Origin of the sequence: Pontibacter chitinilyticus (assembly GCF_039748935.1) — a bacterium.
GTDB classification, from domain to species: Bacteria; Bacteroidota; Bacteroidia; order Cytophagales; family Hymenobacteraceae; genus Pontibacter; species Pontibacter chitinilyticus.
In genome coordinates this window covers 57,214-172,556 of record NZ_JBDIZJ010000009.1, presented here as the reverse complement: position 1 = coordinate 172,556, position 115,343 = coordinate 57,214, and the positions used below count along the sequence as shown (strand labels likewise).

The 115,343-nt window shown below is 50.0% G+C and carries 88 protein-coding genes and 2 tRNA genes (2 of these 90 only partly in view); 39 read left to right on the top strand and 51 right to left on the bottom strand.

Annotated elements, in window-relative coordinates; genetic code table 11:
* Together ABDW72_RS14450 and ABDW72_RS14445 are read left to right on the top strand one after the other, a co-directional pair.
* Window positions 1-600 carry the 3' portion of a glycosyltransferase family 2 protein gene (locus ABDW72_RS14450; protein WP_347159291.1) on the top strand. Its footprint begins 144 nt before the window's first position, so the window shows 600 of its 744 coding nt (coding positions 145-744); its start codon lies beyond the left edge, outside the window; the stop codon is at window positions 598-600.
* Between the two features lie 518 nt (window positions 601-1,118).
* On the top strand, window positions 1,119-2,438 hold the full coding sequence (locus tag ABDW72_RS14445; RefSeq protein ID WP_347159289.1) for a nucleotide sugar dehydrogenase: 1,320 nt from the start codon (window positions 1,119-1,121) through the stop codon (window positions 2,436-2,438).
* A 559-nt stretch (window positions 2,439-2,997) separates the two neighbouring features.
* Here ABDW72_RS14445 and ABDW72_RS14440 read toward each other — a convergent pair.
* Window positions 2,998-3,071 (bottom strand) — tRNA-Asp (locus ABDW72_RS14440).
* 56 nt (window positions 3,072-3,127) lie between these two features.
* Window positions 3,128-3,201, bottom strand: a tRNA-Asp gene (locus ABDW72_RS14435).
* 215 nt (window positions 3,202-3,416) lie between these two features.
* Between ABDW72_RS14435 and ABDW72_RS14430 the strand changes: the two genes are divergently transcribed.
* From ABDW72_RS14430 to ABDW72_RS14405, 6 genes are all read left to right on the top strand, one after another.
* On the top strand, window positions 3,417-4,367 hold the full coding sequence (locus ABDW72_RS14430) for an acetyl-CoA carboxylase carboxyltransferase subunit alpha (protein WP_347159288.1): 951 nt from the start codon (window positions 3,417-3,419) through the stop codon (window positions 4,365-4,367).
* 205 nt (window positions 4,368-4,572) lie between these two features.
* Window positions 4,573-5,415, top strand: a complete 843-nt coding sequence (locus tag ABDW72_RS14425) for an MBL fold metallo-hydrolase (RefSeq protein WP_347159287.1) — start codon at window positions 4,573-4,575, stop codon at window positions 5,413-5,415.
* A gap of 1 nt (window position 5,416) precedes the next feature.
* On the top strand, window positions 5,417-6,181 hold the full coding sequence (locus tag ABDW72_RS14420) for a patatin-like phospholipase family protein (protein ID WP_347159286.1): 765 nt from the start codon (window positions 5,417-5,419) through the stop codon (window positions 6,179-6,181).
* Window positions 6,182-6,272: 91 nt separating this feature from the next.
* Window positions 6,273-6,905 (top strand): autotransporter outer membrane beta-barrel domain-containing protein, encoded by a 633-nt coding sequence (locus ABDW72_RS14415; RefSeq protein ID WP_347159285.1) that lies wholly within the window; start codon window positions 6,273-6,275, stop codon window positions 6,903-6,905.
* A gap of 95 nt (window positions 6,906-7,000) precedes the next feature.
* Window positions 7,001-7,555 carry a 1-acyl-sn-glycerol-3-phosphate acyltransferase gene (locus tag ABDW72_RS14410; protein ID WP_347159284.1) on the top strand — a complete coding sequence of 185 codons (555 nt, stop codon included), beginning with the start codon at window positions 7,001-7,003 and terminating at the stop codon, window positions 7,553-7,555.
* A 31-nt stretch (window positions 7,556-7,586) separates the two neighbouring features.
* The gene (locus tag ABDW72_RS14405; protein WP_347159283.1) at window positions 7,587-7,946 is read left to right on the top strand and encodes an MmcQ/YjbR family DNA-binding protein; all 360 of its coding nucleotides are present in this window, start codon (window positions 7,587-7,589) and stop codon (window positions 7,944-7,946) included.
* 99 nt (window positions 7,947-8,045) lie between these two features.
* On the opposite strand, the gene smc is transcribed toward ABDW72_RS14405, so the two are convergent.
* Window positions 8,046-11,582 (bottom strand): chromosome segregation protein SMC, encoded by a 3,537-nt coding sequence (smc, locus tag ABDW72_RS14400; RefSeq protein WP_347159281.1) that lies wholly within the window; start codon window positions 11,580-11,582, stop codon window positions 8,046-8,048.
* Between the two features lie 291 nt (window positions 11,583-11,873).
* Here smc and ABDW72_RS14395 point away from each other — a divergent pair, with 291 nt between their 5' ends.
* Window positions 11,874-12,392 carry a hypothetical protein gene (locus tag ABDW72_RS14395; RefSeq protein ID WP_347159280.1) on the top strand — a complete coding sequence of 173 codons (519 nt, stop codon included), beginning with the start codon at window positions 11,874-11,876 and terminating at the stop codon, window positions 12,390-12,392.
* 110 nt (window positions 12,393-12,502) lie between these two features.
* On the opposite strand, the gene ABDW72_RS14390 is transcribed toward ABDW72_RS14395, so the two are convergent.
* The 3 genes from ABDW72_RS14390 to pckA all read right to left on the bottom strand — a co-directional run bounded on the left by ABDW72_RS14390 (window position 12,503) and on the right by pckA (window position 15,721).
* A complete protein-coding gene (locus ABDW72_RS14390) occupies window positions 12,503-13,171 on the bottom strand; it encodes a DUF4159 domain-containing protein (protein ID WP_347159279.1) in 669 nt (222 codons plus the stop codon).
* Between the two features lie 24 nt (window positions 13,172-13,195).
* Complete coding sequence (locus tag ABDW72_RS14385) at window positions 13,196-13,912, bottom strand: 16S rRNA (uracil(1498)-N(3))-methyltransferase (protein ID WP_347159278.1); 717 nt, start codon at window positions 13,910-13,912, stop codon at window positions 13,196-13,198.
* 195 nt (window positions 13,913-14,107) lie between these two features.
* A complete protein-coding gene (pckA, locus tag ABDW72_RS14380) occupies window positions 14,108-15,721 on the bottom strand; it encodes a phosphoenolpyruvate carboxykinase (ATP) (protein ID WP_347159277.1) in 1,614 nt (537 codons plus the stop codon).
* A gap of 230 nt (window positions 15,722-15,951) precedes the next feature.
* Between pckA and ABDW72_RS14375 the strand changes: the two genes are divergently transcribed.
* The 3 genes from ABDW72_RS14375 (at window position 15,952) to ABDW72_RS14365 (ending at window position 20,457) form a co-directional block, all read left to right on the top strand.
* The gene (locus tag ABDW72_RS14375; protein WP_347159276.1) at window positions 15,952-17,559 is read left to right on the top strand and encodes a peptide MFS transporter; all 1,608 of its coding nucleotides are present in this window, start codon (window positions 15,952-15,954) and stop codon (window positions 17,557-17,559) included.
* A 225-nt stretch (window positions 17,560-17,784) separates the two neighbouring features.
* Window positions 17,785-19,581, top strand: a complete 1,797-nt coding sequence (locus tag ABDW72_RS14370; protein WP_347159275.1) for a peptide MFS transporter — start codon at window positions 17,785-17,787, stop codon at window positions 19,579-19,581.
* 279 nt (window positions 19,582-19,860) lie between these two features.
* Window positions 19,861-20,457: a hypothetical protein gene (locus ABDW72_RS14365; RefSeq protein ID WP_347159274.1), complete on the top strand. Its 597-nt coding sequence runs from the start codon at window positions 19,861-19,863 to the stop codon at window positions 20,455-20,457.
* Between the two features lie 74 nt (window positions 20,458-20,531).
* Here ABDW72_RS14365 and groL read toward each other — a convergent pair whose 3' ends face one another.
* The 11 genes from groL to ABDW72_RS14310 form a co-directional block, all read right to left on the bottom strand.
* Window positions 20,532-22,166: a chaperonin GroEL gene (groL, locus tag ABDW72_RS14360; protein WP_347159273.1), complete on the bottom strand. Its 1,635-nt coding sequence runs from the start codon at window positions 22,164-22,166 to the stop codon at window positions 20,532-20,534.
* A gap of 37 nt (window positions 22,167-22,203) precedes the next feature.
* Window positions 22,204-22,494, bottom strand: coding sequence for a co-chaperone GroES (gene groES / locus ABDW72_RS14355; RefSeq protein WP_347159272.1), 291 nt, complete (start codon window positions 22,492-22,494; stop codon window positions 22,204-22,206).
* Between the two features lie 247 nt (window positions 22,495-22,741).
* Window positions 22,742-23,119, bottom strand: coding sequence for a preprotein translocase subunit SecG (gene secG, locus ABDW72_RS14350; RefSeq protein WP_347159271.1), 378 nt, complete (start codon window positions 23,117-23,119; stop codon window positions 22,742-22,744).
* A gap of 1 nt (window position 23,120) precedes the next feature.
* Window positions 23,121-24,404: a hypothetical protein gene (locus ABDW72_RS14345; protein WP_347159270.1), complete on the bottom strand. Its 1,284-nt coding sequence runs from the start codon at window positions 24,402-24,404 to the stop codon at window positions 23,121-23,123.
* Window positions 24,405-24,442: 38 nt separating this feature from the next.
* Window positions 24,443-24,973 carry an LptE family protein gene (locus ABDW72_RS14340; RefSeq protein ID WP_347159269.1) on the bottom strand — a complete coding sequence of 177 codons (531 nt, stop codon included), beginning with the start codon at window positions 24,971-24,973 and terminating at the stop codon, window positions 24,443-24,445.
* Complete coding sequence (locus tag ABDW72_RS14335) at window positions 24,957-26,237, bottom strand: sigma-54 interaction domain-containing protein (protein ID WP_347159268.1); 1,281 nt, start codon at window positions 26,235-26,237, stop codon at window positions 24,957-24,959. The genes ABDW72_RS14340 and ABDW72_RS14335 overlap by 17 nt, the downstream gene beginning before the upstream one ends.
* 94 nt (window positions 26,238-26,331) lie before the next feature.
* Window positions 26,332-27,762: a tRNA (N6-isopentenyl adenosine(37)-C2)-methylthiotransferase MiaB gene (gene miaB, locus ABDW72_RS14330; RefSeq protein ID WP_347159267.1), complete on the bottom strand. Its 1,431-nt coding sequence runs from the start codon at window positions 27,760-27,762 to the stop codon at window positions 26,332-26,334.
* Window positions 27,763-28,063: 301 nt separating this feature from the next.
* Entirely contained in the window at window positions 28,064-29,356 is a 1,293-nt protein-coding gene (locus tag ABDW72_RS14325; protein WP_347159266.1) for an anthranilate synthase component I family protein, read from the bottom strand.
* 14 nt (window positions 29,357-29,370) lie between these two features.
* Window positions 29,371-30,861 carry a tetratricopeptide repeat protein gene (locus ABDW72_RS14320; protein ID WP_347159265.1) on the bottom strand — a complete coding sequence of 497 codons (1,491 nt, stop codon included), beginning with the start codon at window positions 30,859-30,861 and terminating at the stop codon, window positions 29,371-29,373.
* A 41-nt stretch (window positions 30,862-30,902) separates the two neighbouring features.
* Window positions 30,903-31,634 carry a zinc ribbon domain-containing protein gene (locus ABDW72_RS14315; protein ID WP_347159264.1) on the bottom strand — a complete coding sequence of 244 codons (732 nt, stop codon included), beginning with the start codon at window positions 31,632-31,634 and terminating at the stop codon, window positions 30,903-30,905.
* A 3-nt stretch (window positions 31,635-31,637) separates the two neighbouring features.
* Entirely contained in the window at window positions 31,638-32,741 is a 1,104-nt protein-coding gene (locus ABDW72_RS14310) for a Nif3-like dinuclear metal center hexameric protein (RefSeq protein WP_347159263.1), read from the bottom strand.
* Between the two features lie 70 nt (window positions 32,742-32,811).
* Between ABDW72_RS14310 and lpxK the strand changes: the two genes are divergently transcribed.
* The 3 genes from lpxK (at window position 32,812) to ABDW72_RS14295 (ending at window position 36,667) form a co-directional block, all read left to right on the top strand.
* Window positions 32,812-33,861, top strand: a complete 1,050-nt coding sequence (gene lpxK / locus ABDW72_RS14305; RefSeq protein ID WP_347159262.1) for a tetraacyldisaccharide 4'-kinase — start codon at window positions 32,812-32,814, stop codon at window positions 33,859-33,861.
* Between the two features lie 94 nt (window positions 33,862-33,955).
* Complete coding sequence (locus ABDW72_RS14300) at window positions 33,956-35,872, top strand: putative porin (protein ID WP_347159261.1); 1,917 nt, start codon at window positions 33,956-33,958, stop codon at window positions 35,870-35,872.
* A gap of 189 nt (window positions 35,873-36,061) precedes the next feature.
* Window positions 36,062-36,667 carry a MiaE family protein gene (locus ABDW72_RS14295; RefSeq protein ID WP_347159260.1) on the top strand — a complete coding sequence of 202 codons (606 nt, stop codon included), beginning with the start codon at window positions 36,062-36,064 and terminating at the stop codon, window positions 36,665-36,667.
* Between the two features lie 53 nt (window positions 36,668-36,720).
* On the opposite strand, the gene ABDW72_RS14290 is transcribed toward ABDW72_RS14295, so the two are convergent.
* Window positions 36,721-37,986, bottom strand: coding sequence for an asparagine synthetase B (locus ABDW72_RS14290; protein ID WP_347159259.1), 1,266 nt, complete (start codon window positions 37,984-37,986; stop codon window positions 36,721-36,723).
* Window positions 37,987-38,122: 136 nt separating this feature from the next.
* Here ABDW72_RS14290 and ABDW72_RS14285 point away from each other — a divergent pair, with 136 nt between their 5' ends.
* Entirely contained in the window at window positions 38,123-39,367 is a 1,245-nt protein-coding gene (locus ABDW72_RS14285) for an ABC transporter permease (protein WP_347159258.1), read from the top strand.
* Between the two features lie 172 nt (window positions 39,368-39,539).
* On the opposite strand, the gene ABDW72_RS14280 is transcribed toward ABDW72_RS14285, so the two are convergent.
* The 3 genes from ABDW72_RS14280 to ABDW72_RS14270 all read right to left on the bottom strand — a co-directional run bounded on the left by ABDW72_RS14280 (window position 39,540) and on the right by ABDW72_RS14270 (window position 43,573).
* Window positions 39,540-40,166 carry an OmpH/Skp family outer membrane protein gene (locus ABDW72_RS14280; protein ID WP_347159257.1) on the bottom strand — a complete coding sequence of 209 codons (627 nt, stop codon included), beginning with the start codon at window positions 40,164-40,166 and terminating at the stop codon, window positions 39,540-39,542.
* Window positions 40,167-40,251: 85 nt separating this feature from the next.
* The gene (mtaB, locus tag ABDW72_RS14275) at window positions 40,252-41,571 is read right to left on the bottom strand and encodes a tRNA (N(6)-L-threonylcarbamoyladenosine(37)-C(2))-methylthiotransferase MtaB (protein WP_347159256.1); all 1,320 of its coding nucleotides are present in this window, start codon (window positions 41,569-41,571) and stop codon (window positions 40,252-40,254) included.
* A gap of 163 nt (window positions 41,572-41,734) precedes the next feature.
* Window positions 41,735-43,573, bottom strand: coding sequence for an LTA synthase family protein (locus ABDW72_RS14270; RefSeq protein ID WP_347159255.1), 1,839 nt, complete (start codon window positions 43,571-43,573; stop codon window positions 41,735-41,737).
* 264 nt (window positions 43,574-43,837) lie between these two features.
* Between ABDW72_RS14270 and ABDW72_RS14265 the strand changes: the two genes are divergently transcribed.
* Window positions 43,838-46,030, top strand: a complete 2,193-nt coding sequence (locus ABDW72_RS14265) for a glutamine synthetase III family protein (RefSeq protein WP_347159254.1) — start codon at window positions 43,838-43,840, stop codon at window positions 46,028-46,030.
* Window positions 46,031-46,180: 150 nt separating this feature from the next.
* Here the strand turns inward: ABDW72_RS14265 and ABDW72_RS14260 are convergent, their stop codons facing one another.
* The 4 genes from ABDW72_RS14260 to ABDW72_RS14245 form a co-directional block, all read right to left on the bottom strand.
* Window positions 46,181-46,693, bottom strand: coding sequence for an FKBP-type peptidyl-prolyl cis-trans isomerase (locus ABDW72_RS14260; protein ID WP_347159253.1), 513 nt, complete (start codon window positions 46,691-46,693; stop codon window positions 46,181-46,183).
* Window positions 46,694-46,809: 116 nt separating this feature from the next.
* Entirely contained in the window at window positions 46,810-48,753 is a 1,944-nt protein-coding gene (locus ABDW72_RS14255; RefSeq protein ID WP_347159252.1) for an AAA domain-containing protein, read from the bottom strand.
* Between the two features lie 153 nt (window positions 48,754-48,906).
* Window positions 48,907-49,476 (bottom strand): hypothetical protein, encoded by a 570-nt coding sequence (locus tag ABDW72_RS14250; protein WP_347159251.1) that lies wholly within the window; start codon window positions 49,474-49,476, stop codon window positions 48,907-48,909.
* Between the two features lie 44 nt (window positions 49,477-49,520).
* On the bottom strand, window positions 49,521-51,794 hold the full coding sequence (locus ABDW72_RS14245) for an efflux RND transporter permease subunit (RefSeq protein WP_347159250.1): 2,274 nt from the start codon (window positions 51,792-51,794) through the stop codon (window positions 49,521-49,523).
* A 246-nt stretch (window positions 51,795-52,040) separates the two neighbouring features.
* On the opposite strand from ABDW72_RS14245, the gene ABDW72_RS14240 reads away from it, so the two are divergent.
* The 4 genes from ABDW72_RS14240 (at window position 52,041) to ABDW72_RS14225 (ending at window position 57,893) form a co-directional block, all read left to right on the top strand.
* Window positions 52,041-52,835 (top strand): thymidylate synthase, encoded by a 795-nt coding sequence (locus tag ABDW72_RS14240; RefSeq protein WP_347159249.1) that lies wholly within the window; start codon window positions 52,041-52,043, stop codon window positions 52,833-52,835.
* Between the two features lie 36 nt (window positions 52,836-52,871).
* Window positions 52,872-54,299 (top strand): amidohydrolase family protein, encoded by a 1,428-nt coding sequence (locus ABDW72_RS14235; RefSeq protein ID WP_347159248.1) that lies wholly within the window; start codon window positions 52,872-52,874, stop codon window positions 54,297-54,299.
* A 69-nt stretch (window positions 54,300-54,368) separates the two neighbouring features.
* Window positions 54,369-55,124 (top strand): MBL fold metallo-hydrolase, encoded by a 756-nt coding sequence (locus ABDW72_RS14230; protein ID WP_347159327.1) that lies wholly within the window; start codon window positions 54,369-54,371, stop codon window positions 55,122-55,124.
* Window positions 55,125-55,232: 108 nt separating this feature from the next.
* On the top strand, window positions 55,233-57,893 hold the full coding sequence (locus ABDW72_RS14225) for a SusC/RagA family TonB-linked outer membrane protein (protein ID WP_347159247.1): 2,661 nt from the start codon (window positions 55,233-55,235) through the stop codon (window positions 57,891-57,893).
* 144 nt (window positions 57,894-58,037) lie between these two features.
* Here ABDW72_RS14225 and ABDW72_RS14220 read toward each other — a convergent pair whose 3' ends face one another.
* Window positions 58,038-59,189, bottom strand: a complete 1,152-nt coding sequence (locus ABDW72_RS14220) for a Gfo/Idh/MocA family protein (RefSeq protein ID WP_347159246.1) — start codon at window positions 59,187-59,189, stop codon at window positions 58,038-58,040.
* 218 nt (window positions 59,190-59,407) lie between these two features.
* Between ABDW72_RS14220 and ABDW72_RS14215 the strand changes: the two genes are divergently transcribed.
* Complete coding sequence (locus ABDW72_RS14215; RefSeq protein WP_347159245.1) at window positions 59,408-59,695, top strand: Rdx family protein; 288 nt, start codon at window positions 59,408-59,410, stop codon at window positions 59,693-59,695.
* Between the two features lie 73 nt (window positions 59,696-59,768).
* On the opposite strand, the gene ABDW72_RS14210 is transcribed toward ABDW72_RS14215, so the two are convergent.
* The 3 genes from ABDW72_RS14210 to ABDW72_RS14200 form a co-directional block, all read right to left on the bottom strand.
* Entirely contained in the window at window positions 59,769-60,485 is a 717-nt protein-coding gene (locus ABDW72_RS14210; protein WP_347159244.1) for a 3-ketoacyl-ACP reductase, read from the bottom strand.
* A 218-nt stretch (window positions 60,486-60,703) separates the two neighbouring features.
* Window positions 60,704-61,564 carry a prephenate dehydrogenase gene (locus ABDW72_RS14205; protein ID WP_347159242.1) on the bottom strand — a complete coding sequence of 287 codons (861 nt, stop codon included), beginning with the start codon at window positions 61,562-61,564 and terminating at the stop codon, window positions 60,704-60,706.
* Window positions 61,565-61,629: 65 nt separating this feature from the next.
* Window positions 61,630-62,691, bottom strand: a complete 1,062-nt coding sequence (locus ABDW72_RS14200; protein ID WP_347159241.1) for an oxidoreductase — start codon at window positions 62,689-62,691, stop codon at window positions 61,630-61,632.
* Between the two features lie 171 nt (window positions 62,692-62,862).
* On the opposite strand from ABDW72_RS14200, the gene ABDW72_RS14195 reads away from it, so the two are divergent.
* Both ABDW72_RS14195 and ABDW72_RS14190 read left to right on the top strand, forming a co-directional pair.
* Window positions 62,863-64,053 (top strand): MFS transporter, encoded by a 1,191-nt coding sequence (locus tag ABDW72_RS14195; protein ID WP_347159240.1) that lies wholly within the window; start codon window positions 62,863-62,865, stop codon window positions 64,051-64,053.
* Between the two features lie 107 nt (window positions 64,054-64,160).
* On the top strand, window positions 64,161-66,722 hold the full coding sequence (locus ABDW72_RS14190; RefSeq protein WP_347159239.1) for a family 20 glycosylhydrolase: 2,562 nt from the start codon (window positions 64,161-64,163) through the stop codon (window positions 66,720-66,722).
* A 24-nt stretch (window positions 66,723-66,746) separates the two neighbouring features.
* Here the strand turns inward: ABDW72_RS14190 and ABDW72_RS14185 are convergent, their stop codons facing one another.
* From ABDW72_RS14185 to ABDW72_RS14175, 3 genes are all read right to left on the bottom strand, one after another.
* Window positions 66,747-67,571: an aminotransferase class IV gene (locus tag ABDW72_RS14185; RefSeq protein WP_347159238.1), complete on the bottom strand. Its 825-nt coding sequence runs from the start codon at window positions 67,569-67,571 to the stop codon at window positions 66,747-66,749.
* Between the two features lie 123 nt (window positions 67,572-67,694).
* On the bottom strand, window positions 67,695-68,816 hold the full coding sequence (gene dprA, locus ABDW72_RS14180; protein WP_347159237.1) for a DNA-processing protein DprA: 1,122 nt from the start codon (window positions 68,814-68,816) through the stop codon (window positions 67,695-67,697).
* Window positions 68,817-68,839: 23 nt separating this feature from the next.
* The gene (locus tag ABDW72_RS14175) at window positions 68,840-69,187 is read right to left on the bottom strand and encodes a MerR family transcriptional regulator (RefSeq protein WP_347159236.1); all 348 of its coding nucleotides are present in this window, start codon (window positions 69,185-69,187) and stop codon (window positions 68,840-68,842) included.
* 202 nt (window positions 69,188-69,389) lie between these two features.
* Here ABDW72_RS14175 and alaS point away from each other — a divergent pair, with 202 nt between their 5' ends.
* The 3 genes from alaS to ABDW72_RS14160 all read left to right on the top strand — a co-directional run bounded on the left by alaS (window position 69,390) and on the right by ABDW72_RS14160 (window position 74,731).
* On the top strand, window positions 69,390-72,026 hold the full coding sequence (gene alaS, locus ABDW72_RS14170; protein WP_347159235.1) for an alanine--tRNA ligase: 2,637 nt from the start codon (window positions 69,390-69,392) through the stop codon (window positions 72,024-72,026).
* A gap of 126 nt (window positions 72,027-72,152) precedes the next feature.
* Window positions 72,153-73,610, top strand: coding sequence for an Asp-tRNA(Asn)/Glu-tRNA(Gln) amidotransferase subunit GatB (gatB, locus tag ABDW72_RS14165; protein WP_347159234.1), 1,458 nt, complete (start codon window positions 72,153-72,155; stop codon window positions 73,608-73,610).
* 8 nt (window positions 73,611-73,618) lie between these two features.
* Entirely contained in the window at window positions 73,619-74,731 is a 1,113-nt protein-coding gene (locus tag ABDW72_RS14160) for a redoxin domain-containing protein (protein WP_347159233.1), read from the top strand.
* A 122-nt stretch (window positions 74,732-74,853) separates the two neighbouring features.
* Here the strand turns inward: ABDW72_RS14160 and ABDW72_RS14155 are convergent, their stop codons facing one another.
* From ABDW72_RS14155 to ABDW72_RS14145, 3 genes are all read right to left on the bottom strand, one after another.
* Window positions 74,854-75,498 carry a hypothetical protein gene (locus ABDW72_RS14155; protein WP_347159232.1) on the bottom strand — a complete coding sequence of 215 codons (645 nt, stop codon included), beginning with the start codon at window positions 75,496-75,498 and terminating at the stop codon, window positions 74,854-74,856.
* A 10-nt stretch (window positions 75,499-75,508) separates the two neighbouring features.
* Window positions 75,509-76,039 (bottom strand): acyl-CoA thioesterase, encoded by a 531-nt coding sequence (locus tag ABDW72_RS14150; protein ID WP_347159231.1) that lies wholly within the window; start codon window positions 76,037-76,039, stop codon window positions 75,509-75,511.
* A 90-nt stretch (window positions 76,040-76,129) separates the two neighbouring features.
* Window positions 76,130-76,792, bottom strand: coding sequence for a protein-L-isoaspartate(D-aspartate) O-methyltransferase (locus ABDW72_RS14145; RefSeq protein ID WP_347159230.1), 663 nt, complete (start codon window positions 76,790-76,792; stop codon window positions 76,130-76,132).
* A 194-nt stretch (window positions 76,793-76,986) separates the two neighbouring features.
* Between ABDW72_RS14145 and ABDW72_RS14140 the strand changes: the two genes are divergently transcribed.
* Window positions 76,987-77,571, top strand: a complete 585-nt coding sequence (locus ABDW72_RS14140) for a riboflavin synthase (RefSeq protein ID WP_347159229.1) — start codon at window positions 76,987-76,989, stop codon at window positions 77,569-77,571.
* Between the two features lie 57 nt (window positions 77,572-77,628).
* On the opposite strand, the gene ABDW72_RS14135 is transcribed toward ABDW72_RS14140, so the two are convergent.
* The 4 genes from ABDW72_RS14135 to hemF all read right to left on the bottom strand — a co-directional run bounded on the left by ABDW72_RS14135 (window position 77,629) and on the right by hemF (window position 82,472).
* Window positions 77,629-78,561: a DUF4249 domain-containing protein gene (locus ABDW72_RS14135; RefSeq protein WP_347159228.1), complete on the bottom strand. Its 933-nt coding sequence runs from the start codon at window positions 78,559-78,561 to the stop codon at window positions 77,629-77,631.
* A gap of 2 nt (window positions 78,562-78,563) precedes the next feature.
* Window positions 78,564-80,909, bottom strand: a complete 2,346-nt coding sequence (locus tag ABDW72_RS14130) for a TonB-dependent receptor (RefSeq protein WP_347159227.1) — start codon at window positions 80,907-80,909, stop codon at window positions 78,564-78,566.
* An 85-nt stretch (window positions 80,910-80,994) separates the two neighbouring features.
* Window positions 80,995-81,570, bottom strand: coding sequence for a phosphatase PAP2 family protein (locus tag ABDW72_RS14125; RefSeq protein WP_347159226.1), 576 nt, complete (start codon window positions 81,568-81,570; stop codon window positions 80,995-80,997).
* Window positions 81,571-81,572: 2 nt separating this feature from the next.
* Window positions 81,573-82,472, bottom strand: coding sequence for an oxygen-dependent coproporphyrinogen oxidase (hemF, locus tag ABDW72_RS14120; RefSeq protein WP_347159225.1), 900 nt, complete (start codon window positions 82,470-82,472; stop codon window positions 81,573-81,575).
* Between the two features lie 208 nt (window positions 82,473-82,680).
* Here hemF and ABDW72_RS14115 point away from each other — a divergent pair, with 208 nt between their 5' ends.
* Window positions 82,681-84,759, top strand: coding sequence for an alpha-ketoacid dehydrogenase subunit alpha/beta (locus tag ABDW72_RS14115; protein WP_347159224.1), 2,079 nt, complete (start codon window positions 82,681-82,683; stop codon window positions 84,757-84,759).
* 146 nt (window positions 84,760-84,905) lie between these two features.
* On the opposite strand, the gene tamL is transcribed toward ABDW72_RS14115, so the two are convergent.
* Entirely contained in the window at window positions 84,906-87,347 is a 2,442-nt protein-coding gene (gene tamL, locus ABDW72_RS14110; protein ID WP_488168639.1) for a translocation and assembly module lipoprotein TamL, read from the bottom strand.
* A gap of 14 nt (window positions 87,348-87,361) precedes the next feature.
* Here tamL and ABDW72_RS14105 point away from each other — a divergent pair, with 14 nt between their 5' ends.
* Window positions 87,362-88,117, top strand: a complete 756-nt coding sequence (locus ABDW72_RS14105; RefSeq protein ID WP_347159222.1) for a TrmH family RNA methyltransferase — start codon at window positions 87,362-87,364, stop codon at window positions 88,115-88,117.
* 57 nt (window positions 88,118-88,174) lie between these two features.
* Here the strand turns inward: ABDW72_RS14105 and ABDW72_RS14100 are convergent, their stop codons facing one another.
* From ABDW72_RS14100 to ABDW72_RS14085, 4 genes are all read right to left on the bottom strand, one after another.
* Window positions 88,175-89,308 (bottom strand): outer membrane beta-barrel protein, encoded by a 1,134-nt coding sequence (locus ABDW72_RS14100; RefSeq protein WP_347159221.1) that lies wholly within the window; start codon window positions 89,306-89,308, stop codon window positions 88,175-88,177.
* An 11-nt stretch (window positions 89,309-89,319) separates the two neighbouring features.
* Complete coding sequence (locus tag ABDW72_RS14095) at window positions 89,320-90,204, bottom strand: hypothetical protein (RefSeq protein ID WP_347159220.1); 885 nt, start codon at window positions 90,202-90,204, stop codon at window positions 89,320-89,322.
* Window positions 90,205-90,216: 12 nt separating this feature from the next.
* The gene (locus tag ABDW72_RS14090; RefSeq protein ID WP_347159219.1) at window positions 90,217-90,750 is read right to left on the bottom strand and encodes an RNA polymerase sigma factor; all 534 of its coding nucleotides are present in this window, start codon (window positions 90,748-90,750) and stop codon (window positions 90,217-90,219) included.
* A gap of 644 nt (window positions 90,751-91,394) precedes the next feature.
* Window positions 91,395-92,111, bottom strand: a complete 717-nt coding sequence (locus ABDW72_RS14085) for an arylesterase (RefSeq protein ID WP_347159218.1) — start codon at window positions 92,109-92,111, stop codon at window positions 91,395-91,397.
* A 139-nt stretch (window positions 92,112-92,250) separates the two neighbouring features.
* On the opposite strand from ABDW72_RS14085, the gene ABDW72_RS14080 reads away from it, so the two are divergent.
* From ABDW72_RS14080 to ABDW72_RS14070, 3 genes are all read left to right on the top strand, one after another.
* Window positions 92,251-92,967 carry an ABC transporter ATP-binding protein gene (locus tag ABDW72_RS14080; RefSeq protein WP_347159217.1) on the top strand — a complete coding sequence of 239 codons (717 nt, stop codon included), beginning with the start codon at window positions 92,251-92,253 and terminating at the stop codon, window positions 92,965-92,967.
* Between the two features lie 86 nt (window positions 92,968-93,053).
* Window positions 93,054-95,639: an ABC transporter permease gene (locus tag ABDW72_RS14075; protein ID WP_347159216.1), complete on the top strand. Its 2,586-nt coding sequence runs from the start codon at window positions 93,054-93,056 to the stop codon at window positions 95,637-95,639.
* Window positions 95,640-95,825: 186 nt separating this feature from the next.
* Complete coding sequence (locus ABDW72_RS14070; protein ID WP_347159215.1) at window positions 95,826-96,638, top strand: SDR family NAD(P)-dependent oxidoreductase; 813 nt, start codon at window positions 95,826-95,828, stop codon at window positions 96,636-96,638.
* Between the two features lie 248 nt (window positions 96,639-96,886).
* Here the strand turns inward: ABDW72_RS14070 and ABDW72_RS14065 are convergent, their stop codons facing one another.
* The 3 genes from ABDW72_RS14065 to ABDW72_RS14055 all read right to left on the bottom strand — a co-directional run bounded on the left by ABDW72_RS14065 (window position 96,887) and on the right by ABDW72_RS14055 (window position 100,197).
* A complete protein-coding gene (locus ABDW72_RS14065; RefSeq protein WP_347159214.1) occupies window positions 96,887-97,249 on the bottom strand; it encodes a CoA-binding protein in 363 nt (120 codons plus the stop codon).
* Window positions 97,250-97,443: 194 nt separating this feature from the next.
* A complete protein-coding gene (locus ABDW72_RS14060) occupies window positions 97,444-99,021 on the bottom strand; it encodes an NAD(P)/FAD-dependent oxidoreductase (RefSeq protein WP_347159213.1) in 1,578 nt (525 codons plus the stop codon).
* Window positions 99,022-99,231: 210 nt separating this feature from the next.
* Window positions 99,232-100,197 carry a tryptophan 2,3-dioxygenase family protein gene (locus ABDW72_RS14055; protein WP_347159212.1) on the bottom strand — a complete coding sequence of 322 codons (966 nt, stop codon included), beginning with the start codon at window positions 100,195-100,197 and terminating at the stop codon, window positions 99,232-99,234.
* Between the two features lie 327 nt (window positions 100,198-100,524).
* On the opposite strand from ABDW72_RS14055, the gene sdaAB reads away from it, so the two are divergent.
* From sdaAB to ABDW72_RS14035, 4 genes are read left to right on the top strand one after another with little or no spacing between them, the layout of a single operon-like run.
* The gene (sdaAB, locus tag ABDW72_RS14050) at window positions 100,525-101,202 is read left to right on the top strand and encodes an L-serine ammonia-lyase, iron-sulfur-dependent subunit beta (protein WP_347159211.1); all 678 of its coding nucleotides are present in this window, start codon (window positions 100,525-100,527) and stop codon (window positions 101,200-101,202) included.
* Between the two features lie 9 nt (window positions 101,203-101,211).
* Window positions 101,212-102,687 (top strand): TolC family protein, encoded by a 1,476-nt coding sequence (locus ABDW72_RS14045; RefSeq protein WP_347159210.1) that lies wholly within the window; start codon window positions 101,212-101,214, stop codon window positions 102,685-102,687.
* Window positions 102,688-102,693: 6 nt separating this feature from the next.
* Window positions 102,694-104,097, top strand: coding sequence for an efflux RND transporter periplasmic adaptor subunit (locus tag ABDW72_RS14040; protein WP_347159208.1), 1,404 nt, complete (start codon window positions 102,694-102,696; stop codon window positions 104,095-104,097).
* A 16-nt stretch (window positions 104,098-104,113) separates the two neighbouring features.
* Window positions 104,114-105,103: an NAD(P)H-dependent glycerol-3-phosphate dehydrogenase gene (locus ABDW72_RS14035; protein WP_347159207.1), complete on the top strand. Its 990-nt coding sequence runs from the start codon at window positions 104,114-104,116 to the stop codon at window positions 105,101-105,103.
* Window positions 105,104-105,159: 56 nt separating this feature from the next.
* Here the strand turns inward: ABDW72_RS14035 and ABDW72_RS14030 are convergent, their stop codons facing one another.
* Window positions 105,160-105,669 carry a hypothetical protein gene (locus ABDW72_RS14030; protein WP_347159206.1) on the bottom strand — a complete coding sequence of 170 codons (510 nt, stop codon included), beginning with the start codon at window positions 105,667-105,669 and terminating at the stop codon, window positions 105,160-105,162.
* A gap of 141 nt (window positions 105,670-105,810) precedes the next feature.
* Here ABDW72_RS14030 and ABDW72_RS14025 point away from each other — a divergent pair, with 141 nt between their 5' ends.
* Entirely contained in the window at window positions 105,811-106,203 is a 393-nt protein-coding gene (locus ABDW72_RS14025; RefSeq protein WP_347159205.1) for a (deoxy)nucleoside triphosphate pyrophosphohydrolase, read from the top strand.
* Between the two features lie 48 nt (window positions 106,204-106,251).
* Complete coding sequence (locus ABDW72_RS14020) at window positions 106,252-107,652, top strand: methyltransferase RsmF C-terminal domain-like protein (RefSeq protein WP_347159204.1); 1,401 nt, start codon at window positions 106,252-106,254, stop codon at window positions 107,650-107,652.
* A gap of 42 nt (window positions 107,653-107,694) precedes the next feature.
* Here the strand turns inward: ABDW72_RS14020 and ABDW72_RS14015 are convergent, their stop codons facing one another.
* From ABDW72_RS14015 to ABDW72_RS14005, 3 genes are all read right to left on the bottom strand, one after another.
* Window positions 107,695-113,301, bottom strand: a complete 5,607-nt coding sequence (locus tag ABDW72_RS14015) for a DUF6531 domain-containing protein (protein WP_347159203.1) — start codon at window positions 113,299-113,301, stop codon at window positions 107,695-107,697.
* A 16-nt stretch (window positions 113,302-113,317) separates the two neighbouring features.
* The gene (locus ABDW72_RS14010) at window positions 113,318-114,196 is read right to left on the bottom strand and encodes a hypothetical protein (RefSeq protein ID WP_347159202.1); all 879 of its coding nucleotides are present in this window, start codon (window positions 114,194-114,196) and stop codon (window positions 113,318-113,320) included.
* A gap of 146 nt (window positions 114,197-114,342) precedes the next feature.
* Window positions 114,343-115,343 carry the 3' portion of a hypothetical protein gene (locus tag ABDW72_RS14005; protein ID WP_347159201.1) on the bottom strand. Its footprint extends 874 nt past the window's final position, so 1,001 of the gene's 1,875 nt are visible here — the last part of the coding sequence; the start codon falls outside the window, past its right edge — the gene reads right to left on this strand; it ends in the stop codon at window positions 114,343-114,345.

The window sequence follows — 115,343 nt, the reverse complement described above, 5'->3', positions numbered from 1 at the left end:
GAGCGTTACCGGGACCGGATCACCACGTTTGTCTCCGGGAAAGACAAAGGTTTGTATGATGCCATCAACAAAGGCATCTCCCTGGCCACTGGCGAGGTGGTAGGATTGCTGCATTCCGACGACCTGTTCTACAGTCCGGAGGCCGTGGCGGCGGTTGCAGCGGCTTTCCTGGCAAGTGAGACGGACAGTGTTTATGGCGACCTGCTGTATGTGCAGAAGGAAGACACAAACAAAGTGGTGCGCAACTGGGTTTCGGGCGCGTACAGCCGCGAAAATTTTATTTACGGTTGGATGCCCCCGCACCCGACTTTTTACGTAAAGAGAGCTTGTTTTGAAAAATACGGCCTCTACAACACACAACTGAAAAGCGCCGCCGATTATGAACTGATGCTGCGCTTCTTATACAAACACCACCTAACCACCAGTTATATTCCGGAGAAGCTGGTGAAGATGCGCGTAGGCGGGAAAAGCAATGTGACACTGAAAAATAGGATCAGGGCGAACCGCGAGGATTATGCGGCCTGGCACCTGAACGGTCTGAGACCACGTTTTTATACCCGCTACCTGAAGCCACTGCGTAAACTGGTGCAGTTCCTGTAAGGGACCGGATGTATATAGAAGGTCAGGCAGACGGGGCGCTTTAGGCTTTTTCAGGGGCGAATCTCCGGATTAGTGACTTGAAGAGCAGAGGCGTCTCAGTCTACATAGATTCTCAAAGAGTTAAGGAGGCTTTTCAACAGGCATTGACCTGAAATGTATCCTAATGCACGACTGCTTTTATTAGTTCTGTGGCCAAGTTGGGGTGCAGACCTAGCTTCGTCAAGAAGCACGAGTTACAAACTCGCGCTAGCAAAGAGTCAGCAGAGAGCAAGAGGTTGCTGCTGGTACAATGTAATGCTCGTGGTGCTTGTAGCTTGTACCTTTGATTTCCATTATACCAGAAGAGGTGAACCATACCATGCGCTGACATCAGTGCACCCATAAAGAAGAAGCAGAAGACAGGAGTTGCAGGGGCAGAAGAAATATCATATTAGGAAAACAAATAACAGGTAACAGGAGTATATTCGGCTGAATTAATATTTGCTATAACGGTAACGGAATCATCTGTCAACATTAAAATGAGCAACAACGGAAATAAGGGCATTGTAGACAATGCAAAAATTGCCATCATCGGATTGGGCTATGTGGGCTTGCCACTTGCCATTGAGTTTGGTAAAAAGTATGATGTACTGGGCTTCGACATCAACGAAGAGCGGGTGCAGGAACTAAGCGAGGGAAAAGACAGAACGCAGGAAGCCAACATTGCTGATTTAGAGAAAGTGATTGGCCAAAAGAAGGAGCAAAAGCAGAAAATTGGACTTTCCTTTTCGTCAAATAAGGAGGATCTACGAAGCTACAACACCTTTATTGTGACGGTGCCTACGCCAATCGACCAGTTTAAGGCGCCTGACCTGACACCTTTGATTAAAGCTTCTGACATGCTGGGTGGCGTACTGAAATCAGGGGATGTGGTGATCTATGAATCGACCGTATACCCGGGTTGTACCGAAGAGGATTGCGTGCCGGTTTTAGAGAAGGTATCAGGCCTAAAGTTCAACAAGGACTTTTTTGCGGGCTACTCCCCGGAGCGCATCAACCCCGGCGATAAGATCAACACCCTCACTAAGATAAAAAAAGTGACCAGCGGCTCTACGCCCGAGATCGCCTCACGTGTGGATGACTTGTACCGCTCGATCATCGATGCCGGCACACATAAAGCCCCAAGTATAAAGGTGGCCGAAGCCTCTAAAGCTATCGAGAATGCCCAGCGTGACGTGAACATTTCCTTTGTGAACGAACTGGCCCTGATTTTTGACCGCATCGGTATCGACACCAACGATGTGATAGAGGCCGCCGGCACGAAGTGGAACTTCCTGAAGTATAAACCAGGCCTTGTTGGCGGGCACTGCATTGGTGTGGACCCTTATTACCTGGCGCACAAAGCGGAGGCCCTCGGCTACCACCCGGAGGTAATCTTAAGCGGCCGCCGTGTAAACGACAACATGGGCCAGTTTGTCGCTGACAAGGTGGTAAAGCTGATGATCAACAAAGACCACAAGATCAAAGGCTCCCGCGCTCTGATCATGGGCTTTACGTTTAAGGAAAACTGCCCTGACGTGCGCAACACCCGGGTGGTGGACATCTACCACGAGATGAAGCAGTTTGGCCTGGAGGTAGATATATACGATCCTTGGGCGGATGCGGCAGAGGTAGCACATGAGTACAACATGCATATTCTGAACAAGCTGGATGAGCACGTAGTATACGATGCCATTGTAGTAGCCGTAGCGCATAATGAGTTCCTGAGCTTCGATTACCAGAAGTATAAGCGCAACAATGCGGTGATCTTCGACACCAAGGCTTGTTTAGACAGGAGCCTGGTGGATGCGCGGTTGTAGCGGTTGTGATTTAAAATAGCTTAAGTATAAAAAGGCCTGCTGATAAATTGTCGGCGGGCCTTTTGATAGTACCGGGTCCAATCACTCCTGCCCCTCAGAGCTGCGCCCGCAAGTTTCGAACTAGCGTTCTAGCTTGTCTAAGGCGGGGAGTTTTTCTTACTTACTTAAGCAGGCGATTATCTCTTATAGTATGGCTTGGTGATTCTAGAACACATGTTTATTTTGGGAAGCGCCGAATCTTGATACCAGGTTTTTGCAGCTTTAAATTCCGCTCCATATCGCCTGGTTAGCAGAAGTATGGTTATATATCTAGTCTCATAGCTGCACGCCAAAGTATAGTAAACGAGAGAAAGCGACATAAGTAGAAGCAGAGTCCCCGCCTTAGACAAGGAGGGGCAGGGGTGGTTGGATCCGGGACTATCAAAAGAAGCGGAACAGTTGAGCTAGGGCAGGCAAGTCACACATACTTTAATCCTGTTCATCTGTTCATACCGAAAATTCTGATTCAGTATAACCTCTTAAAACCAAAAAAGCCTGAAGATTTCTCTTCAGGCTTTCGCGGTCTGGACGGGACTCGAACCCGCGACCTCCGCCGTGACAGGGCGGCATTCTAACCAACTGAACTACCAGACCAATACTTTTGATGAAAGAGCCGTTTGCTCTATGTTGCGTTACCGCAGGATTACCTGCGGTCTGGACGGGACTCGAACCCGCGACCTCCGCCGTGACAGGGCGGCATTCTAACCAACTGAACTACCAGACCGTTTTCTCTAACGCTGTTCGTTAAAGTGATGCAAAGGTATACCCTTGATTTTAATTCTGCAAGAGGGACGTATGTTTTTCAGGCTATATTTTAACGCTTGCAGCGTAATTGCTTCATTCACACGGAATTTATTTTTTATCTGCGGATAAATATCAATCTTCTTTAACAGCATGAACGGAAACTCTTAAATTTGTACCTGAACTAGCGAGAGAACTATGCTTTTAGATTTCGAACAGCCGATTGCCGCCCTTGAGGGCAAACTACAGGACATGAAAACGCTGGCAACAGAAAGCCAGGTGGACGTATCGGAGGCAGTAAAGGCCCTGGAAGACAAGATCAAGACCCTGAAGAAGGAAACGTATGCCAACCTCACCCGTTGGCAGCGCGTGCAGCTGTCGCGCCACCCTGACAGGCCTTATACGTTAGACTACATACATGGCATCACCGACAAATTTATTGAGCTACATGGTGATCGTACCGTAAGCGACGATAAAGCCATGATAGGTGGTTTTGGGGATGTGAATGGCCGCAGCATTATGTTTATCGGGCAGCAGAAGGGGCGTAACACCAAGCAGCGCCAGATGCGCAACTTTGGGATGGCGAATCCGGAAGGCTACCGCAAAGCACTACGCCTGATGAAGATGGCCGAGAAGTTTAACCGGCCGATCGTGACGTTCATTGACACGCCCGGTGCTTTTCCGGGACTGGAAGCAGAAGAACGGGGGCAGGGCGAAGCTATAGCCCGCAACCTGAAGGAGATGTTTATGCTGAAGGTTCCTGTGATCTGCATCATCATCGGGGAAGGCGCTTCGGGCGGTGCCTTGGGTATTGCGATTGGGGATAGGGTGATGATGCTGGAGAATACCTGGTATTCGGTAATCTCGCCAGAATCATGCTCCTCTATTCTGTGGCGCAGCTGGAACTACAAAGAGCAGGCTGCGGAGGCACTAAAGCTCACGGCCACGGACATGCTGCAGCACAAACTGATCGATGGCATTATCAAAGAGCCCTTGGGCGGTGCTCATACGGAGCCTGAGAAAATGATGCGCCTGCTGAAGAAAGAACTGCTCAAGATGCTGGACGAACTGGAGACGCTGGATTCAGAAGAGCGTATCATGCAGCGCATTGACAAGTTCTCCAGTATGGGAGTTGTTTTAGAAAGCTAGAAAGATATAAAGTTAAAGCGTTTGAAAGTGGGGAGGCAGTAGGGTACGACTTTGCTGCCTCCTTTATGTTTTCTGAATCGCAAAGCTTTGGAAAAACTTAAACAAAGAGCCTGAATTAAAGTATAAACTCAAATATTTAGTTCTTCAGCCCATAATACTAAAGTCACTTTCAAACTTTCTACTATACAAACTTCAAACTTAACCCATGCAGCTACATGTAATTGACACCGGTTTTTTTAAGCTGGACGGCGGCGCCATGTTTGGTGTAGTGCCAAAAACGCTCTGGCAGCGCACGAACCCTGCCGATGAAAATAACCTGTGTACCTGGGCGATGCGTTGTTTGCTGATAGAAGATGGCGATAGGCTGATCCTGATCGACAATGGAATTGGTGATAAGCAGGACGCAAAGTTCTTTAGCCACTATTACCTGCATGGGGATGCCAATTTGCAGACATCGCTTCAGCAAGCGGGCTTTACGGCGGCCGATGTGACGGATGTTTTCCTGACGCACCTGCACTTTGACCATTGCGGAGGTGGGGTGAAGTATAATGATAGTACCGGCGCCCTGGAGCTGACTTTTCCTAATGCTACTTACTGGTCGAATGCCGACCATTGGGCATGGGCTACCCAGCCGAATGCCCGCGAAGCAGCTTCCTTTCTAAAAGAAAATCTCCTGCCGATGCAGGAAAGCGGCCATCTGCAATTTGTTGATCCTATGGCACCATCTCCTTTTCCGCAATTCGATATCTTTTATGCTAATGGGCATACTGATAAAATGATGGTGCCGATCATCCCTTATAAGGGTAAAAAGCTGGCCTATATGGCCGATCTGCTGCCTTCTACCGGCCATATACCGCTGCCCTATGTGATGGGCTATGATACGCGCCCACTGCTGACGCTGGAAGAAAAAGCTGCTTTTCTGGCCAAAGCGGCCGAGGAAGATTATGTGCTTTTTCTGGAGCATGACCCGGTACATGCCTGCTGTACAGTGCAGCAGACTCCGAAAGGTGTTCGTTTGGATCGCACCCTTACACTTAATGAGTTGTAGTATGCGCGTAGGAGTAGCCTTATCCGGTGGGGGAGCCCGGGGCATTGCGCACCTGGGGGTGCTCAAAGCATTTGATGAGCTCGGCATTCCGATCAGCATCATCTCCGGGGTTAGTTCGGGCGCTATAGCCGGGGTCTTTTATGCAGCAGGGTATTCGCCTGAGGAAATTCTGAAGCTGATCAAAGAACTCAGCATCTTTAAAATCGTACGGCCTGTGTTCGGTAAAATTGGGCTGATGCACTTGGAGGAAATTGAAAAGCTTTACAAAAAGTACCTGGGGGAGTTTGCCACCTTTGAGGACCTGAAACTGCCGGTGATCGTGAGTGCCACGGAGATGAACGAAGGGGTAACGGCTTATTTCTCATCCGGCAATCTGATAAAGCCCCTGATGGCTTCCGCTGCTGTTCCAATCCTGTACCAGCCTGTTTCTTTTGAGGGCAAGCTTCTTAATGATGGTGGCCTGTTGAATAACCTGCCGGTTGACCCGCTGCAGTTTAATTGCGACGTAAAGATTGGTGTACACGTTAACCCTATCAATCACCAGGCGCAGGTGTCTAATTTCAGGAGCATGGTTGAACGGTCGGTGCTGCTGGCCATTAACAACAACGTTAAAATGCGGGTGCACCTGTGCGATCTGCTGCTGGAACCACAGGAACTAAAACATTACCGTTTGGTCAACTTCAGAAAGGCCGATGAGATCTTTGAAATCGGCTACCGCTATACCCTACAGATGCAAAAGCACATCTTCGCCTTGTTAGCAGCATAAGGCGTGATACTAAAATCTAAATAAAAAATATAAATTTAACAACTATATAGTAGTTTTCATACGTATAAGCACACGAACCTATTTTGTTGTTATGCGTGCTATGTTACTCCTGTTCTTTCTGCTGCCATTTACCCTGTTGGCGCAGGAAAATGAAAGTTCCCTTATTCGGGCCAAGGTCAAGAAAGGGTCGTTGCTTTTAGGCGGAACCATCAACGGCTCTTTCGCTAAAGTAACAGACGAGATCAGCTCACCGGTGCATACCCTGGAAGGTACTAAAATTCAGGCGCAGCTCCGGTTAAAGGATGGCTATTTCGTGCAGAACGACTTTGCTGTCGGGCTGGATATTACCCTCAACCATCAGAGCGAAAAGATGAAAGCGGCAGACGATGCATCGGAGCGCCTGCCGTTCCGGCAAACCCTTCTGCTGGCCGGTCCCTTTGCCCGTTATTACCTCGATAACGGCGTATTCTTTGAAGCAACTGTGGGCGTAGGCCTTCTTAACTTCTCATCGGGCGAAAAGAATGACCTGATGCAGGGAGATCTGGGTATTGGATATGCCTTTTTTGTAAATGAGCGATACGCCATTGAGCCGCAGCTGTCGTTTAGGTATTTCCGTCAGGTGCAGAATGATAAAGCCTATACTTCTCTGGGACCATTCCTGGGGGTAGGCTTTCAGGCATACTTATACCGCAAAAGAGCAAATGTTATCAAGCGGGCCTTGTAAATATGAACGAATGTATGTATTTATACATTTCATTTAAGCTGCTTTATGCCGGACAAGATTCTGAATGGTACTTAAGGCGCTTTGCCTGATTTTACATGCTCGGAAAAATATTAGCTAAGCTCATCTTTAAAGCCCGCGGCTGGACGTTGCAGGGCACCCTGACACCTGATAACAGGCGCTGCGTGATGGTAGCGGCACCGCATACCAGCAACTGGGACTTCATCTATGCCCGGGCTGCTTTCTACCTCATGGATGCGCCCATCCGATTCACCATCAAAAAGGAATTCATGGGTTTTCCTTTTGGCGGCCTGCTCAAACGCATGGGCGCCTTGCCGATCGATCGCTCCAAAAATACCCGGATGGTAGATGCTATGATCAGGATCTTTAAGGAAAGGCCGGGAGAAGACATGTGTGTGATGGTGACGCCGGAAGGAACGCGTAAATACCAACCCCGCTGGCGGAAAGGCTTTTACTATGTGGCACAAGGTGCGGGCGTGCCCATTGTGCTAGGCTACCTGGATTATGCCAAAAAAGAGGCGGGAATCGGCCCCACCATCTACCCAACCGGAGATGTGGAGGCTGATATCGAAGAAATTAAAAGCTTTTACCGCACTAAGACTGGGAAAGTTCCTGAAAATGGTGTTAGGTAAGTAATAGCAGCCAGCGAATAGCCTTACTTTTATGAATATAGAAACTTTACGGGAGTTGTGCTTGTGCTTTCCCGGCGTAACAGAAGCTATAAAGTGGGATGCGGACCTGTGCTTTTCCGTTGGTGGTAAGCTATTTTGTATTACCAGCATGGAAGCGCCACATACGATCTCCTTTAAAGTTTCGGAGGAAGAGTTCGGAGAACTTTCCAACTCACTGCATGTGATTCCGGCCCCATACCTGGCACGGAACAAATGGGTACAGGTGCAGGAGTGGAGCCGCTTTTCCGGTGAAGAGTGGAAGTATTATGTAAAGCAGTCGTATGATTTGGTACGATTAAAACTTCCGAAAAAGCTACAGCACCAGCTGCTGTTTGAAGAGCAAGACCTTTAATGCCCTCAAATAATTCTTTGGCGAAAGTATAAAGGAAGCGTATAAAAAAGCGTCGCAGCTAAAACTTTAGCTGCGACGCTTTTTTATACTTGAGATGAATTAAGCGATCTGGCGCAAGTCTACCGGTATAACGCGCGAGATACCTGCTTCGATCATCGTGATGCCATACATCACGTCGGTAGAGGCCATTGTGCGCTTGTTATGCGTAACTACGATGAACTGCGAATCCTGAGAAAACTTGCGAATGATGTTGTTGAACTTGTCAATATTGGCATCGTCCAGCGGCGCATCCACCTCATCGAAAATACAGAACGGCGCCGGCTTGAGCAGGTAAATGGAGAACAATAGCGAAATAGCTGTCAGCGTTTTCTCACCACCGGACAGCTGGTTGATGGTTAGCGGCCGCTTGCCCTTGGGTTGTGCCATGATCTCAATCTTAGACTCCAATGGGTTGCTCGGATCAGAGATCACCAGGTCGCAATTATCTTCTTCTGTGAACAGGCTGCGGAATACCAGTATAAAGTTTTGCTTGATCTGCTGGAAAGCATCCATGAACTTCGTTTTCGCCACCGTATCAATCTCATTGATGGTATCGATGAGGATGTTCTTGGCATTCACCAGGTCGTTGCGCTGCTCGGTGATAAATTTATTACGCTCTTCGATCTCGGCATAGGCTTCGGCTGCCATCGCGTTTACAGGGCCCATTCTATCGAGTGCACCCTTTACCTCGGCAATATGCTTGCTGAGTTCTTCGCCAGATAGCGGGATCAGCAACTCTTCTTCCGGTACCGGGCTGGCGAAATCTTCGTCTGAAATATTGAACTCAGCAGCGAGGCGCTCTTTGATAGCCACCAGCTTCAATTGCGTATCGTTCCGGGCCTGCTGCATGCGCAGGAGCAGTTCATCGGCATTCTGGCGCTTGCGCTGCAGTTCACGGATGGTCTTTTCTTTTTCATCCAGCTCTCCGCGCAAGCTGTAATACTGCTTTTCTATTTCTTCCAATTCCAGGCCAAAGGTATGGCGGGCCTCCACCATGGTTTCCACCACGGCTTCGTTTTCTTCTATAAACGCATCGGCCAGCCGGGTCTCTTCCTCTGACTTGATAAGTTCCTGCTTTAGCCCTTCGATGCGCTCCTGGTTGGTCTCTACTGCTTTCTGCTTGTAGCTGATTTCCTGCTGCAAGCTAGCAAAACGGTTCTTGAGCTGGTGGAACTGGATGTTCTCCTGGTTATACCTGCCCGAAACAACCGCAATTTGTTCCTGCTGCCGCTCCAGGTTTGTGGTCTGAGCTGCCAATTCCTGCTCCAGGCGCTGTAGTTCCTGCTGGTCGGCTACCGCTTGCGGCGAAACTTCCTCACTTTGCTCCCGCAGCACATATAGGCGCTCATGCAGCTCTTCCTGCTTTTGGTCGAAGTTGCGCTGGTTCTGCTGGTGCTGCTCATGCCGGATGCGGACGGATAGCAGGTCCTGCTGCAGCTTTGCTACTTCTTTTTCAAGCCCCTTAATCGTGTCCTTCTGCGACTCGCTTTTATAGTTAAGCAGGATCTGGTGCTGTGTGTTGATACGCCCTTGCAGGAGGTCGGCCTGCCTGGTGAGCTCATTTACTTCCGTTTCCAACTGCTCCAGGTTCTGCTTGCGGCCTAGTCTGTTGCCATCGAACAGCCCCACCGAACCACCCGACAAGCTCAAAGGCTTTTTGATAGCCGAGCCATCTTTTAGAATGATGGTGCGGTAATCTTCAGACGAAAAGTCTTCATCAGACTCATCGCTGATATACACGTTGTTGAGCATGTACTTGAGCAGGCTGCCATACTTCTTATCAGCCGAAACCACCTCATAAGCCGCTACTAGTTTGCCCTCGTTAAAGGTGGCAGTAGGCTCCAGCTCTTCCACCTCTGAGAGGATAATGAAGTTTGCCCGGCCTTTGTTTTCCTGCTTCAGCAAGTTAGTAGCCTCTACAGCATCCTGCAGCGTATCCACTACAAAGAAGTTCATGTAAGGCTCCAGGTAGCTTTCAATAAGGGGCTTATATTCAGGCTGTGACAGGATAATGTCGGAAAGGAGGGGAGCAGGCTTAGACCAGCTATCCGACTGGCAAAGGAACTTAATTGCCTCCGGAAAGCCTTCCATGTTTTCTACCAGCGACCTGGTGAGGGTATACTGGTTCTGGCGGGCATCCAGCGTCCGGTTCAACTCCACCAGCTGCGTCTTAAGCGCTTCGATGCCGTTTTCCGTCTTCTCTATACTTTCCAGCAGCGACTCCTCTTTGGCCTGCAGGCGCACCAGTTCGGCTGTCTTTTCTTCCAATACCTGTTGTGCCTCCTGCAATTGCTCCTGCAGCAAAAACGCATCTTCATCAGCGGTGCGCTTTTGCTGCTGCATCCGCTCCAGTTCCTGGTTTATACTTTGTATCTGTACCTGGCTGATCTCTAAAGATTTGTTCAGTTGGTATACTTCGTTTTGCTTTTGCTTTTGCTGCAGCGTAAGCTCCTGAAATGTTTCCTGCAACTCCATCTTCTGCTCATTGGCATCCTGCAGTTGCTCCTTAAGTATACTAACCTGCTCTTCGGCATCCGCAAACTGCTCCTGCACAGCCTCCAGATCCCCGTGCAACTCGCCAATGCTTTGCTGGGTATGCTCCACGCTGGCAGTATCCTGGCTGATCTGCTGGCGCAACTGTAACATACGCTCTTTCAGGTAAAGGCTCCGCTCCGAACGGAGTTTAATGTCATTTTCCAGCTGGCGCAACTTCGCCGTTTGCACCTGCATGGTCTTTTGCATTTCAGCGAGTTGTTCCTGCGTCAGGTTTAACTCCTGCTTCTGATCTGCCATGGCATCTTCGGCTTCCGTTACAGCAGCTACATATCCTTCTTTCAACGTGTTTTCCTGCTGTACATCCTGCTCCAGGCGCTCCAGGGTTTGCTGGTATTGCCCTACGTTACGGCGGGCAAATTCGAGGCTATGCTTCTTATAGTCTTCTTTTAACTGGAAATATTTAATGGCCTGTTTCGCTTGCCTTTCCAGCGTTTTCATGTTCTTGCCGATCTCAAAGAGCACGTCTTCCACGCGCTCCAGGTCGGCATCTGTTTCCTCCAGCTTTTTCAGCGTCTGCTTTTTCCGAACTTTAAATTTAGAAATGCCAGCTGCTTCTTCAAACAAAAGGCGGCGCGAGTTCTCCTTGTCATTCAAAATTTCGTCTACCATCTTCAGCTCGATAATGGCATAGCTGTCAGATCCGATTCCCGTATCCAGGAAAAGCTCATTGATATCCTTCAGTCGGCAGGGAACCCCGTTCAGCATGTACTCGCTGTCGCCATTGCGGTAGTACTTGCGGGTGACCGTTACCTGCGAGTATTCTGTAGGCAGCACGCCCCGGTTATTATCGAAGGTGATAGAGACCTCCGCCAACTGCACCGGCTTACGGGTTTTGGAGCCGTTAAAAATAACATTCTCCATTTTGTCGGAGCGCAGGTTGCGGGTTTTCTGCTCGCCCAACACCCACCGTATAGCATCCACAATGTTGGACTTGCCACAGCCGTTTGGTCCTACAATTCCGGTAATACCATTGTCAAAGTTAATGACAACCCGGTCGCCGAAACTTTTAAATCCTTTGATCTCTAGTTTTGATACTTGCATTCGCGTTAGCGGAAATTCTATAATCCAAACTCAAAAATAAGAGGATTTTTAATTATCTGCCTTATTGATTCTCCTTTCAGACATTTCTTTGTTGCAGCTTCTCTCAAAGCAGCTAAAATATCTCTTATCGTAAATTTGCTTGAGATAAATAGATCTGTTCTTGTTATTCGATTTCCTATGACGAGCTACTTCTTTATTCTTATATAGTAGCTTTATACATTATCGTAAGTATAAAAGAAGCGATATGATATTACATGTAATAAATACTTATCTTTGATTAAGAACAGCTCTATGGAAGACTATAAAATTCTGATCTATATTTTGCTTGGTGTAGCGTATCTGATCTTTATGAACTGGCGGAAAGCCTTTAAAGATCCGAATGAAGCTAATCTGCCGGAAGAGGACGCGCCTTCCCCGGCGAAGAGAATTCGCCCGCAGCGGCCACCTGCACCGGCTACATCATTTGAAGAGATGCTGCGGCAGTTGCAACCTAAAGCAGAGCAGGCGCAGGCAAAAGGAGAGGAACTGGTGATAATCGCTAAAGAGAAGGCACAACAGGTATTCACGCCCGAACCAAAGGTAACCGTAATAGACTACGAAACGGCACCGGCGCAACGTGCTTTATCATGGGAGAAACGTGCCGAAGCCTTGGAAGCTGCCAGGCATTCGCAGCAACGCCGGCAAAGCGGGTTCAGCGCTTATGATAAACCTCAGCCTCCCAAGCAGCGATACCAGGAATTACTTCAGGATCCTGCCTCCGCCCGCGATGCATTTATACTTTCAGAAATATTCCAGCGCAAGTATAAGTGAATACCTATAAGTGTTTTAATATCAATATAATAAGTAATTATATTGCATCTAATTAGCATACTTAGCAAAACCTGCAAACCTTTCGGCCAAATTTATACTTGCCAGGCTGATTACTGATAGCGAGTCAGGACATAGGCCAGCAGGTTGGCACCCATTTTTAGCGCCTGCTCATGTTTTTCGATCGGGTCGTTGTATACTTCATGATCCTCCCAGCCATTTCCCAGATCCGTTTCATAGGTATAAAAGCAGACCAGCCTTCCTTCATGTATGATGCCGAAGCCCTGCGGCGGCTTGCCATCATGCTCATGGATTTTAGGTAGCCCGTGATTGAACACATACTTTTCTTTGTAAATAGGATGATCAAAGGGAAGCTCCACAAATTCGTGCTCTGGAAATACCTTTTTCATCTCGCGGCGAATGAATTTATCAAGGCCATAGTTGTCGTCGATGTGCAGGAAACCGCCGCTAAGCAGGTAGTTGCGCAGGTTCTGCGCCTCGTCATCTGTAAAAACCACATTGCCGTGGCCTGTCATATGCACAAAGGGATAGCTGAACAATTCAGGGCTGCCGACCTCCACCACATCTTCTTCGGGCGCAATGTTCATGTTCAGGTTTTTATTGCAGAACTGAATCAGATTAGGTAAAGATGTTTTATTGGCATACCAGTCGCCGCCGCCGTTATACTTTAGCTTGGCAATTCTAAAACTAGCCTGCTGTGCCTGTAACAAGGGCGCTAGTGCCAAAAGAAGTATGACAAGTAGGGGAAAGCTCTTTTTCATGATGCTGTTTTTATCAGGCTCCTTTTATAACGGCGCAAATACGTCGTGCAGTACATGCAGCGTGTGGCAGGCGACCAGTGCTGCCGTCTCTGTTCGCAGTCTGCTTCGGCCCAGTGTCACCGGGCGAATGCCGGCTGCGTAAGCTGCTTCAATTTCCTGGTGTGAGAAATCACCTTCCGGTCCGATCATGATACAATGCGGTTGCCCCGGCTTATACAGATCCTTTATACTTTGTGTGGCATCATCTTCTAAATGAGCAATAAATGTTTGGGCAGGCAGGCACTTCTGAACAAACTTTTGAAAGGGAACCAGGTCGTGGAGCAGCGGAAGGTAACCTTTCTGTGACTGCTTCATGGCACTAACGGCTATTTTCTCGAGTCTGTCCAGGCGCATCTGCTTCCGCTCAGAATGATCGCACAGCAGGAATGTGATCTCGTTTATACCTATCTCCACAGCCTTCTCTACAAACCACTCGATGCGGTCCAGGTTTTTAGTTGGCGCTACAGCAATATGCGACACATAGGGTAACTGGTTGTAATTTACCTGCTTGTCGATGACCTGCAACACACATTTCTTCTGATGAGCATCCTGGATGATGGCTGTATACAGCCCGCCAACCCCGTCGATCAGGTAAATGGTATCGCCTTGCTGCAGCCGCAGCACCCGGGTACAGTGTTTAGATTCCTCCTCTGGTAAAGTATATGTGTCGGAGGTGATGTCCGGAGTATAGAATAGATGCACCTTGTAAGAATTACGAATGATGAAAGATAAAGTGCTTTATAAACCTGCTAGACCAGTTTCCTGACGCCCTTTGTCACGCACTACCTTTACTTATACGAAGCTATGAAGTTTATACTACCTACAAAAGAAAAGGGCAACAAAAGGCTTCTCTGGTTTATTCAGAGAAGCCTTTTTAGATAATCTAAGTATAAAATATTAAGCAGTTACTTCCACATGTGGCGCACCTGTCAGGATCTCTTCGCTTGAATCTTCGGCGTACTTCGCGAAGTTCTTTACAAAAGCGGCAGCAAGCACATTCGCTTTGGTATCATAGGCTTCTTTATCTGCCCAAGTGTTACGCGGGTCCAGTAGTTGGGACGGCACGCCGGGGCAAGATTCCGGAATTGAAACGCCGAAAACCGGATGCTGTGCATACGCTACTTTTTCCAGGGCGCCGCTTAGGGCTGCCGTAATGGTGGCACGGGTATACGCAAGCTTCATGCGGGAGCCCACACCGTAAGGACCGCCCGTCCAACCGGTATTCACAAGCCATACGTTCACATCGTTTTCTTTCATCTTGGCTCCCAGCAGTTCTGCATAACGCGTAGGGTGCAACGGCAGAAAGGCTGCGCCAAAGCAAGCTGAGAACGTTACCTGCGGCTCCGTAATGCCTACCTCGGTACCAGCTACTTTAGCAGTATACCCGGAGATAAAGTGGTACATGGCCTGGCTGGCATTCAGCTTAGAAATAGGAGGGAGCACGCCAAAAGCATCAGCCGTCAGGAAGAAGATGTTCTTTGGAATACCTCCCCTGGAAGGAACCAACGCGTTGCTGATGTGGTAAATAGGGTAGGCGACACGCGTATTCTCGGTAACCGACTTGTTTGTATAATCTACCATGCGGGTACCCGGGTAAAAGCGGGTGTTCTCGACAATGGCTCCGAATGAGATCGCCTCCCAGATCTGCGGCTCCTTTTCATGGGTCAGGTCTATAACTTTAGCATAACAGCCGCCTTCAAAGTTAAAGACGCTGTCAGATGCCCAGCCATGTTCATCGTCACCGATCAGGTGGCGTTCCGGGTCAGCTGACAAAGTTGTTTTGCCTGTGCCGGAAAGGCCAAAGAAAACAGCTGTATCACCCTCTTTGCCAACATTGGCGGAGCAGTGCATGGATAAAATATTATGCTCGTGCGGCAGAAGGTAGTTCAGCACCGAGAAAATACCTTTCTTGATCTCTCCCGCATATCCTGTTCCACCAATAAGAATCATCTTACGGGTAAAGCTGATAACGGAAAAGTTTGCCTGGCGTGTTCCGTCGGTTGTAGGGTCTGCCAGAAACTCCGGTGCGCAGATAATGGTAAAATCAGCCGAAAAGTCTTCCGTTTCTGCCGGGGCGGGGCGCAGGAACATGTTATTGCAGAAGAGGTTCTGCCATGCCTGGGTGTTCACAACGCGCAGGTTCAGGCGGTAATCCGGGTGGGCGCCGGCGTATGCATCCCGCACGTATAATTTGCGGCCTTCCAGAAATGTCAGCATTTTGCTGTGCAGGGCGTCAAATTTCTCCTCCTCAAAAGGAATATTGATGTCTCCCCACCAAACCGTACCGGCTGTTTTTGCATCCTTAACAATGAAGCGATCTTTTGGGGAGCGGCCGGTAAAGGTACCAGTATCGCATGCCAGCGCGCCGGTGTCAGCCAGCAAGCCTTCGCCATTTTTGATAGCCTCTTCGACCAGGGCAGCCGGAGGCAGGTTCCAGAGGATTTCTTCAGCTCCTCCTATGCCTAAACTTTCCAACATGTTTGTCCATAGTTTGTCTCCCGTTTTTTTCATTTAGATTTAATTAAGGTTAATTTTAGTGAGTAATTACTTTCCAAGGCGCAAAAGTATGCATATTAAGATTGCTTCACCATAGTAGCTTGAAATATTTGCTTAATTCGGCCCGTTTTCTGTATACGGAGCTACAAAGCTTTCGCTTACAAAGTCATTATCCTTATTTCCCACAATCTATTTAATATATAGTTATACGTATAGTTACTTAAAACAACGAACCCAGTCTACACATGTCCACAAAAGATCCCCTTTCCTCAAAAGATTTTTCCGTTCAACATAAAGCTGACAACGATGATCTGCCTTACCTGGGAGCGCCTGTTCCAGATAAATTTAAACACCCCAGTGCTTTATACTTGCTGTTCTTTACTGAAATGTGGGAACGTTTCAGCTACTACGGCATGCGCGCCCTGCTGGTGCTTTTCCTCACATCTTCGCTGGTGGAAGGCGGCTGGGCCTGGAACCGGGAAGATGCGCTGCAGCTTTATGGCCTTTACACGGGTTTGGTCTATCTTACCCCGATCATTGGCGGGTATATTGCCGATAAACTGCTTGGGTATAGAAAAGCTGTGATCCTGGGCGCGCTGCTCATGACCTTGGGCCATGGCAGTATGGCGCTGGACACACAGGTATTCTTTTACCTGGGTCTGGGCTTGCTGATCATCGGTAATGGCTTGTTTAAGCCGAATATTTCTTCCATGGTAGGCCAGTTATATAAAAACAACGAAGACAAGAAGGATGCTGCCTATACTATCTTTTATATGGGCATTAACTCCGGCGCCTTCCTGGGCATTCTGCTTTGCGGCTATATAGGCGAGAAAGTGGGTTGGAGCTATGGTTTTGGCTTAGCAGGAGTATTCATGTTGTTCGGTATGCTGCAGTTCTCCTTCGCCAAGAAGATGTTCCATGGTATAGGGCTCTCGCCTGAAGAAAAGAAAGAGGAAGACCTGCTACCAAATAGCGAAGCAGAACAGGATAATGTGCCGGCACCGATCAAGCGGGACCGCATTATTGTTATTTCGGTGTTAGCTTTCTTCACGATATTCTTCTGGATGGCTTTTGAGCAGGCAGGTGGCTCCATGACTATTTTTGCCAACGATTACACCAACCGGATATTAGCCGGTGACAGCGCTACCTTCTTTAAATGGGCCAATGCTACGCTCGTAGTTATACCAATGCTGATCTTGACGGTCGTGCTGTTTAACCTGTTTAAAGATACTTTCAGCAAGATTCCGCTTTCTAACCTTTTTCTGGGCACCAGTTTCGTGGTGATTTGGGGAATTGTGATCTGGATGCTGAACAGGGAGTTTACAGCAGATGTGGCAGAGGTGCCAGCCTCCTGGTTTGGTATTCTTAACTCTTTCTTCATCATTTCCTTAGCACCTGTTTTTTCAAGGATCTGGCAAAGTAAACTTAATCCTTCCGGACCAATTAAATTTGGCATTGGCCTTATACTATTAGGCGGTGGTTTTGCCATACTGGCTTATGGCGGCCATACTATTCCGCAAGGGGCACAAACAGCATCAGTTAGTATGCTATGGCTCATTCTGGCTTACCTGTTTCATACTATGGGAGAGCTTTGCGTTTCACCGGTAGGCTTGTCGTATGTAAGCAAATTGTCGCCACCTAAGTTGCTTGGGCTGATGTTCGGTATCTGGTTTGTCGCCAACTTCATTGCTAACTTGCTGGCGGGCGTGTCCGGCAGCTTCATCGACAGCATTACTGCCCGGTATTCCATCACTGTTTTTTTCCTGTTGTTTACGGCGCTGCCAATACTTGCCGGCCTTGTTATGTTCGCGCTAAATGGCTTTTTAAAGAAAAAGATGCACGGCATCCATTAGCGATTGTACCTGAAGCTTTTAAGCCCCTGCCTTTCCAAGGCAGGGGCTTTTTGTTACTGCTTCATCCACCAACCCCTTGTTAAAATTTCGCGTTGGGCAGCGCAGGTTACACTGCTAAAAGCTGCCTATCTGCCTCCAGTCAACCTTTTACATTTGGATTAGCCGATATAGCTTCGTATTTTTAGTTTTGACATGCACTAACCTTTTATACTTACTACATTATTTATGTCGACACCTCAGAACATATCCGGCGGGAGAGCGCCTAGTTTCGTTGAAACGCAAGGCACTTTATTTGGTCACCCGATTGGATTAATGATCTTGTTTTTCACCGAAATGTGGGAGCGCTTCAGCTATTATGGCATGCGCGGCATCTTGGTGTTGTTCTTAGTTTCAAATGTGAATGGCGGCTTTGGCTGGACAGAGACAGAAGCGATCAGTTTGTATGGCACCTATACGATGTTGGTCTATTTAGTGGCCATTCCCGGGGGCTTTTTGGCTGATAAGGTATTTGGCCAGAAAAAGGCTGTTATGCTGGGCGGCTTTACCTTAGTGGCCGGTCACTTCCTCATGGCCTGGCCATCAGTATGGGCTTTCTACACAGCCATGGCGCTGATTGTGGCTGGCACAGGCCTTTTAAAGCCTAACATTTCTACCATGGTAGGCGGCCTTTATAAAGAAGGAGACAGCCGCCGCGATTCGGGCTTCACCATTTTTTACATGGGCATCAACCTTGGCGCGTTCCTGGCTGCTTTGATTGTTGGTTACGTTGGCGAAACCATTGGCTGGCACTACGGCTTTTCTTTAGCAGGTATCGGCATGCTGCTGGGGCAGGTGGTGTTTATTGGCGGCCAGAAATACCTGCGCCATGTAGGTAATATTGTTAAGAGCGAAGATAAGATTTTCTCTAAAGCTACTCCGAAAGCGAAAGCAGCTGCTAGTTTCACCAAAGTGGAGAAAGATCGCTTGGTTCTCTTAGGGATTTCATTTGTGATCGTGTTAGTGTTCTGGGCTGCTTTTGAGCAGGCGGGTGGTTTGATGAACCTCTACACGAAGAACTACACCGACCGGTACATTGGCAATGAGTTTGCTGTAAATGAATATACTACACAAGCCAAAGAACCTCAGGATTTGTTGGCCATCCAGGCAACCCAAAAGGTGGTAGAGAACAAGCAGATTACTGAGTTTAATACGGTTGGTGAATTCTTCGGCAACCTTGTCTCTCCGCGTTCGCTTAGCTTTAGCGAGATCAACAACAAACTGGACAGCCCTGTGGAAGTAGATGGCAATCAGGTCATTCCTGCACCACGTATTCGCAGCAGGCAGTATGATCTGGCAGTAGAAAAAGCAGATAGCGCGACCTACAATGCCTTGCTTTCTGATGCTGCTCCCGTGGTTGAAACTCCCTCAGCTTATACCATTTTTGATCGCCAGAATGAGCAGCGCGGCTTTATCGTTCCGGCAAGCTGGTTCCAGAGTTTGAATGCCTTGTTTATACTTATCTTCGGAGGTATAGTAGCTGCTGTTTGGCTTTACCTGGCTAAAGTGGGCAAAAACCCACCTTCTATTTCTAAAATGGGTATTGGCACGGCCATCATGGGCTGTGGGTTCATTTTTATGGTGTTCGCGTCTATGCAGCGCGAGTCCAGCATGCTAGGCCTTTCGTCGATGTGGTGGCTGGTACTGGCCTACCTATTCCATACTTTAGGTGAGTTAGCCTTGTCGCCGGTGGCCCTCTCGTACATCACAAAGCTGGCTCCCCGAAGCCTGGTAGCCTCCATCATGGGTATTTACTTTGCAGTAACCGGCTTGGGCAACAAAGTAGCAGGTTGGTTAGGAGAAGCTGCTCAAAACCTTGGTGAACTGGAGATATTTGGCGGCATCGCACTGGTATCTATTTCCCTTGGTTTACTCTTGTGGGTGTTCAGTGGCAGGCTGAACCGCTTGTCTCATGGTGCGGAAGAGCAGCACAACGAGGAAGAGGAAGCGCAAACCGGCCAGTTGCTGGAAGCGGAACTAAGCTAAAAGCAAATAGCTGTTAATATTGAAAAAGAAAGGCTTCTCATAACTGGGAGGCCTTTCTTTTTTACAGTTGTCAGAGTTCATTTCAGGTATAAACTTGAGCCGACCACTTGTATAAACTCTTCCTAAGCATTTTGTTTCTGCCCAGGACAAAAATTCATGGTACTTTTAGAAGGAGTTGATAGGAGTATAAAGTTTATTGTTGCACTAAAAGAAGCAGGAGCTTAATTTGTGCCACTTAACGAATAGACTGAATAGTACATTTCAACTTTTACCACCCACATGTTTTTAACTTACCACACGTGTAAACGAAATGTTTACCTGCTACTGCTGAGCCTCTGCGCCTGCCAGATACCTGCTGAAGAAGCAGTGATGCCTCAGCCGGCGAAAAATACCATTATGTACCTCATCCCGAAAGGGGAGCATTATGCTACATCTCATCCTTTCAAAGCAACTACTACTACCAAGCTTTCCTTTGAAGTGACATTTGATAGCACGGCAATTTATACTTCCGTTGCTCCCGAAAACCAGGGAGATATTAACAAACTGTATGGCGTTTCTGACTGTGGCGTCAGCCATCAAACTAACAGTGCACGCTTTGGCTGGCGCTGGTATAACAATCAACTGGAAATTCATGCTTATACTTACCTCAACCAGGTGCGGCAATCCAAGTATATCGGTACGGTGGAGTTAGGGCAGAAAAATACCTGTACATTGGAGCTATGCGACGGAACCTATACTTTCCGGCTGAACGGACAGCAAGTGGAACTGCCGCGTGCCTGTACAGGAGCGGGGGCAGGGTACCAGCTATATCCATACTTTGGAGGCGATGAAGTAGCCCCGCATGCTATTACTATCCAATTAAAAGAACTACACTAGGCGTCCGGATAGCCCTAAAAAGAAAAAAGCCCCCGAGCTACAACTCGGAGGCTTTTTAAAGTAATGGGAAATGATTACATCATGCCGCCCATGCCGCCCATGCCACCTGGCATAGCCGGAGCACCTTTATCTTCTTCAGGCTCTTCTGAAACTACACACTCGGTGGTAAGCAGCAGGCCAGCAATAGAAGCTGCGTTCTCCAGCGCAAGACGTGTTACTTTCGTTGGGTCGATGATACCGGCTGCAAACAGGTTCTCATACTTGTCTTCGCGGGCATTGTAACCGTAATCAGCTTTGCCTTCGCGAACGGCCTGTACTACCACAGAACCTTCGCCACCAGCATTGGCTACAATGGTTCTTAGTGGAGACTCCAGGGCAGTGCGAATGATCTGAACACCAGTCTGCTGGTCAGCATTTGTTACTTCCAGGTTTGAAAGGGCATCCAGCGCACGGATCAGGGCAACGCCACCACCCGCTACAATACCTTCTTCCACCGCAGCACGTGTTGCGTGCAAGGCATCATCCACACGGTCTTTTTTCTCTTTCATCTCAACTTCCGTTGAAGCACCGATGTACAGAATAGCTACCCCGCCAGATAATTTTGCAAGACGCTCCTGCAATTTCTCTTTGTCATAGTCAGAGGTTGTGGTTTCCATCTGCGCTTTGATCTGGTTTACGCGGGCCACAATGTCATCTTTCTGGCCAGCACCGTTCACAAGGGTAGTGTTGTCTTTGTCGATGATCACTTTTTCAGCCTGACCTAAGTATTCCAGCGTCGCATTCTCCAGTTTGTAACCGCGCTCTTCCGAGATCACAGTACCACCGGTCAGAATCGCGATGTCTTCCAACATAGCTTTTCTTCTGTCGCCAAAGCCAGGAGCTTTTACCGCAGCAATTTTCAGGGAGCCACGCAGTTTGTTTACTACCAGGGTAGCAAGCGCTTCACCGTCTACATCTTCTGATACAATCACTAAGCCTTTACCTGTCTGAACCACCTGCTCCAATACCGGCAGCAGTTCTTTCATAGTAGACACTTTCTTGTCGTAGATCAGGATGTAAGGGTTGTCGAACTCCGCTTCCATCTTCTCTGCGTTGGTTACAAAGTATGGCGACAGGTAACCGCGGTCGAACTGCATACCTTCCACTGTTTTTACTTCAGTTTCGGTTCCTTTTGCCTCCTCTACTGTAATCACGCCGTCTTTGCCAACTTTATCCATCGCATCGGCAATCATTTGGCCGATCTCAGCGTCGTTGTTGGCAGAAATAGTACCTACCTGCGAGATCTCAGAAGAGTTCTCGATTTTCTTAGACTGGGAGCGGAGGTTCTCAACAACGGCCTGCACAGCTTTGTCAATACCACGCTTCAGGTCCATCGGGTTAGCACCAGCTGCTACGTTCTTGATACCGGCAGTATAGATAGCTTGAGCCAGCACGGTAGCTGTCGTAGTACCGTCACCAGCCTGGTCGGCTGTTTTAGAAGCTACTTCTTTTACCAGTTGTGCGCCCATGTTCTCGATCGGGTCGTTCAGGTCGATTTCTTTCGCTACTGAAACGCCGTCTTTTGTAATCATCGGGGCGCCAAATTTCTTATCAATGATAACGTTGCGTCCTTTTGGTCCGAGCGTTACTTTAACGGCATTCGCCAATTTATCGACACCAGCTTTAATTTTGGTGCGCGCATCTGTATCGAATGTGATGTTTTTAGCCATAATGGTTTAATTTGATTGGGATTTACTGATCGTTAAGTTAAAGAATTGCCAGGATGTCAGACTCACGCATGATGAGGTAGTCACCGCCATCTACGGAGATCTCAGTACCGGCATATTTGCCGTACAATACCTGATCGCCTACTTTTACTTGTGGTTTCATCAAAGCGCCCTGCTCTGACACTTTGCCTTCGCCAATGGCTACTACTTCGCCACGCTGTGGTTTCTCTTTAGCAGTATCAGGGATAATGATACCAGACTTGGTTTTTTCTTCTGCTGCAGCAGGAGCTACAATTACTCTGTCTGCTAATGGTTTAATGCTGATTGACATAGTTTGTTATTAGAATTTATGGTTGATATTAAACGTTGAAACCATAGGGATACTATCACTTCCTGTGCCAAGCCCGAAGAACTGACACATTAAGCCAATATTTCAGTTTTTAACGCGGACACACCTGACAGGTTTGACATATTTGGCAGCCCCAGGGAACTTTTTCGGGAAGAGCTGCCAACATTGGCAGCAGTGAACAAAAAAAGCCGGCACAGCGGCCGGCTTTAAGTATTTGCTATAGCAGTTCTTATTTTGCAGAATCAGTAGCGGCTGGTAAAGCGGCACCAGGCAAAGTTGCAGCTTTTTCGCTACCGGGCAGGGCAGTGGCCGGAGCTGCTGGTAATTGCTGCTGTTGCGCCCGCTCTTCGTTCACGCTGCGGCTCATTTCAGCAGCACCCTGAGAAGAACGTAGCATGTGCGTGCCCAGTGACAAAACAACCAGTGCGATCGCAAAGCCCCATGTTAGTTTCTCAAGTAGATCGCCGGTGCGCTTAACACCCACTAACTGGCTGGTGCTGCCACCAAATTGGCTGCCAAGGCCGCCGCCCTTAGGGTTTTGGGCAAGTACCACGAGTATAAGCAGTACACAAACAAAGACAATCAGGCTGATAAGGGCGATATACATATTATGTTACGTTTTGTAATTTTTCTATCTGTTCGGCAAAGTAACTCTTTTTTTCCGGATTTTTCAAAATGAGCTGCTCATAAATTTTGATGGCTTTCTTCACTTTTCCCTGCTGCAGAAAAATGTTAGCCAGGCTCTCGGAGGCAATTCCTTTTTTTATCTTGCTGTTCCGCAACGATAAATCTTCTTGTGGCTCTGAGCGCATCCGGAGATTGTTCATCGCTTTCAGACGCGGGTTAAGCTTTAAGAACTGATCAATGATATTCAACTGGTGATGCAGCGCTTCAGGGCCTGTATATACTGCCTTCTGCAGTTCATGTGTTTTGCAGTAGTCCAGGATCAGCTCCGGGTGGAAGCCCTGCGGCCTGGGGCGCGTATCTTCATCCTTAAGCTGTAGTACCTCACCCAGACGGCTGGATGCCATCCAGTAGCCAAGGCTGTCTTCGCTGTAGAGCTGGCCAATTTCATCAAACTGATACGTTATGCTGGCTTCTGCAGGAGCAGCAGGAAGCGCCAGAGAAGCAACAAGCTCTTCTTCCGGCAGAGGCATAGGCTTCTGGTATACAAACAGGTGCTCCTCGTCTGCTGAAGAGGCGGTTAAAGCGTCAGACTCCTCCTGCTCCGGTAAGTCATCCGGGTATTCAGCAAACGTGTCTTTAGGCAGTGATTCTGCCGGATCAGGCTTTTGCGCCAGCAGATCAGTAAAAGAAGAACTCAGGCTGTTGATGGTCAGCAGCATGGCCAATTCAGAGTCCATACTTTCTTCCGTATCTTCTGTCTCAACTACAGCCGCTACAGGCAAAAGGGAGGATGTGTTCTGGTCTTGCGAATTGCTCTTGTCGTCTGACTCAGGAAGCAATTTTGTTTCTGCTTCCGGGATACCTTCTGCTTCGGCGGAAGTTTCTATTACCTCAGCTATTATACTTTCCTCATCGGCAGGTATCTCTACAACCTGCTCCGGTAGTGCTTCTTCCTGTACTTCTAAAGTATAACTCTCGTGTGAGATAGGTTCCTCCTGTAATACAGGCTCTTCAAAAGCAGGCACAGGCACTGGCGATGTATAAATAATGCGCTTCAGCAACTGCCGGTCGGTGGCATAGGCAGATGCCCGACGCAGGCGCTGGGTAGAAAGCATGCTGCCCTTGTCGTAAGCAGACTTGGCAAGGAGCAGATGTGCCGTCTGGCAATAGGGGAAGGTAGCGGCCACCTTCTCCAGCTCTTCTGTCTGCTGGTCCGAGATGTTCGATACCTGTTGTATCAGTTGAAGAAAAGCTGATTTATTCATGCACTCATACTTGTAAAGTAGTTATCCCGAAGCACTTTCTACCAGTTAGCAACTGTTTTATTAAATACATCTGTCACCAGACGCTCAGTTAATTCATTTATATCGTTCGTAGGTATCTGGGTGATATCCACGTTCTGCTTAAAGTCCTGCGTCATGGTAAAAAGCCGGTCAAAATTCTCTTCCGGATTCTTGGTGTTGGTATAATGTATCTGTACACCAAGTGTTAAGCGGTTCAGGCCGGCTTTATCTTCCAGACCTTCCCGCTGGATGGCGGCCGGTGTAAGGGTAAAGCTAACAATCTGTCCCTCCAATTGCAAGTCGCCGTTGCTCTGTAGCACCGTCAGATTGGAGTTTCGCCGGAAATAATTTTTAAAATTATCTGTAACTACCTGCGTCAGGTTGGCAGGACCTTCACCACTGCTGTTCTCTATCGTCTGGATAGAAATTGTTTTAATATCAGGGCTGATACTGGTACCTGAAAAGGAGTATACACCGCACCCGCCGCAAACGAGCAGCAGCAGGAGCGACAAAGTATAAAGTATGGAGCGGCCGTTAATCTTCGATGTCATACTGCTTTAATTTACGATAAAGGGTTCGTTCGGAAATGCCCAGGTCCTGTGCGGCATACTTCCGTTTGTTGTTGTGTTTCTTAAGCGCTTTCAGAATGAGCTCTTTCTCTTTATTTTCCAGCGAAAGGCTTTCTTCTTCTGTTTCGTGCGGAATATCTTCTACTTTCTGATCTTCGTAATCGTCGTGGTGCGATGGTGCATGCTTTACCTGCAGGTAAAAGGGTTCGCTGTGCTTGGGCTCCTGGTGCTGGTACGACCTGCCATTTGCCTGTTGTTCAATATTTTCGAAGAGGTGGCCGTGTTCTTTCAGTAAGTTCTCTTCATCCGGCTGGTGCGTGAGCATGTCAAAAACCAGCTTCTTGAGCTCAGACATATCCCGGCGCATGTCAAACAACACCTTATACAGCAGATCACGCTCTGAAATATGCTGTTCAGAGTTTTCTTCTTTCTTTAAAAGTGCAGGCAGGTTGCTCTGCTCACGGGGTAGGTAGTGGCGTAGCTTTTCCGCATCTACTTCGCGGTCATACTCCAGCACAGAGATCTGCTCCACAATATTCTTCAGCTGCCGGATGTTGCCCGGAAACCGGAAGTTAAGCAGCTCCTGTACTGCATCAGCTGTCAGCGTGATCGGCTTTACTTTATACTTTTCCGAAAAGTCGCTGGCAAACTTGCGGAACAGGAGGTACACATCTTCGCCGCGCTCCCGGAGTGCCGGCACCGTAATTGGCACCGTGTTTAAGCGGTAGTATAGGTCTTCGCGAAACCGGCCCTTTTCCACGGCGTTCATCAGGTTCACGTTGGTAGCTGCCACTACGCGCACATCCGTCTTCTGAACTTTGGAGGAGCCTACCTTGATGAACTCGCCATTCTCCAGCACGCGTAGTAACCGGGCCTGCGTACCCAAGGGCATTTCGCCTATCTCATCAAGGAAAATAGTGCCGCCATCCGTCACTTCGAAGTAGCCTTTGCGGGCTTCCTGGGCGCCGGTAAATGACCCTTTTTCATGGCCGAATAATTCAGAGTCAATAGTGCCTTCGGGTATAGCGCCGCAGTTGATGGCAATAAACTGGCCGTGTTTACGCGGGCTCAGCTGGTGAATGATCTTGGAGAAAGACTCTTTCCCACTGCCACTCTCGCCCGTGATTAGCACAGTCATATCGGTTGGCGCTACCTGCACGGCCACTTGAATGGCATAGTTGAGCAGGGGAGAATTACCGATAATGCCGAAGCGTTGTTTTATGGTCTGTAAATCGAAATTGCGCATGTATATAAATTAAGGTAAGCAGATTTGGAGGCCTTAAGAAGAAGCAAAATAAACAGGCTTTTGCCCGGCCGCTCCTTTACAGGTGTATCCACACCTAATCTACCGCTTCGCCAAAGAGAGTGCCTACACTGCAGTCGTGTACAAAAACGTTCACGTAATCGCCTTTCTTGTAGTGCTTTTTGTCGAAGATCACAACTTTGTTCTGGTCGTTGCGGCCACTGAGCTGCGCTGTAGATTTCTTAGAGAAATTTTCGACCAGCACCCGGTGCACTTTGCCAATATCACGTTTATTGCGGGCCAGGGATGTTTCGCGTTGCTTGGTAATGATCTCGTCCAGGCGGCGCTTTTTTACTTCGAGCGGCACATCGTCTTCCAATTTGCGGGCTGCCAGCGTACCGGGGCGCTCGGAGTAAAAGAACATATAAGAGTAGTCATATTGCACGTAGTCCATCAGCGAAAGCGTGTCCTGGTGCTCCTCTTCCGTTTCAGAGCAGAAGCCGGCGATCATGTCCGATGAAATACCACAATCTTCCCCAAGTATACTTCGGATAGCATCCACCCGGTTCAGGTACCATTCGCGGTCATAGGTCCGGTTCATCAGCTCCAGCACCCGCGAATTGCCACTCTGGGCTGGGAGGTGTATGTACTTGCAGATGTTGTCATACTTCTTTATCGTATAGAGCACCTCGTCCGTAATGTCTTTGGGGTGCGAGGTAGAGAAGCGCACACGCAGTTCCGGTGAGAGCAGGGCCACCATCTCGAGCAAATTGGCGAAGTTCACCTGCTCAATACCATCTTCGGAAGCCCACTTGTAGGAGTCCACATTCTGGCCCAGCAAAGTTACTTCTTTATAACCCTGGGCCACTAGAGCCTGTGCCTCCCGCACGATGGAGTGTGGATCGCGGCTGCGCTCGCGGCCGCGGGTAAAAGGCACCACGCAGAAAGAGCACATGTTATCACAGCCCCGCATAATTGAGATGAAAGCGCTTACGCCATTGCTGTTCAGGCGAATAGGGTTGATATCGGCATAGGTTTCCTCGCGCGACAGCAATACGTTTACTGCCTTCTGGCCACCATCCACTTCATTGATCAGGTTTGGCAAGTCGCGGTAAGCATCGGGCCCCACAACCATGTCTACGATCTTTTCTTCCTCCAGCAACGACTTCTTCAGGCGCTCCGCCATGCAACCCAGCACGCCAATCAGCATGTCCGGTTTCTTCTTTTTGTAGTAGTTAATCTGGCCGAGGCGATTGCGCACCGTCTGCTCGGCTTTCTCCCGGATAGAGCAGGTATTCAGGAACACGACATCGGCCTGGGCAATGTCAGCTGTGGTATCAAAACCCTGCTCAAACATGATGGACGAGACGATCTCACTATCCGAAAAATTCATGGCGCAGCCGTAGCTTTCAATGTAGAGCTTGCGTGTTTTTCCGGTATCTGTTTCCTTTGTGATGTGCGTATCGCACGCAGCTGCCTGGTCAGGTGTTCGGTTGTCTATAAAATCTAAATCTACTATTGGCTCCATAGGTATGCTATTACAGGTGCAAATATACTATAAACTCTGCAAAGCTGTGACAGAATGACAGGCTTCGACATGAATTATGCATTAAAATTTATACAGCAAGGATAGTATAAACTTGCAGGGCGTGCCATAAACAAGGTATGACATAGGGAGTTTCGCATTTATTAATGCCGCATTTGATGTTCAAAGGGCTGCTGCAAGTATGTATGATAGCGCTAAGCGCCACATCCGGTTAGCTTGAGAATCAATAATTAGCCTTTGTTTATACTTGTTACTGCCATTCATCCAAAGCGAAAAGCTGCTGTTATTTTTGCCCTAGCACCTGCAGGATTGCCTTCGCTTTTAGCAGACACTCATGATACTCCTGCTCCGGGTCTGAGTCGTACGTAATGGCGCTGCCTACCATAAAATTGAGGTAACCGGTGCCGGCGTTATACTGTATGCTGCGGATCACCACGTTGAAATCAGCATCTTGGTTCGGCATAATATAACCGAATGCGCCAGAGTAGAGGCCGCGCCGGGTGTCTTCCAACTCCTCGATTAATCGCATGGCGCTGATCTTGGGGGCACCTGTCATGCTGCCCATTGGAAAAGCATTTATCAGGGCATCTACCAGTTCCATGCCTTGCCGCAACTGCCCCGTAATGGTGGAGATCATCTGCGATACTTGCCGGAACGGGTAAATGCCGAACATCTCTTCCACTTTTACAGTTCCGGTGGCGCAGGAGCGGCTCAGATCGTTGCGTACTAGGTCCACAATCATCATGTTTTCAGCTAGCTCCTTTTCATCGTGCCGCAACTGGTGCTGCAAGGCGGCATCTTCCTGAGGGGTAGCTCCCCGGCGGATGGTGCCTTTGATCGGCTGCGAGATTAACGTAGCACCTTCTTTTTTCAGAAAGCGTTCCGGCGAGGCGCATAAAAGATACTTTTTATTATACTTCAAAAAACCTGAAAAAGGCGTCGGTGAGGCTGCATTCAAGGCTAGGTAAAGCGGCAGTGGTTCTACCTGCACCTGCTCGGCATAAAACTCCATGCAATAGTTTAGTTCATACACATTGCCTTCTATTATATGCTGCTTGATGCGCGCTACCTGCGCTTTATACATCTCCGCCGCTACGCGCGGCTGGGCCTGAATTTTCGTTGGAACTACCGCATTAGGAACAGGTAGTTCAAGTATAGAAGCAATCACTTCTTGTATATTATCTACTGAAGAATAGATGCTTATACTTGATTGATTCAAGTATATGTATACTTCCGGTTCAAAGAAGAGCACATCCGGAAAGCCTATCTGATTTGGGTTATGGCTGTGCAAATTTTCGGTCTGGTTCTTCAGGTCGTAGCCTAAATAGCCGCAAAGCAGGCGCGGGTACTGCTGCAGCTGGTAACGAATACTAGTATAAGTATCCGTTTCGTTAAGCGGCAGTGGCTCCTGGTTAGATACTGCCAGCAGGTGGCTGAAGCCATTGTGCGGGTAGGGAATCTGGTTGGGATTATAGTAAGCAGCCAGCGCGTGGCGGGCCGCCCAGGCAAGTGCCTTTAACCGGAACTCATCCAGCGAAACAGGTAAATCGGTGTCTTTTAGTTCAGCAGCGTACATGAGCAAGTATAACGCTATAGGTTAGAAAGGGCCAGCTTAGCTTTCGCATCGATGCTGGTTTTATATTCATGTCCTTTGTAGTGCATTGCCTGTTGAAAATAAACCTTAGCTTTCTCAGGCGCACCCGCCTCGCGGTACAAGTAGCCTAGCTGCAGGTTGGCATGAGGCACAACGTATAAACCGGAGTTGCTATAGGAACTGATGGTACGTTGGTACCAGGTGATCGCTTGTGGCAGCTGCCGCAGGCCGTGGTAAATGCGGGCTTTCCGGTACACGTACTCGGCTTGCAGCGGCACTGGCAGCTTTGTAGTGTCTAAACTGTTCAGTGCTGCCATGGCTTCCAGGTAATAGCCGCCGTCAGAGCGAAGGCGGGCGAGCAGCAGGAGCCGATTAAGTTGCTCATGGCGCTCAACAAACCTTTGAGCGTATGTGTCCTCCTCCGTTTCAGCTTTGCCCTCTTTGCTGATCTTATCAAAGTATACGTGCGCCTGAGCTTCCTGCTTGTGGAGCAGGCAGGCGAGGTATAGCTTAAAATAGGCAGCCTTCAGGTAATGCTGGCCCTTGGTCTGCGCCAGGAAAAGCCTGTTCTCCTGCACCGATTGATTATAGGCACCGCGCGCGAGATACAGGTCAGCAGCCAGATGGTGCAGGTAGGGCAAGGAAAGGTACTGCGTTGAATTAGGTCGCTGCTGGTAGAGAGCAAGAGCGGCATCGCCCTGCCTAGCTTTTTTGAGCAGGTAAGTAGCAACAAACGTGTACAGCAGGTTCTCCGGGTATTTTCGGGCGAGCTGCGCCGCCTGGCGGGCGGAGGTGGTGGTGTACTGCTCTTCATCGAGCAAAGGCAGCACCAGTGCTAAATAAAGCTGCGTCTCCTCCTGAAATACATTTCCCGTGGTGGTGGCGGCTTTCAAATTTACCAAGCCTTCGGTGCTGTTGCCGCTCATCCCAATAATAGAAAGAAACCATTTGTAGTTATCTGGCACAGAGCCAATGAGCACCTGCAGGAGCCCTAATGTCTTTTTATTCGGGAAGAAATGAGGATAGCGCCGGGCATTTTCGGAGAAGGAGAGATAGGCTTGCCGGATGTCCCAGGCTGCAGCTAAACGGTTGCCAAACAAGAGCTTACTTAAGCCTGTTTGCAGCCTTACTTCGGCTGTTGCATATGTCACCCAGTCAGATGTTTGGGGCAAATGCTCTAATTGCCGCAGCCGCTCCTCCTGTGCTGCCAGCAGGGAAGGGAATGCCTGCTCGTCCTGTTGCAGGCATAGCGTTAGGAAATCAGCATAGTTAGCAACTAGCAGGCCCGCTGCATTGGTAGGAGCAATTTTCAAGGCATGTGCTGCCAGCGCCCGGCCGTGCGTGATTTTAAGCGCCAGCAACTCCTGGTAAGCTCGTTGAAGATCGGGCGTAAACGGGGAAGCAGCAAAGCTAGGTTGCGTAGAATGTAGGAGAAGCCAGCCTACCAGCAACAAAAAAAAGGATGGCAAACCACCATCCTTTTCCATTTCTTATACAGGTACCCTGCGCTCAAGCTCAAGGCTGTTTATTAGAATACGCGCTGCTCCACACCTGCCAGAATACGGCCACAGTGTTCGCAAACAATGACTTTTTTCTGTGCGGCAATATCTGCCTGGCGTTGTGGGGGCACGGTGTTGAAGCAACCTCCACAGGCATCGCGCTTCACGCTTACAACAGCCAGGCCGTTACGTACGTTCTTGCGGATACGGGAGTAAGCGCTCAGCAGTCGATCCTCAATATTAGCTGCAGCTGCTGTCCGTTCCTTTTCCAGGGTGTTTTCTTCATCTTCACTCTCTGAAACGATCTGGTCCAGTTCGTGCTTTTTATTCTCAAGGTCTTTGCGGCGCTCTTCCAGGCGGTTCTTAGTGCCTTCGATCTCGTTGATCTTCTGTTCTATCTGGTAGTGCGCTTCTTTGATCTTTTTCTCTGCTATCTGGATCTCCAGTTTCTGAAGTTCGATCTCTTTAGTGATAGCGTCGTACTCGCGGTTGTTGCGTACGTTCTGCTGCTGGTCTTCGTATTTCTGAATCAGCGACTCCGCATCTTTGATAGCTTGCTTGCGCTGTGCGATAGACTCGTTCAGGCCGGCCACTTCATCATCAAACTTACGAACCCTTACCTCGTACCCCTCTATCTCATCTTCCAGGTCCTGAACCTCTTCGGGTAAATCTCCCCGCACGCGTCTAATTTCATCAAGCTGCGAATCGATGTTCTGAAGCGTCATTAACGCTTCCAATTTGCTGGCTACAGTACTTTCCATGTATTAATAGGTGTATCTGATGGGGTTTGTATTCACTTCCGATAAATAGACTGCAAAATTAGGAAAGTTTTTTGAAATAACGTCATAAAAAATCTCCTTTGTAAACACCTCGCTTTCATAATGCCCGATATCAGCGATCATAAGTTTGTTCTCCGCGTCAAAGAACTCGTGGTATTTCACGTCACCCGTAACCAGCACATCAGCTCCCTGGCGGAGCGCATCTTTGATCAGGAAACTGCCGGCACCACCACATACGGCTACTTTTTTTACCTGCCGGTTGCCAGAAAGTGGAGTATACCGCAGCCCCTGCAGTTGCATTTTCTCAGTCAGATAAGCCAGGAAAGCGTCTTCAGATAAAGCTTTTGGCAGTTCGCCCACTATCCCGATACCCACTTCCTGGTTCTGATTTTCTAATGTATACACATAATGTGCTACTTCCTCGTAGGGGTGCGCTTTTTTGAGGGCTACCAGCACCGCTTGCTGCCTGTGCGCTGGGAAAATCACTTCCAGCCTATCTTCTGTCACCTGCTCTGGTACGCCAGGTTTCCCTATAGTTGGATTAGCCTGCTCTGAGGGTAAGAAGCGGCCGGTACCCTGCACCTGAAAGCTGCAGTTGCTGTATTCGCCAATGTTGCCTGCGCCTGCCTGGTGCAGGGCCGCCAGTACCTGCGCTGTAGATGCAGTGGGCGTAAACGTTACCAGTTGCATAAGCGTGTGCACCTTTCCAGAAAGAATGCGCTGCTGCTGCAAACCCAGTTTGTCTGCTATTTTGGTGTTCACGCCCTGCAGCACGCTATCGAGGTTGGTGTGCGCTGCATAGATGGCGATATTGTTTTGGATAGCTTTTATGATGGTACGCTCCACATAGTTACGGCCGGTGAGCTGCTTTATTCCTTTAAAGATAACCGGGTGATGGGCCACCACCAGGTTGCAGCCTTTCCTGATGGCTTCATCCAGCACCGCTTCGGTGCAGTCCAGCGTTGCCAGCACGCCGGTAACGATAGTAGAAGGGTCGCCGGTTTGCAGGCCGGCATTATCGTAGCTTTCCTGGTAGCTGAGCGGAGCCAGCTGCTCCAGCACGGCAGTTATTTCTTTTATAGTCGTCATTAAGTTGCTCTTTAAGGATATACTAGGTGGGGCATGAAAATAGTTTTATTTTTGCTCCCGCTACAAAACTATGGTTAAATATTTAAAAATGCTGCTCTGGCCTTTCTCGTTGCTTTACGGCGGCGTGCTGCAGGGCCGTAATTTTTTGTACGACAAAGAGCTGCTTGCCTCACAGCGTTTTGACCTTCCTGTGATTGCGGTCGGCAACCTAACGGTGGGCGGTACGGGCAAAACGCCGCACGTGGAGTACCTGCTGCGCCTTCTCCATAAGTATAAAGTGGCTACGCTCAGCCGGGGATACAAACGCCAGACGAAAGGTTTTATACTTGCCGATACAAAGGCAACGGCCGCCTCACTGGGGGATGAGCCTTTTCAGTTTCACCAGGATTTTCCGGAAGTTACTGTGGCTGTGGCAGAAGACAGGGTGCTTGGGGTGCAGCAGTTGCAGGCCAGGGTACCAGACGTAGCGGTGGTGGTGTTAGACGATGCCCTGCAGCACCGCGCGTTGCAGCCATCGCTCCGGTTGTTGCTAACAGATTACAAGCGGCCATTTTACAGCGACTTTGTGCTGCCGGCCGGATGGCTCCGCGAGGCCAGGAGCGGGGCTGCACGGGCGGATGCCATCATTGTCAGTAAGTGCCCTGAGCAACTCGCTTTGCCGCAGCAGCAAGCCATCGAAAGCCAGATCCGCAAGTATAGCCGGGCGCAAGTTCCGGTGTTTTTCTCTACCTTCCGTTATGGCCAACCTGTTTCCATCGGATCGCAAACGACGCTATCAAACCAGCTTATTTTAGTTACGGGCATTGCGAATGCGGCTCCTTTAAAAGAGTACCTGCTTGCCCAAGGCTTTGAGGTGCTGCACCACCTGGCTTTTCCGGATCATTATACTTATACTACCAAAGACCTGCATGATTTGCATAGCCGACTGAAGGTAGCAGCCCATCGGCAGGCATCGGTGCTCACTACCCGTAAAGATGCCGTTAAGCTGACGGGTCCCGGCCTGGTGGAACTGACCAGCAGCCTGCCTGTTTTTTACCTGCCCATCGAGGTAACTTTTCTAAAAGAAAAGGAGATGTTTGATGCGTTGATACTGAACCATGTGCAGCAATTCGTTACCTGAAGTATAGATTAAATAAATTGCAGCCACACGTAGCTTGCCAGCCCCGAATGTTCGGCGACATCGTACTTATGCTAAATTCTGCTAATTTTGAATTGTGAAAAGAAAGCTATTCGCCATCCTGCTGTTTTTGTTTGGCCTGATCTCCCTCCGGAATGCGCATGCGCAGATTATTGACGACTCCACTAAAGTAATCTATAGCCCTAAAACCACGTTGCATCTCTATGAGAACGATGTGCTGGAAGGCCGCTACGTGGAAGAACGCATTGACACCACCATTCAGAACTTTCAGAACGAACGCTACTGGTATCACGATACAGCGTATTACCAGCAGCTGGGTAATGTGGGTACGGCTGCCCAGCCGCTACTGTACAGGTTGCCTGGCACCATTGGCATACGCTTTGGTCGTAACGCCTTCGACCGCTATGCCTACGATCCACAAAACATCAATTATTACAATACCCGTTCGCCTTATTCTCACTTGTTTTATGTACAAGGCGGGCAGGGAGAGCAGTTATTTGAGGCAATTCACGCCCGAAACATCACTCCCCGCTGGAACATAGGGGCAGCTTACCAACTGCTGGCTGCGCAGAAGCAACTCAATACCGTTGCCTCTACGGGCACTGATCGCCTTATTGACCATTCGGGGGCCAAGCTTTTCACGCATTACCGATCGAAGAATGATAACTATGATCTCTTCCTGAATTTTACGTTGCTACATGTGGCACAAATAGAGCAGGGAGGGGTGCTGGTGCCGTCTGCCACAACGCCACGTGACAGTCTTTTCAACTACCAAACGCAATCAGTAAACCTGCAGCAGGCGGAGACGCAGGAAAAACGCAACCACTTGCACGTATTGCAGGTGTATAAAATAGCGGCAGAGAATCTGAAGGCATACCATATGCTCGACATCCATACGCAAAAAGATGAGTTTATGGACGATGAGCTACCTCGCATTATCTCCACCAATAAGGATACTACCGTCCTTTTTTACCCGACTACTTATTACAGTAAAGCCAAGACGGATGATGAAGCCAATTACCGGGAGATGCAAAATGTGTTCGGATTAACCGGGAATAACAAGCTTTCTTCTTACAAGGCTTACGCCAAGTTCCGTAATGCTAAAATCGATTACAGCGCTGTAGAGAAGTTTGCCAGCGGCGACAGCATACCTCGGCGAACTATTACAGCCGATCAGGCCTACAATCAGTTATTTGTGGGTGGACAGCTGCGCCTTTTTTATGAGAATAAAGCAGAACTGGCTGTAGACGGGGAGTTTCAGCTGTCCAGAGATTACCGGTTACGTGGTATTGCCCGTTTAGGAGGCCTGCAAGCCTCCCTGGAGCGCATCCTGTATTCACCCTCTGCGACACAGCAGTTCATGCTCAGCAATCATTTCTTCTGGAACCCTGATGACTTCAAAAGCAGTGTGGCAGATCATGGCGAAGTTGCTTATAATGGCAAGCTGGGGGAGCGGCAGTATGTGAAATTAAAGGCCCACTACACTAACATTAAGCGGTACATCTTTTACAATACCCTGGCAAAGCCTGAGCAGCTGAGTGGTAACCAACGGCTTTGGGGAGCAGAAATATCGCACCAGATCCACTTTGGCGGCTTCCACTTCGATAACTTTGTGGCCTACACGAACACCGATGAAGCAGACCGCATTCGGGTACCGGAGTGGCTGCTGGATTCCAAGTTATACTTCCAGGGGTTTCTGTTCAAGCAAGCCCTTTACGGGCAGTTTGGAGTGGAGGCTTACCTGCCAACCGGCTATTATGCCGATGCTTACATGCCGGTTACCCAGCAATTCTATCAGCAAAACACCTTTAAACTCGACACATACCCGGTTATAGATGTGTTTATCACGGCAGATATCAAAACGCTTAACGTATTCCTGAAGATGAGCCATGTGAACGACACTCTCTGGAAACCGGGCTACTTTGCGACGCCCTACTATCCGGGGATGCGCCGCAGCTTTATGTTTGGGGTTAAATGGATGTTCTTCGATTAATGGATTACGGATTATTTTATACTTGTACTGTTGGCTGTTACATGGATGCCGCTGCAATATAAGAAGCATAAATTACCTGACGCCGCCATACTTATCCACGTATGATTCTGAAGTATAAATAAATGTTCTTGTCAGGGATGCAGGTATAGAACATACTTCTTAATAGTCAACGAACAACGCATAACGCTCATGTCGACACAAACTACCAAAACCATACTTCGGCTGCAACTGCCAACAGATCCGCGCTGGGCCAATATTGCAGAGAAGAACATCGAAGATATTCTGATAGACCACGCTTACTGTGAGCAGAAAGCAGCTACTTCGGCTATTTCGCTTATTGTAAAGTACCCGGATAAAACGCGCTTAGTTGAGGAGATGACAGACCTCGTAGCCGAGGAGTGGAGCCATTTTGAGCGCGTTTTGGCAGAGCTGAAAAAGCGCGGTTTCGGGCTAGGCCGCAACCGCCCTGATGAGTACGTGGTGGCGCTATCTAAACACATCCGCAAGGGCGACAAGCGTGAGCGCCAGCTCATGGACCACCTGCTGGTGAATGCTTTGATCGAGGCCCGCAGCTGCGAACGTTTTAAGCTGCTCTGGAAAAATATACAGGACGAAGCGCTACAAACGTTTTATTATGAGCTCATGGTTTCGGAGGCAGGCCATTATGTAAGCTTCGTGAAACTAGCCAAGGAGTATATGCCTGCCGAAGTGGTAGACGCCCGCCTGAAAGAGCTGCTCGAAATCGAAGCTCACATCATCAAGAGCCTGGAGCCGAGGGCTGACAGGATGCATTAAAAGGAGTATAGAGTTGTAAGTTATAGTACTTACAACTCTATACTCTTAATTTATCACGTCTTCTGCTTTTTCTTTTTAGCAGCCGGAAAGAGGATGTTGTTAAGTATAAGCCGGTAGCCGGGGGAGTTGGGGTGTAGCGCCAGGTCCGTTGGTTCTTCGCCTACCAGGTGCTGGTAATCTTCCGGATCGTGGCCCCCATAAAAGGTCCAGGTGCCGCGGGCGTAGGTACCATGCATGTAACGAATTTCGCCTAGCTCTTTGTTTTCGCCCATCACAATCACCTCCGGCTTCACCAGACCTTTGCGGAAAGCTGTGGTTTGCCCCATAAAGCCTTTAATGGTTTTTTCATGATTCTGGGTGAGCATCGTAGGAATAGGATCATACTTGGCAGAAAACGTGAACAGCTGAAAGTAGTCGTTTTCCTCGGTAACGGGGCGCTCCTGCGGCTGCATGTCGATGTTGGAGTATTCATATTCCAACGGGTTCTGGGAGATCCTGAAATCTTTAAAAGCAAACGTTTTACTGTAATCCAGCTTTTGCTGTGCCTGCGGATCGGCCGGATCACCGTCGAACATAGATTCCACGATATCAACGCCATCTGCTGCCAGTGCTATATCATAGGTATCGGTAGCGGAGCACATGGCAAACAAAAAGCCACCACCGGCACAAAAGTCTTTGATCTTGTTTACCACCGCCAATTTAAGCTGCGATACTTTCTGAAAACCCAGCTTACTTGCTAAGGCCTCGGCTTCAGCCTGCTGCTCCTGGTACCACGGGTAATTGCGGTAGCTGGCGTAGAACTTTCCATACTGGCCCGTAAAATCTTCGTGGTGCAGGTGCAGCCAGTCATACTTGGGCAGGTCGCCTTTCACAATCTCCTCATCATAAAGTACGTCGTACGGGATCTCCGCATAAGTGAGCACCAGCGTAACAGCATCATCCCAAGGCATTTTAGTTTTAGGAGAGTATACGGCTATTTTAGGTGCTTTTTCCAGCTTCACCACGTCCATGTTGGCGTCGGGTGCCGCTACTTGCTGCAAAATGCTGTTATATTGCGCATCTGAGATAACGCTGTACGTAATTCCCCGCACGATCAATTCGTTCTCCAGCTGCGGGGCATGCTGAAAAGCAAAACTGCCCCCGCGGTAGTTCAGCAGCCAGTCCACCGGCACGTTCCGGGTAAGCGCCCAGTAGGCAATCCCATATGATTTGAGATGATCCTTCTGCGTTTCGTCCATCGGGATGAACAGCGTACTAGCTATACTTTTAAAAGTAAGCAGCAGCAGGCAAAGGAGTAGCGTGGTGGTCCGGAAAAACATGGGGTTCGTCTTGATAATTCTGACAAATGTATAAAATCGCACTATATTTAAGAAAATGCAGCTAACTTAGAAGCGTTGCTGCCATATTTTATACCTAACGTAAAAAAGTGGTCAGCGCATACATAATTTCTGAAGGATGAACCTGATCGAAAATATACGGGAAGGGCTGCGCGCCATTCAAGGGAACCTGTTGCGCACCATACTCACCGGCCTCATCATTTCTATTGGTATCATGTCGCTGGTAGGTATATTAACAGCAGTTGACGGCGTCAAGCACTCGCTGGATGAGACATTCTCCAGCCTCGGGGCCAATGCGTTCGATATCCAGCGCAAAGGAGCTCAGAACCGTGGCAGCCGCCAGGGGCGTACCGAGAAACTGTACCCGGAAATCTCGTATGAAGAAGCTACCAAGTATAAAGAGCTGATGTCGGACAATGCGAAGGTTAGCTTGTCGGCTTTTATTTCCGGCGCTACCGTTGTAAAATCAGCCACAGACAAAACCAACCCGAACATTAACATTCAGGCAGGAGACGAAAACTACCTGCAAACCCAGAACCTGAACCTGGCGAAGGGCCGGGGCTTCTCTACTTACGAGCAGGAACTGGGCACCAATGTAGCCGTTGTTGGCAGCGAGATCGTGGACAACCTCTTTCCTAAAGTAGATCCGATCGGACAATACATCACCTTTTTAGGCCGCCGGTTTAAGATCATCGGACAGCTGGAAAAACAGGGGAGCGGGATGGGCGGCAATGGCGGCGATAGGCGCATCATCATTCCGCTGGAGACCGGCCGCCAGATTCCGCGCCAAGGCGACTCCGAACTGACGTATGACATCAAAACGGCTATTCCGAACCCCGATGAATTAAACTATGTGATGGGTGAGGCGACTGGTATCATGCGCAATGTGCGCCACGATCCACTTGGGCAGGAAGAGTCTTTTGAAATCAGACGCAGTGACTCCCTGCTGCAAAGTATGGGCGAAATAACCGGCTACCTGAAAGTTGGCGGTTTCGTGATCGGCTTTATTACGCTGCTGGGTGCCTCCGTGGGCCTGATGAATATTATGATGGTATCAGTGAACGAGCGCACCCGCGAAATAGGTGTGCGAAAAGCCTTGGGGGCTACAGCCTTGCAGATACGGCAGCAGTTCCTGATTGAGGCGATCGTGATTTGCCTGCTTGGTGGTCTGCTAGGCATTATCCTGGGTGTGTTGTTAGGCAACGGCATCGCTTCGTTTATCGGCAACGGCGGGTTTATTGTGCCGTGGCTATGGGTGATCGTCGGTCTGACGATCTGCGTAATTGTAGGGGTTATCTCGGGTTATTATCCGGCTTTCCGCGCCTCCAAGCTAGACCCAATCGAATCGCTCCGCTATGAGTAAGGGTATACTTCTTTATACATTATAAAAGAAACATCAGTAAGGCTTTATCCTAAGCATAGCAGGTTACACCTAAACTTGCCACTCGCTAAAGATCAGGGTTGGTGTTCAGGTTAGCAAAACAAAAAAGGCGGGAAACTCCCGCCTTTATACTTGTAGTAGCTGCTTCTAAAGCTTACTTCTTACTTTTTGGCTTGCTTGATTCAGCTTTTTCTGAATAATATTTTTCATTCAGCGCAGCCAGTACTTCCTGCGTGATATCGAGGGAGCTGTCGCCGTAAAGGATAGCGCTGTTACCACGGGAATACGTCAGCACCATTTTATAACCTTTGTCCTGGCTCAGTTGCTTCAGGTAAGCCTCTACGTTGTCGTAGATCTTCTTCATCTCTTCAGATTCTTCGCTAGCCAGCTGTGTACTGGTGGTCTGGTTCAGCGTTTGGAGTTGCTGCTGGGTCTGCTGCAGGCGCTGCTCCGTGCTGGCACGCTGCTCATTTGTCATACCTTGTGCCGACTGCTGGTAACGGCCCACTTCCTTCTGAAAGGCATCGGCTTTGGAGCGCAGGTTGGCTTCTGCTTTCTTGCTTTTATCCTCCAGGCGGGTGCGTACATCCTTGAAGTATCCATAGTTGGCCAGCAGTGAATCGGAGTTAACGTAAACGATCTTCTCGCCTGGCGCTACCGTCGATTCGGTGTTAGCAGTAGTGGCAGGAGTTGTTGCGTCAGCGTTAGGTTTTTGCTCCTTGTTACAGGCAGTCATCAGGGCAGCAGCGGCTACACCCAGGGCAATGTTAGATACTTTCACTTTCTGAGATCCTTTATGGTGGTTAAAATCATTTTTGAACGGAAATATAGGCTTTTTTTGCTTCCAACTTTAGAATAAGCTGCTTTTAATGCTTCAGCACTTCCGAAAACGTTTCTTCGGCTTCCATTAAGCCGCTAGCATTCAGGCCGGTGAGGCGCACGTGCCTGGTTTCGTTGATCAGCACCGGATCATACTTGGCAGCTACGCGCACATAGTTCTCTGTCCAGCCTTCCATCACGCCGTCTTTTACATCATCTTCGAACAGCACCGTAAACTCACGCCCGATGTTCTGCTCGTAGAAATGGTGCTTCTTTTTCTCCGAAAGAATGCGCAGCATATCGGCGCGGCGGTTGCGCTCTTTTATACTTACCTTACCAGGCATATTGGGAGCTAATGTGTTTTCACGCTCTGAATAAGGGAACACGTGCAAGTAACTCACATCCAGGCCATTGATAAAGTTGTAGGTCTCCAGGAAATCTTCATCTGTTTCGCCCGGGAAACCTACGATCACATCCACACCGATGCAGCAGTGTGGCATTAGCGCCTTGATGGTAGCCACCCGGTCAGCATAAAGCTCGCGCTGGTAGCGGCGGCGCATTAGCTTGAGAATCTTGTTGGAGCCCGACTGCAAGGGCACATGAAAGTGCGGCATAAAACGCTGGCTCTGGCTCACAAAGGCAATGATCTCGTTGTTCAGCAGGTTTGGCTCGATGGAGGAAATGCGGAAGCGCTCAATGTCACTTACCTTATCCAGCTCTTGCACTAACTCAAAGAAAGACGTCACACGCTTGCCGTCCTGCAGACCAAAGTCGCCGGTGTTCACACCCGTCAGCACAATTTCTTTCACGCCTGAAGCGGCAATTTCCTGTGCCGATTTCACCACGTTCGCTATACTATCCGAACGGCTGTTGCCCCGCGCCAGGGGAATGGTGCAGAAGCTGCAGGAGTAATCACAGCCGTCCTGCACTTTGAGGAAGGTGCGGGTGCGGTCGCCAAATGAGTAGGAGTTGTGGAAGGTGTTGGCTTCTGAGATCGGGCTGGCAAAGATTTCGGCTTTGTCTTTCTTCTCAAATCCAGCCAGTATGTCTACTAACTGGAACTTCTCAGCAGCACCCAACACGGCATCTACCCCAGGAATTTCAGAAATTTCCTGCGGCTTTAGCTGCGCATAGCAGCCCACAATGGTTATAAATGCATTAGGAGAGTGCTTGAGCGCCTCCTTCACAATCTTGCGGCACTTTTTATCGGCATTATCCGTGACAGAGCAGGTATTGATCACGTAAATGTCCGGCGTGTCCGTAAACTCCACTTTCTCAAAGCCCCGCTCCTGAAACAGGCGACCGATGGTGCTTGTCTCCGAATAATTGAGCTTACAGCCTAATGTATAAAACGCTACTTTTTTCATAATCAGGGGGCAAAGGTATAAAATTTCCGGCGTAGCTGCCAGTAATTCTGTATCCGGTAAGTGGCTTTTTAGTAAGATGTTGAAGGCTGAATGCTTCCGATTCTCTCTAAATCAACCTCACATATACTTCTTCTGCCTGTAAGTATAAACAAAGTACCGAGCATCATTCCTGCACAAAGTCTTCATAAGAGTACTGCATGTAAGCTTTGCCATTCTCCACCTGCTCTGCTGTTACACCCGGATCTTTGGTGATGAAGTTCTTCGCCACATTATCAAAAGTAAAAATCCCTTGTGGTGTCACAAATCCGAAGCCATCATTAAACACATAAAAAGCAAAAGGATAAGTACTTGGCGCCAGCAAGTTGCGGCCCCACTTGAACTGCTTGTGCGCTAAACCCAACTGCGCCAGCAGAGTAGTAGCAATATCTGTCTGGTCGCCGATGGTGGCCACCTGCAGTCCGTGGGTTTGCAGGGCACCACCCGTAAGTATAAAAGGGATGCGAAACTTACGGGGTGCATGGTTGGGGTCATCGCCTGGCATGGGGTGGCCGTGGTCTGCAACCAACACAACCAGTGTATGTGCCCACCAAGGCTGCTTTTTAGCCTGCTCCATAAAGCGGCCAAGTGCCCAGTCAGTATAGTAAACGCTGTTGCGGAACTTGGCCTCGTTTGAAGTACCCGGGAATTTGGCCGGAATAGGAATCTCATATGGTTCATGGCTGCTGAGCGTATACACAGTAGTGAAAAAGGGCTGTTGCTGCTGGTTCAGGTCGTGCAGCACGCGGTCGAATAACACATGATCGTGGGCGCCCCATTTGGAGTTGTAACTGGAACTAGGGAAATCATACTTGTCGATGAGCTTGTCGTAGCCGCCGTTTAGCAGAAACGATTTGATGTTGGCAAACTCCAGCTCTCCGCCATAGTAATAACTGGTGCGGTACCCCTGTTTGGCAAATACTTTACTAAGCTGCGGCAGCTTCTCGGTTTTTTGCGGGTATTTGATGATGGAAGTGATCGTTTGCACCGGGTAACCACCCAGCAGGGCCACCATACCTTTTTCGCTGCGGTCGCCGCTGGCATACATATTGGTAAAGCTTATGCCTTCCGATGCGAGTTTATCCAGGTTTGGTGTCACGCCCTTTTCGCCGCCCAGGCTTTCTACAAACTTGGCCGTGTAACTCTCCAGAATAATAAACAGCACGTTCGGTTTCTTTTCGGTTAGATAGCTGACAGCAGAGTCGGAAGTAGCGGCGTAAAGTGCCTGCACCCGTTGTTGCGCCTCCTGCACCGGCATATAATGGTAGGGGTTCTTGGTTGATTTTTTATAGCGGAGCAGCGCCTGCATCAGGTTCCAGGGCATATTTACACCGGCATGGTTGGCAAAAGGCACATCCGAGAAGTAGGCAGAACTCTGGTTAATGGGAATCTGCTGCCAGCCGCCCCGCATGGGTAGCACCAGCAGGATGAGCAAACCGAAGGCCCCGGCCACCCGGCCCCATTTCAGCACTACAATTTTAAAACGCTTGGCATCAAAGTATAACTTGTACAGGAGTATGAACCCCGCACTCAGCACAAAGGCAATAAAAGTGAGGAGCAGCACGGGTGCTGCTGCGGCAGAAGCCATCATCTCAGTGGGCGTGTTCAGGTACTGCAGCGGCGTGGCATCTAGCCGAAATCCCCAGTAAGTATAGAGTTCGAGGTCTGCGCTCAGCAGCAGTGAAAGCAAAACCAGCAGCACAATAGTATAGATGCGAATTAAAAGACCGGTTTTAAACCGCGGGAATACAGCCTGCACGAGCACCAGCAGAAAAGGAATAACGCAGAGGTAAGCTGTAAAGGACATGTCCAGACGGAGGCCATACGCAAAGGTACGCGCGATATCGCCGGCGCTGAGCAGCTGCGACTGTGCATAGTGGAAAAGCAGAAAAGCTGCCCGGGCTACTATAAAGTAAAGTACCCAGAATAGGAAGTAGAGCGGCTGAAAGTATAAGGGTCGTTTCACCTCACAAATATAAAGTATAAGTATAGCCAAGGCTAACGCACTTGGAACGGGAATGCCACCGCTTAAACAGAGTCCCTACAAAGAAAAGGGGGGTAGTAAATAATTTAAGCTATTTTACTACAAAGAGGGTGTTACAACAAAGAGGTATGTTGAAAAATATTTAAGAAAATACGTTATACCCTATCAAATTTATACCTTAGTGATTTGATAATTATTTTTTCTATCTATATTTGGTAAAATTTAACCAAACCCTTCCCAATTCTCATGGCTAAACTCCGATTTGATGCGCTGGAACTTGTAAATCAGCGTAATGTAGGAGAGGTTGTAGCTACCTCTTCTAAAATATCCGATTATTTTGGTGAAAATGTATTTGGTCTGGAGGCAATGCGCACAACCATGCCTTCTGACTATTTTAAACGTCTGAAAAAAGCGATCCAGTCTGGAGAGAAGGTAGACCGCGCCCTGGCAGACGCTGTTGCTGCCGGAATGAGAACCTGGGCGATGAGCAAAGGCGCCACCCATTATACCCACTGGTTTCAGCCCTTGACTGGCTCCACCGCCGAGAAGCACGACTCTTTCTTTGACCTGACACCGGAAGGTGAAGCCATTGAAAACTTTAAAGGCAGCGCCCTGGTACAGCAGGAGCCGGACGCCTCTTCGTTCCCGAACGGCGGCATTCGCAATACCTTCGAAGCCCGTGGTTACAGCGCTTGGGACCCTTCGTCACCTGCTTTCCTGATCGAGAATGGCAGCACCAAAACGCTTTGTATCCCTACTATTTTTGTGGCTTACACCGGTGAGGCCCTGGACTATAAAACTCCTTTGCTGAAGTCGCTAAAGTTGCTGAACGATGCCGCTGTGCCTGTATGCCAGTACTTCGATAAAGATGTAACCAAAGTAAATACCACCCTCGGTATCGAGCAAGAGTATTTCCTGGTAGATCGGGCCTTGTATGATGCCCGTCCGGACCTGATTATGACGGGCCGTACCATGTTTGGCCATGAGCCGGCAAAAGGACAGCAGCTGGAAGACCATTATTTTGGCAGCATTCCGACTCGTGTGCACGCCTACATGGTAGACTTTGAGCGGCAGGCGCTGCGCCTGGGTATTCCGCTGCGCACCCGCCACAACGAAGTGGCACCGAACCAGTTTGAGTGTGCTCCTACCTTTGAAGATGCCAACCTGGCAGTGGATCACAACCAGTTGCTAATGGATATTATGGACCGCGTTGCGGAGCGGCATAACTTTAAAGTGTTGCTGCACGAGAAGCCCTTTAAAGGTGTGAACGGCAGTGGCAAGCACAACAACTGGGCGATGAGCACCAACACCGGAGTAAACCTGCTCTCTCCGGGTAAAAAGCCAAAGGAGAACCTGCAGTTCCTTGTTTTCTTTGTGAACACCATCAAAGCAGTTTATACATACGCAGACTTGCTGCGCGCCAGCATTGCCTCAGCCAGCAACGACCACCGCTTAGGTGCAAACGAGGCGCCCCCGGCCATCATGTCGGTGTTTGTAGGCCAGCAGCTTACCGCAGTGCTCGACGAACTGGAGCGCACCGCAAAAGTGCCCATGGAAAAAGGGGATAACATGTACCTGAAGCTCGGCATTGACAAAATACCGGAGATCCTGCGCGACAATACCGACCGCAACCGTACCTCGCCATTTGCTTTCACAGGTAACAAATTTGAGTTGCGTGCAGTAGGTTCTTCCGCCAACACATCTTCTCCAATGACGGTGCTGAACACCATCGTGGCAGATCAGCTGATGCAGTTCCGCAAGTCGGTAGATGAGCTGATCGACGGACAAGGTATGAAAAAAGAACTGGCCATCATTCAGATTCTCCGCGAGTATGTGGGCGAATCCAAAGCTATCCGCTTTGAAGGAAACGGCTACTCCAAAGAGTGGGAGGAAGAGGCTGAGCGCCGTGGTTTGTCTAACATCCGAACGACACCCACCGCCCTTGATGTATACAGCCGTCCGGAAGTGAAGGAGCTATTTACCAAGTATGGCATCTTTACGGAAGTGGAGCTGCATGCCCGCCACGAAATCTTGCTGGAAGAATACATTAAAAAGATCCAGATTGAGTCCCGCATTATGGGCGACCTGGCCGTGAACCACGTCATTCCAACAGCCATTATCTACCAGAATAAGCTGATTCAGAACATCCGTGGATTAAAAGAGCTGGGACTTGAAGATGAGTATACCCAATCTACTATCGAGAGCATCAAGAAGATGTCGAAGCACATCAGCTCGATTCAGAAGAATGTGGAAGATATGATTGAGGCCCGTAAGGTGGCCAACAAAATTGAAGATGTACGGGAGCGGGCAATCGCCTATAACGAACAGGTGCTGTATTTCTTCGAGCCAATCCGCTACAGCGTAGATAAGCTGGAACTGATGGTAAACGACGAAGACTGGCCACTGATCAAGTACCGGGAGCTCCTGTTCCGCAGATAAAATGTATAGTTATAATTCACATAAAGGCACTCCACAGGGGTGCCTTTATCTTTAAGCACCTTTTAGCCGGTGAGCTGCTGGTTATTCTTGGTAAAGAACAAAAAAGAGCAGCCTTTCGGGCTGCTCTTTTGCTTTATAGGTGCTGGCAATTTAATGATGGTGGCCACCGGCGCCATGTACGTGTCCGTGATCGAGCTCCTCTTTCGTTGCCTCCCGTACGTCTTCAACTTTACCTTTAAAGGAGAGGGCTTTGCCGGCAAGCGGGTGGTTAAAGTCCATCTTTACTGTTTCGCCGGTTACAGCAACTACGCGGCCCTGCAGCTGGTTTCCCTCGCTATCAGACATAGGTATAAAATTGCCTTCTACCAGCATATCATCCGGCACGGTGCCTTCCACTTCAAACACATTCAGTGGCAACTCCACTAACGCGTTTTCGTCAAAATCACCATAGCCATCTTCTGGCTCCAGTTTAAAATCAAAGGTATCGCCGGTATTTAGTCCATCCAGTTTATCTTCGAATTGCTCAGGCAGTCCGCTCATCCCGTAGATAAACACCATCGGATGCTCTTCGTTAGCTGTTTCTACCAGGTTTGGTTCTCCGTTTTCATCTGTAATGCGAAGTTCGTAGGTGAGCGTAACTACTCTGTTTTTCTCAATTTTCATGTTTCAAAGGTTATGATTTCACAAGTTTGGTAAGGTACGGATTTCAGCAGTTAATTCTTAATCAGAATCCAGTTGCTGCCAGAAGCCGCTCTTACGGATTATACCTTTCCGCGGTACTAAGGCATACATTCAGTCAGTTCCCAGGCGCTGCGATAGGCATTTATACTTTCTACATATGATAGAAACGCGGCATAGAACGGATGGTTACTTAAGGTGGCACTGTCGCCCATTATCACCAGTTTTTTCTTCGCCCGGGTCATAGCCACGTTCATGCGGCGTATGTCTGCCAGAAAGCCGATCTCACCGGTTTCGTTGCTGCGCGTCATACTTATATAGATGATGTCGCGCTCCTGCCCCTGGAAGCTGTCAACAGTACCTACGGAGAGCTCCCGTCGCTGCCGCAGATCATGTAGCAGCGGCATGTGCTCCACCCGGTCCTGCAGGTAGTTAATCTGGGCGCGGTAAGGTGCGATCACGCCAATGCGCAAGTGTTCAGTCGGCTCCCCGGCTTGTTCGTAATCCTTGAGCAGGTGCACGAGATGGTTGAGCAGCAGGTTCGCCTCATCCGGATTAGCCGAGCTGCTGCTTTCCGGGGTATCTACTTCGTTGTAGCCACAGCCAGCCGTATCAATAAATTCGACCGCTAAACCGGGTGCAAAGTCAGGGTGGAACTGGTGCAAATCGCTGTTCCGGACACTTTCATGGGCCTCCAGCTCTCCTTTGTAAAATTGCTGGTTCGAGAACTCCATGATGTGGTGGTGCATGCGATATTGTGTCTTTAGCATCACGGCTATTTCCGGCTGCCGTTCGATGCATTTTTCGAACAGCGTTTTACCTAGCCCGCCCTTTTCCGCCTCAAAAGATTTTACGGTAGGTGGCAGTTGGCAGTGGTCGCCCGCCAGCACGACGCGTTTTGCCCTAGAGATGGGTATCCAGCAGGCTGGTTCCAGCGCCTGTGCTGCTTCATCAATAAAAACGGTATCATACTCCAGGTGACGAATGGACTTATTCGCCGCACCCACCAGCGTACACGTAATCACCTGCACATGGTTCAGCAGGTCTTCGGTGATGTATTCCTCCACGCGGTCGGCCTCCTCCAGCAGGCGGTGGCTTTCGGATTTAAAGAACTGGCGCTGTGCCCGCTCCTCATGCCCAAATTTGCGCTTAAACTGAAAAGCCATTCGCCGATACTCTTCCGCCGTTTTGCGGTATTCCTTCAGGTTCTTATAGGAGCGGTGATTCATCACCTGCGCATCCAGCGTATGCTCCAGCAGCACATCCGAAACGCGTGATGGGTTGCCAATGCGGATCACATTCACACCTTCGTTCGCCAGCTTTTCGGTGAGTAGGTCTACGGCCGTGTTAGATGGAGCCGTAACCAGCAGGCGCTGCTGCGTTTCCAGCGTTTTAAGTATGGCCTGCACCAGCGTGGTGGTTTTGCCTGTACCCGGAGGGCCATGTATAATCGCGACATCTTTTGCCTGCACAATTTTGCGCACTGCTTGGTTTTGAGAAGGGTTGAGGGATGGGATGTCAGTCATCTGCTCATCTGTAAAACGGGGAGCCACATCGCCCAGCAAAATGTCGCGTAGCTCCGCCAGCCGCGTCTTATATGCATCGATCACCTTTTTCATGGCAATCTCCATCTCGCGGTAGCTCATCTCATCAAAGGTGAGCTCAATGCCCAGACGGCCTTCCTCCACCCAGTCAGGCAAGTCTTCCTTGTTGGTGGCCAGTAAAATCTTATTCCGCTTCAGGCCCACGATCACGCCGCTCAGGTTGTGGCGCTCCCCACCGTTGCTAAATAATGCAGCCGTTTTACCCGACTGAAAAAGGTGCAGCTGGTCGCGATCTTTTGTGCGCTCTAGTTCGAGCACCACTTTGCTTCCAAAGCCAATTTCTTCTTTTGTGATTGAAACAGGATACCAGCAGAATCCCATTGCTTTGCGCTCGGCAATGGTGCTTTTCTGGCTCTTGAGCCGGTACTGCTGCCGGTCTTCTTCCTGTTCTATCTTCAGCAGTTCCTGAACCTGCTTCAGTTCATATAGTATTTCGCTCATGTAGATCAAAAAAGAAGGGCTGGTTGTATGTGCCAGCCCCATCAGTATATATTATTAGCTGTTTACAAATGCTGCAAAGGCAGCTGCATCTAAACATAAATCAGGCCGGAAAAACTCCCTACGCTTTGCTTTATACTTGTGCAAAACATTCTTTTATTTCACAGCTTTCTTCTTTTTACCTTTCGTCAGTGCGTTGCTCAGCCTAATTTGCAGGAATACCGCATAAAGCAGAAACAGTAAGGCCGCCACAGCAAGAATAGCGATCACCCGGTCTTTGCCGTAGCGCAGGTCGTCTTTGCCTTTTAACTGTTCCTGCAGGTCGTGTACCGTTCGTTCCCGCTTTTTTACCGCTACCTGCAGTACTTTGATCTGGCTTTGCAGGTCAGCAATACGGGTATTCACAATGCGCTGGTCCTCTACCGTGATCTTTCCTTCCCGCTGATTTTCAACGGTGCTTTCGGCTATCTTTCTTATACTGGCTACTTTGATGGCGCCAATCAGCTCCGAGTCTTTGTTGATGATCTTTTTAAGCGTTTCAATGATGTTGATCAGATCCTTCTTCGACTTTTTACCCCAAAAATTGCTGTTCTGCTGGGCATAGAACTGGTACTCCAACACCAACTGCTCCCGCTCATTCATCAGGTTTGTCAGCCTGTCGTCCTGCGCCTGCACGTGCAGCACCTGGAGGCATAAAAGGGCAAATACCACAAACATCTTTCTCATCGCTTCATCCAGTTTAAATTAACCATCATACAAAGATGGCTAACCTAATCGAAAAGCGCTTTACTTTTTTTGCCGGGGCGATAAAAAAGCAGCACCAATATAGGCAGCAAGTATAAGTCGCCGATGACAGCAAAGAACAGGGTCAGGCTCACGAAAAGACCGACATAGAACGTGGCATCAAAGGAAGAGAACAGCAGCGTCAGAAAGCCAGCCACCAGGATACAGGAGGTGATGATAATAGCCTTTCCGGCTGAAATAAAGGTGCGCTTCACGGCATAGGGCAGCGACTGTCCTTTGCGCAATTCCAGTCGCAGTTTGCTCAGGAAGTGAATGGTATCATCCACCGCAATGCCAAATGCAATGGTGAAGATGATGGACATGGAGACTGTCATGTTGATATGCAGGAACCCGATAATGCCCCCGATCATCATCAAAGGGATTATGTTGGGGATCAAGGAAATGATAACCATTCGTAGCGAACGGTAAATCAACCCGATGATGACGGCAATAACCATGAAAGCGATGAGCAGGCCCTGCATCATGTTGGCTACCACATACTCGTTGTTTTTGTCGAGCAGCAAGGCACTGCCTGTCAGGCGTGTTTGCAGATACTTGGGATTGATATTTTGCCGGATGAAGGTACGCAGCGAATCGTTTTTTAGGGTAGCTGCTGCGCTGCCGATATCCGCCATTTTGCCGTTCAGCCGTCCTTCCTGCGCATCAGGGGTTACGAGCGCCCGCATCTCGCTACGGTTCCGGAATGCTTGCAGCTGTTGCTGTATGCGGCGCAGTTGCTGCTTTGAATCGGGTAATTTATAGTAGTCGTTCAGGCCGCCGTTTTGCGCCCGGTTTATGGTTTTCACCAGGCTGGCAGGGGAGGAGATGAAGTTTAAACCATACGTGCCATACAAGTAAGCTTCCAGTTTATCTATCTCCTGCAGCACTTCGCGGTCGTAGAGCGTATGGCCCGGAGCAGCCTCTAAATGCATTTCAAACGGACGAACACCGGAGAACTTATGTTCAAAATATTGGAAGTCCTGCACAATAGGATCCTTGTCTCCCAAGTCTTCCAGAATAGTGGTGTCTACCTTTACCTGTGCGATACCGACGAGTGAAACAAGCGTAATCAGCAGGCTAGTAGCCAGAATTGCTTTGGGGTGGTGCAGAATAAAGCGCAGCATACGCCGCAGCAGCACAGGCCAGGAATAGCGTATGTTCCGTGCTTGCACGGGCTTAGGCCGCTTTACCAGCACCATTAGCGCCGGCAGCAGTGTAAACGCCAGCACATACGCGAGCCCCACCGACACGGCCGTAAACACGCCGAACTTACGAATAGGAATAATGGCCGTGGTCAGCAGCGTCAGGAAACCGACAGCCGTGGTCAGCGACGTGAGAAAGGTGGCCAGACCAACTTCCTTCAACGTTACTTTAATCGCCTGTATCTTTTCCGTTCCTTGCCCCAGCTCGGTCAGGTAGCGCGAGAGGATATGAATGACATCGGACATGCCCACCACAAACATGATCGTGGGCAGCAGCACCGTCATCACATCGATTGGTTTATTGAACAGGCCCATCACGCCCATCGCCCACACGACTGAGAGAAGCACGACCACCAAGGGCACCAGCACGCCCCAGAGTGTGCGGAAAGTGATCCAGAGCACCAGAATGACCAGCAGGATAGAGGCTGACATAAACACCGCCAGTTCTACCTGCATCTTGTCCACGAAAACAGCCTGAGCCAGCGCTTTACCAGCAATGTGATGGTTTGGGAGTCCCAGTCTTGCTAATTCGTTGTTAATAGCTGCCACCAAGGTATCACTAGCGGGCTTCTGCAGGTTATCGGAGGTCTGCACGAAGAGCGAAACAGCCGTAGCATCTTTGGAGAAAATAGTGCCCACCAGTTCGCGGGTGCTGTAGATCAGGGCCGAGTCACGGGCAAAACTTTCCGGCTGATCAGGGTGCAGGTAAGGGATCTCAAAATAGCCGAACGTTTCGATCACCGGGCTCTTGACCGTAGTAGGCGAGAGCACCGCTTCGATGTGCGGCTGGCGCTGAATAAAGTGTGTCAGGCTATCTACCCGCTTCAGGAAAGCTGCATCAAAGAGGCTTTTGCCGTTATCGAGCCCAATGAGCAGGTAATCATTGTCGTTGCCGAACTTTTCTCTAAACTTAAAATAGTAAGCCAGATCGGGGTCGCCTTTCGGAAAGAAGTTATCAAAATTGTAATCGAAGCGGAGGCGGGAGGCATAATAAACGCTACCTACCGACAGCAGGGCTATCAGCAGGAGCACCAGGTAACTTAATTTGCGGTAATTCAAGGATTCCGGAGGTGAAAATGTGCATACGTTTTAACGCAAACACAACCTGTTAGTATGCATTTTGTTTCAGCACCGTGCATACCAGCGCATTACCTTAAAAGCGGTGTCGTAAACCAGCTCAAGCAAAAGCTTCTCAATCGAAGCGACACAGTTTTTATAGCTGTTGCAGTTCCTAGAATCCGGAGTAGAAGGCAGCACCCTTTCGAAATTTCTCCTATCTTTAAGCTCCACACAAGACTATAAACCATGAAGCAATATTTAGACCTGATGCAGCACATCCTTGACCACGGGGTAAAGAAAGAGGACCGGACTGGCACGGGCACTTTAAGTATATTCGGCTACCAGATGCGCTTTAACCTGGCCGACGGCTTTCCGCTGGTAACGACCAAAAAAGTGCATCTGAGATCGATCATACATGAGTTGCTTTGGTTCTTGAAAGGCGACACCAACATTGCCTATCTGAAGGAGAATGGCGTCAGCATCTGGGATGAATGGGCGGATGCCAATGGCGAACTCGGGCCGGTGTATGGCTCGCAATGGCGCAGCTGGCCCACGCCTGATGGCCGCCACATCGACCAGATCGCGCAGGTGGTGAACCAACTGAAGCACAACCCAGACTCGCGCCGCATTATTGTGAGCGCCTGGAACGTGGGAGAGATTGAGCACATGAAATTGCCGCCCTGCCATGCTTTTTACCAGTTCTACGTGGCTGAAGGCAAGCTGAGCTGCCAGCTTTACCAGCGCTCTGCCGACGTGTTCCTGGGCGTCCCTTTCAACATCGCTTCCTATGCCTTGCTGGTGCTGATGATGGCGCAGGTCACAGGCCTGGAGCCCGGCGAGTTCATCTGGACTGGCGGCGACACGCATTTATACTTAAACCACCTGGAGCAGGCCCAAAAGCAACTGTCCCGCGAACCACGCGAATTGCCAACCATGCAGCTGAACCCGGAGATAAAGAACATCTTCGACTTTACCTTTGATGATTTTGAGCTGGTGAACTATAATCCCCATCCGGGTATTAAAGCGCCTGTGGCGGTGTAAAGAACTCCTTCCTCTAAAAGCTAAATCTTTTAACACATGCTAAACCCCTTTCGCACCTGCCTCTCCGCCATCCTGTTCTGCAGTGCCGTTGCCACTAGCCAGGCACAAAGCTTTACGCCGCAGGTAAGCGAGTTTATCAAAACTAAAGCCAACGTGATTGCCCTCACAGATGCAAAAGTAATTGACGGGACCGGCGCAAAGGCAAAAGAGCACCAGACAATTATACTTCGGGATGGCCGTATTGAGAAGATTGGCAGCGCTAAAAAGGTAAAAGTGCCGAAGGAGGCGGAGGTGATCGACTGCTCCGGCAAAACGCTGATTCCGGGACTAGTGATGCTGCATGAGCATTTATACTATACGATGCCGCTGGAGGGCTTCTTCAATATTGCGGAGATGCCCGGTACCTTTCCGAAGCTATACCTGGCGGGTGGCGCAACCACGATCCGCACGGCCGGAAGTATAGAACCGCAGACCGACCTGACACTGAAGCGCCTGATCAACGAAGGTAAGCTCGTTGGTCCTAATATGGATGTCACGGCACCCTATATCGAAGAGCCTGGCTTTGATATTCCCGCGCTCAACACCATACATGGTCCGGAGGATGCTGCCCGCAGCGTGAACTTCTGGGCTGATAAAGGCTGTACGTCTTTTAAAATGTACATGCATGCCACCAAAGCCGACCTGGCCGCTGTGGTACGGGAGGCGCACCAGCGGCACCTGAAAGTTACCGGTCACCTGTGTGCCATCACCTACCACGAGGCCGCCGAGTTGGGCATCGACAACCTGGAGCACGGCTTCCTGGCCAGCACCGATTTTGCCGCAGGTAAGCAGGAAAATGCCTGTCTGGACAATGCCCGGCAGTCGCTCTTGAAGCTGGATGTGAACAGCCCGGAGATGAAAGCTTTGCAGCAGTACCTGATTGGGCAACACGTGGCCATTACCTCTACGTTGCCCGTGTTTGAGCCTTATACGAACCGGGAAGCAGTACTGGGTGGTGGGGAAGAAGCGCTGCTGCCGGAACTACGCGAGAAGATGATCGCTCAATGGCAAAAAGCGCAGCAGCACGACTCAGCTAGTGCTGCATTGTTCAACAAAGAACTGGCGTGGGAGCGGCAGTTTTACAAGGCGGGTGGCTTGCTGGTAGCCGGCACCGACCCAACCGGCGCCGGCCGAACGATTGCCGGCTATTCCAATCACCGGCAACTGGAGCTTTTAGTTGAAGGTGGCTTTACGCCGGCCGAAGCTATCAAGATCTGTACCTTGAACGGAGCTTTATACTTAGGCAGAGAAAAGGAGATCGGCACCATTGAGCAGGGCAAAAAAGCAGACCTGGTACTCGTAACTGGCGACCTGGAAAAGGACATTCGGCAGATCAGGCACACAGAGATTGTATTTAAAGGGGGTGTTGGCTTTGATGCACCTAAAATATTTAACTCTGTGAAAGGGAAAGTGGGGCTGAACTGACGTATAAAGGCCAGGCAGAAACATTTTCTGGCAGCTCCTGTTACTTATCAAATTTGAAAAACTATGATCATTAAAACTACATTCACTTTACTCCTGAGCATGCTGGTGTCGCAGGTATTCGCGCAGCAGCCTACGCCCGATCAGATTCAAACGAAAGAAGGGATGCTAACGGTACAGCCGATACAGCATGCTTCGCTTGTGCTTAGCTGGAACGACAAAACCATTTACGTGGATCCGGTTGGTGGCGCTGAACCTTACGCCGGTCTGAAAGCGCCGGATATGATTCTGATCACGGACATTCACCAGGACCACCTGGACCCGCAAACGTTGGATGCCCTGGATACCAAAGGCGCTACCTTGGTGGTACCACAGGCCGTAGCTGATAAGCTGCCAGCCAAGTATAAAAGCCAGGCAGTTATACTTGCTAATGGCAAGAGCACCACGCAACTGGGGATTCCGATCAAGGCAGAGCCCATGTATAACCTACCCGAATCGGCTGACGCCATGCACACCAAAGGTCGTGGTAATGGCTATATTTTAGAAATGGGCGGCAAGCGCGTCTACATCGCCGGGGATACGGAAGGCACACCGGAAATGCGTGCGCTTAAGAACATAGATGTCGCTTTTATTCCAATGAACCTGCCTTATACCATGGACATTGACCAGGCAGCCAGTGCCGTGCTGGATTTCAAACCCAAGGTCGTATACCCATACCATTACCGCGGCAAAGACGGCCTGAGCGACGTGGAAAGTTTTAAGAAGCTGGTAAATGCAAAAAATAAAAGTATAGATGTGCGGCTGCTGACCTGGTATGCGAAGCAGTAATTTAAAAATTTTGTAACAGGAAGGGCACAGGCAATCGCTTGTGCCCTTTTTATTTATATATTTATATGTTTGATTTTAAGTAGGACTTCCATCTTTTGCCGGTAGCAAATGAAACCGTTTTTTCTCCGCAGGTCCAAATACCAGCGTATTAGCAGCCTTTGTGTTGGTTTTACCTTTCTGAGTTTAACGCTTGCTGCCCAGCAGGCACCCTCCGACACTGTAACGATCGGGTATTGCGAGCGGAGCACCGTGCATGTTGCGGCTGCTCAGACTACGCTTGCCGCAAGTGCCTTCAACGTTGGGATGATCACCACCACATCTCAGTTGCTGACAGGAAAACTAGTGGGCCTGCTGATCACGCCAACGGGCGGAGCACCCGGAGCAGCCGACAGGATGCTTTTTCGGCAGGGTGTTTCATTGCAGAACGTGAGTACGCCACTGGTGGTGCTGGATGGTATACCGCTTGACAGCCATGGCATTTTAGGTGCTGATGATCCGTACAGCTTCCTGAACCCGGAAGATATTGCAACGGTCACGTTGCTGAAAGATGCCGCTGCGGCCGCTATATACGGAAGCCGGGGCACTGCCGGCGTGTTGTTGATCACCACAAAAAAAGGGCAGGTGGGTAAGCAACTGCACGTTTCCTTTTCCACAATGGGGGCCTTATCCTTGGTTCCTGAAACGGCTGCTGTTCTCTCTGCCGATGCGTTTCGCGCGAGGGTGCACCAGTATGGGAGTGAAGCACAGCAAGCGCTGCTGGGCGAGGCCAACACAGAATGGCAAGCAGCTATCTACCATAAGGCCATCAGCACCAGGCAGAACCTGAGTCTGCAAGGTGGTCTGGGTGCTTTGCCTTACCGGTTGTCACTCGGTTATCTAAACCAGAACGGCATCCTGAAAACCTCCGGCTTCTCCCGGGCATCGGCTGCGCTTATACTTTCTCCGAGTCTGCTGAAAGAGCACCTGAAACTTGTTTTAGACCTGCGGAGTGCCCGTCTCCATACCAGTTTTGGCGATCGGAACGCCATTGCCGGGGCCGTGCGATTTGACCCGACACAGCCCTTAAAAGCACAGAATGCCTACGGCGGCTACTTTACTTACCTAGCGCCCGACGGTAAGCCTAACCCTTGGGCGCCCGCCAACCCGCTGAGCCTGCTTGAGCAGCAACAAGACGACGGTATTTCCAACAGAAACCTGGCTAACCTGACGGCGCGCTACACCTTTCCTTTTCTGCACGACTTGCAGGCAACTGTGCATGGCGCCTATGATCACGCTGCCAATGCACGTACCTTCAGCGCGGCTGCTGCTATGGCTCGTTATGCTGATAAAGGCGGCAGGCAGTACACAAACGAGCAAACCCTAGATAGCCGGTTACTGGAGTTTTACCTGAACTATGGCCATTCGTTTAGCAGCCTCAACGGCAGGGTAGACTTTACGCTAGGCGCTTCAGAGCAGAAATTCGAACAGGAAAACAACTATGGCCCCACTCGCGATGCCCAGGGAAATATGCTGGATTCTTCCACAGGGTATAATTCCAGTGAATCACGGCTGAAAGCATATTTTGCGCGGGTAAACTATACCTATGCTAACCAACTGGAACTGAACGGTACCCTACGCCGCGATGCTTCCCCGCTTTTTGCAACAGATAACAGGTGGTTTTTGTCCAGAGCCCTGGGTGTTGCCTGGCACATGCAGAAAGACGGAACAGACACGGAAACACCTCCCTTCCCGCAGCTCACGTGGCGGGCAAGTTATGGCGTCACCGGCTATGCGGACGTCCCGTTGGTGCAGCCACTGAATACCTATGGAGGAGGCGTAAGTTCTTTCATGGCTAATCCTGATCTAACGTATGAAAAGGTCAGGTCCTTTAACCTGGGCCTGAATGCGGGCCTGCTGCACAACAGGCTAAAGGCAACAGCAGACTTTTACAGCAGAACAGCAAAAGATCTATTCCTGCTGATGTCCCTTCATTCTGGTACCATGAACTATGTGTACCTGAATTCCGGGAGCTACAGGTCCAGCGGCTTGGAATTATACTTACGTTTCAAGGTGCTGCAGAAAGAATCGCTGACCTGGCAGTTAGGATTAAATGGCACATACAACCGCAACAAAGTGCGGGACCTGGGCGAACATGAAGCTGCTTTTACCGCTGGTCAAATTGTTGGTGACTGGGGGGGCTATATTCAAACGGTTAAGCCAGGTTATCCCTCAGGGAGCTTCTATACTTATCAGCAGGTATATGGCCCCGATGGCAAACCGCAGGAAGGAGTGTATACGGATAGAGACCAGGACATGACAGTGACACACGAAGACCGTTATACCACTAAAGTTGCTACGCCGAAAGTATACGTTGGCCTTAGTTCTGAATTGGCATACAAGCGCCTCAATGTTTCGTTCCTGCTGCGGGGACAAGCTGGCAACCATACGTATAACAACACAGCTGCCGCCAGCGGATCATACATAAGCATGCTGAACAGCAACAGCTATTTATTCAACGCCTCAGCCAGCATACAGGAGACGAACTTCAGGTCGCCGCAGTTTTTTTCAGATTACTATATTGAGCGAGCTGCATTTCTGCGGATGGACTATCTGAGCCTGGGTTATACTTTCGGGAGCAGCAAAACCTCGCTTCGGGCAACAGCCACCCTGCAGAATGCCTTTCTCCTGACGCGTTATTCTGGTCAGTCACCAGAAATTGCTGGCGGTCTAGACGGCTATTCGTATCCGCTGCCCCGCACCTTTTCGCTTGGGCTGCAATTGACACGTTAAACTTTCCAGTGCTGAATTCTGTATCGTTTCAGAACTTATTACAAGTATAAACAAGCAGCCCTTATGCAATATAGGCCTATCATTCGATAGGTATGCTGCATAAGGGTAGCATAATCTCTGCTGATACTTTCAAACGTAGCTGAATCAGACTAATACTCTTTTGCCGGTGCGCGCTGCCTCGTAAATAGCCATCAGGATCTTCACATCCCGAAGGCCCATTTCGCCGGGCACTTTCGATGGCTCGTTTTTCCGAATACTTTGTGCGATGCCGTCCATTTGGCGGGCTTGCTGGTTTACGTTAGGCAGGTTCATAGGGCCTTTGCTGGTTTTGCCCTGCAGGCCAGCATAGCCATAGGCCGGTTCCAGGCGCCACCAGCCATTTGCCGCTTCGCCATACAGGTAACCCACATTCTGGTTATAGCTGGTGTTACAGTCCGCTTTCACGCCATTCGGAAACTCCATCTGCCAGCGGATAGACTGCTCCACTTCATCAAAAAGCTCTGGCCGTGTAACATCGCCGAACTTAGCGGTTACAGCTACAGGTGTTTGCCCGATCGTATAGCAGGCACCCTGCACACAATAAATACCCATATCCATCAGCGGACCGCCGCCAGCCAGTTGCTTGTCCAGCCGCCAGCGGTTTTTGTCGTTCATCACAAACCCATTCTCCGTCTCAATCTTCTTTACCGGCCCAAACACCTGCTGTTGTCCCAGTTCCATCACGCGCAGGTTGTGTGGCTCGTAGTGCAGCCGGTAACCAATAGAGAGCGACACGTTATTTTTATTGCAGGCATCTATCATGCGCTGAGCGTCTTCTACAGAAGTGGCCATGGGCTTTTCGCAGATCACCTCCTTTTTCGCATTGGCAGCACGTACCGTATACTCAGCATGCATGGCATTGGGCAACACCACATATACAATGTCGATGTCCGGATTATCTTTTATCTGGTCGAAGTTATCGTAGTTATAGATGTTTTTGTCGGGGATGTTATACTTCTTTTTCCAGATTTCCGCTTTAGAGGGTGTGCCGGTTACAATGCCAGCCAGGTAGCAGTGCTCCGTTTCCTGCAAAGCAGGCGCCAGCTGATTGGTGCTGTAGCTGCCAAGGCCCACCAGTGCCACGCCAAGCTTTTTGGTTTGTTTCTGGTCTGTTGCGCGCTGCTGTTCTTCCGTGTTGCCGGAGTGGCAGGCACTGAAAGAGACCAGCGGAAGACCTAATGCGCTGGTTCCTATAACCAGCGAAATACCCTTTAAAAAGTCACGGCGCTTGTGATTAAACGTGTTGTCATTCTTCATGGCGAAACCAGCTTGGTGGATGGGATTATTAAAGACAGTATATGTATAAACCAGAAAAAGGTTGATCATTACTTGTAAGATATTGAAAAAATCGTTCAATGGATATAGCTTTCCCGAGGATCGGAAGCAAACATGTATAACATTATAATTAGTAAGTGCGGAGCAAAAGCAATGAATAGCCTGCCTTTTTGTGAAGCAGATGAGAGAGAATCAAGTAGATGCTAAGTATAAATACACCACGCATAGAGATCATGTACTGCACGCAATGCCGCTGGCTGCTGCGAGCCGCCTGGATGGCGCAGGAACTGCTGACGACTTTTCAAACTGAATTAGGAGAGGTGGCGCTGGTGCCTGGCACAGGAGGCGTTTTCGATGTGCGGTTAAATGGCGAGCTGATCTACTCGCGAAAAGAGCAGGCACGTTTTCCTGAATCGAAGGAGCTGAAGCAATTGGTGCGGGACCATATCGCGCCGGATAAGCCGCTTGGCCACAGCGACCGGAAATAACCGGAAAGCAAAAGGCCCGAAGTATACCTCCGGGCCTTTCCAGGCTTAAGCTTATACTTGAACCTTATATAATCTAAGGATTAGTGGACCATAAACCGGCTTCTTTTACAAAAACGCGGCGGTTCAGCTTCAGTTGCGAGATAATCAGTTCGGCAAAATCTTCCGGCTGCATTACCCGCTCCGGGTTGCCGTCGGTAAGTTTCAGGTCGATGGCCATTTCAGTGGCAACGGTGCTTGGGGTGAGAGTGGTTACGCGGATATTATGCTTGCGCACCTCCTGCATCAGCGACTCTGACATGCCAATCAGGCCAAACTTAGAGGCACTGTAGGCACTGGTAACAGGCGCCCCTTTCTGACCGGCGGTAGAGGAAATATTGATGATGTCTCCGGTCTGGCGCTCAATCATTTCCGGCAGCACGGCACGTGTCACATAGTAGGGGCCCAGCAGGTTTACACGGATGATGCTTTCCCATTTCTCCGGCTCCATCTCCAGAAACTTAGCAAAAGCACCTACACCTGCGTTATTAATAAGTATGTCGATGGGGCCTAACTGCTCCCGCGCCTGCATTACGGCTTCGTTAACGGCCTCTATGTTGGTTACATCAGCTGTAACAACGGCTGCTTTCACGCCTTTGGCCTGTACCTCGCCAGCTACATCCTCCAACTGGCTTGTGGTGCGGGCCAGAAGCGCCACATTTACACCTTCCGCTGCCAGAGCAATGGCGATAGCGCGGCCAATACCTTTTCCGGCGCCGGTTACCAACGCATTTTTTCCTTGTAGTGATTCCATAGGTAGGTCTTAAAGTTTGTAGATACAAATATAAAGAACGGCAACAACTCTAAAAAGATACCTCTAATCAAGGGCTTACGTTTACCTTCCCAAATAGAGAGCATGGCTGTCCACGCAGTATATGCCTAATGCAGTTTTAATGCACCAAGGAAATGAACAAGTATAAATTCGGGAGAAGTCGCAATGAGGAAAGCTCAAATTTAAATACGGGAGGCGCGTTATCCCAGTATACGACGGATATCATTGGCTTTGTCCATAAGGGCTTTAGCTTGGGCTTCGTCTTCGGCATCTATTATTTCCTTAAACTGCTGCAGTTGTGTGATGTAGCTGCCTAAGGCTTCAGAAACATTCTTCCTGTTTTGCGTGAAAATCGGCGCCCACATGTTAGGCGAGCTTTTGGCCAGGCGCACCGTGGAAGAAAAACCACTGCCGGCCATGTCAAAAATATTTTCCTCGTCTTTTTCCTTATCCAGCACCGTTAGGCCTAAGGCAAAGGAACTGATGTGACTCAGGTGCGACACATAGGCCAAGTGCAGGTCATGGGCGGTCGCATCCATGTAGCGAAGCCGCATTTCCAGCCGCTGACAGAGCTCCTCTACCTGCCGTAGCGCCTGCAGAGTGCTCTTTTCCGGCTCGCAAATAATCATTGTCTTCCCCTGTAGCAAGGAAGCAAAAGCGGCTTCAGGTCCTGAGTATTCGGTACCGGCAATCGGGTGAGCTGCCACAAACAGCCCTCGCTTCGGGTGATTTTCTACTGCCTGGCAAATTAGCTCTTTCGTAGAGCCCATATCCAGGACAATGCCGCTTTCGGGCAGTTGGTCCAGCACAGACGGCAGTAGTTGAGCGATTGCATTTACAGGGATGGCCAGCACCACCAGGTCGGCTCGCCGAACGGCTATTTCCAGTGGCAAAATTTCATTCACAATACCCAAAGCCAGCGCTTGCCGGGCATGCTCAACATTATTATCCACGCCCAGCACCTGGATGTCGCTATACTTGTTTTTTAAACCTAAGGCAAAAGAGCCGCCCAAAAGGCCAAGCCCGATAATTGTAAGTGTCTGAATGGGGTGGTCTTCCATAGAAGTGCGTTTAAGCTATGGCTAGCGTCTGTAGGTTATGCCGTTAAACGAAGTGGGGGAGTATTTTAATCAAAAGGAATCGTTCGTTTCTCTTTACTGCTCTGCTGAGCGAGTTCAATCACGCGAATGGCGTTGCGTGCCTGCTCCGGTGTTACGATCAGCTCACGTTCACCACGAATTGCCGCATATACATTTTCGTACAGTCCGGTATAGTCGCCGGTTTCACTTGCAATTTTGCCGTGAAGTTCCAGCCCATTGTAGGTGGTGTTGAGTGTGCCCCAGAGCTCCTGCGGTTCGCGGCCCCAGGTGGCGTTTCCTTCCGGTGTCAGGCCTGCTTTCAGCGCCTCTTCCTGCACATCCATACCATACTTCACAAATGAGCCCTGGTCGCCATGCAGGATAAAATGCGGCCCCAGTTCTTTCACTAGCATACCCGTTTTCAGCGTCACTTTCAGCTTCTCATACTGCAGTATCACCTCGGCATTGTCGATAATATTGGAATCCTGCCGTTGTGTGCGCACATCGCCGTATACTTCCTGCGGTGTGCCAAAGAGGTAGAGTGCCTGGTCGATCAGGTGCGTACCCAGATCATAGAGAATGCCGGAGCCGGGCAGGTTTTCTTCTTTCCAGGTATTGGGTTTGATCTGGTTCCGGAACCTGTCGAAGTGCGCTTCATAGGTCACCAGGTTGCCTAGCAGGTTGCTCTCCAGCACTTTCTTCACAGTCTTGAAGTCACTGTCCCAGCGACGGTTCTGGTATACTGTTAATATTTTCTGCTGCTGTTTAGCCAGTGCGATCAGCTCTTCCGCTTCACCTGAGGTAATGGTAAACGGCTTATCGACCAGCACATGCTTGCCCGCCTGCAGCGCTTCTTTTGCCAGCGCAAAGTGCGTGTTGTTCGGCGTAGCCACCACCACCAGGTCTATTTTTTCGTCCTGTAGTATGGCGGCTGTGTTGTTCACAACTTTTGCAGCAGGATAGCGCGAATGGATGAGCGCGATATGCTCTGGCCGGGTTTCGCGGATGCTGGCCAGCTTGAAACCAGGCACCCTGGAAATAAACGGAGCATGAAAAACCTGGCCGGCCATACCGAAACCAATTAATCCAACATTTATTTTTTCGCTCATACAGCTGCTCTTTTCGTAGAAGTGTTTTTTAATAGCAGCTTTAACGCTTGCCGCCGTCCTATCCTTCAAAAGCTAAGGTAACAAACAATTCGGAATGACGGCAGCTTCACCGCAAAAGTTAGGGCTGCTGCCGTATCTTTACTGCGATCACTATTTGACATTTTCCTGTACATGAACAATTCCGTTTCGGCTATGACAGCCCCGCAACTCACCCGCCTGAATCTTTGGGTGATGACGATAGCCACCGGGCTGGTGGTAGCCAATTTATACTATAACCAGCCCCTGTTGGGTAAAATTGCGACCGATTTAGGCATCACCGAAGCGAAAGCGGGCACGATCTCTATGCTCACGCAGATCGGGTATGCGGTAGGTATGCTGTTTATCATTCCGCTCGGCGACATGCTGCGGCGCAAGCGGCTCATCATGCTGGACTTTGTGCTGATTATGGCCAGTTTGCTGCTGGCAGCCTTCTCGCCCAATATCAACCTGCTGCTGCTGGCCAGCTTCCTGATCGGCGCTACCTCGGTGGTGCCGCAACTACTTGTGCCTATGGCTGCGCATCTGGCCAGACCAGAGGAGCGTGGCCGCACTGTGGGCTTTGTCATGAGCGGCCTGCTGATTGGTATCCTGCTTTCCCGCACCCTCAGCGGCGTTGTGGGAGAGTACCTGGGCTGGCGGGCCATGTTCGTGATTGGTGCCGGTATGATGTTCATTCTCTGGGTGGCCCTTTACTTCCTGCTCCCGGAGATACAACCCGAGTACAAGGGCACCTACAAACAATTGATGACATCGCTGATTCACCTGACGAAAAACGAACCCCTGCTGCGGCTTGCCTCCGCCCGGGGTGCCTTGTGCTACGCCTGCTTCGGCGCTTTCTGGACCACGCTGGTATTCCTGCTGCAGGAGCCGCAGTTCAATGTCGGCAGCGACGTGGCCGGCGCTTTTGGTTTGGTGGGAGCATTCGGCGCGCTGGCAGCCTCTTACATGGGTAAGTTGAGCGACAAAGGCAACGCCTTTCGTATCACCACGATCAGCATTGCCTTCATTGTACTTTCGTATGTAGTGTTCGGGCTGTCGAGCCATAGTATAATTGGGCTGGTGATCGGGGTGATTGTACTGGATATGGGGGTGCAGGCAACGCATATTGCCAATCAAACACTCATTTTCTCGTTACAGCCAGAAGCCCGTAACCGTCTCAACACCGTGTATATGGTCACTTACTTTGTAGGAGGAGCTACGGGTACTTACCTGGCCAGCCAGGCCTGGCACCGCTGGAACTGGCTGGGCGTGGTAGGCGTCGGGTTGGTATTATCTGCCCTGGCGCTACTCATACATATCCGTTTCCTGCAGCGATCAAGGTAGAACACGTTGCAACCGCCAACTCTCTGCGATGTATGCGTTTCGAAGTACTTTAATTTTTACAGTAATTATATTATATTTAAGTATAATCTCACCACATATAAGCTTTTATGAAACAACTGCTGGCAGTAATGCTCTTGATCTTTGCTTTTTGGACCTCCGGATGTGCCCAGGTAAAAAAGGAAAGCACGGCCTTTCAAGGAAATAAGCTTCAGGTAACCTGGGAGTTGGCCGATAACAACTATAATAATCAGAAACAGGCGCTTTGGGCCTTAACCCTTACCAACACAGGCCAGGAGCCGTTTCCTGCCGATGGCTGGAGTCTGTTTTTCAATGGCTCGCCTTCCTTCAAACCAATGGGAGATACCCCGGTTGAGCTGGAACATGTGAATGGCGACCTGCTGCGCTTTACCCCCACAGCTGCTTTCAGCGCTATTCCGGCAGGAGGCACGCGGCGCCTGGAGTTTATCTCCAACGGACAACTTGTTAACAGCACCAACGCTCCCAAAGGATTTTACCTGGTTTGGGATGCGGCGCCTGGCAAAGGAGTGGCCATAGGTGATGTAACCTATAAAACGCCTGACCGCAGCCAGAACGAAAAGCTCTGGATACCGGCTGAAACAGTATACCATCAAAATGAAAGTATACAGGACATCCCGGCAGAAAAACTGCCCAAAATCTTCCCGACACCTGTTAGCTACAAAGAAACAGGAGCGACCTTTACACTGACCTCTGCAGTGCCGCTCGTTGTAGCGGACGCATTTAAGCAGGAGGGAAGCTTGCTGGCCGATTACCTGGGCACTGTTCTGGGTAAAAAACCTGCTGTGAAGGCAACAGGTTCAGGCAAAGCCATTCAGTTGAAGCAGCAGCAGGGCTTGGGTCCTGAGGGCTATAAACTGCAGGTTTCAGCGAACGAGATAGTGATCACGGCCTCTACGCCGGCAGGTGCTTTTTATGGCGTACAATCTTTAAAAACCCTTTTACCTCCTTCGGCACTCGGCCAGCCGCAATCTTCTGTTGCTGTGGCCGGAGTTAATGTGACCGATTCTCCGCGTTTTGGCCATCGGGCGTTTATGCTCGATGTGGCCCGTAACTTCCACTCGAAAGAGGAGGTGCTAAAAGTGCTTGATCTCATGGGCTTATACAAGCTGAATGTGTTCCACTTCCACCTGACAGATGATGAAGGCTGGCGGCTGGAGATACCGGGATTGCCCGAACTGACCGAAATAGGAGGCAAACGCGCCCAAACCCTCGATGACGCGGAGAATCTAGTGCCTTCGTATGGCTCGGGCGCTACAACAGAAAGTAGGGCCGGAACAGGTTACTACAGTAGAGCAGATTTCATTGAAATACTCAAGTATGCGGCGGCACGCCACATTATGGTGCTGCCTGAGATTGAATCGCCCGGCCATGCCCGTGCCGCCATTAAAGCGATGGATGCCCGTTACAAGCGGCTGATGCAGGCTGGCAAGCCAGAGGAAGCTAAAAAATACCTGCTCCGCGACCTGGAAGATAAGTCCAAGTACCAATCTGTGCAGAACTGGGACGATAACGTGATTGATGTGGCACAGCCCTCGACGTATGCTTTTCTGGAGAAGGTGGTAGACGAGATGCTGCAGATGTATAAGGAAGCCGGCGCTCCCATCAAGACCGTGCATTTTGGAGGTGACGAGGTACCGCGAGGTGTATGGGAAAAATCTCCGGCAGTAGAAAAACTGATTGCCCAGAATCCGAAGGTTAAAGGGACAGATGATCTTTGGTTCTACTACTATGGCAAAGTAAACGACTTGCTGAAAGCCCGCAACTTATACTTGTCTGGCTGGGAAGAGATCGGACTGAAGAAGGTAAAGGAAAACGGTAAAACGGTGTATGTTCCGAACCCGCAGTTTGCAAATGAAAACTTTCATGTGGATGTATGGAATAACCTGAACGGAGCAGAAGACCTGGCTTACAAGTTGGCCAATGCCGGGTATAAAACAGTGCTCACGAACGTTACAAACTTATACTTCGACTTGTCCTATCAGCGCGACTATGATGAAAAGGGACTGAACTGGGGCGGTTACCTGGATATTGATAAGCCCTTTTACTTTATCCCCTTCGACTACCTGAAGAACATGAAAGAAGACAGCCAGGGAAACCCAGTTGACCCTGCCCGCTACAAAGACAAGGTGAAGCTAACAGAGGCTGGCAAAGGTAATATTGTGGGCTTGCAGGGTGCATTGTGGAGCGAAACCCTGACCAGCCCGGAGCGAATGGAGTATATGCTACTGCCTAAGCTGCTGGCGCTGGCCGAAAGAGCCTGGGCACCAGACCCAGCCTGGTCTACTGAAAAGGAAGAGGCCAAGCGTACGACCCTGTACAACCAGGCCTGGTCGGAGTTTGTGAACGTGCTGGGTAAAAGAGAACTGCCGCGTCTGAGCCACTACCATGGCGGCTTCGAGTATCGCATTCCGACACCTGGGGCCATTGTAGAGAACGGAAAAGTGGTTGCCAATTTGCAGTTGCCTGGCCTGGAGATCCGCTATACTACCGATGGTTCGGAGCCTACACAAAGTAGTAAGCTGTACCAGGCGCCTGTTCCAGCCAATGGCCCCGTTAAGCTGAAGGTGTTTACCCCCGCCGGTCGTGCTGGCCGCACAATAACAGTGCAAAACCAGCAGGCTGGGCTATAGTAAAGTAAGTTTAATATAAAGGCGCTATACTTTCGCAAAAAGCGCCTGCTGCAATAATTGCAGAAAGAGGTGGTCGGTTCCGGCCACCTCTTTCTCATTAATGGCCTTTATACTTCGGATACCGGTTACGTTGGCAGCAAATACTGCATCGGCCCTATAAAGGGCGGCAGGCCCTGTACTGACCTCTTCTACACGAAAACCATTTGCAGGAGCTACACGAAGTACGTTGCGGCGCAGAATACCATTTACGCAGCCAGTCGTTAAAGCAGGGGTAAAAAGCACATCGCCCTGAAGCCAGAAAATAGTAGACGAGATCAGCTCTGCCACATCGCCCTGAAAGGAAAGTAGCAGCATATCTTTGTAGTCGCCTGCTTGCTTTTCATGTCCGGCCATGACGTACAGCAGAGCATTAGGCCCTTTGAAGTGAGAAAAAGGAGATAAGAGTGTCTGTGTCTGCTGGCAAATGCCAATGGTTAGTGGCTCATCGGCGGCAGCTTGCGTGGGCTGTGCGGTAGCCAGCCAGTCGGCGGCATCTGTCTGCGGTGTATATAGCCCCGCGCCACTGCGCCATACTTTTAATTTTAAGCGGCCATACCCAGAAGCGTTTTTTAGTGCTGCCAGGTGCAGGAGCTGCTGCTGCAACTCATCCGGAGAAAGCTGGTCGAATAAAGAAAGCCGGAGCGCTTCCACCGCCTCCTGCATGCGTGCCACGTGATCGTTCCAGAACCGGATGCGCCCATTCAGCACGATCATCGTTTCAAAAAAGCCGTCGTTGTACTGGAAAGCTCGGTTAGAAAGCGGCAGCCGAAGCGCCTCCTCGGGTATAATGTGGCCATTATAAAGCAGCATGAGGGAAGTTTAGGAGTAAGTGAGTTAAAAAGTTAGAGAGTTTGAAATTGAGGAGGTAATTATTTTTCGGCTAGCTGTGTAGGGATAATTATCCCTGGCTCTATACATGAAACAAATTATGTTTTACCCTATCAGCACGAACTTTTTGCCGGGCATGGCTTTCACCACTCCTTTAAACTCTAGCCCCAAAAGCACCGAAGCCAGGAGACTGACGGGTAGTTGTGCTTTCCAGCTCAGATTGTCCATGTGCTCCTCGCGCGATTGCTGCAACACCTGCAGCACTTTCCACTCATCCTCTGAAAATTCTTCCGGGTTGTACTGGAAAGCAGCTTTTTTTCGGGCTGCGGCCGAGTCTTCCAGATCCCAGTTCAGTAACTCCACCAGGTCCTGCACGCAAGTATAAACAGCCGCTTTGTTGGATTTGATCAGGTAGTTGGTTCCTTCCGAAACCGTAGACGTCAAGTTACCGGGCACTGCCATTACTTCTTTGTCATAACTATGGGCAATGTTGGCCGTTATGAGCGTGCCACTTTTAAGGGCGGCTTCTACCACAATGGTGCAGTCTGACATACCGGCAATGATGCGGTTGCGGGCCGGAAAGCGCGGCGCATCCGGTTTGGTGCCGAATGGATTTTCCGTTAGCAAACCGCCTTGTGTCAGCATCCGCTCGGCATACTTGCGATGCACGGCCGGGTAGATGGTGTCCGGTCCGCTGGCCATCACGCCGATGGTTGGTAGGCCAGCCTGTAGCGCTGCCCGGTGCGCCACAATGTCTACGCCATAAGCCAGGCCACTCACCACCAGTACATTGTATGGCTTCAGATCTTCCACAATGCGCTCCGTTATACTTTGGCCATAATTGCTGATCTGCCGTGTGCCTACCATGCTGATGATGCGCCGCTGGTTCAGGTTACCATTGCCCCGGAAGTATAACAGGATAGGCGCATCTACCAGTTGCTTGAGCCGGTCCGGGTATTTGGGCGAAGTATAAAAAAGCAGCTGCACATCCTGCTCCTCTGCTTGCTTCAGCAGTTGCTCAGCCTGTAGCAAGGCACTTTTAGCGCCGCTTGTAATGTTCTTCACCAGCCCGTTGCCGATGCCAGGAATACGGATCAGCTTGCCCGCAGGCAGGTTAAATACAGCTTTAGGTGAGCCGCTGTAACTTACCAGCATCCGTGCAAGTTGTGCGCCCACACCGGGCAGCTTAGTCAGGGCTACTTCGTATAAATTCTGCTCTTCTACCATTTGGTAAAGTGCATACGCAGCAGCTAGGCTTTGGTGTTCAGTTGGTCCTTAATCCCAACCAAAAACGCCTTTACCTTCTCCAGCGACTGGATAATTTCTATCTTATCTTTTGTCTGAACGGCCTTGTTACGCAGCATCTCTTTGGCCCCCTGAATGGTATAGCCACGCTCTTTTACCAAGTGGTATACCGTTCGCAGCATCTCAATATCTTTGGGCGTGTACTGGCGGTTTCCTTTTTTACTTTTTTTCGGTTTGAGTTGCTCAAATTCCGTCTCCCAGAAACGGATCAGCGACGGAGCGACATCAAACATAGCAGCCACTTCTCCGATAGTATAGTACTGCTTCTCGATTTCTTTTTCTTTATAAGGCATAGGTAAAAGTCTATATGATGATATCGCTGCAACTAATTTCACGGCCGATGCTACTCAATCAAGCTAAAATATGCTACTTTTGCTTATAAGGCGCAGGTCAGAGCCCGCAAATTCAGCGCGTTTCTGTCAGGCAAAAATTCTATATTTTTTGTTCTTAAACAACAAGTATAGCGTTAAGTATCTAAATGCTTCATACTCATACATGAATTCAGCTGAGATTAGACAAAAGTTTCTGGACTTCTTCGCATCCAAGCAGCACCAGGTGGTGCCATCGGCACCCATTGTGGTAAAAGACGACCCCACGTTGATGTTTATCAACTCAGGGATGGCACCCTTCAAGGACTATTTTCTGGGCAACAAGCCCGCACCCTATAAACGCATTGCTGACACCCAGAAATGCCTGCGCGTAAGCGGCAAGCACAACGACCTCGAGGAAGTAGGCTACGACACCTATCATCATACCATGTTCGAGATGCTGGGCAACTGGTCTTTTGGGGATTACTTTAAAAAAGAAGCGCTGACGTGGGCCTGGGAATTACTAACCGAAGTATACCAGTTGCCCAAAGACCGCCTTTACGTTTCTGTTTTTCAGGGAGACGAGAAGGATAACCTGGCAAAAGACCAGGAGGCCTATGATATTTGGAAAACGATGATCGCGGAAGACCGCATTCTGTTCGGCTCCAAAAAAGACAACTTCTGGGAGATGGGCGACACCGGTCCTTGCGGTCCCTGCTCCGAGATCCACATCGACCTGCGCACCGAAGAAGAACGCGCGCAGGTAAACGGCAAAGACCTGGTGAACAATGACCACCCGCAGGTGGTGGAGATTTGGAACAATGTGTTCATGGAGTTCAACCGCCTGGCTGACGGCTCGCTAGTAAAACTACCTGCACAGCACGTGGATACCGGTATGGGCTTCGAGCGTTTGTGCATGGCTATCCAAGGCAAGCGCTCCAACTACGATACCGACGTTTTCCAGCCCCTGATCCAGTTTGTGGCGCAGGAGGCTGGCGTTAAGTATGGCGAGAACGAGCAGATCGACATTGCCATCCGCGTGATGTCCGACCACATCCGCGCCATTGCCTTTGCCATTGCCGACGGGCAGCTGCCGAGCAACAACAAGGCCGGCTACGTGATCCGCCGCATCCTGCGCCGCGCGGTGCGCTACGGCTTCACCTTTCTGAATTTCAAAAAGCCGTTCCTGTACAAGCTGGCCGCGGTACTGGCCGAGCAGCTGGCGGACGTGTTCCCGGGGCTGAAGGAGCAGATCATCTTTGTGCAGCGCGTGATCGAGGAAGAGGAGAACGCTTTCCTGCGCACGCTTGACAATGGGCTGAAGCGCCTGGATGCGATGGAAGAAACATTTCAGCAGCAGAACAAGACCATCGACGGTAAAACCGCTTTTGAACTATACGACACCTTTGGCTTTCCGCTGGACCTGACGGCATTGATTGCCCGAGAAAAAGGGCTGAAAGTGGACGAAGCTGGCTTTGCTGTAGAGATGGAGCAACAGAAGAACCGCTCACGCAATGCCTCCGCCACCGAGCAAAGTGACTGGGTGATCCTGCAGCCGGACATGGTGAACGAGTTTATCGGGTACGACTGCGACACAGCCGATGCGCACATCGTGCGCTACCGCCAGGTAAAAGCAAAGAACAAAAATGAGTATCACCTGGTGCTGGACCGCACACCTTTTTATGCAGAGAGCGGCGGACAGGTAGGCGACACCGGCTACCTGATCTCCGAAAAGGAGCAGGTAGAGGTACTGGACACAAAAAAGGAGAACGACCTAATCCTGCACATCACGGCAAAGCTGCCGCAAAACGTAGAAGCGGCTTTCCGAAGTGAGATCAATGGCGAGCGCCGTAACTTCATCCGGAAAAACCATTCGGCCACACACCTGCTGCAAGCTGCTCTGCGCAGCGTATTAGGAGAGCATGTGCACCAGCGCGGATCCCTGGTAAATGAGAAATTACTGCGCTTCGACTTCTCGCATTTTGCGAAAGTAGAGGAGGCGCAGCTGCGCGAAGTAGAGCATTTGGTGAACGAGCGCATCCGCGAGGCGATTCCGTTGGACGAGCAGCGCAATGTGCCGATTGACGAGGCAAAGCGCATGGGCGCAACTGCTTTATTTGGTGAGAAGTATGGCGAGTTTGTGCGTGTGATCACGTTCGGCCGGGAGCACTCGGTAGAGCTTTGCGGCGGCACGCACGTTTGGAATACAGGCAATATCGGCTACTTCAAGATCGTATCTGAAAGCTCCGTTGCCGCTGGCGTTCGCCGGATAGAGGCCGTTACTGCCACTGTGGCGGAAGAATACGTGCAGCAGCAGCTAAATGAACTGCATGCTGTGCGGGAGGTGCTCGGCACACAGAGTAACATATCCGGCGCAGTGCAGAAGCTGCAGGAGGATACCAAAGCCCTGCAAAAGCAGTTGGAGCAGTATGAAATGAAGCAGCTCACAAGTCTGAAAGATGCGCTGGCGCAAAAAGCACAGTCGCTGGATGGCGTGAATTTTGTAGCTGAAAGGGTAGATGTCAGCCATGCGGACTATCTTAAAAAGCTGGCTTTTGACCTGCGGCAGACAGTAGACAACCTGGTGCTGGTGCTGGCTACCGAGATTGATGGTAAGCCGCAGTTAGCCGTGATGTTATCAGACAACCTGGTAGCGGAAAAGAACCTGAATGCCAGCCAACTGGTGCGCGAATTGGCGAAAGAGATCAAAGGCGGTGGCGGCGGTCAGCCCTTTTATGCCACAGCCGGCGGCAAAGATAGCGCCGGTTTGCAGGCCATACCTGCCAAAGCGCTTGAATTAGTGAAATCGATCATACAGAAATAGTACGACTGCATACATGCCTTAGTGAGAGCAACAAGTATAAACTTAAGACCGAATAATGCGGCTACCACTTACATAAAGACTGAAGTATAACAGCTATAAATTGATCAGTACAGTACATAAAATAAGATGGATCAAGCAATAAGAGATAAGTACCAGGCCATCATTGGCCTGGAGGTACACGCCCAGCTCCTGACAGAGAGTAAAGCCTATTCTTCTGATTCGAACGAGTATGGCATGCTGCCTAACACGAACCTGAGTGTGATCACGCTGTCGCACCCGGGTACGTTGCCCCGGGTGAATAAGCGGGTAGTAGAAATGGCCGTGAAAATGGGAATTGCGACCAACTGCGATATTACGCGTTACAATTTGTTTGCCCGCAAAAACTACTTCTATCCCGACCTTCCGAAAGGCTACCAGATCACACAGGACAAAACACCAGTTTGTACGCTGGGTTACCTGAACATCAAAGATGCGGAAGGAAATGACAAACGGATCGGCATCACCCGCATCCACATGGAGGAAGATGCCGGCAAATCGATGCACTTGCCTGGCGAGGTAGAGACACTGGTAGACCTGAACCGGGCTGGTGTGCCGCTGATCGAGATCGTGTCCGAGCCTGATATCCGCGATTCGGAGGAAGCATACAATTACCTGACGGAAATTCGCCGCCTGGTGCGCTACCTGGATATCTGCGATGGCAACATGGAAGAAGGCTCGCTACGCTGCGACGCCAACGTATCGGTGATGCTGAAAGATTCGCCCTTGTGGGGTACCAAAGTGGAGGTGAAGAACATGAACTCCTTCCGCAACGTGCAGCGTGCCATCGACCATGAGATAGAACGCCAGATCATGGTGCTGGAAAGCGGCGGCAAAGTAGACGGGGAAACGCGTGGCTTTGATGCCAACACTGGCACTACGGTAGGGCAGCGCTCCAAAGAAAGTATGAACGATTACCGCTACTTCCCGGAGCCGGACCTGCCGCCGCTCGTGATTGAGCAGGAGTGGCTGGATGGTATAAAAGCCGCCATGCCGAGTCTGCCGCAGGAACTGTACCAGCGCTTTGTGAAGGAGTATGGTCTGCCGGAGTATGATGCCGCCGTGCTGACTGACGCAAAAGAAATTGCTTTATACTTTGAGGAGCTCTGCAAGCATACAACCAACTATAAAGCTGCTTCTAACTGGATGATGGGCCAGGTAAAATCATACCTAAACGAGCTGCAGCTGCACATCCGCGACTTTCCGTTGCAGCCGGAACAAATTGCCGGCCTTATTGCTTTAGTAGATGCAGACAAGGTGAGCCACTCGGTAGCAGCCAAGCAGATTTACCCGTACATGCTGGAGCATCCGGGCACCTCCGCGCAGCAGGTGGCTGAGGAGCAAAACCTGCTGCAGCAGTCCGACAGCGATGAACTGACGGAGATCATTCAATCTGTGCTCGGCGAGAACCCGGCAAAAGTAGAGGAGTACAAAGCCGGTAAGCAGGCATTAGTTGGCATGTTTATGGGAGAGATCATGAAGAAAACTAAAGGAAAGGCCGACCCGAAAGTAGCCAACAAGCTGCTGCGGGAACACCTGAACGCATAACTAACAGTATGAAATATACAAAAGTAGTAACGGCTGCTGCCATGGTGGCGCTGTTGGCAGGCTGCCAGAGCAATAAATCTGTCTCGAACGAAGATGGCTATACTGTACAAGGGCAGTTGCAGAATGCCACGGCCGGTGACAAAGTATACTTGTTTGAGCTGGGCGATCAGCAGTTTATTGCCCGCGATACGGCTGAAGTAAACAAAGATGGCTCCTTTACCTTTACAGGTACCGTTAAAGAACCTACTATGTACCGGGTAACGCTGGACCAGCGCAATGGCCTAATGCTGGTGCTGGACAATGAAAAGATAAAAGTAGCGGGCGATGCCAAAGATCTGAATGGAACAGCTAAAGTGGAAGGCTCCGAAGAAAGTGCCTTGTTCCTACAGCTCAACAAGCTTGTGAACGAGTCGCGATTAAAGCAGCAGGACCTGGAAGACCGCTATAACAAAGCCATGGCCTCCGGCAACCAGGACTCTGTTGTCATGATACAAGAGGAGTATGGAGCGCTGCAAAAGCAAGTGAAAGACTTCCTGGCGCAGCATCCAAACTCAGTAGTTACTGCATTCGGTACGGCCACCCTGATCGACCCGACCAGTGATTTTGCTTTTGCCGATAGCATCGCCACTTTGCTGAACAAGAACATTCCAAATTCGCGCTATACTATTCAGCTGAACGAGCGGCTGAAGCCATTCCGCAATACAGCCATCGGGCAGGTAGCACCGGATATTACCTTGCCAACACCGGATGGTGGCACCAAATCCCTGTCTTCGCTGCGGGGCAAGTATGTGCTGGTTGATTTCTGGGCGAGCTGGTGCGGCCCCTGCCGCAAAGAGAACCCCAATGTGGTGAAGATGTACAATAAGTATAAAGACAAAGGTTTTGAGATCTTTGGCGTGTCGCTGGACCAGTCTAAAGATAAATGGCTCAAAGCCATTGCGGATGATAACCTATCCTGGTCGCATGTCTCGGACCTGCAGGGATGGCAGAGCAGCGCCGCCCAGTTATACAACGTAAATGCTATTCCGCAATCTGTTTTAATCGATCCGCAGGGCAAGATTATTGCCAAAGGGTTGCGTGGCGAAGACCTGGAGCAAAAGCTGGCAGTTCTCCTCAAGTAATATACTAAAGCTGTTGTGTCAATAGACCAATAGCTGTGCAAAAGAAAGCGGCCTTTCCTGATACCAGGAAAGGCCGCTTTCTTTTGGTTAGAGATGAGCTTATACTTGCTGAGGCCGCTTCATTACAAGAACATCTGCCGCAATGCATTCCATAGATTCTTTTTATGCTCCACTTCATGCTCCAGTACCGAGAGTGCCTGTGAAAAGACCACCGGAACAGTGCCCACAGATACCGGATTATAGAGCGTAAATTTCTCATGTGGCAGCTCGGTATCCAGGCGGCTGGCAAAGCTGATAATGTAATTTACTTCCAGCTGTTGCTGCAATTCCTCAAATCGCGCAATTTTGCCAGACACATTGTTCACATAAGCCACATCAGCTTTCTGCAGGCCAATGGCATACAATATTTTTTGCAGAAACTCCAGCTGCGGCAGCTTTTGGAACTCCTGATCAGGTAACGTAACCAGCACAAGCACCCCTTTCTTGTTTTCTCCGGCTATCTGACAGGCAGCAACCGTTGGAGCCACTATATTCAGAAGCTTAGGAATAGCAGGTGTAGCCGCAGGTTTATCGGCTTTAAACGGAGCAGGGGGTGTAATCTTTGGAGCAGCCGTTATTGGTTCAGGTACAGCAGGAGTTGCCGGTGTAGCAACGCTTTCATTTAGAGGAGCAGGCGCAGCGGCATCCACCGGGACCAGGTACAGGGTTTCGGTTAAGAAGTTCCTCAAAAATTCGGTGCTTACATCATCTGCCTGTAATCCTGCCATCGGTTTAAGTTTAGAGGGTATCTTCTGCGATATCGAAAATAGATTTCAGTTCGTTTGCCTCGCTAGGTTTCATGCGGCCCGCCAAAACCAGGCGCAGCTGCCGGCGGCGCAAGGCTCCGTCGTACAACTCAACTTCTTCCGGCGTTTCCGGAACCGCTTCGGGCACATCAATCGGGTTACCCTGTTGGTCTACGGCCACAAACGTGAAAAACGCCTGATTTGATCTTACTCTTTTGCCACTTGGGATATCCTCTGCATACACCACAATATGCACTTCCATAGAGGAACTGAAAGCGCGGGTTACTTTCGCCTCCAGCGTGACCACGTTGCCTAGCTTTATACTTTCAGCGAAGGAAACATTATCGACAGAGGCGGTTACCACAATGCGGTTGGAGTGTTTTTGTGCCGCAATGGCCGAAACAATGTCCATCCAGTGCATCATGCGGCCTCCCATCAGGTTGTGCAGGGTGTTGGTGTCATTAGGCAACACCAGCTCAGTCATAATCACATATGAGTCTTGTACTTTTTTCTGTTTACGCATTCGGTTAAGCTATTATTCTGCCGCAAAGATACGTTTCCGCTCGCAAAGGATAAAGCGAACTGCTAAAGTATAAGCCGCCAGCCATGTGTGCTACTGCATTTCTACATCCCAGCCCGACTTCCCGAGCAAAGGCACAAACTTGAAGTTTGAAAATTCTTCTCTGGTAAATTCGTTTTCTTCCACCCGCGTAATGCGCAACATCTTCTGCGTCTGCTCATTGCCGACCGGAATAACAAGGCATCCTCCGATATAGAGCTGCTGCACCAGGCTTTTGGGTACACCGGGCGCTCCGGCAGTTACAATAATCTTGTGGTAAGGCGCATGCTGTGGCAGGCCCTCTGAGCCATCGCCATGAAAGGTATGCGGGTGTAAGCCATACTTTCTAAAGAACAGGCGGGCTTTATCGTACAACGGTTTGTTGTATTCAATGGTATACACATGGGGTGTCAGTTGTAGCAACACACTGCACTGGTAGCCAGAGCCCGTCCCGATCTCCAGCACTTTGTCAGTTGGTTCTACCTGCAGGAGCTCCGTTTGGAATGCTACAGTATATGGCTGTGATATGGTTTGTCCTTCGCCAATCGGGAAAGCTTTGTCCTGGTAGGCCTGCTCCAGAAAAGCCTTTTCAAAAAAGAAGTGCCGTGGTACAGCGTCGATAGCGGCCAGCACGCGCTCGTTTCGAATGCCTTTTTCCTGTAGTTGCTTTACCAGGGCGCGGCGCATGCCTTTATGTCTGTACGAATCGGTTTGCATGAAGTATATACGTTTAAAAGCGCTGACATCGAATCAGGGCCTAGCAAAGCCTGGCCTTACTTGTCAGTTGTGCTACTGCGAAAATACGCATACCAACGCAGAAAATGGTCCTTTTTCCTGCTTTTAAGCGTTTTAAAGTTAAAAATTAACTGTTAAAAGCTAGTACCTTTGATTATCCAAATGAAACTGAACCGATGTTTACAGGAATAATAGAGGCTCTGGGCCAGGTTACAGCTATCCGCGAAGAAAACACCAACAAACACTTCACGGTTTTATCGCCCTTCACAAACGAGCTGCAGATAGATCAGAGCGTGGCACACAATGGCGTTTGCCTGACGGTTGTAGCGCTGGAAGGGGAGACTTATACGGTTACGGCCATTGATGAGACCCTGCAGAAAACGAACCTGAATGATCTCAGGTCAGGCGATCTGGTAAACTTAGAGCGCTGCATGCAGGCCAACGGTCGTTTCGATGGCCATGTGGTACAAGGCCATGTGGATCAAACCGCTGTGTGCGAATCAGTGGAGGATGAGAATGGCAGCTGGGTTTTCACCTTCCGCTATGATGCCGGAACGGGAAATGTAACGGTGGAGAAAGGCTCTGTTTGCGTGAACGGCATCAGCCTGACCGTGGTAAATTCACAAGAAGACCGCTTTTCTGTCGCCATTATCCCTTATACATACGAGCACACCAACCTGCAGCACGTACAGCCCGGCACACGCGTAAATCTAGAGTTTGATATCATCGGCAAGTATGTTGCAAAACTGCTGGGGCGCTAGTTTTATACTTGTAAACCGCAACTTTGCCTGGTGTAGAAGCCTGCGTCCGGATCAAACTTACCTCACGATAAAACGATAATAACTGACAGCATAGCCGCCCCAGATGCCGAAGCCGCCCTGTATGTTGGATTGCACGGTATTAGGAGAGCCCACAGGGCTGCCGTTGTTGTTCTGCTCGGCTTCCAGCGTACTCCAGAAGCGGTAATGAGCCAAATCTATGGCGGCCCAGCGTATTGTAATGGTGTCGCCTTTGCCAAAATAGCTGTACAGTTCCCTGTCCACCTCCTGCTGCCCCTTCGGTTCGCCCCGGTCCAGCGGGAAGCTGATGGAGCTTCCGTTCACCAGTTCATCGTTAAACACGGATGAGAAATAGCCGGGATAAAAAGGCTCCTGGTTGCGCCGCGTAAAGTACCGGATGCTGTTGCCTAGCGTATCAGGGTCGGTGTAGCGGTAGAAAAGCGTCACGAGGCTGTCCTGCTTGGGATATGGGTGCGGTACTGTCCAGAGCGAATCAAGCGGGTTGAGTTGCGGAATGGTGGTGGAGGAGGTAAGAACATGGCCGCCCTGGCTAATGCGCAGCTTGTAGAAGCCGCCAAGCTCACCCTTCAGCACATCCGAAGTATAAACATAGTAGATAAAACTGCTGCTGCCAAGCAGTTGCTGCGGAATACCCAACTGCTCCGACACAATGCGTTTTAATTCGGCTGAAAATTGGGTAGATGGCACTTCCTGCAGCACGTAATCCTGGCCCTGCGATGTTACAGTTACCTGCGCATCGTGCACAAAGCTTTTGGCCAGTTGCTCAGGAGAGATAGCAGAGAAAACAGGTACCGTCCGCGTCAGAATCAGGATCGGCGGTGCATCCTGCTCGATGTGGCCTTCCACCACCAGCTGCTCTTCACCTTCCGGTAAATCCAGCGTCAGGTTTTGCTCACAACCTACCAAGAGCAAAAGCAGCAGGGGCCAGACTTTAAAAAAAAATTGCTTCATGCTCATAACCAACTAAAATTCCAGGTGACAGACGGCAGCGGAAAAGGAATAACGGATACTTTCTTGGCCTGCAGTTTTATACTTCCGCTGTAGGGCTCGCCTTCGCTGTCGATGTAGTATAAAAACGGATTCTGACGCCCATACACGTTGTAAAGGGAGAAGGTCCAGCTCGATTTCAAGTTCTTCTGTTCCTTACCTGCCAGCGTGGCAGCCAGGTCGAGGCGGTGGAACGGCTGCATCCGGAAACTGTTACGGTCCCCATACTGGTACACTACGTTGCCTTCAATCAGGTAGCGGCGCGAAGGAAGGGTAGTGGCCTGGCCGGTGCCGTAAACAAAGGTGCCACCAAAGGTCCAGCGGCTGTTATACTTGTAACTGGCCACCAGCGAGAGGTCGTGGCGCCGGTCGTAGCGGGCAGCAAAGGTGTTGCCGTTGTTCAGCTGCGGAAAAGTACGGGTGGTGCGGGAGAGGGTATAGCCCAGCCAACCCTGTAGATCGCCCAGGTTTTTGCGTACAAACAGCTCCACTCCATATGATCGGCCCCTGCCCGTCACAAACTCATACTCCAGATCGCGGTTGCTGGGGCCGGGCACAAAGCCTTCGCGGTACTCCAGCTGGTGGCGCATCGTTTTATAGTATACTTCCACCGAACCCTCATACATGTTCTCTTGCATACTACGGAAGTAGCCAAGCGCATACTGCGTCGCCCGCTGCGGCTCTACCAGAGCCGAACTCGGCACCCATACATCCAGTGGCAGTGTGGTATACGCATTCGACACCAAGTGCACGTATTGTGCCAATTGCGTAAAGCTGGCCTTGACGGAAGATCGGCTGCTTACCTCATACCGCAGCGATACCCGAGGTTCCAGCGCCTGATACTGCTTTACTTTCTCGCCCCGGCTATAGTTGGTAGAATCTGTTACGAGCTGCTCCGCATCAAACCGGTACAAGGTAAATGGCCCCGATTGCTGAAAGTAACTGTTGCGCAAGCCCAGGCTCAGCAGCAGTTTATCAGTTACATTCCAATCATCCGACATGTAGAGGGCAGCCTCATGTCCATACTTGGGCAAGAGGCGGTCAGTCGAGAAATTCTGCCCCTGCTCGGTCTGTGCCTCGCCGGAGCGGGGCTGCAAACGATGGAAAGTATACTGGATGCCATACTGCAGGTGGTGACGCACGTTAGGCGTATAATCCAGATCCAGGTTAAGGCTGTAGTCGCGTACGCCGGTTTGTACGTTGGTGCTGATGCCGCCGTAGTCCCAGCCGAACTGAAAATCATACTTGCTCAGGATAGCCGACAGGTTCAAGAAGAACTTGTCGGAGAACAGATGATTCCAGCGGGCAGTAGCGGTGGCGTTACCCCAGAAAAAATCAGATGAAAAGCGGCCATCAGAAAGCTTGAGCTTGCCGGCATCGCGGCCATAGTAGCCACCCAGCGACAGCCTGTCCCTGGGTGAGAGGGTATAGTTGAGCCGGCCATTCAGATCATAAAAGTAGAACGGAATACCTCCTTGCTGGGTATTCCGCAGGAAAGGGCCAAACAGCACATCCATGTAGGTGCGCCTGCCCGAGAGCAGAAAGGAGGCTTTTTCTTTCGCAATCGGCCCCTGCAAGGTTAGGCGAGAGGAGATTAGCCCAATGCCGCCCTCTACTTTATACTTGGAGAAATCGCCGTCTTTCATCCCGATATCCAGCACCGACGAAAGCCGGCCACCGTAGCGGGCGGGCATACTGCCTTTTATTAAAGTGGTGCTCTCGATGGCGTCGGAATTGAAAACGGAAAAGAAGTTAAGGAGGTGCCCGGGGTTGTACACGGTCGCGCCATCCAGCAGCACCAGGTTCTGGTCTGCCGCTCCCCCTCGCACGTAAAAGCCTGTGTTGCCCTCGCCTCCCGATTGTACACCCGGCAGCAGCTGGATCGTTTTCAAAATATCCTGCTCTCCAAATAAGACCGGCAGTGTTTTGATGGTTTCAAGGGGCAGTTCCAGCTGTCCCATCATGGCGGATTCGGTGAGAGGGGGCTGCCGGTTAGCTGTGATCTCCACTTCTTCCACATCATAGGCCCCGGCATTAAGGGAGATGTTCTGCCGCAGGTCCTGCGTAAGCTGCACCGTTCGTTGCCAGGTCGCATACCCGACATATTTAGCCAACAGCATGTAAGTGCCGGCTGGTGCTGTGAAGGTATACTTGCCCTGCGCATCCGTAATAGCACCTACTTCAGGCAGCTCCTGCAGCGATATGGCCGCACCCGCCAGTGCCTCGCCGGTAGCAGCATCTGTCGCGCGGCCGGATAAGCGAAAGCGTTCCTGCGCTGCCGCGGGATGCGCCAGCAGAAGCAGAAGACTCAAGTATAAACTCGTAATAGTTAGGATTCTTTGCAAACCTTTATGCTCCTGTATGATCACGGGGAGAACAGCCAGTGCTGCTAAAGGTTTAACGATACATGTTAGGGAATTTGTTCACGAGGTAAGTATAACCAAGGGCACTTCCATAAGCCAGCAAGGAGCCGAGCACTGCCCCGCCCAGCACATCGAAGGGGTAATGCACGCCCAGGTATACGCGGCTGTAGCAAATCAGCAGCGCCCAGACCAGAAGCAACAGCTTGAAAATGCGGTAGCGGGCAGGCAACACCAGGTTAAAGAACACAGCCAGCGCGAACGTAGTTGCCGCATGTGACGACATAAAGCCGAACTGCCCGCCACATCCTTTTACAATATTGACCAAGGCTGCCAGATCAGGATCATGGCAGGGGCGAAGGCGTGCGAAGTAGGGCTTGAACAGGCCGGAAGCAATAAAATCAGCAAGGCCAATGGCTGCCACCGCCAGCAGCAGCATGGGGATGCTCCGGCGGCGGTAGCGGTAAATGATGTACCCCACAATGGCCATGTAAAAAGGAATCCAGACCAGCTTCGCAGACATAAAAAGCATAATGCTGTCCCAGAAGGGGCTATGTATACTGTTAATATCTATAAACAGCTGCTTGTCGAGCTTTTCCAGCGTCTCCATCATGTTTACTGCACGTTCAGCCAGTCAATATCCTTTTTCAGGTACCGCTGCGTTTTCTCTTCCGCACTGCCGGACTCCGGCGTAAAGTTATACTGCCACGAGGCAAGTGTCGGCAGGCTCATCAGAATGGATTCGATGCGCCCCTTGGTGAGCAGCCCGAACTTGGTGCCGCGGTCATACACCAGGTTAAACTCCACATAGCGGCCCCGGCGCATGAGTTGCCACTGCTTTTCGCGCTCCCCATACGGCAGGTCGCGGTTCTGATCCATCAGCTTGGTATAAAAAGGCGCGAAGGCATACGCCACGTCGTGCACAAAAGCTAACCGCGCTTCTATACTTATCTCATCGGTCGCCATGAGGCGGTCGAAGAAAATGCCGCCTACGCCACGCGTTTCATCGCGGTGCTGGTTATAAAAATAATCATCCGCCCACTTCTTGAATTCGGCATAGTAGCTGGCATGATGGCGGTCGCATACCTCTTTCAAGCGTTGGTGAAATTCCTGCGCCTGCGCGAGGTCAACATAAATAGGTGTCAGGTCGATGCCGCCGCCAAACCAGGCCTGCCCGTTACCGGCTTCAAAGTAGCGCACGTTCATGTGCGTGATCGGCACCATGGGGCTGTGCGGGTGCAGCACCACCGATACGCCTGTGGCAAAATAGTTCGGGTCGGGCATTTCCAGCATCTTCAGGAACACGGGAGACAGCTGCCCTTCAACGGCCGAAAAGTTTACGCCGCCCTTTTCCAGCACATTTCCTCCTTCTATCACGCGCGAAATACCGCCGCCGCTTTCCTCGTGCTGCCACGTATCAGTGCTAAAGGTGGCCCCGCCATCACTTGTCTCGAGCGCCTGGCATAAATCGGATTGGAACTGGCGCATGAACGCCTCAACTTTTTCTCTGAACATGGTTGTATGTCTAACTATAAGGAGCCTGATTCCACAGCGGCGCATCGGCGAACCGCGCAGATTTCTTCTCGAGAGCAGTCGCTGGTGGTACCGGCAAAGCTATTATCCCGATGCAAAATTACCTATTCTCCGGCGGTTTCCCGAACTCCTTTCAGATTTTACCTTAAAGCTGAAAATTTCGTAAATTCGGGCAAACCTTACGCTTTATATGTCTGAAACTACCCTTAACGTAACTAACCTCGACCTGGAATTACTAAAAAAGGCTTACCGGCTGATGTTTACTGCCAAAACCATGGCAGAAACCTATGAAGAAAACAAAGCTATTTGCGGCAAGTACGTGCACAGCACCTCCCGTGGCCACGAAGCCATCCAACTGGCCGCCGCTTTCCAACTGCAACCCTTCGATTACGCTGCTCCTTACTACCGCGATGATAGTATACTGCTGGGTATCGGCCTGGAGCCTTACGAACTTATGTTGCAGCTCCTGGCCAAAGCGGATGATCCTTTTTCTGGCGGTCGCTCCTACTATAGCCATCCATCGCTGAAAAGGGCAGGCTTCCCAACAATTCCACATCAAAGTTCCGCTACCGGCATGCAGGTGATTCCGGCCACCGGCATGGCGCATGGTATCGCTTACCTGGAAAGGCAGGGGCTGCTGCAAGGGGAGGAGAAACCTGTTGTGCTGTGCTCCATAGGAGACGGTGCGGTGACCGAGGGGGAAGTAGCTGAAGCATTCCAGATGGCGGTGCTGAAAGGATTGCCTGTTGTGTACCTGGTGCAGGACAACGACTGGGGAATTTCGGCTACTGGAAAAGAGATGCGCGCCATGGATGCGTACGAGTTTGCGGCAGGTTTTAAAGGCATGGAGCGCCTGCGGGTAGATGGCGCTGATTTTGTAGAATCATATAAAGGCATGCGTGTGGCGTTTGATTATGCCCGTCAGGTGCGCCGGCCGATTTTGGTACATGCCAAAGTGCCGCTGCTGGGGCATCATACGTCGGGTGTGCGCCGCGAGTGGTACCGGGGCGATAACCTGCACCAGCATGCCGAACGAGACCCGATTCCGAGGCTGCGCCAGATGTTGTTGGATGCTGACGTACCGGCAGCAGAAATCGAGCATCTGGAGCAGCAGGCGATGCAGAAAGTAGCAGCTGATTACGAGCGGGCACTGCAGGCGCCGAACCCCGATCCTGTCACCTTCAACACCCATGAGTTTGCCCCGACACCTGTAACAACTGAAGCAGGGGAACGAAGCCCTGCCGGAGCGGGAAAAATTACGATGGTAGATGCTGCCCTGCACGCCGTAGATGATATTCTGCGCACCTACCCGGAGGCGCTGTTTTACGGCCAGGACGTCGGAGGGGAACTAGGGGGCGTTTTCAGGGAAGCGGCTTTGCTGGCGAAGAAGTATGGCGATGCCCGCGTCTTCAACACCCCGATCCAGGAAGGTTACATCATCGGCTCTACGGCGGGCATGTCGGCGGTAGGCGCCAAAGCTATAGTGGAGATTCAGTTTGCCGATTATGTATGGCCGGGCATCAACCAACTGGTGGAGGAGCTATCCAAAAGCTGCTATCTGTCGAATGGTAAGTTTCCGATACAATCTGTTATTCGGGTGCCAATTGGGGCGTATGGGGGCGGTGGCCCTTACCACTCCGGAAGTATAGAATCCACGCTGCTCAACATCCGCGGCATCAAGGTTGTGTACCCCAGCAACGCAGCCGATATGAAAGGTTTAATGAAAGCCGCTTTCCTGGACCCGAACCCGGTGGTGATGCTAGAGCATAAAGGCATTTACTGGTCGAAAGTGCCAGGCACAGAAGACGCCAAAATGGCGGAGCCAGATGAAGCCTACATTCTGCCGCTAGGCAAAGCCAACATTGTGCAGCAGGCAGATGCGGAGCAATTGCGCCTTGGCAACAGCCTGGCTGTGATCACCTACGGCATGGGCGTATATTGGGCCAAGACTGCCGCAAAGCAATTCCCCGGAAGTATAGAAATCGTCGACCTACGTACGCTGAACCCACTGGACTATGACACCGTTCGCGCTTCCGTAGAACGCCACGGCAAAGCACTGATCTTGACGGAAGAGCCGCTGCTGAATTCGTTTGCTGAATCGTTGGCTGGCCGCCTGTCCAAAGATTGTTTTCAAAAGCTGGATGCGCCGGTTTATACTTTGGGTGCCGCCAACCTGCCGGCCATTCCTTTAAATGTGGAGTTGGAAAAGATGATGCTGCCGAATGCAGAGAAAGTAGCTGTCACTATAGAGGAGCTGCTGAATTATTAAAAAGCAACGGGTATCTACATCGTATAAATAAGTATAGCTAAAAGAACCGGTAAGTATAACGACACCCCATGAGCGAGTCATTATTTTACCGGTTCTTTTCTTTTCGTATGAAGTGCCATTAAAATTGCTCCCATACTTTATTAGGCCTAAAACGGATAGCCAATGCCGATGTTGAGCGAGCTTTGGTTGTTGCGGGTGAAGAACTCGGAGAACTTGAAGTTATCCAGTACAAACTTATTTCCATTCACCCCGGCAGGGTCATATACTTTGGTTGCCAGATCAAAGCGCAGAACCACCACCGACAAATCGAAACGGATACCAAAACCGGTGCCGACAGCCAGCTCTTTGTAGAACCGGTTAAACGCGAAATCGGCACCCGGTTTTGCTTCATCTTTCTTGAGCCACCATACGTTACCAGCATCCACAAAAAGAGCTCCATTTAGAAAACTGAAAATATTGAAACGGTATTCCGCGCTGCCTTCCAGCAGCACTTCGCCGGGCTGCTCAATAGAATAATCGCGTTTGCGCACCAGCTGGTCTCCTTCAATCACCAGGTCTTCGGTTGCATAAGAGCCAGGCCCCAGCCGCCGCGATTGCCAGGCCCTCACGCTGGAAGCGCCGCCGGCAAAGAAGTATTTGTCATAGGGCAGCACATCGGTATTAAACAGGGGAGAGGCCACGCCAGCATTGATCCGATAAACAAAAAACTGCTGGTTGCCCAACGGAATATACCGCCTGAAATCTGGGTTTATCTTGGCATACTGAAAGGTTTGCAGATTGCCCAGTCTGATGTTCAGCCCCAGCTCTTTTGAGAGGCCGCCCACCTCCAGTTGTGTCCGCATGTACCGCGCGTTGCGGGTCTGGTTGAAATCGTTGGTGTTGTAGATCACATTAAATGCCATGTACGACAGAAAGGCACTCTTAAAGCTTTCCAGCAGCGAAAGGCTGCCCTGACTATACTTGATGAGGTTCTGGCGGAAGCCTTCCGTAATATTGGCCTGCACGATACTGAGGTTTACCGGCGAAAAGATGTACTGCAGCGTAGGGGCCTGCAAAGGACTGCGCCCCCGCTGCCAAATATAATCTAAGTTTAACTGGTAGTTCGTGCGCTTATACTCGTCGCGGTTCACGTTATCAAAACTGGCAATGATGCGGGTTCTGGGGTAATGAGGTACCAGCACGTTGCGGCCACCAAAGGGCAGGAGAATGGTAGGAACCGTAAGCGCCACATCAGCCCCATACTGCTTGATATAGGAAGTTTGGTTCGGATCTGATAAACTGATCTGCCCTTCAAAGCCACCGTGCAGGCCAAAGTCCAGGTTCTCGGCACCGCCAAAAATATTACGGATGCGCAGGTTTAGACTGGAAAATGGCCCCGGCTGCCGCTCCGTAAAATTGAGTCCCAGCTCGGCTGTTTCCTGGTATTTTTTGGATGGTATAGCGTTGATAAAAGCATTCAGCTTGTACGTGTTCAACGAATCAGAAGGATCTTTGACCTTGTTGTACAGCACATTGTTAAACTGAAACACGTCCAGGTCGGCCAGTTTGCGTTGGGTGGTGCTGGTGCGCAGTTGGCTATACCGCTGGCCGGGGTAAATATCTACCTTTTTGTCCAGCACTTTGGGCGAATAGCGCAGGTCATAGGAGATGTATTTGATGTTATTGTAAGTCAGCGTATCGCGTGCGACGCCAAAACGGTCGTTATCGGTTTTAAAGTATACTTTATTGATGCTGTAGACATGGTGGGTGCTGTCCTCTTCCGGGTTTTGAATGATGGTCCGAAGCTGAGCGGTATGGCCGGCATAGGTGGTGTCTACTTCAAACTCAATGTAGGCCCTGGCAAAATCATAATAGCCGTTGTTCTTCAGCAATTCATACAGGCGGTCACGTTCCAATGTGAGAACATCTTCATCGTATATTTCGCCAGGCTTCAGCAGCGAATGGTCCTGCGCTGAGCGCACAAGTTGCAAAATATCCTTATCCGGAATACGATAGTTCAGCTCCGAATAGCGGTAAGGGTCATTCTCCTGTAGCAGCAGCGTGATGTACACCAGCTTGTCCTTCTTCACCTTTTTCTGATAGGTAGCCTGGTGGTTGAAGTAGCCTTTGGAGTTGAGGTAAATATTAATCTGATCGATGGTTTGGGCCATTAAGGTAGAGTCATAAATGGCTGGCGGCTCACCAACCTGCATCAGGAAATTACCTTCTTTCTTCTTTTTCTCAAGCCGGCTGATGCGGTTGTTGATGCGGGCGCGTATTTTGCGGGCTTTCGTAGAGTCTGCCCCCACGTCAGCAACTTTAACCGCTATTTTATGCTTCATTTTATTAATGCGCTGCTGAATCTTCGCTGGGTCGTAAAATTTCTTACCGAAGTAGTAGAGCCATAGATAAGGGGTCGTGCCCAGGATCATGCGATTAGGTTCCTGCTGGTAAAGCGCTTCAATAGCTGCCGCATCGACGTGCTTCAAGCCCTTGGGCTGTATTTGCACCAGCAGCTGTTCATCCTTACCCAGGTGCTGGGTAGGCACACAGCCGCATAAACTTAAAATTGTAAATAAGAGGGCAGATATGTATACTCGTGATCTCAAACGTGTAACCAGCTATGTTGTCGAAAGCAGTTGTAAAGTACATCAAATCCCTGCAAGTAAAAAAATACCGCCACCAACACCAAGCCTTTGTGGTGGAGGGCGCCAAAAGTGTGCTGGAACTGCTCCGCTCTGATTTTGAACTGGAGCACCTGTTTGTAACCGAAACGTTTTACCGGGAGCATGCCCGCACCTTAGCCAACAACATTGCCTATGATGTGGTGACCGAGGATCAACTGGTGCGTGCCGGTACGTTTGCCAGTAACAATGCCGCTCTAGCTGTAGCCCGCATGCGTCCCCAACCGCCTCTGACTGTAGCGCCAGATGAATTGGTACTGGCGCTCGATGATATTCGCGACCCTGGTAACTTAGGAACTATCATTCGCATTGCAGACTGGTACGGCATCGGCAAAGTGGTCTGTTCTGAAGCAAGCGCTGATCTCTACAATCCCAAGGTGATCTCGGCTACCATGGGCTCTTTTACCCGAGTGCAGGTGTATGAGGTAGAACTGGCGGGCTGGCTGCAGCAACTTGGGCCGACCTACAGCATTTATGGTGCCGCGCTTGATGGTGTGAATATCCATACACTGCAACTGAAACCAGAAGGCATACTTGTGATGGGCAACGAAGCGAACGGCATTCGGCCGGAGGTGGCGCAGCAGGTCACCAAGCTCATTAAAATTCCGGCATTTGGGCAGGCAGAATCCCTGAACGTGGCAACGGCTACGGCCATTATAGCCGATAATTTCCGCCGCTATGGCAACCAGCATTAAATACAAAGGAGCACCTGCCGGGTGCTCCTTTTTATACTTGAATATGCTACAAGGCTCTTATTCCAGCAGCCGGATGCCAAAGCTTACCACATTTACCTGCGGCCCGCGGTTGTCTTTGAACAGGTCGTTCATGTTATACTTCACGAACAGATTCAGAGAGCCATATCCCACCACTCCTTCCAGGCCATACTGAAAGTCCTGCAGGTTGTAGTTGCTACGGATTTTATCTTTCTGTGTATTACCGTCTTCCTCATATTTTAGCTTGGCGTGGCTGCCCAGGCGGTACCCTACAAAGCCTCCCGCACCGATGGTGAAGCCATCTTTGCCGTTTTCGCGCTTAAACTGCAGTACGGGCATCAGCGGCACATTTACCGAAGAATGTGTCAGCTTTGATTTCTCGTAGTCAACTTCCATTTCTCTCCTGAAGATGGTGAAGTCGTTGACGTCCTCAACCACATAGTTTTTCTCGAACATATAGTTGTTGAATGCGAACTCAAAACCGGATACCAGGTGCAGCGGACTTTTGCGGCCGCCTATCTGCGAGTTCAGGTGCATGTTCAGGCTCACATACTTCGAGCCGAATGGCTTCAGGTCCGGCACCACTTCCTGGCTGTTGGTATTCACAAAGTTATTAAGGCCCAGGTCTACGTCAAAGTCAAACTTTGTTGTTTTGGGGTGCTCTTCTTTGTAGGCAGTACGGGCGCTGTCGCGTTCGGCTTTATTAGGCAAACTCACATTCACGTTCGTATCATCGCCATCCTCCTCTACATCCACATCTATTTTAAAAGTTTTGTTGATGCGGATCTCATGGTGCTCTTTGTTGGTGCCCGTTTTGTTGCCGGACTCCTGAACGCTAATCGTGATCAGTTCTTTGCTCTCCTCCTGTGTGCTGTCAGTGCTAAAGGTAACCGTCATATCCTGGTTGCTGCCATTTTTGCTGGTCTGCTCCAGGCTGTCTACCCGTTGCATGTACTGGTCCAGCTTACGCATCAGCGAGTCGAGGCTGTAGTGCTGGAAAGCTTTGAGTTGCTCTTTGTTCTGGAGGAGCAGGGTCATTTTGGCGCCATTCGACATTTTGATCACGATAGTGTCCTGATCGCCGAAGCGCTGGCCCAGGGTAAGTCCGTTTTTAGCGAACACACCGGTAGCGGCAGCCATGAAAATGGCCGTAATAAGTAGTAAACGTTTCATGGTTTTGTGTGTTAGAGATTGATTACTTTGGAGAATTTCTGCTTGCCGATCTGTGTTTCGAGGGCAATTTTATCGGCCCGTATTCCCAGTTCAGAGAGCTCGACTGGCTCCCCGTTGCTGAGGTTGCGCACCTGCTTGAAGATGTTTTTGGCCAGGCGGGCCTTTTTCTCCAACCCAGTAGGTGCTTCGGCAGTAGCAACAGGTTGCAACGTTACAGTCCGCTTAATGACAATTTCTGTCGGCTCAGCACTGGCTACCACATCCGATGAAGAAGCCACTGTTATGGATGCAACAGTCATCGGTTCCACTTTCGGCTCCTCTGTAATAGTAGCCGCTGCAGCAGCACTAGGTGTAGGAGAAGAGTTCACCGCCAGTGCCTGGGGCTCCTTCAGTGAAGTGTGAACGGTTAATGCAGGCTGCTTTTTCATCGTGGTGGCTGATTTAACCTCGGCTTTCGCTACCAGAGCGGGGGCCTTTGATTGTGTAGATGCAGCAGGTGTTGATTCGGTTGCCTGGGCTGGTAAACTTTTTTCAGGAGCGTTATTGTTGACCTGGGCGATAGCAGCAGGAGCCGGCTGCTCGTTCTGTGGCTTTGGCATAAAGTCAGGCTTAGTTGACGGCAGCACTTCTTCTTTCTGTTGTGCCAGTTTACTGCCATTCAGTACATCCTGCGGGTTACGCATATTATAGAATACCAGGCCTACAGTTAGCAGCAGCGCGATGGTGGCAGCTACTGAATAGTATACCCACATGCCGGGCCGCTTTTCCGCTGGCTGTTGCTCCGGCATTTCGGCTTGTATGCGCTCCTGCAGCCGCCCCCATACATCCCCTGATGGAGTGGGAGAGGTGTTGCCCAGGCGCTCCTTAAATAACTTATCAATGTCTTCCGGTCTCATGTGTCCTCCTTTTTAGCTAGCGATAACTTCCTGTCCGGTAAGGCGTCGCTGCAGCATGGCGCGGGCCTTGCTCAACTGCGACTTGGATGTGCCTTCTGTGATCCCTAACATGTCAGCTATCTCTTTGTGTGCGTATCCTTCTATGGCATACAGGTTAAAAACAGCTCTGTAACCTGCGGGTAAAGTGCCAAGTAGCTCCAACAGTTCGCCTTCTGCTAACTCCTGGTCGGCACCGCCGGTGCCGGCTACCTGTATGTGGCTGTCTTCAATGGCCAGGTGCAGCGGCTCTTTCTTGCGTAAAAAAGCTAACGCCTCGTTTACCATAATGCGGCGCACCCATCCTTCAAAACTGCCTTTATTCTCGAATTGGCCAATGTTGTGGTAGATCTTCATAAACCCATTCAGCAATGCTTCTTCTGCATCCATCTGGTTTTTCAGGTAGCGCAAGCAGACGCCGTACATCTGCGAGGCAAAACGCTCGAACAGGTACTTCTGCGCCTTGCTCTCTGCCCGCTGGCAACCTGCTATCAGTTCTGCTTCTGTCACGCTACGTAAAAGTTTATCTCAAATCTGCTTTTTTGACCTTATCGGAGCATATTGTTGCTCTTTACCCCTTAGATGTAAGAAGTACCCCTGAGGTTGCCTGAGGAAATATAAAAATCTTCTTTTTTTTGAATTCTACCTAGCTGCACACTCTAAATTATTGATCATCAGCTAGAAATAATTAGCAGAAAAGTAATCAAAGTACCTTCCTGCAGGCTGAGCAAGTATAAATTCATTGTTTTTTGAGTAGCAACACAGCCAGGATTATGCACGCGGAAGAGAATTTTTAAGCCAGATAAAGCACATGAAGGTTTTACCTGACATCATAAAGGCTTATCTTCTAAAAGTATAAGCCAAGATCATCTTGCTTAATTTATAGTAGATAGATAATAACTAGTAAACAGTACAATTATAAAGGCCTGAAATATAGCGTTCGGGAGGTGTGCCAATAGAGGAAAAATCAAGAGGAGCGCCGTTGGAAGTACTCCTAAAGCAGTGAAGGCTCCTACATTAGAGTAAGAGCCTTCATCTGTTTATTGAAATAAATTTCAACTTTTAGCCATACTTATATACTGAAGCAAAACCTAAAGGTTGTAGAAGATGCTAAAAAACTCTACAATTTTTTTCTTGTCGGCTTTAGGGTTTGGCTAGGCGGCCTCTTCGTTTGTTACAATTGGCTGCAGCACCTGCCACACGTTCTCCGTTACAATTTTCTGTCCTTCTTCTGTCGGGTGCACGCCATCGCCCTGGTTCAGCTTCGGAATGCCAGCCACGTTATCGAGCAGGAACGGGATAAGCGTGACATGCTCCTCCTGCTGCAACCGCGGATAGATATTCCTAAACTCTGTTGCATACTTCTTGCCCATATTTGGTGGAATTTGCATCCCAGCCAGCACAATCGTGACGTCGGGGTATTTGGCCCGTACCTTATGGATGATGCTTTTCAGGTTCTCATAAGTCTCGGTTAAGTTGATGCCGCGCAGCCCGTCGTTCGCCCCTAGCTCCAGCACAAAAATGTCGATCGGTTGCTTCAGCAGCCAGTCGATGCGGCTGTTACCCCCGGCTGTTGTTTCACCGCTGACCCCCGCGTTTATCACTTTATAAGGCAGGTTAAGCGAGTCGATGCGCTGCTGAATAAGGGCCGGAAAAGCCTGGTCCGGTTCCAGGCCATAGCCTGCTGTCAGGCTGTTGCCAAAGAAAAGAATCGTTTGCTTGCGCTCTTTTTTCTGGGGCGCCTGCTCTTTGATCGCAGCGGCGGACTGCTGTCCATCCAAACGGTCGGCTTGTTCTGCCTGCCCGCAAGCCGTTAAGCCCATTAAGCCGGACAGGAATAGTATAGCTACATTTCTTTTTAGTGTTATCATCTTAATTGTTTCCTAACTTTATACTTGCCCAACAAAAAACAAGAACAAACTGTTACACTATATTGGGATAGCGGATAGACGAAGAAGACCTATTTTTTCGTTCTTCCAGGTACTTTATACTTCATCATACTTATACTTCGTGACAACCATACTGGATATTCAGAATTTAAGCAAAACATATAACAGCGGCGACCGCCACCTGACGGTGCTGCAAGGTATAAATTTTTCGTTGCAGGCCGGAGATACCTGCGCCATTGTAGGGCCTTCGGGCAGCGGCAAGACCACCTTACTTGGCCTTAGCGCCGGGCTAGACAGCGCTTCGGGTGGCTCGGTTATCCTTAACGGCGTGCGCCTGGATACCCTCTCGGAAGATGAAAGGGCGCAGGTGCGCAACAAGTATGTGGGATTTATTTTTCAAAACTTTCAACTGATCCCTTCGCTGACGGCGCTGGAGAATGTGATGGTTCCCCTGGAGCTGCGGGGCGAACGCCATGTGCAGCGGCAGGCCCGCGAGTTGCTGGAGCGGGTGGGGCTGGAACAACGCTTCGATCATTACCCCACGCAACTTTCAGGAGGGGAGCAGCAAAGGGTGTCGCTGGCCAGGGCATTCTCGAACCGACCTACTATTTTATTTGCCGACGAGCCGACAGGTAACCTGGATGAAGAAACCGGGGCGCGCGTAGAACAGCTGCTGTTCGACCTGAACCGGGAGGCCGGCACAACACTGGTGCTCGTAACCCATGATCTGGAGCTTGCCGAGAAAACGCAGCGCATCATTCGCATCAAAGGCGGCACCATTGTGTCTGATACTGCCGAAGCAGCCACCATGCCCCTTCGCGGTGAGCAACAGCAGTAGTTATACTTTGCCTAAAAGCAAAGCGGGGATTCGATTCCGGGCTATACTTTACCACTACATTCCTTCAGTTACTCAATTCTTTCAAATTGATACAAGACACCAACATACCGCTCGCTGAAAAAAGAAGCCTGAACCTGCGTTGGCTGCTGCAAATGGCCTGGCGCGACAGCCGGCGCAACCGCGGCAAGCTGGCGCTTTTTATCTCTTCCATCGTGTTGGGTATTGCTGCCCTGGTTGCCATTAATTCCTTTGGTGCTAACCTCAAGACCGACATTGACAAACAGGCGCAGTCGTTGATTGGAGCCGACCTGGTGATTGCCAGTAACAAAGAGATGGAGCCGGAAATGCAGCAGTTGGTTGATTCGGTGGCGATAGGGGGTGACCGGACGGATGAGGTGCGGTTTGCCTCGATGGTATACTTCCCCACATCGCAGGGCACACGGTTGGTGCAGGTGCGGGCGCTGGAAAGCGGCGAGTTCCCCTACTATGGCGCCATTGAAACGGAGCCGAAAAGTGCCAGCCGTACGTTCCGTCAGGGCGGCCGCAAAGCCCTGGTAGATCATTCGCTGCTGCTGCAGTTCAATGCCAAACCCGGAGATTCGGTGAAGGTGGGCGATCTGACTTTCCAGATAGCCGGAACGTTAAAGAAAATTCCGGGGCAAACGGCTATTACCGCTAGCATTGCACCAGTGGTATACATCCCTTACGAATACCTCGACAGCACCCACCTGCTACAGAAGGGTAGCCGCATCAGCTACTATTTTTACTATAAACTGCCCGCCAAAACAGATCCTGATGCGCTGGTTAAAAAGCTGAAACCCCGCCTCGAAGATGCAGGCTTCGGCTACGATACCGTAAACAGCCGCAAAGAAAGTACGGGCAAAGCGTATGCTGACCTGGCCCATTTTCTGGCACTGGTAGGCTTTGTGGCGCTGCTGCTGGGCTGTGTGGGTGTCGCTAGTGCCGTACATGTTTACATCCGTGAAAAGCTGGCAACAATCGGCGTGCTTCGCTGCCTGGGTATGAGTGGTCTACAGGCCTTCCTCATCTACCTGTTCCAGGTGGTTGCCATGGGGCTGATTGGTTCGGTAGTAGGGGCAGTACTGGGCAGCCTGATTCAGTTATACTTGCCGCAGTTGTTCCAGACATTCTTGCCTGTGGAGGTGACGGTGTCGGTATCGTGGCTCGCCATTGCCGAAGGCATTGCCATTGGCCTGACCATCTCAGTGCTTTTTGCCCTGCTGCCACTGCTTTCGGTGCGTAATATATCCCCGCTCATCACCTTACGAGCAAGTGTAGAGCACCTGTCTTCACGGAAGGACCCGTGGCGCTGGGGCGTATATGCGCTCATACTTACCTTTATCTTCGTATTTGCTTATTTCCAGCTGGGTACTTGGCTGCAAGCGCTGTCGTTTACAGGTGGTGTAGTGGTCGCTTTTGTCGTGCTGGCACTGCTGGCCCGCGGCATGATGTGGGTGGTGCGGCGCTTTTTTCCGGTCAATTGGGGATACGTCTGGCGACAGAGCCTCGCAAACCTTTATCGCCCTAATAACCAAACGCTGCTGCTCACGGTTTCTATTGGCCTTGGTACTGCCCTGATTGCAACACTCTTTCTGATGCAGCGTCTGCTGCTGAGTGAAGTGGCCATTTCTGGCAGTGAGAACCAGCCAAACATGGTCCTTTTCGATATTCAAAGTGCCCAGAAAGGACAGGTGGTGAACATGGTGAAAGCCCGGGGGCTGCCGGTGCTGCAACTTGTGCCTGTCGTAACCATGCGGCTGGAGGAGCTGAACGGCCTAACGGCGGCGGACGTACGCAAAGACACCACCTTGGGCATTCCGGACTGGGCCTTTACCCGCGAATACCGCGTAACATACCGCGATACGCTGATCAACTCTGAAAAAACAGCGGCCGGTACCTGGACGGGCACTGTAACGGACCCAAATGCGCCGGTACCCATTTCGATCGAGGAGAAGTATGCCGAGCGGCTGAAAGCGGAGCTCGGCGACACTTTACTATTTAATGTGCAGGGCGCTATGGTGCCTACGGTAGTGCGCCACCTGCGCGAAGTAGATTGGAACCGGGTGCAAAGTAACTTCTTGGTGCTCTTTCCAAAAGGAGTGCTGGAGGAAGCACCGCAGTTTCATGTGCTGATGACCCGCACTAGCTCCGACGAGCAGTCGGCGCGGTTTCAGCGGGCACTGGTACAGCGCTTTCCCAATATTTCTTCCATCGACATAGGGCTCATCCTTGAAACGCTGGATGACATACTGGGTAAAATATCGTTCGTGATTCGCTTCATGGCCCTTTTCAGCATTACTACCGGTTTGCTGGTACTGGTTGGATCAGTTAACCTGAGCAAGTACCAACGGGTGCAGGAAAGTGTACTGCTCCGCACCTTGGGCGCCAGCCGCCGGCAAATCCTGTCAATCAATGCATTCGAGTACTTCCTGCTCGGGGCTTTAGCGGCTGCAACAGGCATTGTGTTGGCTGCAGCGGCTACCTGGGCATTGGCCGTGTATAGTTTCGAGATGGATTTCGTGCCAGACCTGTCGCCGCTGCTGCCTATTTTCCTGGGCATTACCGCGCTGACTGTTTCCATTGGCATGCTTAACAGCCGGAGCATTGTCAGCCGTCCGCCGCTCGAAGTGCTGCGGCGCGAAGCAGCTTAGGTGCAGTTGAATTGGTTGGAGCATGCCAGGTTAAGGCTCACAAGTATGAGAGTCTCATTTAGCGGCACGAAGTATACCTAGTATAAGCTGCTGTGTTCCTTTATCCAAACGATTAAAAGGCAACCCCAAGGCATGTAAAAAGGTACACTAAAGGACTGCCCCGTGCAGTAACCGAAATATAAAACTATGAAAACAATGAACGAGAATAACAAAGGAAAGACTGTCCTTATTACAGGAGCATCGAATGGGTTTGGGATGGAATTTGCCAAACTTTTTGCGCAAGACGGCTATAATCTCATCCTAGTCGCCCGAAGTACAGAGCGCCTGCGGGAACTTGGGTACCAGTTACAGGATACGCACCAACTGGAACATGTATGCATCGTTACAGCCGACCTCAGCAAACCAGAAGCGGCGCAGGAAGTATATGAAGAGATTGCCAAAAGCGGTATCCGCGTGGATGTGCTGGTGAATAATGCCGGAGCAGGCGTTCACGGGGAATTTGCAGAAACAGATCTGGAGCACGAGCTAAGCATCATGCAACTTAACATGCACACACCGGTGCAGCTCACAAAGTTGTTTCTGCGCGATATGAAACGCCGTAACGAAGGCAAAATTCTGAACCTCTGTTCAGTTGCTTCTTTTATACCTTCGCCGCTGATGGCGATTTATGCTGCCACCAAGGCATTCATGCTTTCCTTTTCTGAAGGCCTGGCTAATGAACTGGCGGATACCAACATTACCGTTACTGCGCTTTGCCCCGGCGCCAGCAACACCATGTTCTTTATGCGAGCCGGTGCTGCCCATACCCGTGCCGCCAATAGCAGCTTGTCTGAGCCGGAAGATGTGGCTTTAGATGGCTACGAAGCATTGATGAATGGCGAAACACGGATTATTTCCGGACTAATGAATAAATTTCAGGTAGAAGGCTCGAACCTGCTGCCGGACATGACAGCTGCCGCTGCGATGCGCCACATGATGGAAGAAGTAGAAGATCAATAGAAATAAAAATTCATTTCACTTTAGATACCCGCCAATCATTTAAATGCGGGTGAATTTAAGAGGATGAGACTACAATACAGAAGGGCTGAAACTATAGTTTAGTTGCAGCCCTTTGTTTTTTAAAGGAATGTCAAATAAAAAAGGGACCCGTTTAAAGTCCCTTTTTTACAAGCATAGACAACGATGCCATCTGCTTATATTGCCTTTTACGCCAAGTTTTAAAAGAGGTTATACTTCTTAGGAAAAAATTAATAACTATCTGAAGCAAGCATGACGAGGGTGCAATGATGCAGCGTTTCGATGTTCTGTTTGGCTGCTTTCTGCTCCAGTTCCGGGTTCTCAGTACCCGGGTTAAAAATGATGCGCTTGGGTTTAAGCGATAGGATATAGTCATACCAATCCGGCTGATTTTGCGGCCCCACGTACAGCGTTACCGTATCCACATCTTCTATCGCTTTGCTTTTATCGTTGATAATAGGCTTTCCGGCTACTTCACCTTTCCTGATACCTACCGGCACTACCTCATACCCATGCTGCTGCAACCGATGGGCTGCTTTGTAGGCATAGCGGGAGGGATTATCTGTTGCACCTAAAACTACTGTCTTTTTCATATTACTTTGTATTTGAACCCTTCAGTTTACCTTCTTAAACTACAAACCCTGGCGAATAGTTATAGCGCAATTGCATCTGCAACAGGTGCAAATAGCCTTGTATTTTATCATTCATCATTCCGCTATACTACTCCTGCAAAACGAAAACAGCACTTTGGTACAAGTATAAACTTAATATTTAAATGAAATATGCGCTATACAACCCGCTTTACGTTTGCGGCTATCTTCTCAGCACAGCGCTCCCCATCCATTGCCGCGGATACGATGCCTCCGGCATACCCTGCACCTTCTCCGCAAGGATAAAGATTTTTAACCTGCACATGCTCCAGCGTTTCTTTGTCCCTCGGAATACGAACAGGCGAGGAGGTGCGGCTTTCCACACCTACAATTTGCGCCTCATTGGTGAGGTATCCCCGCATTTTATCGCCAAAAGCTTTAAAGCCTTCGCGTAGTCGGTAAGCCATTTCGTCAGAGAACAACATGTTCATATCTACAGGCGCCAGCCCGGGCTGGTAAGACGTATCGAGCAATGTGCCGCCTACTTTGCTTTTGGTAAAGTCCTGCAGCAGTTGGGCCGGAGCCACCTGCGTGCCGCCTGCCAGCATGCAGGCTTTCTGTTCCAGTTCCTGCTGCATGCGCAGTCCGGCCAAGGGGCCATACTTCGTCAAGGCCATATCTTCCAGTTCCACAGCTACTACAATGCCTGAATTGGAGAATCGGGAGTCGCGGCGGCTGGGCGACATGCCATTTACTACCACTTCGCCGGGCGCCGTAGCGGCGGGCACAATAAAGCCGCCCGGGCACATGCAGAATGAGAAAATTCCGCGCTGTTTGTTTTTGTAATGTGTCTGGTGCACCAGCGCGTACGATGAAGCAGGCAAGTAGGGGCCGCGGTCCGCACATTTATATTGTATGCTGTCGATAAGGCGCTGCTGGTGCTCCACGCGCACGCCCATTGCAAAAGGCTTGGCTTCGATAGTGATGTGCTGTTTGTGCAGCAGCTCAAAAATGTCGCGGGCGCTATGGCCGGTAGCCAGAATAACGGCTTCCCCCACGTACTCCTGCCCGTCCTGCGTCACGACACCCCGCATCACATCACCGGCAAGTATAAACTCCGTCACGCGCTTATCAAACAGTACTTCGCCACCTGCCTCGCGTATGGTTTCGCGGATGGTTTCGATGATCTTCGGAAGTTTGTTGGTGCCGATGTGCGGGTGTGCATCAAACAGGATATCGGAAGTGGCGCCATGCTGCACCAGTACCTGCAAGATGCGGGTCAGGTCGCCCCGCTTTTTGGATCGGGTATACAGCTTTCCATCCGAGTAAGTGCCGGCGCCTCCTTCCCCAAAGCAGTAGTTCGAATCAGGGTTCACGGTCTGCTCTTTGTTGATAGCAGCCAAATCGCGGCGGCGGCTGCGCACATCTTTTCCCCGCTCCAGTACCACAGGCTTCAGTCCCAGTTCGATACAACGCAGGGCAGCAAACAAGCCGGCCGGGCCAGCACCCACAATGATCACCTGCTCCTTACCTGTTACATCCGGATAAGTATAAGTAGGCGATAGAATATCTGCAGGAGGAGCGTCGAGGTATACATCTGCCCGCACTTTGGTAACAACCTGGCGGCCGCGGGCATCGATGGAGCGTTTCAGGCGGTGGATGAACTGCACATCCTCCGGTTTCAGATTAGCGCTTTTCAGTATCTCATTCTCTAACAATTCGGCATCGAATGCCACTTCTGGCGTGAGCACCAGGTCCAGTTCTTTCTTTCTCATGTATAACAGGTAAGGTAGTTAACCTTAAACTTTTAATTTTTGCTTGTTAAATTGCTGTATGATTTAAGGATGCTGCTGCTTTACTTTACCTCAATGCAATCAATGCTCTAACATTTTAGCAGGAACACTAATTCCGTACGCACAAAAAGTACAAGCCTGGAAAAATTTCATAATGGCAGATCAGCAACAAAACTATTAAAAAACTAATCCTTATTCTTCTTCGCCCAGCACCCGTTCTACCCAGCCTTTACCCCATTCGCCAATTTCCTGCTCATTCCAGAGTTCAGGGTAAAAGATGCGCTTCTGGAAACGGGGCGGCAGGTACTTCTGCCAGTTAGTGCCGCCGGTGGCAGCCAGCACGTCGGGGTCCTTTTGCAGGTATCGTACGGCCGATTTGTAGTGCATCAGCGGCCAGTTCACGTTCACGTTGCTGTCCAGGTTGCGCAACAGGTGTTTGAGCTTCGGGTCTTGCTGCACCGCTTCCGGCAACTGCTTGTACACAGCCCACACGTTTTTGCCAGAGTACTCTTTGGCAAACTGAATGAGCTGGGGCGTATACTTCTCTTCAAAGCGCAACAGCGTTAGGGTTTTGGCGCCGGAAGCAATTTCGGTCGCGCCTTCCTTCCAGTAGATACAGCCCATCATTTCCTCGTGGGTGCTTTGCAGGCCCAAGGCAGCGCGTTTGGCTTTGTCCACCAGGTTGCGGAGGTCTGTGGAGGCAATTTCTATCATGCGGTACTGCACCGACTGAAAGCCACTGGCCGGCATCAGCGCCATCCGGAACTGCAGAAACTGCTGCGGGTCCATGCCGTCTACCATCACATCAAACGAGTTGATCAGGTTATCAAAATACCGGTTGATACGCTTTAGCCGGCGCATCAGCCATTCCGGTGTAATGCATTTATCATCGGCTATTTGCCTCAACTCCTCCAGGCAAAGCTTAAAGTATAGCTCCGTGATCTGGTGGTACATGATAAAGATCTTCTCATCCGGAATATTAGTGCGCGGGTTTTGCAGGCTCAGCAACGTATCCAGGTGTATGTAATCCCAGTAGTTCAGAAACTCTGTATAGTATAGCCCTTCCAGGTAGGCTGCTAGGTCCTGGCCGAGCGGCACATATTTCTGCTCCAGGTGTTTTAATTGTGCCAGCACCTCCGGTTTGAAAGTATGCTCCATTCTATTTTATAGCAGGTACAGGATGATTTCGCAAGGCAAAGGTACAGAATTCTGGCAAGTGAATACGTGCACCGCCGATTTCATACTTTTTGCGGTATTTACGGAGCAGAAGCAACCTGTCGCCACTATTCTGCATCTTCCCTTTACTTGGGCCAGAGGAGGGCTTAACACTATTTAGTTTTTATACTTGGTGGAGCTTTTTGCGGCGTTGATAGAATAAAAAGCTGATTTAGTAGAAATAAAGTTAATTTAGCTGGCTTATACTTAGAAACTGCTACTTAATTGCTAAATTTGAATTTCACGATATAACTTCGGGCTTAAGGATATATGGCTGAGAAAAGTAGCGTTTTTGACATGATCGGTCCAGTCATGATCGGACCCTCCAGCTCACATACGGCAGGAGTGGTGCGTATTGCCCGGGCTGCTATCCGTATTTTAGGCGCAGCCCCCGAAGAAGCTGTCATTACTTTTTATAATTCTTTTGCCCGCACCTACGAAGGCCACGGTAGCGACCGCGCCATTGTAGCAGGCCTGCTGGATTTCAAAACCGACGATACCCGTATCAAAGAAGCTTTTACTTATGCAAAAGAGCGTGGCTTAAAGTATACGTTCAAATCTGTCGGGAATGCCTCAACCATGCACCCGAATACGATTAAACTGAACCTGAAAGCCGGTGAACGTTCTGTGGAAGTTGTGGGGCAGAGCCGGGGAGGGGGTGTGATCAGCATTGTGGAGGTAGATGGCTTTTCGGCCAACTTTTCAGCGACTTTGCATACCCTGATTGTGGAGGCCGACGACAAAAAAGGAAGTATTGCTTTTATTGCCTCGGTGCTGGCGCATGATGAGTGCAACATTGCCACCATGAACGTATCGCGCAAAGGGCGCAACGAGAAAGCACGCCAATTCATTGAAATGGACTCGGGCCTGAAACCCATCACCCTGGAATACCTGAAGCAGCTGAGCTGGATCAAGCATGTGGTATACATTCCGAACATCGATCTATAAATCCATACTATGAGAAAAATGCCTAAATATATGTTGCTGGCGCTGGCGCTCTCCCTTGGCGGAACCACTATGGCCCAGGCGCAGCAGGACCCCAGCGGTGATGGTGTCTGGTCTTTGCAGGAAGCAGTGGGGTATGTGGCAAAGCATAACCTGCAGGCACTGCAAAGCCTCATGAACCGTGACATCAGCGCTGTAACGCTTAAGCAGTCGCAGTTAGACCGCTTACCTACTTTAAATGCTGGAGGCAACTATAGCTTTAACTCTGGTTCTTACCAGGACCCGGTTACGTTTAGCCTGGTAAATGAAAGTTCGCAGACAGCAAACTTTCAGCTAAGTGCTAACATGCCGCTGTTTATGGGTTTTCAGCAGATAAACGCCATCAAACAGAACCAACTGGCCCTGGAAGCTAACGAGCAGACGGCGCTATCCATTCAGAATGATATCACCATTCAGATCGTAACCGCTTACCTGAACATTCTTTTTGCCCAGGAACTCATCAAAACTTCCTCGCTACAGCGCGATCTGACCAAACAGCAGTTAGAGCGTAACCGGATCTTATTTGAGGCGGGCAGTGTGGCTGAAAATTCTGTTCTGGAGCTAGAGTCGCAATTGGCTTCCGATGAGGTGGAAATCATCAATGCACAGAACCAGCGCGATATTGCCAGGGTTAATTTGATGCAGCTGCTTAACTTACCGGTCACTAAAGAGTTTCAGATAGAAGTACCTGAAATACCCGAGCCTGACCAGAAGCCGGTGCTGCTGAACGGACAGGAAGTATATGATGCAGCAGTACAAACATTACCAGCAATCAAAGCGGCCGATCTGCGCGTGCTGAGTGCAGAGAAAGCAGTAGATGTTGCCAAAGGTGCCTACTACCCGCGACTGAGCCTTTTTGCGAACATAAGCAGCAGGTATTCAAATACAAGCCGTTTTTTAACAGGCAGTAATGAAGTGAACATGGGGTATCTGCGCCAGGACTTTTATGCTGATGCAACAGGGGAGCAGTTAAGCCAAACAGTTTATCGGCCGAGTGTGATCACAAGCCCGGTATATGGCGATTATCCTTACTTTGATCAGCTTAAAGATAACATATACAAGCAGGCAGGTGTGCAGCTGAACGTGCCGATATTAAATAGCTTTCAGGCCCGCAACAATGTGCAACGGGCTAAAATAGAACAACAGAATGCAAAACTTAATGCCGACATTGCCCGCAACAACCTGCGCCAGACGATTGAGCAGGCGTATGTGGATGCCGTTGCTGCCCAGCGAAAGTATACGGCCGCCAAGGAGCAACTGCGGGCGGCGGAGAAGAACTACCGGAATGCAGAATTGCGTCTGAACAATGGGGTGATCAACACGGTAGATTTTAATGTAATTGCTAATAACTTCCGCGCTGCGCAATCTAACCTGCTGCAGGCGAAGTATGAATTTACCTTTAAACAAAAAGTGCTCGACTTCTACCAGGGAAAAGACATCTCTTTCTAAAAAACTATGGCTAAGAAAAAATCAAAGCTCATTCCTATCCTGATCGGTGCGCTGGTACTGATTGCTGTTGTACTGATTGTCGGAAAAAAAGCCGGTTGGATAGGCAAAGACAAAGGCGTGGAAGTGGTGCTGGCCGAAGCTAAAAGGGCCCAGATCATTGAAAAAGTAAGCGCCTCCGGCAAGGTGCAGCCCGAAACCGAAGTAAAGATAAGCCCTGACGTATCCGGTGAGATCATTGAGCTAAACGTGGAAGAAGGCGACTCGGTGGTAAAAGGGCAGTTGCTGCTGCGTATTCGCCCGGACAACTATCAGTCGTTTGTGGATGCACAGGAAGCGCAGGTAAATACGGCACGCGCTAATCTGGCCCAGGCAAAAGCGCGGCTTGCCCAGGCGCAGGCCAACTTTACCCAGTCGGAGCAGAACTATAACCGCAACAAGCTGCTCTACGATAAAAAAGTTATTTCCGAAGCTGATTTCCAGCAGGCTAAAGCAACGTATGAGTCCGGAAAGCAGGAGGTAGCATCGCTTAGCCAAAGCATTCGTGCTGCAGAATTCGGGGTGCAAAACGCCCGGGCATCTTTAAAAGATGCCCGCGAAAACCTGAATAAGACTACCATTTATGCGCCTGTGAGCGGCACAGTTTCCAAGCTAAACGTAGAACAGGGCGAGCGGGTGGTAGGTACTTCGCAGATGGCTGGTACCGAGATCATGCGTATTGCCAACCTGAACAACATGGAGGTGCGTGTAAACGTGAATGAGAATGACATCATCCGGGTAGCATTGGGAGATTCGGTTATTGTGGAAGTGGACTCTTACGCCAGCCAGGATGAAAGATTCAAAGGAGTAGTTACGGCGATTGCCAATACGGCTAAAGATGCCACAACACTGGAGGCTGTGACCGAATTTGAGGTTCGCATTCGCTTGCTCAATGAGTCGTACAGCCACTTGGCGGAAACGAAAAGCCGTCCTTTCCGCCCAGGCATGACCGCTTCAGTGGACATCATCACCAACAAAAAAGACAATGTGCTGTCGGTGCCGCTCGCTGCTGTTACCACGCGGTCAGCAGATTCTACGGCTACAGCAGGTGGTGCACCAGCAGGCGGAAATACCGATGCAGATGCAGCAGCAACAGGATCAAAAGCATCAGCTCTATCGGCAGCAGCACCTGAAGAAGTAGTATTTGTGTATGACAGTGGCACCAACAAAGTAAATGCTGTTAAAGTAAAAACCGGTATCAGCGACTTTGAGAATATCCAGATACTAAGCGGCATTAAGGAAGGGCAGAAAGTAGTGGCTGGTCCGTTTAGAGCCGTATCCAAAACGCTGACCGATGGTGCCCTCGTAACAGTTAAAGACCCCAATACCCTCGATAAGTCTGCCATAGCCGCAGATGATACAAACAAGGAATAAGCTTAGAACCCACAATTTGGAAAAAGTAGCTGTCATAGGAGGGGGAAGCTGGGCAACCGCTTTGGTTAAAATCCTTTCCGAAAACAAATCAGAAGTACACTGGTGGATGCGCAACAAACAGGATGTGCAACACCTGACCAGTTACCGGCACAACCCGCGCTACCTCAGCCAGGTGTCGTTTGACCTAAATTTTGTAAAGCCCAACACCAACTTACAGGAAGTAGTTGCTGCTGCCGAATGGATCATACTTGCGGTACCTGCTGCTTTCGTGCAGCAGGTACTCAGCAGTTTACCGGAAAACATATTGGGAGGTAAGGTGGTAGTATCGGCAATCAAAGGCATGGTGCCCCAGCATAACATGCTGATCACGGATTATGTGGAGCAGCAGTTTCAGGTACCCGGCTCGCATTTGCTGGTGATTGCAGGCCCTTGCCATGCAGAAGAAGTGGCGCTCGAAAAGCAATCATACCTGACGATAGGTTCGCATAACCTGGCAACAGCCGAACGCTTTTGCCGCCTGCTGCGCAACCGCTACGTGAAGGCTAACCCGCTAGACGACCTGGACGGAATAGAGTACTGCGCAGTGATGAAAAACATCATTGCCCTGGCCTGCGGCATTGCCCGTGGCCTGAACTTTGGCGACAACTTTCAGGCGGTGCTGGTATCCAACGCCATGTTTGAAATAGAACGCTTTCTGGACGCCATCATGCCCCTTCACCGTGCATTAAGTGGTTCTGCTTACCTCGGGGATTTGCTGGTAACAGCTTATTCCCAATTCAGCCGCAACCGTACTTTCGGCAATATGATCGGGCACGGCTATTCGGTAAAATCAGCTCAGATAGAGATGAACATGATTGCGGAAGGGTATTATGCAGTGCAGAGCATCTATGAACTGAACAAAAGCCTGCTGGTGGATATGCCGATCACCAAAGCGGTTTACCTCATTCTGTATGACCGCATTTCTCCGGCTGTCGAATTTGAAATTTTAAAAGAAAAGCTTAAGTAGCGCTTGCTATACTTGAGAGAAAGGCTGTTCTTTTTAGGAGCAGCCTTTCTCTTTTATCAAGCTTGTTTAGACTTCAGTTGAATCGTATCGCCTAAGGTTCTGTAGAAGGCCATTACTGTTAGCGATATGGCCTCACATGCAGCCAGCACAGTTAGCAACAGGTATAATTCTGTTATCTGAAGGCATGACTTCCCCTTTACCTCCAGTAAAACAAGGATGATATAGTTGAATAAAACCCCGCAAAGCGCCAGCATAAACGCCCGTGACAGCATGCTGGCTGGTAGGCGGTCTACCAGGGTCTGGCTCTTCAGGTGCCAGTGCAACGGAAGTACTTTCTGCTTGCGGAGGCCCTGGCGTGTAATTTTAGTTACTGTAAGCCCAAGTCCGAAACCTGTAATTCCTCCGCAAGCAATGAGAAAAACAGCCATACTTGTGGGACCCCATAAGCGTACATTTTCCTGTTCTCCCCACAGCAGTGAGGCCACACCGGTCTTCCAAAGGATATTGAGCAGCGTGTTAATTAAACCCATCGAAAGCATAAAGCTATAATTCTGACTGATCCTCATACGTTCGCATACCTGTACCTGCTTTTTATTACTGCATTTAGCCCCTGGAGGGATAATTTTTTGCAGAAGAACCCAGGAAATTATACTTCCTTTAAGATGGAGGCACCGTATACTTGCCTCAGTTTAGCCGATCAAACCTGTATGATAAAAGTTACCTGTGCTATTTTAGAACACCAGGAGCGGGTGCTGGTAGCCCAGCGGAGCCCGACCATGTCGCAGCCCTTGCTGTGGGAGTTCCCGGGTGGTAAAGTAGAACCTGCCGAACCAGAAAAAGCGGCACTTGTGCGGGAGATAAAAGAAGAACTACACTTGGAAGTGGATCCGGTGCAGCGCCTTACGCCCGTACAACATGCGTATGGCGAACAGCAGATCGAGCTTATCCCGTATATCTGCCATTATAAAAGCGGCGAGATCCTGCTGCTGGAGCACTCTGCGTACGAGTGGGCTGAGTTGGAGGCACTGCCCAAATATGACTGGTGCTCCGCAGACCGACCCATTGTAACAGCATACCTTCGCCTAAAAAGCGGCCTGTAGGCAAATAGGTTTTTCCCAGCCTGAATTTGCCGTACCTTTATAGTTGATATGGAACTACCTACCACCTTTGCTGACCGCATGCACCGCCTGCTGGGACCTGCTTATCAACAGTTCGAAGCTGCCCTGGAGCAGGCGCCTCCGGTGAGCATCCGGATAAACCCCAGCAAAACGGATGCTAAAGGAGTGAAATTGCCCAAAGTACCCTGGGCAACCAATGGCTACTATTTACCTGTAAGGCCGCAGTTTACCCTGGACCCCTTGCTTCATGCCGGTGTTTATTACGTGCAGGAAGCAAGTTCTATGTTTCTGGAGCAGGCCCTGCAGCAAACACTTGATTTAACACAGCCGCTGCAGGTGCTGGACCTGTGCGGAGCCCCTGGCGGTAAATCCACACACCTGGCGAGCTTGTTGTCCTCTGATAGCCTGTTAGTATCAAATGAGGTGATTCGCAGCCGGGCTTCTATACTTGCCGAGAACATTGCCAAGTGGGGAAGCGGCAACGTACTAGTCACCAGCAACGATCCGCGTGATTTTAGAAGGTTGGAAAACTTTTTTGATGTAATGGTAGTGGATGCACCCTGCAGTGGCGAAGGTATGTTTCGTAAAGATTCGCAGGCGGTGCAGGAGTGGTCCGAAGAAAACGTGAAGCTATGCGCCCAGCGGCAGCAGCGTATCCTGCTGGATGTATGGGATGCATTGAAACCCGGAGGCGTACTTATTTACAGCACCTGCACCTGGAACAAAGCAGAAAATGAGCAGAACATGGCCTGGCTGGCTGCACAGGAGGGTGCCCAAAGTATAAAGTTGTCGCTGCAACCGGAATGGGGGGTAGTGGCTTCGCAACTGGACGAAGTAGAAGGATACCGCTTTTACCCGCACCAGGTACAGGGAGAGGGCTTCTTTATCGCTGTAATTCGGAAAGCAGGAGTGGCAGCAGAAACGTATGGCCGCAGCAAAAAAAAGAAGTATAAATTAACCGTAGCGGGCAACAAAGAGCAGGCGCTGGTGCACGACTGGCTGCTGGAGCCGGAGCAGTATACCTGGGTACAACATAATGAAATCATTTCTGCTATTCCGGCCGGTTTATTTGAGGCTGCTGACGAGGTTTATCAGAAATTATACGTGGTGTATGCCGGCACTGAAGTAGCCGAAGTGAATGGCAAAAAGCTGAAGCCTCTCCAAAGCCTGGCGCTGGCACAGCACCTGAACAAATCTGTATTTACAAGTATAAACCTTACCCTGGAGCAGGCCCTCCGCTATCTGCGCAAAGAAGACGTGTTCCTTGACTCCGGAGGTAACGATTGGCTGCTGCTCCAGTACCAGGACCGGCCACTTGGCTGGGCAAAACAGGTAGGAAACCGCATCAACAATTACTATCCAAAAGAATGGCGCATTCGCATGGAACTGCCATCGGAATTGCCGGAAGCTATTTTGTTGAATTTGTTATAAGCTAGCATACTAATTTGGGGCATTTTTATAGTATGGAATGGCTTATTTACTTTGGAGCGGAACTGTGACAGCCTCATTGTCACCCGAATTCAACAATGCGCTTCCGAGTTTATAGCTGCCAATGCCAGTGCCCGCCAGAATACTGCCAATAATACCCCTAAAAGCAAATTCTCTCCCAAATCTTCCACCCATCCAGGTATTTAATGGGCCAGGTATCTCAAGCAGGTTAAAACCGGCATTCCGGAGCCCCTGCGGTACCCATGTCGATTGATTTTGGAACCAAAGGTGGTGTAAGGCTTTCCCATCGGCGCCTCCACTAACGCGCCAATACTGCTTGCTCACATTTGAGAATTTCCCGGGATTCCAGAAAACTTTTGTCCAGTCATACTGAATTCGTGGATTAAGGAGCATTTCACCTGTATTGCCAAACGCCCTCCAGTTTCCACCTAATGCTCTGTTGAAGATCTGGCCTGCCCCTTCTATCAGGGGCGTTCCTACATACTTGAGACCTGAACCTACCACCGGTATTCCTCCTCCAATCAGATAATCGGTCGCTATTGTTTCGTTGCTGACGGGGTCGATATACTCCGGAAACATACCATTGAAACCGTAACGCCCGATTCCACCGGCAACAGCGCTCGAAGTTCCATACATCACAAAAGTCTCCGTAGCTGTAAGCGTTGTAACAGCTCCACTTCCTGTCGCGAAAATACCTGTGCCGCCATAAGCCAGAACAGCCTCGCCACCTACTACTGATACCCCGCCAATAGCAGCGCCGCCAAATGTTTGAGCAAGGGGCCGGGTAATTCCCGCTGTGCCTTCATACTTTTCAGGTTGCTGTGTGGCGTCGTATACACTGTACCCGGCTCCAAGCAAGGCACCGCCAATGACAAAGACGGCTACGATCAGGGGCACCACCTCGCCTGTAGGGTCTATGCGATCGTCTGGGTTCTGCGCTGCATATACATACAAAGAAGCAGCATCTTCATACCCATTGGGGTCCGGAGATAAAAAGATGCCATCAGCAGGGTTCATCAATCTTCTTTTTGAAAGGTACAAGCCCGTTGATGCCAGGTAGCGCTGACCACCAAATAGAGGTTCTACCCCAAAGGCTGATGATGATAAAAGAGCGCCAGCCGGATTAAGGATGGATGGCTTTCCAAAAGCATCATAACGGTATGCCTCTACCAAATTACCATTGATGTCGGCCAGTCCGATTAGGTTATAGCGCCCATCTATTAGCGTGTAATGGGTTTTTGCAGCGGTATGATAAGCAACAGGAACGCCGCTTGCTGGATGAGAAGTTATTTGCCTAGTTACAGTGCCATTTTCATTTTCCTGCGCCACAAAGGCTCCCAGATAGTTAAACGACCTGACCGGTTTTCCGGATTCAGCAATCATACTTGGCCGGTTAAATGCATCGTAGGTGATGCTGCATAACAGATTTACGCCTGATCTGATGGTAGCAACCCGGCCGAGTGCATCGGTGCTGAACGTCAGGACGCCGTCGCTTTGTACAGCGCCATCGCCTGTGTATGTGTAAGTATGCACTCCGTCGCTTTGTATCCTGTGCCCCGGCAAATAAGTATAGTTCTTATCGATACTGCCCGTTTCTGTATACTTCAGGCGGGCATCAGCCAGGTTATATGCATATGCTTCTGTGTGCGTGGCAGTAGTGGCGGCTGCTTTTACGGAAGCAACAGCCATGTCGTGCTCTGCCTGCGTGTGAGCAGCCGAAACGGTAGCACTGAAATGGCCTTTTGCAACGATAAGGCGGTACTTGGAATCGAATTCAAAGTACTTATTTACCGGCTGCTGCCCTAGGAGGGCTTCTACTTTCCTCCGGTTGGCTTTATCGTACCTGTATTCTGTTTGTTCCTGCATGCCAGCCGGGCTGCGCAGGGTTAATTCAGTTAATCTTTTCCGTTCGTCATACTTGTTGCTGATTTTTAGATTTCCCTGGAGTGCTGTTTCACCGATGCAAACAGCGCCACTTGGGGTAAAAGCCGCAAGTATGTTTCCTCCTGAGCCAAGTGTGCCATGCAAGGTTTCCTCTATTTTAGAGACGACTCCATTCAGGTTATGCGTATAAACTTCTGTTCGGCCATCCATAAATTCTTTTTCCACTACGCCTGTCTTGTCGCTGTAACGGCATTGGATAGTGCTGCCTAGTGTGGTCTCTGCTGTTAACCTGCCCCGGCTGTCATACTTTCTTACAATCTCCTCTGTGCCCGCTTTTGCCGTCACTACGCGATCTAAGCCATCATACATAAACTGATGTTGCGGCAGTGCCACTACTGAGGCAGGAACCACTGTATTGTTGATGCTTATCAACCGGTTAGCTGCATCATAGGTGTACTCAAATGCCACACCACTGCCGAGCTGTTCTTTTATAATTTGGCCCTTGTCGTTAAAGGTTCTGAGACTGGAAAAGCCGTTCGGGTAGGTTGTTTTGTTGTTGTGGCCTACGCTGTCGTAGAAGTAGGCGGATACTTGGCCCGAGGGATCAACATAGGCAGTTGGGCGCGACATCACATCGACTATCCATCGGTGCGTTATAGCTAAACCGCCTGCGTCGTATACTTCCTGCTGCCGGTCGCCAAAAGAATTATAGTGTATTTCTTTTACAAGGCCCAGGTAATCCGTCTGGCGGACAACCAAATCCCTGTCGTCGTATTCAGTTATGATCTTTGCCCCGTCTGGTTCAACCAGTTCTGTCTGCCGGTTCCGCTCGTCATACCTATATTTTTTAGTAATGATTGATACTGTTCCATCAGGTTCTATATCATGGCTTTCCGTCCTGATCCTGTTACCATTATTGTCATACATATAGTGCGTTTCATTGCCCATCGGGTCTGTCTCGGCAATCAGCCTGCCTGGTCCATCATACTTCAGGGTTTTGGTTCCGCCTCTGCTGTCTTCTATCTTTTCAATCCTGTCCAGTTTATCATAAAAAAAAGCAGTACTTATACTTACAGCTGTTGAGGGGTCTTCAGAAAAGGCCTGAATTGTTTCCGTAATCTTCCTGTATTTCTCATCATAAGTATAGCTTTTCTTTGAAAGCTGCCGACGGCTCCCAAAGCCGTCGGCACCTCTAACTTCTTCCGATTCCGGCAAATCTCCCTTAGCCCATTTATACCAAATTTCTGTCTGATTAGGCCGGGTTACTTTGCTGATTCTTCCAAATCCATCATATTCATACTTCATTATAGCCCCGGAGGCATCTGTTTCCTGCGCAAGCTTTCCGTTCCTGTCATAAACTTTTCTGGTAACAAGTTCAGCTCCATCTTTCCCTTTTATCACTTCCCGGATCAGGAGGCCTCTTTCATCGTATGATCTTATGAGCCTGCTTCCATCGGGGTTTATAGTTTCTTCTGGCATGCCTCTGAAATCGCAACGTATTGCCGATATGCGCTTTTCGCTGGTATTGCTGCTTTCGTAAAATTTGATCGGATACCCCAGTACATCCCGCTCATACGTATCTATAATCTTACTGCCTGTTACAAGCGGATCAGTGAAGGAGCCTTTAGGCCGTTCTATTCCAACAATCTTTCGGTCCGTATTATAGTGCAGCACAGATTCAGCAGAGCTGCCATTTACGGCAGGCAGGACAGTTTGCTCAGCCAGGCCTAAGGCGTTGATTATTCTTTTGGTGAGATTGCCGTTGCTATCTGTTTTCTCCGCCTCAAAACCAAAAACATTGTAGCCAATCTCCTGGATAATGTTCAACCCGCCAGCATCTAGAGTAGCTTTAATTAACCTGTTTTTTGTATTGCCCGTACTGCCGTATACCATTTCCTGCCGCACGCCATCCGGCTGAATGATGGCTTTTACCTGCCCGTTGCTGTAATACTCGTACTTTGTGGTGCTCTTTTGCAGGCTTCCATCCGGCAGCGTGACATCTGGCGCGATGATTTCAGCCAGTTTACCTGAATTGTCAGGGGCTGCGGGCGCTATATCAAAATCATACTTATAGCGGGTGACGGCATTTGCTTCATTTTTTTCTTCTGTCAACAGCTGGTAAAGGGGCTCATACTTTCCCTGCCAGATGATGCGGCTGGGGGCGGGGAAACCTGAAGCAGAAGTAAGTTCTTTTTGCAGCAACCTCCCTCTCATACAAGGATCAGCGTTGCTGAAATCATAGGTGTTGATTTCCTGGCTGCCATCCGGCTTTGTAGTTATAGCAAGATTGCCCTGTAGGTCAAACTCATACTGAAAAGTCGCTACCCGAAATGAGTTGTCTTTGTTCAGGCGGAACCGGCGATCCAGTAAATCTCCGCGATAATTAAACGTGTATGTCTCCAGGCTGAAGTCGGGGTTCAGCACCTCCACCCGAACAGCGGGAATATTCATAAACAAAGCGCTTTCGGGTACCCATTGCAGCTGCGTATACCGGAACTGGTACAAAAAGCCGCCGTATAGTTGTTCTGTTATCCTCGCATAGCTCCAGGAGGCCGGGTCCTGCTCATACTTATTTTCCAAGTATACATTCCCGAGAGCGTCTTCTACGCTGATAATGTTGTGCCTTAATTCGGGCAGGGCATAGGGCTGTTCGTAATGGTAAATTTTCGTGATGCCTTCAGGATGATCTGTGATGGGAGGGGAGGTTACATGCGTCAGTTGCATGGTTTGTTCATCATGTTCATACAGGAATTTTCTGCCGGCATTATCCGTCACTTCCACCAACAGGCCACAGGCATCATACCTGAAACGAAAGAACCTGTCATCTTCATCCCTTACTTCAGCAAGTTTATCTTCAGCGCCGTACGTAAAAGCCAGTATGTTGCCGTGGCGATCCTGTATGTTTTTTACCGGAATACGTTCTGCATCGAGCCAGCCACTGGGCCGCTCAAATCGCGTAACTGTCCCGCCTTCGCCAGTGAGATCATACGCCTGAATAAGGCCCGTAACCGGCGTTAACCTTTCAAAAATTCCATTAGGAGGTTCGTAGTTGGTGCCGTCGAATTTAAAAATTGCTTCATGCAAGTTTCGCCATAAGGCGATGCTCCCATCGTTTAGTTCACGCACATACAGGTTATAGTTGTGATCCCAGTTCCAGCCAAAAGGGCCGTAGGCAGCAGCGCCACTGCGATAGAGTCTGGTAAAAGCCAGCAGCATCAGGGTATGAGGGATTTCCATATCTGTTTCCTGCATGTAAAAAGCGCCGGTAAAGAGATCCACCGGGTCGCCGGCATTTGTTTTTACCTGCGGTTGCTCCCCGCCATGGGTTTTATTGGCTTCGCCATCAGTGGGCCGTGTAGGTTCTTCAGTTGGAGGAGGATTTTGCTTTGATCCGCTTTCCGCGGAATCCGGCTCCATGCCTCCAGCTACCTTAGGCGCAGGGGCGCCTTGTTTATTCGCAGAATCGCCTTCTGGTGTAGCCGGGCTTACTTCAGAAGGACTTGTGCCAGTATCGGGTTGCGGGGTAGTGTTGTTTGTGGTCGCTTTGCATTCCTCATCCAGCTGTGCCATGGTATTCTTTTTTGCATTTATTCCTGCACCTGGATTGGCTGCCTGAGAGGCATTCAGGAACCCCTTCATCTGGCAGGCATCTACAGGACCATATTCATCACCCGGATTATAATGTTTCCCACCATAATCGAATCCTTTGCTGGACTCATACAGCTTAAATATGTATTTACCTGCCATGATTTCAGACCTTATGTCATGTGATAGCTACAACCACTGCTTCTTTTCCATTCCAAACCACATCTCCATCGTTAATATTAATCTCTGTATCAAGATCTCCAGAAGCGTTCTGCTTAAAAGACCTCAGGTCGCTCTCTATTTTACAGCATTCGGCCTCCGTAAATCTTCTGCCTCGGACAGCGGCTATCTGTGCGGGGTTATTGTCGGATGTTAAAAACCTTTCAACCAGAATATATTGCACGCTGCTGCTTTCTTTGCCTGATATTACATGAATTTCCTGTGCTCCCGTGACAAATTCATTCCGGGTAACAACTACCTCGATCCATTTACCGAAATACTTCAGTTTTATACTTTTGATATCATATACCTGCGCCATGTTGATGGCCGGGCACATTTTGGCTATAGCCTGCATCTTCTCTGACGTATGTTTCAATTCCAACCCTCCAGCCTTATCGCGTGCTACGTTTACCACAAATCTGTCAGCAACGGAATGATCTTTAAGCAGCAATCCAACCAGCCAAACGCTGGAAGTATGGCCTTCTTTGATGTTCCATACTTCGGCTGCTAACTGTTTTTTTTTGGAGAATTTGCGGATATAATACGTCAAGTAATTTCTGACGGCAGCAGCAGAATGATTAAATGCCAGGAGTTGACAGGTGTAAGCGTATTCCTGTAACAGGGTCAGTTCCGGCGCTTGGGGGAAGGCCGCTGCAGCATTAACGGCGTGGGCGTAGTGATACCACACGTTGCTGTTTACTTTCTCCTCTTCAAACTTATCAAGAAGGCCCCGGCTGATAATGCCATGAAAAGGTTCAGCATCACCTGTCACGAGGCTATCCTGTTCATCCAGCGAGAATGGAACTTTATCAGGACCGTAATAGAAGGAATATTTCATCATGCTGTAATTTAGGAACTGTTCACGTTATGCATCTTGGGGGTCCTTATAGTTACAAGGTATAGCACGAAGATGCACAATGTGAAAATCGCAAAAGATAGTGGAGATTACTTCCGGCGATAATAACGCTTCAGATAATTTTATAATTACTCGGCTTTGCTATCACCACCGAACATTCTGCCCATCTGGCGTTTAGACAGCCATGCTTCCCTGGGGTCGAAGTTTGTATGGCTTACCCCCGTAATGGCATTTCTTAAATCAATGGCTTCTTCATCGTTCAACGACAAAACATCCTTCAGCATTTCGAAAGGCATGGCAAGCACATCTTTTAACTTTACCTCCGGATTAAGTCCTGAAAACTTGTCTCTTAAATTTTCGGGTATATTTCGGGCGTCTCTTACCGGCACATCATATGTTTCTTTGACTATGTTGTGCAGCGTTTTGCTGGCAAAGTTTGTCTGCGGCAGGTGCACAAACGTTTCATACCGGTTTTCAAAATCTGTTCTGCTGTTAATCATTCCATCCCTGATTTCATCACGAAGCCTGTTGGCTGCCACAATCGGCATCTTTCCGGCCGATAGCAGGCTTCGATTACGATCAATCTGAAACAGGCTGTGCTTCAGAGGCTTTTCATAAACGATGCCTTCGCGTACCCGAAATTCTCTGGGGCAGCAGCACAGCTTGCGGCCGGTAATAAAGAGTGTGTCTTTACTGCCTGTTACTACCGGAGTTTTAGATTGAAGGTATACCGTTGCAGTAGCTTCCAGCCGGGCATCGTATACCTGGTTATCGCCAAAATCGTCCTGAAAGTGTGCTGTAACCTTTCCCCACAGAATCGCATGGCTGGCGTCCTGTTCCGTAATTTTACAGTCATCCACTCTTCGGTCCACATTCCGGGTAACTGGGCCAACAGATACAATTTCAAAGCCGTTCGGAGCTGTAAACAGAGACTGATCCTCTTTAGACCTGTCTTCAGTGTTGTCCGAATTGTTGCGGTCCAGTTCGTCGCCGGATTTACCATCAAAGTTCTCGTAAACAGTCAGGCTGATCGTGGCCTGGCGGGTTTCCCTCTCCGTAATTGGCACTTTGCCGATGTGGGCAGTTTCCAGGTATACTTCCACACATATGTTTTCCACTTCTTTTGGCC

Bases quoted from the DNA above. Each gene is read 5' to 3' on its own strand.
- ABDW72_RS14445 (WP_347159289.1), top strand. From the start codon at position 1,119: ATGAGCAACAACGGAAATAAGGGCATTGTAGACAATGCAAAAATTGCC.
- ABDW72_RS14430 (WP_347159288.1), top strand. From the start codon at position 3,417: ATGCTTTTAGATTTCGAACAGCCGATTGCCGCCCTTGAGGGCAAACTA.
- ABDW72_RS14425 (WP_347159287.1), top strand. From the start codon at position 4,573: ATGCAGCTACATGTAATTGACACCGGTTTTTTTAAGCTGGACGGCGGC.
- ABDW72_RS14420 (WP_347159286.1), top strand. From the start codon at position 5,417: ATGCGCGTAGGAGTAGCCTTATCCGGTGGGGGAGCCCGGGGCATTGCG.
- ABDW72_RS14415 (WP_347159285.1), top strand. From the start codon at position 6,273: ATGCGTGCTATGTTACTCCTGTTCTTTCTGCTGCCATTTACCCTGTTG.
- ABDW72_RS14410 (WP_347159284.1), top strand. From the start codon at position 7,001: ATGCTCGGAAAAATATTAGCTAAGCTCATCTTTAAAGCCCGCGGCTGG.
- ABDW72_RS14405 (WP_347159283.1), top strand. From the start codon at position 7,587: ATGAATATAGAAACTTTACGGGAGTTGTGCTTGTGCTTTCCCGGCGTA.
- smc (WP_347159281.1), bottom strand. From the start codon at position 11,582: ATGCAAGTATCAAAACTAGAGATCAAAGGATTTAAAAGTTTCGGCGAC.
- ABDW72_RS14395 (WP_347159280.1), top strand. From the start codon at position 11,874: ATGGAAGACTATAAAATTCTGATCTATATTTTGCTTGGTGTAGCGTAT.
- ABDW72_RS14390 (WP_347159279.1), bottom strand. From the start codon at position 13,171: ATGAAAAAGAGCTTTCCCCTACTTGTCATACTTCTTTTGGCACTAGCG.
- pckA (WP_347159277.1), bottom strand. From the start codon at position 15,721: ATGAAAAAAACGGGAGACAAACTATGGACAAACATGTTGGAAAGTTTA.
- ABDW72_RS14375 (WP_347159276.1), top strand. From the start codon at position 15,952: ATGTCCACAAAAGATCCCCTTTCCTCAAAAGATTTTTCCGTTCAACAT.
- ABDW72_RS14370 (WP_347159275.1), top strand. From the start codon at position 17,785: ATGTCGACACCTCAGAACATATCCGGCGGGAGAGCGCCTAGTTTCGTT.
- ABDW72_RS14365 (WP_347159274.1), top strand. From the start codon at position 19,861: ATGTTTTTAACTTACCACACGTGTAAACGAAATGTTTACCTGCTACTG.
- groL (WP_347159273.1), bottom strand. From the start codon at position 22,166: ATGGCTAAAAACATCACATTCGATACAGATGCGCGCACCAAAATTAAA.
- groES (WP_347159272.1), bottom strand. From the start codon at position 22,494: ATGTCAATCAGCATTAAACCATTAGCAGACAGAGTAATTGTAGCTCCT.
- secG (WP_347159271.1), bottom strand. From the start codon at position 23,119: ATGTATATCGCCCTTATCAGCCTGATTGTCTTTGTTTGTGTACTGCTT.
- ABDW72_RS14345 (WP_347159270.1), bottom strand. From the start codon at position 24,404: ATGAATAAATCAGCTTTTCTTCAACTGATACAACAGGTATCGAACATC.
- ABDW72_RS14340 (WP_347159269.1), bottom strand. From the start codon at position 24,973: ATGACATCGAAGATTAACGGCCGCTCCATACTTTATACTTTGTCGCTC.
- ABDW72_RS14335 (WP_347159268.1), bottom strand. From the start codon at position 26,237: ATGCGCAATTTCGATTTACAGACCATAAAACAACGCTTCGGCATTATC.
- miaB (WP_347159267.1), bottom strand. From the start codon at position 27,762: ATGGAGCCAATAGTAGATTTAGATTTTATAGACAACCGAACACCTGAC.
- ABDW72_RS14325 (WP_347159266.1), bottom strand. From the start codon at position 29,356: ATGTACGCTGCTGAACTAAAAGACACCGATTTACCTGTTTCGCTGGAT.
- ABDW72_RS14320 (WP_347159265.1), bottom strand. From the start codon at position 30,861: ATGGAAAAGGATGGTGGTTTGCCATCCTTTTTTTTGTTGCTGGTAGGC.
- ABDW72_RS14315 (WP_347159264.1), bottom strand. From the start codon at position 31,634: ATGGAAAGTACTGTAGCCAGCAAATTGGAAGCGTTAATGACGCTTCAG.
- ABDW72_RS14310 (WP_347159263.1), bottom strand. From the start codon at position 32,741: ATGACGACTATAAAAGAAATAACTGCCGTGCTGGAGCAGCTGGCTCCG.
- lpxK (WP_347159262.1), top strand. From the start codon at position 32,812: ATGGTTAAATATTTAAAAATGCTGCTCTGGCCTTTCTCGTTGCTTTAC.
- ABDW72_RS14295 (WP_347159260.1), top strand. From the start codon at position 36,062: ATGTCGACACAAACTACCAAAACCATACTTCGGCTGCAACTGCCAACA.
- ABDW72_RS14290 (WP_347159259.1), bottom strand. From the start codon at position 37,986: ATGTTTTTCCGGACCACCACGCTACTCCTTTGCCTGCTGCTGCTTACT.
- ABDW72_RS14285 (WP_347159258.1), top strand. From the start codon at position 38,123: ATGAACCTGATCGAAAATATACGGGAAGGGCTGCGCGCCATTCAAGGG.
- mtaB (WP_347159256.1), bottom strand. From the start codon at position 41,571: ATGAAAAAAGTAGCGTTTTATACATTAGGCTGTAAGCTCAATTATTCG.
- ABDW72_RS14265 (WP_347159254.1), top strand. From the start codon at position 43,838: ATGGCTAAACTCCGATTTGATGCGCTGGAACTTGTAAATCAGCGTAAT.
- ABDW72_RS14260 (WP_347159253.1), bottom strand. From the start codon at position 46,693: ATGAAAATTGAGAAAAACAGAGTAGTTACGCTCACCTACGAACTTCGC.
- ABDW72_RS14255 (WP_347159252.1), bottom strand. From the start codon at position 48,753: ATGAGCGAAATACTATATGAACTGAAGCAGGTTCAGGAACTGCTGAAG.
- ABDW72_RS14250 (WP_347159251.1), bottom strand. From the start codon at position 49,476: ATGAGAAAGATGTTTGTGGTATTTGCCCTTTTATGCCTCCAGGTGCTG.
- ABDW72_RS14240 (WP_347159249.1), top strand. From the start codon at position 52,041: ATGAAGCAATATTTAGACCTGATGCAGCACATCCTTGACCACGGGGTA.
- ABDW72_RS14235 (WP_347159248.1), top strand. From the start codon at position 52,872: ATGCTAAACCCCTTTCGCACCTGCCTCTCCGCCATCCTGTTCTGCAGT.
- ABDW72_RS14225 (WP_347159247.1), top strand. From the start codon at position 55,233: ATGAAACCGTTTTTTCTCCGCAGGTCCAAATACCAGCGTATTAGCAGC.
- ABDW72_RS14220 (WP_347159246.1), bottom strand. From the start codon at position 59,189: ATGAAGAATGACAACACGTTTAATCACAAGCGCCGTGACTTTTTAAAG.
- ABDW72_RS14215 (WP_347159245.1), top strand. From the start codon at position 59,408: ATGCTAAGTATAAATACACCACGCATAGAGATCATGTACTGCACGCAA.
- ABDW72_RS14210 (WP_347159244.1), bottom strand. From the start codon at position 60,485: ATGGAATCACTACAAGGAAAAAATGCGTTGGTAACCGGCGCCGGAAAA.
- ABDW72_RS14205 (WP_347159242.1), bottom strand. From the start codon at position 61,564: ATGGAAGACCACCCCATTCAGACACTTACAATTATCGGGCTTGGCCTT.
- ABDW72_RS14200 (WP_347159241.1), bottom strand. From the start codon at position 62,691: ATGAGCGAAAAAATAAATGTTGGATTAATTGGTTTCGGTATGGCCGGC.
- ABDW72_RS14195 (WP_347159240.1), top strand. From the start codon at position 62,863: ATGAACAATTCCGTTTCGGCTATGACAGCCCCGCAACTCACCCGCCTG.
- ABDW72_RS14190 (WP_347159239.1), top strand. From the start codon at position 64,161: ATGAAACAACTGCTGGCAGTAATGCTCTTGATCTTTGCTTTTTGGACC.
- ABDW72_RS14185 (WP_347159238.1), bottom strand. From the start codon at position 67,571: ATGCTGCTTTATAATGGCCACATTATACCCGAGGAGGCGCTTCGGCTG.
- dprA (WP_347159237.1), bottom strand. From the start codon at position 68,816: ATGGTAGAAGAGCAGAATTTATACGAAGTAGCCCTGACTAAGCTGCCC.
- ABDW72_RS14175 (WP_347159236.1), bottom strand. From the start codon at position 69,187: ATGCCTTATAAAGAAAAAGAAATCGAGAAGCAGTACTATACTATCGGA.
- alaS (WP_347159235.1), top strand. From the start codon at position 69,390: ATGAATTCAGCTGAGATTAGACAAAAGTTTCTGGACTTCTTCGCATCC.
- gatB (WP_347159234.1), top strand. From the start codon at position 72,153: ATGGATCAAGCAATAAGAGATAAGTACCAGGCCATCATTGGCCTGGAG.
- ABDW72_RS14160 (WP_347159233.1), top strand. From the start codon at position 73,619: ATGAAATATACAAAAGTAGTAACGGCTGCTGCCATGGTGGCGCTGTTG.
- ABDW72_RS14155 (WP_347159232.1), bottom strand. From the start codon at position 75,498: ATGGCAGGATTACAGGCAGATGATGTAAGCACCGAATTTTTGAGGAAC.
- ABDW72_RS14150 (WP_347159231.1), bottom strand. From the start codon at position 76,039: ATGCGTAAACAGAAAAAAGTACAAGACTCATATGTGATTATGACTGAG.
- ABDW72_RS14145 (WP_347159230.1), bottom strand. From the start codon at position 76,792: ATGCAAACCGATTCGTACAGACATAAAGGCATGCGCCGCGCCCTGGTA.
- ABDW72_RS14140 (WP_347159229.1), top strand. From the start codon at position 76,987: ATGTTTACAGGAATAATAGAGGCTCTGGGCCAGGTTACAGCTATCCGC.
- ABDW72_RS14135 (WP_347159228.1), bottom strand. From the start codon at position 78,561: ATGAAGCAATTTTTTTTTAAAGTCTGGCCCCTGCTGCTTTTGCTCTTG.
- ABDW72_RS14125 (WP_347159226.1), bottom strand. From the start codon at position 81,570: ATGATGGAGACGCTGGAAAAGCTCGACAAGCAGCTGTTTATAGATATT.
- hemF (WP_347159225.1), bottom strand. From the start codon at position 82,472: ATGTTCAGAGAAAAAGTTGAGGCGTTCATGCGCCAGTTCCAATCCGAT.
- ABDW72_RS14115 (WP_347159224.1), top strand. From the start codon at position 82,681: ATGTCTGAAACTACCCTTAACGTAACTAACCTCGACCTGGAATTACTA.
- ABDW72_RS14105 (WP_347159222.1), top strand. From the start codon at position 87,362: ATGTTGTCGAAAGCAGTTGTAAAGTACATCAAATCCCTGCAAGTAAAA.
- ABDW72_RS14100 (WP_347159221.1), bottom strand. From the start codon at position 89,308: ATGAAACGTTTACTACTTATTACGGCCATTTTCATGGCTGCCGCTACC.
- ABDW72_RS14095 (WP_347159220.1), bottom strand. From the start codon at position 90,204: ATGAGACCGGAAGACATTGATAAGTTATTTAAGGAGCGCCTGGGCAAC.
- ABDW72_RS14085 (WP_347159218.1), bottom strand. From the start codon at position 92,111: ATGATAACACTAAAAAGAAATGTAGCTATACTATTCCTGTCCGGCTTA.
- ABDW72_RS14070 (WP_347159215.1), top strand. From the start codon at position 95,826: ATGAAAACAATGAACGAGAATAACAAAGGAAAGACTGTCCTTATTACA.
- ABDW72_RS14065 (WP_347159214.1), bottom strand. From the start codon at position 97,249: ATGAAAAAGACAGTAGTTTTAGGTGCAACAGATAATCCCTCCCGCTAT.
- ABDW72_RS14060 (WP_347159213.1), bottom strand. From the start codon at position 99,021: ATGAGAAAGAAAGAACTGGACCTGGTGCTCACGCCAGAAGTGGCATTC.
- ABDW72_RS14055 (WP_347159212.1), bottom strand. From the start codon at position 100,197: ATGGAGCATACTTTCAAACCGGAGGTGCTGGCACAATTAAAACACCTG.
- sdaAB (WP_347159211.1), top strand. From the start codon at position 100,525: ATGGCTGAGAAAAGTAGCGTTTTTGACATGATCGGTCCAGTCATGATC.
- ABDW72_RS14045 (WP_347159210.1), top strand. From the start codon at position 101,212: ATGAGAAAAATGCCTAAATATATGTTGCTGGCGCTGGCGCTCTCCCTT.
- ABDW72_RS14040 (WP_347159208.1), top strand. From the start codon at position 102,694: ATGGCTAAGAAAAAATCAAAGCTCATTCCTATCCTGATCGGTGCGCTG.
- ABDW72_RS14030 (WP_347159206.1), bottom strand. From the start codon at position 105,669: ATGAGGATCAGTCAGAATTATAGCTTTATGCTTTCGATGGGTTTAATT.
- ABDW72_RS14025 (WP_347159205.1), top strand. From the start codon at position 105,811: ATGATAAAAGTTACCTGTGCTATTTTAGAACACCAGGAGCGGGTGCTG.
- ABDW72_RS14020 (WP_347159204.1), top strand. From the start codon at position 106,252: ATGGAACTACCTACCACCTTTGCTGACCGCATGCACCGCCTGCTGGGA.
- ABDW72_RS14015 (WP_347159203.1), bottom strand. From the start codon at position 113,301: ATGGCAGGTAAATACATATTTAAGCTGTATGAGTCCAGCAAAGGATTC.
- ABDW72_RS14010 (WP_347159202.1), bottom strand. From the start codon at position 114,196: ATGAAATATTCCTTCTATTACGGTCCTGATAAAGTTCCATTCTCGCTG.